Source organism: Azoarcus sp. CIB (genome assembly GCF_001190925.1).
In the GTDB taxonomy this organism is placed as follows: domain Bacteria; phylum Pseudomonadota; class Gammaproteobacteria; order Burkholderiales; family Rhodocyclaceae; genus Aromatoleum.
On the sequence record NZ_CP011072.1, the window covers coordinates 5,072,961 to 5,188,303 of the forward strand.

Sequence of the window (115,343 nt, forward strand, 5' to 3'; positions counted from 1 at the left end):
AGGATGCGGCGGATGAGCTTCATGGATCCTCCCAGCGCGGCCAGCGGCGCCCAAAAAGGGGCGATTATCCGTGAAGCACGCCCTCAGCCGCCATGCGCAGCGCGAGGTCCGCCGCCGCCATCGGTCGGCCGATCAGGTAGCCCTGCAGGCAATCGCAGCCCAGACGACGCAGAAAGTCGCGCTGCGCTTCCGACTCGACCCCTTCCGCCGTGACCCTGAGGTCCAGGCTGTGCGCCATGTTGATGATCGCCTCGACCAGACTCGCATCGCTGCGGTCGTCGGGGCAGTCGCGCACGAAGCTGCGGTCGATCTTCACGACATCGACCGGGAAGCGCTTGAGGTAGGACAGCGACGAGAAGCCGGTACCGAAGTCGTCGAGCGAATAGGCAATGCCCTGGCCGTTGATCTCACGCATGCGCGCCTCGGCCTCTTCGCTGCTGTCCATCAGCACCGATTCGGTGATCTCCAGCATCAGGTGCTCGTGGCCGTCCGCCGCGCCCGACAACAGCGAGCGCACGAGCTCGGGCAGGCCGGGCTCGCGGAACTGCACGCCGGACACGTTGACCGCCATGCGCAGTGCCGGGTAGCCCGCCTCGCGCCACGCGTGCGACTGGCGCACCGCCTCGCGCAGCGCCCATGCGCCGATCGGCACGATCAGGCCGCAGTCTTCGGCCACTGCGATGAAATCGCCCGGCGACACCAGCCCGCGCCGCGGATGCTGCCAGCGGATCAGTGCCTCGGCGCCGACGATGTGCCCGCTCGCGGCTTCCACGATGGGCTGGTAGTGCAGCACGAATTGCTGCTGCTCGATCGCGATGCGCAGGTCGTTCTCGAGCTGCACGCGCGCCAAGGCATCGGCCTGCATGTGGTGCGCATAGAACTGCGCGCGGTTCTTGCCCGCCTGCTTGGCCTTGTACATCGCGATGTCCGCGTTGCGCAGCAAGGTCTGCACGTCCGCGCCGTCGTCGGGAAAGACCGTGATGCCAATGCTGCCGGAGATGTGATGGCGGGCATTGCTCAGCAGGAAGGGCTCGCGCAGCACCGCGACGAGCTTCTCGGCGACCACGTGCAGATCCTCCATGTCGCGCTGGTCGTGCAGGTCGTTCACGACCACCGTGAATTCGTCCCCGCCCAGGCGCGCCACCGTGTCCTGCTCGCGCACGCTGGCCTTGAGGCGACGCGCGACCTCAACCAGCATCTCGTCGCCGACGTCGTGCCCGAACGAATCGTTGATCCACTTGAAGCCGTCGAGGTCGAGGAACATCAGGCCGACCTTGCCGTCGTGCCGCCGCGCCTGCGCCAGCGCGTGCTCCAGCCGATCCTGCAGCAGGCTGCGATTGGCCAGGCCGGTGAGCGTATCGAAATTCGCTTGGTGCCAGATCGCCTCCTCCTGCTGCTTGCGCTCGGTGATGTCGCTGAACAGCGAGACATACTCGGCGATCGTGCCATCGTCGTTGCGCACCGCGGTGATCGTGAGCCACTGCGGATAGATCTCGCCGTTCTTGCGCCGGTTCCAGATCTCGCCCTCCCACGCGCCGCCTTCGGCGAGACGGCTCCACATCGTGCCGAAGAAAGCCGGGTCGTGGCGCCCGGACTTGAACATCGACGAGCGGTGGCCGATGACCTCGTCGACCGCATAGCCGGTGATCGCGCAGAAGGCCGGATTCACCGAGGTGATCACCCCCTGTGCGTCGGTCGTCATGATCGCCTGGCTCGATGCGTTGTACACCACCAGGGCCTCGCGCATGCGCTCCTCGTAGCGGCGCCGTTCGGTCACGTCCTGCACGATCGAATACAGCAGGCTGCGCCCGCCGAGCTCGATCGGACCGCTCGCGACCTCGACGTCGCGCACCTCGCCGCTGGCGAGGCGATGGCGGAACTGGAAGAAGTCCGCCGCGCGCGCCCGCGCCCTGGCCATCTCGTGCAGCACCTCCTCGCGCGACAGGGCATTGATGTCCGAGATCTGCATGCGCGTCAGCGCCGCATGGTCGTAACCGTAATACGCACACGCCTTGTCGTTCGCATCGACAATGGCGCCGTCGGCCGGGTCGATCACCAGCATCACCACCCGGCTGTTGGCGAACAGCGCCCGATAGCGCGTCTCGCTCTCGGACAGCGCGCGCTCCATGCGCACGCGCTCGGTGATGTCGCGCGCCAGCGCGATGAAGCCCGCGGGGCCGTCGGCATCGTTCAGCCGGCTGATCGAGGCGCTGAAGTAATGCACGCCGTCGGCCAGCTCGAGCGCATATTCGGTCTGCCGCGGCACCCCGTCGACCGCGATCGCGTCGATGGTCGCGTCGAACTTCGCCGCGACCTCGGGCGGCACCGTCTGCGCATAGGGGCGCCCGACCAGTTCCTCGACCGGGGCGGCGAGCAGCCGCGGTTCCGGCGCATGGCACTCCACGACCCGCCTGTCCTTGTCGATCAGCAGCATCTTGTCGGGAAGCGACGTGATCAGCGCCGCCAGCCGCGCCTCGCGCGCCGCCAGCTCCGCCGTGCGCTCAGCGACGAGCCCCTTCAGGGCGCTGTGGTGCTCGCGCAGCTGCATCAGGGTGGTCGCCAGCCAGCCCAGCGCAAAGCACAGTATGGTCGCCACGGCGAGCTCGAAGGGCAGGCCAGAATCGTCCTTCCACCCGCCGACCGGCGCCACGCCCAGCGTCCACACCCCGTTCGGAACCTCGATCTCATGCTCGACCGGCTCGACCAGAGGCCGGGCGGACGAGGCGGCGATGACCTGCCTCGCCCCCGTATCCGGATGGGTGCGCCACAGCTCGTAATCGAAGCCGTACTTCTCGACCGAAGGCAGCAGCGCCGTCGTCAGCACGTCGGGAAAACGGATCACCACTGCGACGAAGCCCCAGAACGCCTGACGCCCGTTCTCGTCCGGCAGGTACACCGGCAGACGTCCGATCGCGCCGACGCCACCCTGCTTCAGCGGGAAGGGGCCGGCCAGTGTCAGCTTGCCGGTGTCGCGTGCGAGAAAAGCCTCGCGGTTGCGCGTCGGATCGGCCAGCAGGTCGTGTCCGATGACGCCGGCGTTCTCGGCCAGCGGCACGATCTGTCGCACCACACCGGCCGGCGCGAGCGCCAGCGCCGAGGCTCCTTGGTAGAACGGCAGCATCTGCTCCGCCAGGGTGTCGAAATTCGGGATGCTGCCCTCGCCCTGACGCACCAGCGCCGCCAACGCATAGGTCACCGCCAGCGCGTGCTCGATGTTGCTGCGCAGGTCCTGCGCCTCGTCGAACAGCGTGTTCGTCACCTCCGCGCGGCGGACCGCTTGCCGCTGACGCTCGAAACCCGAAATCAGCACGGCCGAGACGAGCGCGGTCACGAGGAAAACGAGCAGGCCGATCAGCAGCGAGCGCTGCCGGCGCGCGAGCACCGACAGGCTGGTCATCGCCGCCTCGATCCCGCCCTTGTCCGCCAGCAGGCGGACTGGGCGGAGCTGGCGGTCGCGGGACGACGCGTGCCCGGGACACCGATCATGCTTGCAGGCCTCCCGTAGCCATTGAAATGTAAGCAAATGCTAACGCCAGCACGCCTGTTCTACCAGTGAACGGCTGCACGCTCACGGCGCGGGACACCTCCGCCGCTCAGCGCGATCCGGCCAGGCCACCGGGGCGCAGCAGCACCAGAACGACCAGCACCCCACCGAACAGCGCAGTCTCGATGCCCGCGGCGCCCGCCAAACCCGGCGGCAGACGTTCGACCGCGAGCGACACCGCCTGCGGCAGCGCAACGACCACCAGCGCGCCCCACAGCGCTCCGGCGAGGTGGCGCGCGCCGCCGATGAAGGCCAGCATCAGCAACTCGAAGGACAACGTCAACCCGAACTGTTCCGGGCTCACGAAACCGATCCAGTGCGCATACAGCGCGCCGGCCAACCCGGACAGCCCGCCACCCAGCACGAAGGCAAGCGTTTTCGCGTGCGCGACGTCGATGCCGGCCGCCGCCGCGGCGACCTCGTCCTCGCGAACCGCGCGCCACGCCCGCCCCAGCCGCGACGCCACCCAGCGCCGGCAGGCGAGCCACGCCATCACTAGCGCGACGCCACCGACCAGCGCCTGCGCAAGGGACGTGTTCGCCACCCATCCGCCGAGCACCAGCGGCGGCACCGCGAGGCCCGCCGCGCCGCCGGTCAGCGACTCCCAGCGCACCAACCCCTCCTCGACGACCTGCGCGAAGGCCAGCGTGCTCATCGCGAAGTACAGCCCGCCCAGGCGCCGTGCCGGCAGGCTCGCCAACCACCCGCCGACCGCGCCGAGCGCGACGGCCACTGCCAGCGACAGCGGCGCCGGCACCCCGCGCAGCACGAGCAGCGCCTGCGCGTAGGCCCCGAGCCCGAGCAGGGCGCCCTGCCCCAGCGAAACCTGGCCGCACTGGCCCACCACGAGGATCACGCCCAACCCGGCGATCGCCCAGGTCGAAACGAAGGCCGCCTGCGCAAGGGCGTAGTCCGCACCCAGTGCCCACACCGCGAGCGCAGCAAGGACCACGATCGCAGCCGCCGCGGCGAGCGCGCGCGGGCTCCGGGTGTCGCCCTCCGCCGGACTCACGGCCGCCCCCGCAGGCCGGCCGCGAAGCCGCCCGGAAACAGCAGCAGCACGGCCATCATCAGCACGTAGGGCACGACATCCTTCACCCCTTCCGGCAGCGCCAGTCCCGCGAGCGCCTCGACGACGCCGAGGAACACCCCGCCCGCGAGCGCCCCCGGCAGGCTCGTCATACCGCCCAGCACCGCGGCCGGAAACGCCTTCAGCGCCACCAGCCCCATGTTCGGATGGACGAAAGTCACCGGCGCCAGCAGCACCCCCGCGACCGCGGCGAGTCCGGCGCCGAGCGCCCACGCCAGGGTGTGCATGCGCGCCACCGACACGCCCATCAGCGCAGCCACCCCGGCGTTCTCCGAACACGCGCGCAAGGCCAGCCCCGCGCGCGTGCGGCGGAAGAACAGCGTCAGCGCGCCGGCGAGCAGCGCGGTCGCCGCGATCACTGCAAGGTGCTCCGCCGCCAGGGCCGCGCCGCCCAGGCGCACGCTCTCGCCGGCGAAGGGCAGCGGCAGGCGGTGCATCGCGTGGCTCGCCGCCGGCACCGCCCCGACGGCGCCGCGCATCACCATCCCCAGCCCGAAGGTCAGCAACAACGCCGTCAGGTGCCCGGGACCGAGCGTGCGGCGCAGCACCATGCGCTCGAGCAGCGCCCCGAAGGCCGCCATCGCGGCGACGCCGAGCACGACGGCGGCGGCGAGCGGCAGGCCGGCCGCCTCGTGCAACGCCAGCACCGCGAACGCCCCGAGCATGAGTAGTTCGCCCTGCATGAAGCTCACCGCCCCGGTCGCCTTGTAGATCAGCACGAAGGACAGCGCGACCAGCCCGTACACGCAGCCGGTCGCGACGCCGCTCGCGAGCACCTGGATCAGGGTCTGCACGGACATCGATGCGGCGACAGGGCCGTGCCTGGTCGTGAGAAGGGCATGCGTTTTCCGGAAAAAGGGGGGCTGGAACGGCAGGGGCAAAGCGCGATTATGCCAAGCCCGTGCCAAGCCCGTGGCCAGCTCACGCTGCTCATGGCCGCTGCGGAACGCCGCGATGCGATGCTATGCTCGCCCGATGCGTCCGATCGACACCCTCGTCTATGGCATCGGCCTCGCCGGCGTCGCCGCCCAGGCCGCGGCGGGCATCCTCGAAGCCGGCAACAAGCGCTTCGACCTCTTCGGCATGATCGTCGTCGCCCTCGCCGCGGCACTCGGCGGCGGCTCGCTGCGCGACCTGCTGCTCGACCGCAAGGTCTTCTGGATCGCCGACCAGAGCTATCTCGTCACCGCCCTGCTCGCCGCCCTCGCGGCCTTCGCGCTGGCGCGCGTGGTGCGCCTGCCCGCGCGCCTGTTCCTGCTGCCCGATGCGATCGGCCTGGCGCTGTTCACGGTCAGCGGCACGCAGGCGGCGCTCGCGCTTGACGCCCCGTGGCTGGTCGCGAGCCTGATGGGCGTCATCACCGGCGCCTTTGGCGGCATCGTGCGCGACGTGCTGTGCAACGAGGTGCCGCTCGTATTCAGCGGCGAGCTCTACGCCACCGCGTCGTGGGTCGGCGCGCTGCTGCTGGTCGCATTGTCCGAGTTCGACGTCGCGCACACCTGGGCGGCCCTGCTCGCCGGCTCCGTCGTCCTCGCAGTCCGGCTCTCGGCGATGCGCTTCGGCTGGCGCCTGCCGGTGTTCCGCGCACGGATGTAAGGCGCTGCGCAGCACGGACGACTATCCCGGCGGGAAGCCGCCGCCGGCGCGCGATGACGTGCGAAAGGCGCAAAAGATGGCACACTAGCCGCGTCGGCACGGCCAGCGCGCCCTGCCGTGGCCAATCAACCACCTGGGGAGGTTATCGAGAATGAGTTTCCTGCGCGAGTTCAAAGAGTTCGCCATGCGCGGCAACGTCGTCGACCTGGCGGTCGGCGTGATCATCGGCGGCGCCTTCGGCAAGATCGTCGATTCGCTGGTCAAGGACGTGATCATGCCCGTCGTCGGCCGCATTCTCGGCGGCGTCGATTTTCGCCACCTTCACATCAACCTTGGCGACAAGACCTTCGAAACGCTCGAAGCCGCCGAAAAGGCCGGCGCACCGCTGGTGAAGTACGGTGCCTTCATCAACACGACGATCGACTTCATCATCGTCGCGTTCGCGATCTTCGTCGCGATCAAGGCGATCAACCGCCTCAAGCGCGCCGAGCCGCCGGCACCGCCGCCGGAGCCCGCGCCCGAGCCGGAAGAAATCAAGCTGCTGCGCGAGATCCGCGATTCGCTGAAGCAGCGCGGCTAGAAGGCGACAATCAGATATTTGTCGTCTGCCGGGCACTTGGTTCCTCCCCCTTCAAGGGGGAGGTCAGGAGGGGGATGGGTTTCTGCGGCGCCTGCTTAACCCATCCCCACCCCAACCCTCCCCTTGAAGGGGAGGGAGCAACCGTACAGCACTCAACCTGTTATCCCTTACGCGTAGTCGCCGACGTAGGGGTTGTTCTTTCGCTCGTCGCCGAAAGTCGAGGTCGGGCCGTGGCCCGGCACGAAGGTGACGTCGTCGCCGAGCGGGAAGAGCTTCTCGCGGATCGAATGGACCAGCGTCGCCTGGTCGCCCTTGGGGAAGTCGGTGCGGCCGATCGAGCCCGCGAACAGCACGTCGCCGACGATCGCGAGCCGCGCATCCACATGGAAGAACACGACGTGGCCGGGCGTGTGACCGGGGGCGTGGATCACGCGCAGCGTCTCCTCGCCCACCGTCACGGTATCGCCGTCGTGCAGCCAGCGGTCCGGCTCGAAGGACTCGACGTCGGGAAAGCCGAACATCTTGCTCTGCTGCGGCATCCCGGCGATCCAGAAGCGATCTTCTTCCTGCGGCCCTTCGACGGGCACCCCCAGCTCGCGCGCGAGCTTCGCCGTGCCGCCGGCGTGGTCGATGTGACCGTGCGTGATCAGCAGCTTCTCGATCGTCACGCCCAGCCTGTCGGCCTCGGCGCGGATGCGCTCGAGGTCGCCGCCCGGATCGACGACCGCCCCCCTCATCGTCTTGTCGCACCACACGATGCTGCAGTTCTGCTCGAAGGGGGTCACCGGGACGATACGCAGCTGGATCATGGCGGGCAGGAATTCGGGTCGAGAAACGATGCAGTTTAGCGCGCATTACATTCGCGCGCTGATTCCGCTCCCGGATCGAGCACGAGTCCGTAGGGCGGGAGGAGCCGAAGGCGTATCCCGCCAGTCCAAAGTCGAGCGTCGCTGACAGGCTGTGGCGGGATACGCTGCGCTCCTCCCGCCCTACGTGGCGGCCGGCGCGCCGTACCTAACGCAGCAGCGCCACGCCCTTCACCTGCGCGAACAGGCTCATGCCCGGCGCGATGCCCATCTGCACCGCGGAGCGCGTCGTGATGCGCGCGAGCAGCGCGCGGCCGGCGACGTCGAGGCGCACCAGCGTGCGCCCGGGGCTCGCGTCGTCGAGCGACACCACGCGCGCGGGCAGCACGTTGAGGATGCTCGAATCGTGGCGTTCCGCGAGCGCCAGGCTCACGTCGCGCGCCAGCACGCGGGCGCGCACCTGCGCCCCGAGCGGCGCATCGAGGCCGGTGATCCACAGCGGCAGGCCGCCGAATTCGAGCCGCGTCAGCGCGAAACGCTCGTCGCGCGCCGCGACCTGCGCATCGACGACGACAAAGGCCTCCTCGTCGTGCGCGAAGGGCAGGTCCAGGCGCGGCATCACCTCGTCGATCGCACCGGACGCGAGCACCCGCCCGTCGCGCAGCAGCACGACGTGGTCCGCCAGCCGCGCGACCTCCTCCGGCGCATGGCTCACGTACACGACGGGAATATCCAGCTCGCCATGCAGGCGCTCCAGGTAGGGCAGGACCTCCGCCTTGCGCTGCGCATCGAGCGCGGCCAGCGGCTCGTCCATCAGTAGCAGGCGCGGACTGGTCGCCAGCGCGCGCGCGATCGCGACGCGCTGGCGCTCGCCGCCCGACAGCCGCTCCGGCATGCGCTCGAGCAGCGGCTCGATGCCGAGGAGCGCGATCGCATGATCGAGCGACACGCGGCGTTGGGCCGCGGCGACCCGCTTCAGGCCGAACTCGAGGTTGCGCCGCACTGAAAGGTGCGGAAACAGGCTCGCTTCCTGGAACACGTAGCCGAGCGGACGGCGGTGCGTCGGCACGAACACGCCACGCGCGTCGTCCTGCCACACCTCGCCGCGCACCGCGAGGTAGCCGTCCGTCGCCCGCTCCAGACCCGCGAGGCAGCGCAACACCGTCGTCTTGCCCGATCCGGAATGGCCGAACAGTGCGCTGACACCGCGCCCGGGCAACTGCAGCGTAGCGTCCAGGGCAAAGCCCGACCATGCCAGCCGGAAGCGCGCCTCGATGCCGGTGCCGGAGACCTGAGCAGCGGCGGCGGGACTCATCGCACGCCCCCGCGCTTGCGGCTGTAGAGCAGGAACAGCACCACGAAGCTGAACACCACCATGCCCGCGGAAAGCCAGTGCGCCTGCGCGTATTCGAGCGCCTCGACGTGGTCGTAGATCTGCACCGACACGACGCGCGTCTTCTCCGGGATGTTGCCGCCTATCATCAGCACCACGCCGAACTCGCCGACTGTATGGGCGAAGCCCAGCACCGCGGCGGTGACGAAACCCGGGCGCGCGAGCGGCAGCACGACGCTGAAGAAGGTGTCGAGCGCCCCCGCGCGCAGCGTCGCGGCGACCTCCAGCGGCCGTTCGCCGATTGCCTCGAAGGCCTGCTGCAGCGGCTGGACGACGAAGGGCAGCGAGTAGAACACCGAGCCGACGACCAGACCCGCGAAGCTGAAGGGCAGCAGGCCGATGCCCAGCGCCTGAGTGAGCTGCCCGACGGGCCCGTGCGGCCCCATCAACAGCAACAGGTAAAAGCCGATCACGGTCGGCGGCAGCACCAGCGGCAGCGCGACCACCGCGCCGACCACGCCCTTCCACGCCGAGCGCGTGCGCGCGAGCCACCACGCGACGGGCGTGCCGATCACGAGCAGGATCGCCGTCGTGACGGCCGCCAGCTCCAGCGTCAGCCGGATCGCCGCGAGGTCGGCCGTACTCATCATCGTCCCGCCCGCCTCACTGTCCGTAACCGTAGGACTTGATAATCGCGGTGGCCTTCGCACCGCGCAAATATTCCGCGAGCGCACGCGCGGCCGGTTTGTCGCGACCCGGCGCGAGGATCACCGCATCCTGGCGCAGCGGCGCGTGCAGCCCGGCCGGCACCAGCCACGCCGACCCGCCCGTGAGCCGGCCGTCGGCCCACACCTGCGACAGCGCGACGAAGCCCAGTTCGGCGTTGCCGCTGGCGACGAACTGGTGCGTCTGCGCGATGTTCTCGCCGGTGACGAGCTTTGCGGCGAGCGCCTCGGCGACCCCCAGCCTGTGCATGACCTCCTGCGCCGCCGCGCCGTAGGGCGCTGTCTTCGGATTCGCTACGGCAAGATGGGCGAAGGCGCCGCGCCTGAGCACCTCGCCCTTGTCGTCGACCACGCCGGCCTGCGCCGACCACAGCGCCAGCCGGCCGATCGCGTAGGTGAAACGGCTGCCGGCGACCGTCGCGCCCTCCTCCTCCAGCTTCGCCGGCGTCGTGTCGTCGGCCGAAAGGAAGACCTCGAAGGGCGCGCCGTTGCGGATCTGGGCGTAGAACTTGCCGGTCGCGCCGAAGGCGAGCCGGGCCTTGTGGCCGGTGTCGCGCTCGAACTCGGCGGCGATCTTCTGCATCGGCGCGGTGAAGTTGGCGGCGACCGCGACCTGCACCTCCGCGGCGAACGCGTGCGTGACGCCCAGCGTGAGGGCTGTTGCGGCCAAGACTGTGCGGATTGCCGAAATCATCGAAACGGGCTCCCGATGTGCGCTGGGTGCGCTCCCTGACGGATGAGAGCGAATAGCATGCCACGAGCGCAAGGCCGGCGGGGCGCGGGTTTCGGGAGCGGACGGCTGGCCGCGTTGTCGCGTGTGCGACATTCGTGCGGCGAAGCGGAGGGAAGGTGCCATACGACGTACGCACGCCGGCACGGCTAAGGCCGGCCGCATTGCGCCGCCGGCCCCTGGAAACGGACGCTTACTTCTTCGCGATGCTCGCGTCCTCGACCAGCAGCGGGTACATGTAGCCGGACCCGAAATCGCGGTCGAGCTTGACGTTGCCGGTCACGACGACCTCGTCGCCGACCGCTGCCGTGTCCTTGCTGGTGACGATGAGGTTGTTGGTGCCCTGATCGCCCGAACCGTCGCGCACATGGACGAAGTTGCGCCCCATGATGCCGTTGTTCACCTTGACGACCTTGCCGCTGACCTGGACTGCCTTGCCCGACAGCTCGGCCTTTTCCTGATTGACGGCTGCGACGGTCTTGACGGCGGCATCCGCGGCAAAGGCTGCGGGGGCGCCGAAACCGATCATTCCGGCGATGACGAGGGCGAGAACTTTCTTCACGAACAGACTCCTGCTGATGGGTCCGCATGCGGACATTAGGGCGGTGCTGCGACCGCACATTCTATACCGCGACGCCACCGCACGATGGTGTTTGCATCAAAAGACGCGCCCCCGGCGCGGACCACAGGGGCCGCAACGCGGGGGCGGGAAGCAGACGGGGACGCAGACCGGAACTCAGGCGAGGCGGAAGCGGCCGGCGGTGGTCTGCAGACGGGCAGCGACGCCCTCGAGCTGGTGCGCAGCGGTCGCGGTCTCTTTCACCGCGGCGCTGTTCTCCTCGCTCATCTGGGCGGTCTGCTCGACGCGCCGTGCGATCTCGTTGCTCGCCGTCGACTGCTCGTGCAGCGCGCTCGTGATGTCCTCGACCGCCGCGACGACGTGGCGTGCCTGGTCCGTGAGCGCACTGATGGCGTCGCCCGCCTCGCGCGACAAGGTGTCGACGTCGCCCATGTGGGACACGACCTTTTCCATGCTGGAGACGGCGTCGCGGGTGACGTTCTGCACCTGCGAAATCATCTCGGTGATCTCCTGCGTCGACTTGCCCGTGCGCTCGGCGAGCTTGCGCACCTCGTCGGCGACGACCGCGAAGCCGCGGCCCTGCTCGCCCGCGCGCGCGGCCTCGATCGCCGCATTGAGCGCCAGCAGGTTGGTCTGGTCGGCGATGTCGCGGATCACCGCAACGATCGACGAGATCTGGTCGGAGAAGCCGCCCAGCATGCGGATCTGCTCGGCCGTATGGGTCACGGCGGTGGCCGTGACGCGGCCGCTTTCCACCATGCGCATGACGATCTCGTGCCCCTCGGCGGACTTGCGTCCCGACTCGGTGGCCGCGGTACGCACGTCGTTGGCGTGATCGGAAACCTGCGCGATGCTGACCGACATTTCCTCGACCGAGGCCGCCATCGAGGACGCAGCCTGCGACTGAAGCTCAGTCGAACCCGAGAGTTGCGTCGTCGTCGAGGCAAGCTCCTCGCTCATCGACGCGAGCCCTTCGGCGTGCTCCTGCAGGTTCGCGGCGATCTCGCGCAGGTTGCCCTGCATCGTGCGGCAGGCCGTGAGCACCTTGGCCAACTCATCGTGGCCATCCACTGCGAAGGCGTGCGTCAGGTCGCCCCCGGCGATGCGCTCGGCGGCTTCCTGCACGATCTGCAGCGGCTTGAGGATGGAACGCAGCACGAAGGCCGCATACACGGCCAGCCCGATCGCTGCCACGACGGCGATGATGGCGATCTCGATCAGCGTCCGGCTGCGCTCTTCGTCGAAGAGTTTGTCGGCGTCGTGCGCCTCGCGACCCATCGACTCCGCGACCGTGGCCAGCTGCTCGCGGATGCGGCTCACCGTGGCGTCGGCCTCGTCGTCGATCGCATGGATCGCCGGGTCGACTTCGTTGTCGGCATTCAGGATCGGCAGCAGACGCTTCTCGAACAGCGCGACGATCGCCTCGACGTCCTTGCGTGCCTGTGCCACGGCCGCCCTCTCCTCGGGCGTGTCCGCAGCTTCGGCGAGGTGCTGCAGATCGCTGTTCGCCTCGGTCTGGAGGGCGGCGAAGTCCTTTTTCGCCGCGTCGATGTCACGGTTGATGATCGTGTCGGCGAAGATCTGGTAGAACTGGGCACCCAGCCACGACGCCTCCGCCGCGCGCGCCTGTGTTTGCGTCCGGGCAAAACCGTCATCCTGGAAGTTTGCGAGATGACTCATGCGGTAGAGCGCGATGCCCATCACCGTGGCAAGCATGATGAGGGCGATGGCTACCATGACCAGCAGGCGGTGTTTGACACTCATTGTGCGGCTCCCTGACTCTTATGCGATTCCGGGAGGAACGACTACCAGCCCGGGTTCAGATCTTAACGTCGCAACCACAACTTTATTGAGGTTATTTTTCTTCAAATGCATGCGTTTCGACGCCCCAAAATGGGTCGTGCGCGCCATCGGCGACGGCTTTTGTGACCGCATATTCAAAATCGTTACTTCTTCGTCATTTGAGCACGCCGCCATGGTTGACCGGCAATGCAATAATTGGCATTCCACTCCTGCATTTCCTCCCGACTTCCCGAGGCCGCAACGATGGCACGCATCCACCCCGAAGGCTGGCAACGCATCCCCGCAAGCGGGGCGCTGGCGCGCGAACTGGAGACGCTCGCGACGCTCGCGGAAGGACTGCCCGACGACCACGCGGTGTATCACGGCATCCACTGGACGCGGGTGAATCGGGACCACGCGCTGTTCGGCGAGATCGACTTCGTCGTCGTCGGCCCGAGCGGCCGGCTGCTGCTGATCGAGCAGAAGTCCGGTTTCCTCGACGAGACGCAGGACGGGCTGGTCAAGACCTATGCGAAGGCGAAGAAGAACGTCAGCGTGCAGATGGCGCGCAGTGCGGACCACCTGCGCGAGCGCCTCGGCGTGTTCCTGAAAGGCCACAAGGCACGCATCGAGGCCCTGCTCTACTGCCCGGACTATGCGGTGCGCCAGCCCGGCAGCGCGGGCATCGACCCGGCGCGCATCGTCGACGCGAGCCGCCGCCAGCACCTCGTCGCGATCGTGGAGAGCCTGCTGCGCGACGAGGTGCGCGACCGTGTGGTGCTCGACAACATCCAGCGCTTCCTCACCGACGAGCTGGAGCTGGTGCCGGAGGTGAACGCGATCGTCGGCCAGGCCGAGGCGCTGTACACGCGGCTGGCCGGCGGCCTTGCGGAATGGGCGCGGCGCATCGAGATGGAGCCCTTCCGCCTGCGCGTGACCGGCACCGCCGGCAGCGGCAAGACCCAGCTGGCGATGGCGGTGTTCCGCGACGCGCTGGCGGCGGGGCGGCGGCCGCTGTACGTGTGCTACAACCGCCCGCTGGCCGACCACATCGCGCTGATCGCGCCGCCCGGCGGCGAGATCGCGACCTACCACCAGCTGTGCGACCGCGTGCTGCGGGCCCACGGCGAGGTGCCGGACTTCCGCCAACCGGACGCGTTCGCGCGACTGGAAACGCGCTTCCGCGAGCTCGACGCGGGCGAGGCGTGGCGCTTCGACGAGCTAATCGTCGACGAGGGGCAGGACTTCCGCGAGGAGTGGCGCGACGCGCTGCTGCGCCTGTTGCGGCCGGGCGCGCGCGCGTGGTGGCTGGAGGATCCGCTGCAGAACCTGTACGACCGCCCGCCCGTCGCGCTGCCGGGGTGGGTGCGCATCACCAGCGCGCGCAATTACCGCAGCCCGGTCGACATCCTGTCGGCGCTGAACCGCATGCTGCCCTTGCCGCAGACGCTGGAGGCAGGCAGCCCGCTCACCGGCTCCGACATCGAGTTCCTCACCTGGACCGACTCCGCCGGGCTCGTCGACGCGACCAAGCGTGCGATGACGCGCGCGATCGGACTGGGTTTCCGCCGCGACATGATCGCGACGATCACCTTTCGCGGGCGCGAGCATTCGGTGTTCACGCCCTTCGACCGCCTCGGCACACACCGCCTCAAGGCCTTCACGGGCAATTACGACCTGCTGGGCAACCCCGTGTATTCGGACGGCGACTTCCTCATCGACTCCGTCTACCGCTTCAAGGGTCAGGCCGCCCCGTGCGTGATCTTCACCGAGATCGACTTCGAGGCGCTCGATCCGCTGACGGTACGCAAGCTCTTCGTCGGCGCGACGCGGGCGAGCATGAAGCTGCTCCTCGTCGTGTCGGAGCGCGCGGCGCGCCTGCTCTCCGCGCGGCTGGACTGAGCTCGTCCCGCGGGGTGGAGCACGCTTCCGCCCGGTCGCAGGCCGGGCGGGCGAAACTCAGTGCCTGCCGAACTTGCCGACGAGCTGGGCGAGCTTCTCGGTCTTGCGGCGCTCGGCCTCTTCGGCACGCTCGCGCTCGCGCTCGGCTTCGGCCGCGGCCTTCTTGCGCTTGGCGACTTCGGCGAAGCGCTCCTTGAGCGTCTGCGCGGCGTGCTGGCGTTGTTCCTCGGTAACCTCGCCGCTTTCCTTGCCATCGAGGTCGAAGCGCGCGGTGGCCTTCTCGACGGCCTTGAGGTAGCGCGTCGTCGCGGTGTGCATGCGCATCGCGCTGCGGACGACCTTGCGGTCGACCTCGGGGAAGCGCTCGGAGATGGCCTTGTCGATGCGCAGCGCGAGCGGCTTCACTTCGCTGAAGGTCGGGGAGATTTCCTGAAGCTTCTGCAACAGGCCGCGGGCATCGATGCCGGCGGGCTTGGCTTCGGCCGGAGCGGCGGGCTGTTCGGCCACGGCTTCGGGAGTCGTTTCGGTAGTCATTGCGGGAGGGTGCCGGGACTGCGGACTAAAAGCGGCATGATCGCATGAAAACGGCCAGGTGGGCCGGAACGGGATTGAACGGGCCCGGATGGGTGGCGCCCTGCGACCTCGGCGTCAGGGCTCGGCGGTTTCTTCGGTGGTGATCCGGGCAGCACAGTACTTGAACTCGGGGATCTTGCCGAAGGGATCCAGGGCGGGCTGGGTGAGGAGATTCGCGGCGGCTTCGACATAACAGAAGGGCATGAAGATCGATCCCTTCTGCATGCCGCGGTCGGCGCGCGCGGCGAGCGTGATTGCGCCGCGACGGGTTTCAAGCGTAATCGTCGCGCCGGAGGGCACGTCGAGTGCGGCGAGATCGTCCGGATGCACGGTGCACCACGGCTTCGGTTCGAGGGCGTCGAGGACGTTGGCGCGGCGGGTCATGGAACCGGTGTGCCAATGTTCGAGGACGCGGCCGGTCGTGAGGACGAAGGGATAGGCCTCGTCCGGCAGTTCGGCGGCGGGCAGCGGCGTGACGGCGACGAAGCGGGCGCGGCCGTTCGCGGTCGGAAAGTCCTGTTCGAACAGCACCGGGTAGGAGGGACCGTCCTCGGTAAACTTGGGCGCGATGACGGCCGTTTCCGCTTCGAGCTGGGCCCAGGTGATGCCGGCGTAGGCGGGGAGAGCCTGGCGCAGTTCCTCGAAGATCTCGGCAGGGCCGGTGTAATTCCAAGGCAAGCCCAGGCGCTGCGCGACCTGCTGGATGATCCACCAATCGGGTTTGGCCTCGCCGGGCAGCGGCAGCACCGGCTGCGAGAGCTGCACGAGGCGGTCGGTGTTGGTGAAGCTGCCGGTCTTTTCCATCAGGCTGGAGGCGGGCAGGATCACGTCGGCGAGCATCGCTGTCTCGGTGAGGAAGAGGTCCTGCACGACGAGGTGGTCGAGGCCGCCGAGCGCGGCGCGGGCGTGCGCGAGGTCGGGGTCGGACATCGCGGGGTTTTCGCCTTCGATGTACATGCCGCGGATCTCGCCGGCGAGCGCGGCGTCCATGATCTCGACGACGGTGAGGCCCGGCTTGTCGGAGAGCGGCGTGTTCCACAGCGTCTCGAACTTGGCGCGCACCGCGGGATCACTGACGCGCTGGTAGTCCGGGAACATCATCGGGATGAGGCCGGCGTCCGACGCCCCCTGCACGTTGTTCTGGCCGCGCAGCGGGTGCAGGCCCGTGCCGCGGCGGCCGATCTGGCCGGTCATCAGCGCGAGCGCGATCAGGCAGCGCGAGTTGTCGGTGCCGTGGATGTGCTGCGAGATGCCCATGCCCCAGAAGATCATGCTGTTGGGGCCTTGCGCATACACGCGCGCAACTTCGCGGGCGGTTTCCGCGGGGATGCCGGTGATCGCTTCGACGCGCTCGGGCGGAAAAGCGAGCGCGGCGGCACGGAAGGCGTCGAAGCCTTCGGTGCGTGCGGCGATGAAGGTCTCGTCGGTGAGTCCTTCTTCGATGATCACGCACGCCAGCGACAAGAGCAGCGTGACGTCGGCGTCGGGGCGGAACTGCAGGTAGCGGTGGGCGTGGCGCGCGAGCGGGGTTTCGCGCGGGTCCATCAGGATCAGCTTGGCGCCCCGCTCGACGGCGTTCTTCATGAAGGATGCGGCGACCGGGTGATTCGCGGCGGGATTCGCACCAATGACGACGATCACGTCGGCGAACTCGACATCGCGCACGGGGTTGGACACCGCGCCGGAGCCGATGCCCTCCAACAGCGCGGCGACCGAGGAGGCGTGGCACAGGCGCGTGCAGTGGTCGACGTTGTGGGTGCCGAAGCCGGTGCGGACGAGCTTCTGGAAGAGATAGGCCTCCTCGTTGCTGCCCTTTGCCGAGCCGAAGCCGGCGAGCGCGTGCGGGCCGTGTTGCGCCTTGATGCGGGCGAGACCGGCCGCGGCGGCGTCGAGCGCCTCGTCCCAGCTCGCTTCGCGGAAGGCCGCGAGCGGGTTCGCAGGGTCGAGGCTAACGGATTTCGCGATGCCGGGCTTGCGGATCAGGGGCTTCGTCAGGCGGTGCGCATGGCGCGGGTAGCCGAAGCCGTAGCGACCTTTCACGCACAGGCGGCCGGCATTCGCCGGGCCGTCGCGGCCGACGACGTGGATGATCCTCGCCTCGGGGCCGTCGCCGGCGACGTGGTAGGTCGTCTGGCAGCCGACGCCGCAGTAGGGGCACAGCGAGTCGATCGCGCGGGTTTCGGGGGCGGCGACCGGCGTGGCCGTGGCCGCGACAGGCACTTCGGCGGCCTCGGCCTCGGTCGCGAAGGCGCCGCGGACGAGCGCGGGCGTCGCGACGGGTGCGCCCGGGGCATCGACGAGCGCGGCCGGCAGCAGCGCGCCGGTCGGGCAGGCCTGCACGCATTCGCCGCAGCCCACGCACGAGGAGGTGCCCATCGGGTCGTTGAAGTCGAACACGATCGCGGTGTCGGCGCCGCGCTGCGCGAGGCCGATCACGTCGTTGACCTGCACTTCGCGGCACGCGCGCAGGCAGCGCGTGCACTGGATGCAGGCGGCGAGGTTCACGGCGATGCCGGGGTGGCTGCGGTCCGGTGTCGGGTTTTCGCGCGGGGCGAAGCGGGATTCCTTCACGCCCAGTTCCTCGCACCAGTGCGCGAGTTCGGAATCGGCCTTCTCGGCTTCGGCGGGCACATCGGCACGCAGCAGTTCCAGCACCATGCGCTGCGAAGCGCGTGCACGTTCGCTCTCGGCCTTGACCTTCATGCCGGGCTTGGGCGCGCGGCAGCATGACGGCGCGAGAACCCGCTCGCCGTCGATCTCGACGACGCAGGCGCGGCAGTTGCCGTCCGCGCGCAGGCCGTCCGTGTAGCACAGGTGCGGGATGTCGGTGCCGGCGCGGCGGGCGGCCTGCAGGATCGATTCGCCGGGCGCCGCATCGATTTCGCGGCCGTCGAGTTCGAAGCGGATCATGTCGGTGGCGTTCATGCGGCGCCCTCCTCTTTCGTGCCGCCGACTTCCTGCGGGAAGAAGCGCAGCACCGATTGCATCGGGTTGGGCGCGGCCTGGCCCAAGCCGCAGATCGAGGCGTCCATCATCGTCCTGCCGAGTTCGGTGAGCAGCCCGGCGTCCCATTCGGGGGCCTTCATCAGTTGCGCCGCCTTCGCCGTGCCGACGCGACATGGCGTGCATTGGCCGCAGGATTCGTGCGCGAAGAATTCCATCGCGTTCTCGGCCAGCAGCCGCGCCTTGTCGTGCTGCGAGAACACGACGATCGCCGCCGAGCCGATGAAGCAGCCGTAGGGCGCCAGCGTGTCGAAGTCAAGCGGCACGTCGGCGAGGTGGACAGGCAGCATGCCGCCCGAGGCGCCGCCGGGGAAGTAGCCGTAGAGTTCGTGACCCGGCAGCATGCCGCCGCAGTGCTCGTCGATGAGTTCGCGCAGCGTGATGCCGGCATCGGTCACGACGACGCCGGGCTGCGCGACGCGGCCGCTGACCGAGAAGCTGCGCAAGCCCTTGCGGCCATTGCGTCCGAAGCCCGCAAACCAGTCGCCGCCGCGCTCGACGATGTCCCTGACCCACCACAGCGTCTCGAGGTTGTGCTCGAGCGTCGGTCGGCCGAACAGGCCCACCTCCGCGACGTAGGGGGGCCGCAGCCGCGGCATGCCGCGCTTGCCTTCGATCGACTCGATCATCGCCGACTCCTCGCCGCACACGTAGGCGCCGGCGCCACGGCGCAGTTCGATCGGCGGCAGGTCCGGCCACTCGGCGCGCACGCGGTCGAGTTCCTCGGCGAGCAGGCGGCGCAGCGCGGGGTACTCGTCGCGGATGTAGATCCAGATGCCGGCGATGCCGACGACGCGCGCGGCGATCAGCATGCCTTCGATGAAGCGGTGCGGGTCGGTCGCGAGGTAATGCCGGTCCTTGAAGGTGCCGGGTTCGCCTTCGTCGATGTTCACCGCCATGTTGCGCGGCGCGGGCTGGGCCGCGACCGTGCGCCACTTGCGCGCGGCCGGAAAGCCCGCGCCGCCGAGGCCGCGGAGTCCTGCGCCGTCGAGCGCCTGGACGATTGCGTCGGGATCACGTTCGCCATTGCGGATCGCCTCCCACAGCGTATAGCCGCCCGCCGCGCGGTAGGCGTCGAAGCGGATTGCGTCCGGCAGCGCCTCCTCGCGCTCGCCGCTCGCGACGACCGCGGCGACCTTGTCCGCATCGGCGTTCAACACCGGCTTCTGCCCGACAACCGCGACCGGGGCGCTGTCGCAGCGACCGACGCAGGGCACGCGCTGCACGCGCACCTCGGCGCCGAGGCGGGTCGCGAGCGTCGCGGCAAGTTCCGCGCCGCCCGCCATCGCACAGCCGAGCGAGTCGCACACGCGCACGGTCAAGGCCGGTGGGGCTTCCGCGCCGGTCGGGACGAAATCGAAGTGGTGGTAGAAGGTGGCGACCTCGTACACCTCGGCGCGTGCGAGCTTCAGCGCCTCGGCGAGCGCAGCGAGGTGGTCGGCGAAGAGCGCGCCGTGGGTGTCCTGCAGGCGGTGCAGGTATTCGATCAGGCGGTCGGCGCGCGGCGTGATACCGGCGTCGCGGTCGGGCGCGAGCGCCGCGGCAGCGGCGGCGTGCGCGGATTCGGGCAGCGGTTCGCGCTTGCGTCCGCGCTCCCCGCCGCCCTTTCCGACTTTTCCACCACGTCCTCCTCCTGAAACCCCGCGCACGGCGTCGGGATCAGCGCCCTGTCTTTCCCGTCCCTCGCCTGCCTGATCCACACTGTTCGCCATGCTGTTCGCCATTGTTACGCTGGGTCGGTGGAACGATAGTGCAGCACTGCAGGCGAGGAAAGCGGATTCTGCCGAAGGCCTATTCGCTTTTTCCGAACGGGTCGGCGAGCGTCCCCGCCGCCGCAAGCAGGGCATCGACGAGCGGCGAAGCGGGTTCGCGCCTGAGCGTCACAAGACCGGTCTCCCACGCGACCGCGGGCTTCACCAGCGGCAGCACGCGCAGCGCCGACTGCGCGCCGACGAGGCCCAGCACGCTGCGCGGCAAAATCGTAGACCAGCGACCGGTGCGAACGTGCGCAAGGAGACCGAGGATCGAGTTCGTCTCCAGCCCGATGTGCGGCGTGCATTCCAGGCTCTCGAACACGCGGTCTATGGTCTGGCGGTTCTGCATGTCGCGCGACAGCAGGCACAGCGGCTGGCGCGCCGCCACCTCCCACGGAATCGCCTCGTCGGCCGGCGGCGCGGACGCGGCCGTGACGAACACGAGCTGCTCGCGCCACAGCGCGCAATACTGCAGGTCCGCCGCGTCGGCGGAATGCGCATACACGACGCCGCCTTCCAGTTCGAAATTGCGCAGCGCGTTGAGGATCGCCTGCGTGCTCGCCGAGCGCACTTCGATCGCGACCGCCGGATGCGCGTCGGCGAAGGCTTCGGTAAGCGAGGCGACGACCGGCAGTGCCGTCGGGATCACACCGATGCGCAACGGCCCGCGCAGTCCATCGCGCAGCATGCCGAGCTCGTGGCGCAGATCGTCCGCGCCGGCCGCGACACGCTTCGCGTGCGCGACGACGCATTCGCCCTCGGCGGTGAGCCCCGCGAAGCGCTGCCCGCGCACGACCAGCGCGACGCCCAGCTCGTCCTCCAAGTCGCGGATCGCCGCCGACAGCGTCGACGGCGACACATGGCAGCTCCCGGCGGCCTTGCCGAAATGCCGCTCGCGCGCGAGGGCGAGGAGGTAGAGATATTTGCGGGCGATCACGGCGTTCAGGATACGGGCTCCCTCCGCGCCAGGCCAGACGCCCGCGGCAATCGCACGAATCCGACCGCCGCAACGATCTCATGCGAAACACCGCGCACACCTTCAGTAAAATGCCGGGTTTTCCGCCCCCGCAACGAAGGAATCCCCAAGATGCTGCAAAAGCTCCCGTCCTTCCCCGGCATCGCCGGCCCGGTCGTCGTCATCGTCATGGACGGCTACGGCGTTCCCAAGAGCGACGTCGGCAGCGCGATCGCCGCGGCCCGGAAGCCGACGCTCGACTCGCTGTTTGCCCGCTACCCACACATGCTGCTGCGCGCGCACGGCACGGCGGTCGGCATGCCCTCGGACGAGGACATGGGTAATTCGGAAGTCGGCCACAACGCCATCGGTGCGGGCCAGGTCTACTCGCAGGGCGCCGCGCTCGTGGCCAGCGCGATCGCCTCGGGCGCCATCTGGCAGGGCGAAGCGTGGCAACAGGTCGTCGCCGGCGCGAAGGCGGGCCGGGGCGTCGTGCATTTCATCGGCCTGTTCTCCGACGGCAACGTGCATAGCCACATCGACCACCTCAAGGCGATGGTGCTGCGCGCGCGCGACGAAGGCGTGCAGGCGGTGCGCATCCACGCCCTGATCGACGGCCGCGACGTGCCCGAGACCAGCGCGCTCGACTACGTCGAGCCCTTCGAAGCCTTCCTCGCCGAACTGCAGGCGGGCGGCTTCGACGCGCAGATCGCCTCGGGCGGCGGGCGCATGACGATCACGATGGACCGCTACGACGCCAACTGGAAGATGGTCGAGCAGGGCTGGCACACCCACGTACTGGGCCGTGGCGAGCAGTTCGCCAGCGCATCGCAGGCCGTGCGCGCGCTGCGCGAGCGCCTGCCCGACACCATCGACCAGGACTTGCCCGCCTTCGTCATCGGCAAGGACGGCCAGCCGGTCGGCACGATCGAGGACGGCGACGCGGTCGTCTTCTACAACTTCCGCGGCGACCGCGCGATCGAGATCACGCGAGCCTTCGAGGAAGGCGCGAATTTCGACAAGTTCGACCGCGTGCGCGTGCCGCACGTGACCTATGCGGGCATGCTGCAGTACGACGGCGACCTGAAGCTGCCGAAGCGCTTCCTCGTCGATCCCCCGGCGATCCGCGACACCATGAGCGAGTGGTTCGCCAAGAGCGGTGTCGCCCAGTTCGCGTGCTCCGAGACGCAGAAGTTCGGCCACGTGACCTACTTCTGGAACGGCAACCGCTCGAACAAGTTCGACGGCGAGACCTGGCAGGAAGTCCCGAGTGACGTCGTGCCCTTCGAGCAGCGCCCGTGGATGAAGGCCGCCGAGATCACCGACGCGATGATCGACGCGATCCGCAGCGGCCAGCACAAGGTTCTGCGCTGCAACTACGCCAACGGCGACATGGTCGGCCACTCCGGCCACTTCCGCGCCGCGACGATGTCGATCGAGGCCGTCGACCTCGCGCTGTCACGCCTCTTGCCCGCGATCGACGCGGCCGGCGGCGTCGCGCTGATCACCGCCGACCACGGCAACGCCGACGAGATGTTCGAGCTCGACAAGAAGACCAAGCAGCCGGCGCAGAACCCCGACGGCTCGTTCAAGGCCAAGACCGCGCACACGCTCAATCCGGTGCCGCTGATCCTGTACGACAACGTCAGCGGCGACAAGCTGGGGCTGAAAGCGCTCGAAGGCGCCGGCCTGTCGAACATCGCGGCGACGGTGGCGAACCTGATCGGCTTCGACAAGCACGCCGCCTGGGACGCCAGCCTGCTGGACGTGCGCTGAGTGTCGCCGCACATCGTCATCGCGCCCGACGAGGTCGAGCTGACCGCCATCCGCGCCCAGGGCGCGGGCGGCCAAAACGTCAACAAGGTGTCGAACGCGGTGCATCTGCGCTTCGACATCGGGGCTTCGTCGCTGCCCGAGGCGGTGCGCGCACGGCTCGCCGCGCTGGGCGACCGGCGCATCAGCCAGGACGGCGTGGTGATCATCAAGGCGCAGAAATTCCGCAGCCTGGAGAAGAACCGCGCCGAAGCCATGCGCCGGCTCGAAGAGCTCGTCAATCGGGCGGCCGAGGTGCCCAAGGCGCGCCGCCCGACGCGGCCGACGCGCGCGTCGGTGAAGAAACGCCTCGAAGGAAAGGCGCACCGCGCGCTGATCAAGGCCGGCCGACGAGGGGTTTAAGTTGTGGCGGGCCGGTCAACGACCGAGGGAGTCCGCGGAGCATCTCCACCTTGCGGCGTAAGCGGGAACCATAGGCGCAGACGACATTTTTGAAGCACGACGGGTCGCGCAGTCGGCGCAACACATCAAGAAGCACTTCCGCATATTATTATTCGCGCATACAAAAACATCCAAAAGACATTGATCAATGTCATAAAACCAGCAAAGACAACGGAATGCCGCTCAGGAATTGAGTAACAATATGTTTCAACACCTGTTGTCCGGGCCGGACAGCGGGACGCTGAAACAGGAGGGTCGGTTGTGATTCAATTCAAGGACATCCCCGTCGCACGGAAGATCGGGCTGGTGCTGGGTCTCACGATGCTGCTGGTTGCCGTCGGCGTCGCATTCATGATCTACGGCGAACGCGAGCGGATGTATCGCGACCGCCTCACGGCCATCCAGGCGCTGGTGGAACAGGCGGTCACCGTCATCAACGAGCAGGCGGCGCTGACCGACGCCGGCACCCTCAGCGAAGAACAGGCGCGCCAGATCGCCGCCACGACCATCGGCAAGATGCGTTACGGCGATGGCGACTACTTCTGGATCCAGGACAGCAACGCCCGGATGCTCGCGCATCCGATCAAGCCGGAGCTGAACGGCAAGGACCTGAGCGGCTTCAAGGACGCCGGCGGCCAGCACATCTTCGTGCGTTTTTCCGAGATCGGGCGGCAGGGTGGCGAACTCCACTACATGTGGCCCAAGCCGGGCTACACCGAGCCGCAACCCAAGATCTCGTACGTGAAGCGGGCCGCCCGCTGGGACTGGATCGTCGGCACGGGGGTGTATACGGACGACATCGAGACGGCGTTTCGTCGCGGACTCTTCAGGAATGCCGGACTTCTGGCCGGGATCTTCGCGCTCGCGCTCCTGCTCGCGACCGTGATCCTGCGGCGCTACGTCACCGGGCCGATCAGCCGGCTCGACGCAGTCATGGAGCAAGTCGCCCGCGACGGCGATCTGACGGTGAATTACAGCTACGCGTCGAAGGACGAGATCGGCAGCATGTCGGCGGCCTTTCAGCGCTTGCTGGCGACGCTGCGCGATAGCCTCGGCGCGATCCAGCGCGACGCGCAGGCCGTCGCGGCAACCTCCGAACGTCTGGCGATTGCGGCGCAGCAGGTGCGCTCTAGCACCGAGCAACAGAGCGAGTCGGCGTCGTCGATGAGCGCCGCGGTCGAGCAGATGACCGTCAGCATCGCGCACGTGGCCGACAGCACGCATGGCGTGCGGGAGCTCGGCGAGCGCAACGTTGCGGAAGAGCACGACGGGGCGGTGCACACGGACCACCTGAGCGTCGAGCTCGGAAAGGTGCAAAGTGCCATCGAAGACGCAAACGGCACCCTCGACGAGTTCGTCGACGCGACCCAATTCATCGCCAGCCTCACCAAGCAAGTGCGTGAGATTGCCGACCAGACCAACCTGCTCGCGCTCAATGCCGCGATCGAAGCGGCGCGGGCGGGGGAGCAGGGCCGGGGTTTTGCGGTGGTTGCCGACGAAGTCCGGAAGCTCGCCGAGAAGTCGGGCCATACGGCCAACGAGATCAATGTACACACGCAGCGCATCGCCACGCAGGGCGAGGCCGTCGAGAGCGCCATGAGCACGAGCCGCGAACGACTGGATGCCGCAAGGACTCTGATGGGCAAGGTTGCGGCGGTGCTCAACCACGCGGAGGCTTCGGCGCTCGAGACGCGCACCGGACTCGCCGAGATCAGCAGCGCAATGTCCGAGCAGACCACGGTTACGTCGGACATCGCGAAGAACATCGAGTGCATCGCGCAGATGGCCGAAGAGAACACCGCCGCAGCCGGGCAGACCGCGGAGGCCGCCGAAGAGCTGCGTCAGGTGTCCGGCCAGCTCAACACGACGGTCGAGAAGTTCCGGATCTGATCGACGGGAACGAACGGCGGCGCCCGTGAATTTCCGCGGGCGAGAACTTCCCGGGGTCGCCGTCTTGTCGTAGCTGGCGCGCGCGGACGCTGACCACGAGGTTCATGGATCGACGCCCCGAGCGTCCTAGCGCCCCTTCGGCACGCCGCAAGGGACGCCTGAGCTAACATGTCCGTTTTCGCCGGCCGCCGCCATGAAGCCCGCACACCATCCGACCGTCTGTCGCATCTCCACCGCCCGCGCCATCCTGGGGGCCCTGCTCACGGTGACCCTGCTGGGCACGCAGGCTCCGTCCGCGCAAGCGGACGCACCACAGCCCGCCCTCGCGACCATCGCCGCGCTGGATGTACCGCGCTACATGGGCACGTGGTATGAAATCGCCAAGTACCCGAATCGCTTCCAGCGCCACTGCGCGGGCTTCACCCATGCCGAATACGGGTTGCAGGAGGACGGACGGGTCCGGGTGGTCAACCGCTGCCGCAATGCCGAAGGCCACGTCGACGAGGCGATCGGTACGGCCCGCCAGATCGGCGCGGCCGACTCGCCGCGACTGGAAGTCCGCTTCGCGCCGGCGTGGCTGTCCTTCCTGCCCTGGGTCTGGGGTGACTACTGGGTGATCGACCTCGACGCGAACTACCGACTCGTGGCGGTAAGCGAGCCGGGGCGCGAGTATCTGTGGATCCTGTCGCGCACGCCAACCGTCGAACCGCAAGCCCTGGAGGCGCTGCGCAGCCGCCTTGCGGCGCAGGGCTTCGACCTGTCGCGGCTGGAGATGACGCGTCAGCAGGACTGACCGCCGGGCGAAAACCTTACGACACCGTCACGCGCCGACAGTACGTTGGTGTCCAGGACGATCATCAGCCCAGGTCCAGCGGATCACGAATCGGTTCGCGGAGCGTGCTTCGACAGGCTCGGCCGGAACGGTATATAGTTGCATAACCAATCATTGGATATCTCAATGACCACTCCGTACCTCTCGCCCACCGCGCTGATCGACAGCGACCACCCCGACGTCCTCGCCTTCGTGCGTTCGCAATGCCGCGGCAACGACGTGCGCGAGCGCGCGGTGTCGCTGTACTACGCCGTACGCGACGGCTTCCGCTACGACCCCTATCGCATCGACCTGTCGGAAACCGGGATGAAGGCGAGCAGCGTCATCGCCACGGGCTCCGGCTGGTGCGTGCCGAAGGCCACGCTGCTGGCTGCCGTGTGCCGCGCGGCGGGCATTCCCGCGCGCCTGGGTTACGCGGACGTGCGCAACCACCTCAGCACCGAACGCATGCGCCAGACCATCGGGTCGGATCTGTACCGGTGGCACGGCTACACGGAGATCCTCATCGACGAGGCGTGGTGCAAGGCCACGCCGGCGTTCAATCTCGCGCTGTGCGAGCGCTTCGGATTGCTGCCGCTGGAATTCGACGGCCGCAGCGACTCGATCTATCACGCCTTCGACCGCAGCGGCAACAAGCACATGGAGTACGTGCACCAGCGCGGCCATTTCCCCGACGTGCCGCTGTCGCTGATGGCCGCAGATTTCCGCACGCATTATCCGCTGTGGCTGGAGCAGGCCGAGCAGCTGCGGGCGGCGGATTTCCTCGCGGACGTAGAAAGGGAAAACCAGCCCGCGTAGGCGCGACCGCGCGGCGGGCAATCTCCGCCGCGCAGCCATCCGTGTGACGCGGTCGAGGTCACAAGCTCCGCGCGCCGCGCTATGCTTCCGGCGTAGCCACTGCCGGAGCTGCGCATGCCGGAGCAGTCCGCCCCTCCCCCGCTCGTTGCGTCCTCTCCGCGCCCCATCTTCGAAGCGCGCGGCCTCACCAAGATCTACCAGATGGGCGAGGTGCGCGTGGAAGCCTTGCGCGGGGTCGATCTCGACCTCGTCGCGGGCGAGCTCGTCGTGCTGCTGGGGCCGTCGGGGAGTGGCAAATCGACGCTGCTCAACATCCTCGGCGGGCTGGACACGCCGACCAGTGGCACCGTGCGCTATGCGGATCACGACCTGACCGTGGATGACGACGCGGCGATGACGCAATACCGGCGCGAGCATGTCGGCTTCGTGTTCCAGTTCTACAACCTGATCCCCAGCCTGACGGCGCGCGAGAACGTCGCATTGGTGACGGAGATCGCGCCCAATCCGATGACGCCCGAAGAGGCGCTCGCGCTGGTGGGGCTTGCGCAGCGCATGGACCACTTCCCGAGCCAGATGTCGGGCGGCGAGCAGCAGCGCGTGGCGATCGCACGCGCGGTAGCGAAACGGCCGCAGGTGCTGCTGTGCGACGAGCCGACCGGGGCGCTGGATGCGCAGACCGGGGTGATGGTGCTGGAGGTGATCGCGCGCGTGAATCGCGAGCTGGGCACGACGACGGTGGTGATCACGCACAACGCGGTGATCGCGGCGATGGCGGACCGCGTCGTGCACTTCGGCGACGGCCACGTCGTGCGCATCGAGCGCAACGCGAGTCGCAAGGCCGCGTCCGAGCTGAGCTGGTAGCGATGCGCGCGATCGACCGCAAGCTGTGGCGCGACCTGTGGCACATGCGCGGTCAGGCGGTGGCGATTGCGCTGGTGGTGATGTGCGGGGTGGGCACCTACGTGATGTTCCTGTCCACGCTCGGGGCGCTGCGCGCGACGCAGGAGGACTATTACCGCGAGTACCGCTTCGCGGAGGTGTTCGCGACACTGAAGCGCGCGCCGGAATCGCTGCGCGCGCGCCTGGCGGCGATTCCCGGCGTCGAGCGCGCGGAGACGCGCGTGGTCGAGCCGGTGCGGCTCGACATGCCGGACTTCCCCGAGCCGGTGAGCGCACGCATGGTGTCGCTCGCGGACGATGCGCCGCACGGCCTCAACGGCCTGCACCTGCGCGCGGGGCGGCTGCCGCTGCCGGGGCGGGCCGACGAGGTGGTCGTGAGCACGCCGTTCGCGAAGGCGCACGCGCTGCACCCGGGCAGCCGCTTCCACGCGATCCTCAACGGACGGCAGCAGGCGCTGACGGTGGTCGGCACGGCGCTGTCGCCGGAGTTCGTGCAACAGCTGCGGCCCGGCTCGGCCTTTCCCGACCCGAAGCGCTACGGCGTGATGTGGATGGGGCGCGAGGCGCTCGGGCAGGCCTACGACCTCGACGGCGCGTTCAACGACCTGGCGCTGAGCCTGCGGCCCGGTGCCGACGCCGCGGACGTGATCGACCGCGTCGATGCGCTGATCACGCCCTTCGGCGGGCTGGGGGCCTACGCGCGTAAGGACCAGCTCTCGCACCGCTTCCTGAACCAGGAGCTGGATCAGCTCGGCACGCTGGCGACGCTGTTCCCGACGATGTTCATGGGTGTGGCGGCCTTCCTGCTGAACGTCGTGATCAGCCGGCTGGTGACGATGCAGCGCGAGCAGATCGCGACGCTCAAGGCCTTCGGCTACGGCAACGGCGCGGTGACGGCGCACTACCTGAAGCTCGTCGCGGTGATCGCGGGCAGCGGCATCCTCGGCGGCACCGCGCTGGGCGCGTGGCTGGGGCACGCGCTGTCGGGGATCTACATGGAGTTCTACTACTTCCCGTGGCTGCGCTTCAGCCTGCAGCCGATGACCGTCGTCGAGGCCGCGGGCGCGAGCCTCGCCGCGGCGGGCGCGGGGACGATCGTCGCGGTGTGGCGCGCGGCGAGCCTGAAGCCGGCGCAGGCGATGCGCCCCGAACCGCCGCCGCGCTACCGCGAGACGCTGGTCGAGAAGCTGGGGCTGAAGCGATGGCTGTCGCAGCCCACGCGGATGATCCTGCGCCACATCTGGCGCAAGCCGCTGAAGTCGGCGCTGACGGTGCTGGGCATCGCGCTCGCGTGCGGAATCATCCTCACCGGCCTGTTCCAGCGCGACACCGTCGGCTACATGATGAACGTGCATTACGGCATGGCACAGCGCGAGGACCTGTCGGTCGCGTTCACGGAGCCCACGGCCTACCGCGCGCGCTTCGACCTCTTCGGCCTGCCCGGAATCGAGCACGTCGAGGCGTTCCGCGCGGTGCCGGTGCGGCTGCGTCACGGCCATCTCGAATATCGCACCAGCATCCGCGGGATCGAACCGGACGGCGACCTGCAGCGCCTGCTCGACACGGCGCTGCGGCCGGTCGCGCTGCCCTCCGAGGGCATCCTGCTCACGGACCATCTCGGCAAGATGCTGGACGTGCGCACGGGCGACCGCATCGTCGTCGAGGTGCTGGAAGGCAACCGGCCGCTACGCGAGACGATCGTCGCCGGGCTGGTGAAGGAATACCTCGGCGTGTCGGCCTACATGGATCTGGCGGCGCTGAACCGCTTCATGCACGAGGGGCCGACGATCTCGGGCGCGTGGCTCGCCGTCGATCACGCGCATCTGCAGGGGCTGTACGCGCGCCTGAAGTCGCTGCCGCGCGTCGCCGGCGTGGCCGAGCGCGTGCAGGAGATCCGCAACTTCAACCGCCTGATGGACGAGACGATGCTGTTCTTCACCTACGTGTCGACGGTGTTCGCGGTGATCATCGCCTTCGGCGTCATCTACAACAGCGCGCGCATCGCGCTGACCGAGCGCGGGCGGGAGCTTGCGAGCCTGAGAGTGCTGGGTTTCACGCGCGGCGAGATCGGCTACATCCTGCTCGGCGAGTTGGGCATCCTGACGCTGGTCGCGATCCCGCTCGGGCTGTGGCTGGGCGAGGGGATGTGCTACTACATCGCGCACACGATGCAGACGGATCTCTTCCGCGTGCCGGTCGTGCTGGTGCCGCAGACCTACGCCTTCGCGGTCGCGGTCGTGCTGATTTCGGCGGTGCTGTCGGGCCTGGCGGTGCGCCGCCGCCTCGACCGGCTCGACCTCATCGCGGTATTGAAGACAGCGGAGTGATGACATGAAAACCAAGGTGAAATGGCGCCGCCAGATCGTGTTCATGCTGATCGTCGCGGCGATCGCGTGGGGCCTGTACGCAGGCTTCCGGCCGCAGCCGGTGGTGGTCGAATTCGGCGAGGCGGTGCGCGCGCCGCTGCGCGTGGCGGTCGAGCAGGAGGGGCGCACGCGCGTCGGCGACCGCTACGTCGTGACCGCGCCGGTGGACGGCTACGCGCGGCGCATCGAACTGGATGTCGGCGACGCGATCGAGGCCGGCGCCCCGCTCGTCGCGCTGGAGGCGTCGCGTTCGGCGGTGCTGGATGCGCGCCGGAGCGCGGAGGCCGAGGCGCGCGTCGCGGCAGCGCAGGCGAACCTCTCGGCGGTCGAGCAGCGCGTGAAGGCGGCCGAGGCCGGCGCGGCGCTCGCCGGCAAGGAACTCGTGCGCATGCGCAGGCTGCGCGCGGCCGGCCACGTGACGGGCGAGGCCGAGGACCGCGCGCTGGCCGAGGACGAGCGGGCGGGCTCGGATCTGCGCTCGGCCCGCTTCACGGTCGCCACCGCACGCCACGAACTGGAGGCCGCGCGCACCGCGCTCGGGTATGCCGCGGCCGGCGGCAAGAGCGAGCCGGTGCTCGTGCGCGCGCCGGTCGCGGGCCAGGTGCTGAAGATCCCCCGCAAGAGCGAGGGCGCGGTCGAGGCCGGCCAGCCGCTCGTCGAGATCGGCGACCCGCGCGTACTGGAGGTCGAGGTGGATGTGCTCTCCGCCGACGCGGTGCGCATCCGCCCCGGCACGCGCGTGCTGTTCGAGCGCTGGGGCGGCGACGGCGCGCTCGAAGGCAAGGTGCGCGTGGTCGAGCCGGCGGGGTTCACGAAGGTATCGGCGCTGGGCGTCGAGGAACAGCGCGTGTGGGTGATCGCCGACTTCACGTCACCCGCCGGGCAGTGGCAACGCCTCGGCGACGGCTACCGCGTGGAGGCGAGCTTCATGCTGTGGGAGGGCGAGGACGTGCTGCAGGTGCCCGCGAGCGCGCTGTTCCGCGACGGCGACGGCTGGGCGGTGTTCGCCGTCGAGGACGGCCGCGCCGTGCGCCGCCGCGTCGACACCGGCCAGCGCAACGGCCTCGCCGCGCAGGTGATCGGCGGGCTGAAGGAAGGGGACCGGGTGATCGTGCATCCGGACGACCGGCTGAGCGATGGGGTGAAGGTGAGCGGGCGGTGATAGCGCGTCCGAATGCTACAAACGTAGCGCGGAAAAGCCAAAGGCGCCTTCCGCCGCATGCGATGGCGACTCAGCCACCCCGCTCGCCAGCCACGACGTCGACGGCTCCCTGTCCGGCCCAATCAATCGCATAAACACGACGCGCTACGCAGCGGTGAAACGACGAATACGGCCAGTCCCGCACACACGTCACCAGTCCATGCTTCACGGGATTGATATGCACGTAATCCATATGCGCCCCATAGTCACCATCGTCGCGGATCGTGTGCTCCCAGAATCGCCGTTGCCAGATACCCCGCTCGCCTCTTGCCACACGCACCGGGGACAAGCGTTCCGTTTTCGGAAGAGCCTTTGCGAATGCAATCTTGATGGCCTTCCAGCGTGCGGAGTAATCGTTGTCCCCGGGCGGCAAAGTCCAGATAGCATGCATGTGATCCGGCACCACGACCCATGCGTCGATGTGAAAGGGGCGGGCGCAGCGCACTTTTCGGACGGCTTCTCGTAGGACGTCGATATGCGCGACCAGAAGTCCGCTATTGCGCTCGAGGAGATTGACGGTAAAGAAGTAGGTCCCGCCAGGGACCCGGTTGCGACGATAGTCCGGCATTCCGTCATTATGCAGATGGATTCATTCGGCGGAAGGCGCTGCGCTTTTCCGCCCTACGTTTTGTGCGCGTGTTGAAATGCCCTCTACGCCGCTACAACGCGCGTCACGGACAATTTTTGTAACGGCCGGAGCGGCCGTCTATACCACGCTAAAAGATCCGGGGGGCAGTCACCATGACTGAAGCGATTCTCGCCATCAAACGTTGGGGCAACAGTCTGGCCGTACGTCTGCCTGCAGTTGTGGCGCGCGAAGCTCGTCTTGAGGCCGACCAGCAAGTGAGGATCACGGTCGAGAACGGCCGCGTCGTCATCACCCCGCTCTTGCGAGAGAACCCGAGCCTCGAACAGCGGCTTGCGCGTTTCGACCCGCAGCACCATGGCGGCGAGGCCATGACCGGCCCGCGCTCGGAGCCGAACAACGGCGAGCACGCCCGCCAAAGCGGTGTGGCGCCGGCCCCTCAGGACATCATGACGCTGCGCCGCAGCCGATAAAGTTCGTGCCGCGGCGCATCCAAATTCGTCAGTGCTGTCTTGTGCTTGGCCCGCCTCCGGTCAGGTTTCGATCCTGATGAGTTTGTCCGCATGACCCTTTCCGACCCACTCCGGCCGTACCAGTTGTCGACGGGGCAATGGCAGCTTTCCGAGTGGACCGGCCATAGCTGGACGCGAGGCTTCTTACTACTCTGTAGATTCTCTTTCCACGTTCTCCACTCAGGAAATCGCAACAGGTGTTCGACGCTCGACAATGCTCAATGCAGCATCCACCGGACAAGCTGTCTCATGACTGGCGGGTCCTTCGTCTTTGGTAGACTTCACTTGGCGACAGCCCTCCAAGAAATTGATCTAGCTCCTGGTGAGAAAATTCGATTTGTCCAAATACGCGCTCCAGGTCCTTATAGAAAGCGTCCGAGGTTGGTCTCTTAAAGTGAAGTCGATTGAAGAAATTGAGTCTTCGATAGAGGTCGGCCTCTTTCACTATGTTGGAATGCACGTCCTCAACTCCCGCCAAAAAATCCCCTACCGTGTCAAGTACGTCACTTGCCTTCTCAACATCCCCTTGGGAAATGCTGAACAAATCAAGTTCAAGCGCCCGCGGACCGATTTCGAGCGCGTATCAGTGATGACCATTCGAGGTCGAAGACATTTTTCGCTTCCGATCGGGTCGTTCACGGGCTGTTGCCCCCCGTTTTCGCTCCTTGGTGTCCCATCAGGACGCACCTCGGGCATGAAGCGCCAACAACGGTCGGCGCGCCAGGAACAGATTGGCCAGGCCGAAGAGCGAGAACAACTGAGCTTCGTTCTTCGCCAGCCCGCGGTAGCGGGTCTTCTTATGCTTGAAGAGGTTCTTGACCACATGGAACGGGTGCTCGACCTTGGCGCGAATGCTCGCCTTGACGCGCTCAAGCTTCTCGAGAAGCTTCCCCAGCCGGTTGGCCGGCAATGCCTTGCGCTTGCTGCGCTTCATGGCGACGTGCCAGGTCACCTTGGTGCCCCGGTTCTCTTCGCGCTTCTCGACGCCCTGATAGCCCGCGTCACCGAGCACCTCCGTCTCCTTACCGTGCAGCAGCTTGTGCGTCTGGCTCACGTCGCTCACGTGGGCGGCCGTCGCGACCACCGCATGCACCAAGCCTGACTCGGCATCGACGCCGATGTGCGCCTTCATCCCGAAGTACCACTGGTTGCCCTTCTTTGCTTGGTGCATCTCGGGGTCGCGCGCCTTGGCGCGGTTCTTGGTCGAGGGCGGCGCAGCGATCAGGGTGGCATCAACGATGGTGCCCTCGCGCATCATCAGGCCCTTCTCGGCGAGATGCGTCTTGATGACCTCGAAGATCTTGCGCGTAAGCCCGTGCGTCTCCAGCAGGCGGCGGAACTTCAACAGCGTGGTCGCGTCGGGCGCCGCTTCCCGAGCCAAGTCGATGCCGACGAAGCCGCGGATCGCCTGGCTGTCGTAGATCGCGTCCTCAATCCCTTCGTCCGACAACCCGAAACACTGCTGCGCCACGTACATCCGCAGCATCCGTCCCACCCCGATCGGCGGGCGCCCGCGACCCGCGCCCTTCGGGTAGAACGGCTCGATCTCGGCCTCCAGCGCCGACCACGGCGTCACCGCCTCGATCTCGGCGAGGAACCGGTCACGCCGCGTCTGCTTCTTCTTGGCGGCGTACTCCAGCTCGGAAAAGCTCGATTGCATCGGTTGAGGTCCCGTTGTGGCTCAGCAGCGGCCATTATCTCAAAGGCATCCCACCAGCCGGGCGGTGGCGGACGAATAAATCAGTGGCTCCCTTGGGCGATTTTTATGCCTGCGGCGAGCGGCCTAAACACGGCGATCGCTGATCGAGCAACAGGACCACGGGAACGTGGGATTGGCTCGTCACTCTGCCCAAGGCCTCTTAGTAGCTTTTCGATCTCACTTACCACCCGCTCCGCTCGTCGCTGGTCTATGACTAACAATTCATTGCAGAGTGATCGATATGTTGCCGTTACTTCCGCGCGCATCTGCGCGATAGCCAATAGTATGCCTTCTGGCATCCCGGAACTTGCAGCCGATATCGCAGAAGCTAAGAACAGCGGCGCAAAATGCAACAACTCGCGATGCCGACGTAGTGATGAGCTCAGAAAACGTCTTCTTAGGGCCGAGTCGTAGTGGTCAATGAATTCTGCCGTAAGGGCGGGCTTGGACCTCTGGTATTGCTCGAGTACAGCGGCTGCCTCGCTCTTTCCATGGACTACTGTGGCTCCTAACCTCGCTGCCGCGCTATTTACTTTGTCAATGTAGGCAATCGAACTCCAGCTCAATTTTCCAATGACAGGATGCGGTAACTGACTATAAATTCGAAGAATTCCATTCACTTCGACGTCGTACTCATTTCCGAGTCGGGTCAAGGAAATTTTCTCGTGCCAAGGTGAATTCGGATAGTCGCGGATCGAGAGGTTGCAGTTAAAAAAATCCCACTTCAAGTGCTTTACTAGGAGCTCTTGTGCTCGCTCTTCTCGCGTCTTCGGTGCGTTTGCGAACCGAAATGTCGGCCGATGACAGTCGAGGTAAACAATTTCATCGAACAAGATCGTTGCGTCGGCAAGGAGCGTGAGAGCCTCTAATTCGTAGAGATCCAATGGCCCCTGAGGCGCCAGACATGCGAATAGTGCAAGCTCACATGCTGTGGGTTCCAATACACAGGAACGATGCGTGTCGGACACGGCCATTTCAATCTCCTCAAGCACATTGTTCTAAGCGGCGCTTGCGGCAATAGGGACACGACAGCCCCAAAATTCGGACGTTTCCTGTAGTCTAGTCCACGGCAAACCTGATTCTCTCCCCAGCTTCGGGGCCGGTCTGAAGTAGAAATATCCGACTCGTGATTGGGTCGGCGTTGCTCGAAAACTGCCATTTATGACCGAGACACATAGTCGTTGCACGACTCGCGGCAAAGTCCGACGACGAGACGAACCCCATAGGGTGGCGAACGTCAGCTACAGGTGTGGAGTTACAGACCGACTGACCGGTCCGGGTTGCGGATGAAGGACCGCTCCTAGCCATTTGCTGTCCTGTCAGCTGCTTGAAGCAGGCCGGATCAAAGTCCGACGCTTTCCGGCCACAGGAAGTACGGGCCGAATTTCGGGCTCATGCGGAATTCGCCGCCGGCCTCTTTGCCCTTGGCGGTGATGTAGTGCTTGCCGTCGCGCAGTTCGAGCAGGCCGCCGGTGACGAGGCGGTCGAGGAGATCGGCGGTGCGGAGGCCCAGTTTCTGCGCGAGTTTCGAGGTGGTGAGCTTGTCTGCCTTCTCGGCGACTTCTTCACTCTCGGCCTTGCCGTCGCCGTCGGCCCGCGCTTCGGTCGTCACGCGCTCCAGCGTGATGCGCACTTCGTCGCTGATGCGGATGATGCGCTGCGCTTCTTCGTAGGTGTCCTTGTAGAGCTCCGCGTCGTCGTTGCGGCGGATGAGGACACCCATCTCGTTGTTGTTGACCTGGCTGAACTCGTAGAGGTTGAGGCTGGTGATGATGGCCAACTCTTCGTTCAGGTAGCACTTGGCGTGCAGGTTCTTGCAGAAGCTGGTGCGGACGTAGCTCAGTTCCTTGAGCCAGTTGATTTCCTCGGGCTGCAGCTCGCTCTTGCCATAAACGATGCGCACGTCGATCTTGAGCCTGTCCTTGTCGGCCAGGAGCTCCTTCATGCGGTCGTTGAGCTTGAGGAAGGGGCTGATCAGGATCAGGCGATCCTTGGCGGTCTTGATCAGTTCTTCGAGGAAGTAGTTGGTGGCGCTGGTGTTGAGGAACTTGGCCATGTCGCGAATCCGTTCTCCGTTGTCATCCGTCGCCATTCGATCGGATGGGGCACGGGGTCAACGGGCTGCTCGGACGATGACTACGTGTTCATGTCGATGGCGTTTGCAGGTGCATTTTACATTCGCACACATATGACATCGAAAGAAAAATGCGGGCCAGGGCGAGCACGGGCCTGCGAACGGCGTTGGCAGGGCTTCGACAGGTTCAGCCCGAACGGCATTTGCTTACCGGGGTTGTAGGACGAACGACATGGGGAATCCTGCCGCTTGCGCCCCGCACTACGCGGCTTCAGGTGGGTTCGCGCACCAGCGCCTCGGCGCTCCGCGGGACTTTCGCCATTGCGGTCTTGCCCTTCGCGGTGAGGAAGGGTTCGACGAGGAGCAGCAGGCCTTCCTCGACGTATTCGGCGAGGCTGAAGCGGTCGACGAAGGCCCAGTGCTTGAGCGCCCAGGCGTGGGCGAAATTGACGATCTGGTAGCACAGGAGATATTCGTTCACCGGCCGCATGAAGCCGCCGGCCGTGCACGCACGGATCGATTTCTCGATCATGCGGTTGGTGCGCGTCTCGCCGTCCTTGATCAGCACACGCCGGTCCGCGCGCAGCGACTTGGTCGAGCGGTAGGCGAGCACCGTCGCGTCGCGCTGGGCGTCGACGACCGCGCAGTAGGCCCACACCGCGTGGCACAGGCGCTCGACGGGATGCGTCAGGCCTTCGATCTGCCGCGGAATTTCCTGTTCATAGGTGTCGAGCACGTTCTTCAGCGTCAGGAACAGGATGTCGTCCTTGTCGCCGAAGTACTGGTAGATCAGGCCGGTGCTGACCTTGGCCTCGCGGGCGATCTGCAGAATCGTCGTCGTGTAGTAGCCCTGCTCGGAAAAGAGCTTGGTGGCCGCGCTGATGATCTGGTGACGGCGCTCCTCGACCAGCTTGGGGTCCGTCACGACGCTTTTGACGCTTTCTGCTGAACTCATGTCCATTCCCTCGGGTGAACCATTGCCACAACTTTCCGGCATCGGGCCGGACGCCGTATTGTGCCACCGGTGCAGCCGGGTTTCCGCCTCCCAAACTCTCGGGCGAACTGCCGTAGGGCGGGAGGAGCACAGCGTATCCCGCCAATCCGCTCGCCGAGGCGCGTCCAAACGCCGCGTGGCGGGATGCGCTGCGCTCCTCCCGCCCTACGGATCCATTCCTCGATCAAGGAGCGGAGATACCTGAGACTACGATTCCATGCACGACCATCCTGTTCCGGGCACTACTGCCGGTTCAGGAAGGCCCGCACGCGCTGCTGCGTTTCGCCGTCGGCCAGCAGGGCGGCGCTGCCCGCAAGTTCGACTTGGTAGCCGTCTTCGTCGCCCTCCACCGCGACCGTGATGCAGCGCTTGCACTCGGACAGGGCCAGCGCCGGCAGCGCGGCGATGCGCGTGACGACTCCGCGCGTGAACTCTTCCAGTTCGGCGGCCGGGGCCACCCAGTGCGCGCAGCCGAGCTTCACGGCGTCCACGCCGCCGACGACTTCGGCGCCGAGGATCAGGCGCCGCGCGACGGCCTCGCCGCAGATGCGCGTCATGCGCTGCGTGCCGCCCGCGGCCGGGAGCAGGCCCAGGCGCGCTTCGGGCAGACCGACCTTGGCGGAGTCGGCGACGACGCGCAGGTCGCACGCGAGCGCGAGCTCGAAGCCGCCGCCCATCGCCGCGCCGCCGATCTCGGCGACGGTGACCTGCGGCAGGCGTTCGAGGCGGGCGTAGAGCTGCTGCATACGCCGCGTGATGGCGATCATCTGCACGCGGCCGGCCTCGGTGGCGAAGAGTGAGCCGATCACGTCGAGGTCGGCGCCGGCGCAGAACACGCGCTCGGCGCTGCGGATCCACAACACATTGACGCGCGGCGTGTGCTCGAGTTCGGCGAGGATGCGGTCGAACGCGGCTATCCATTCCTCGTTGATCGCATTGACCGGCGCGCGGCACAGGGTCACGGTCGCGACCGAATCCTCAATCCTCAGCGAAATCATCAGGATGTCCTTGGGAGCTGCGGGCAGTTCGAAAAATGGGGCGTCGCCGGCCTCTGCGCACATCGGAGGAGACATCGTTGGCAGGATCGCAGCGGCCGTTGACGCGACGCCCCCGGGAAACCGGCCGGCGCGTGGCTGCACGCGCACGGCCGCACGACAAGGCGCATCCGGGCCGCGGGGACGGCCGCCCGGCGCGCCGAAACGTCAATTACCTTCGAACTTCGGCACCTGCTTGTTCACGAAGGCGTTGTAGGCGCGCGTGAAATCCTCCGTCTGCATGCAGATCGCCTGTGCTTCGGCTTCGGTCTCGAGCGCCTGCTCGATGGTCTGGTTCCATTCCTGGTGCAGGCACTTCTTCGTCACCGAATGCGCGAAGGCCGGGCCGTTGGCGAGCGACAGCGCCATCTCCTGCGCCTTCGCCAACACCTTCTCGGCCGGCACGACGTCATTGAAGTAACCCCAGGCGCGACCCTCCTCGGCGCTCATGGAGCGGCCGGTGTAGAGCAGCTCGGAGGCGCGGCCCTGGCCGATGATGCGCGGCAGGATGCTGCACGCGCCCATGTCGCAGCCGGCGAGGCCCACACGCACGAAGAGGAAGGCGGTCTTCGCCTCGGGCGTCGCGTAGCGCAGGTCGGAGGCCATCGTGATGATCGCGCCGGCGCCGGCGCACACGCCGTCGACCGCCGAGATGATGGGCTGCGGGCAGTTGCGCATCTCCTTGACCAGATTGCCGGTCATGCGCGTGAAGGCCAGCAGGCCGGTCATGTCCATCTTGGTCAGCGGGCCGATGATGTCATGCACGTCGCCGCCCGAGCAGAAGTTGCCGCCGGCGCCGGTCATCACGACCGCGCGCACGTCCTCGGCGTACTGCAGCTTGATGAAGGTGTCGCGCAGTTCGGCGTAGCTCTCGAAGGTGAGCGGATTCTTGCGCTCGGGGCGGTTGAGGGTGATGGTCGCGACACGGTCGGCGACTTCGAGCTTGAAGTGTTCCGGACGCCATTCGGCGGCTTTGAGCTTGTACATGAGATTCTCCTGGGAGTGGATTGCGTGCTTGCGTATTGCGAATGAACAATCACTCATCCGGCGAGCGTGAGACCGCCGCTGACGCTGATGACCTGACCGGTGATGAAGCTCGCGCGGTCGCTGGCGAAGAACAGCACGGCGTCGGCGAGCTCGGACGGCTTGGCGAGGCGGCGCATCGGCGTGGCTTTGACGAAGGCTTCGCGGTGCTTCTCCGGCACGGCCTGCAGCAGGGGCGTGTCGGTCGGGCCGGGGCACACGCAGTTGACGTTGATGTTGTAGCGCGCGACTTCGCGGGCGAGCGACTTGGTGAAGGCGATCGCGCCGCCCTTGGCACCCGAATAGACGGTCTCGCCGAGGCTGCCGACGCGACCGGCGTCGCTCGACACGGTGACGATCTTGCCCGAGCCGCGCTCGATCATCTGCTGCAGGAAGGCATGCGACACCGCAACCGGCCCGAGCAGGTTGAGGTCGATCACCTTGCGCCAGAAGTCGGGCGTGTTCTCCATGAAGGGCTGGATCTTGCCCCATCCGGCCACGTTGGCGACGATGTCGACCTGGGGATGGCGGCGATAGGTTTCGTCACGGAAGGCGTGAATGGAGTCGATGTCGGTCACGTCCAGCCGGACGAAGTCGACGTCGAGGTGTTGCTCGGCGAGCATGCCGGCCGCAGCCGCGCCCTTGGCCGCGTCGATGTCTCCGATCACGACCTTGGCACCCGCCCGCGCCAGCGTCTCCGCCGTCGCATACCCGATCCCCGATGCGCCGCCGGTGACGACGGCCGTTTTGCCTTGCAGGTTCATTTGTCTGTCTCCTCATTCACCAGTCAGTCGAGTCTGGGGCGCCTTCGCTTCCGCCGCCCCGTTATCTGTTTGCTGCAGCGTGCCGTTTCCGGTTCCGCCAGCAGTTGAATGAATGATCGTTCACTCGATCGACTTAGTCAACCCCTTTCGCGAAAATCGGAAGAATCCCATGAGCACCGTGTCCGCTTGTTATGAAGCGTTGTCACGGGCATTCAAATGCCCGACGCATGCATGCAACCTGCCGGAGATCCGGCCGTTTGAAATGAATGCTCAATCAGTTTCGTAGGGCGGGAGGAGCCGAAGGCGGATCCCGCCATGCAGCGGGTGAGTATGCCCCCGGCTGCGGGGTTGGCGGGATACGCTGCGCTCCTCCCGCCCTAAGTCCGTGCGTATCCGACCGGGGCGCAGGCCGACTGGCGGCCGGGCGCCCTACAGCCGCCCGGCCTTGAGCAGCTCGCGCAGACGGAACTTCTGGATCTTGCCGGTCGCAGTACGCGGCAGCTCGTCCACGAAGCGCACCGTGCGGGGGCATTTGTAGATCGAGAGGTTCGCCATCAGGGTGTCCTGCACCTGGGTGGACAGGCGCGACTGGCTTGCCGAGGGGTCCTTCGGTACGGCCACGAGCACGAGGCGCGTGAGGCCGTCCTCCTGCGGCACGCCGACGACGACAGCCTCTGCGATGCCGGGGGCGGTCATCGCGCACCCCTCGATCTCCGACGGACTCACCCACTGGCCGGAGATCTTGAGCATGTCGTCGGCGCGGCCGTTGTGATACCAGTAGCCGTCACGGTCGAAGCTGAACATGTCGCCGGGGAAATACCAGCCATCGCGCAAGGACTTCGCCGTCTGTTCGGGCAGATTCCAGTAGCCGCGGAACTGCGAGGGCGTGCGGATCGCGATCTGACCCGGGATGTCGGGCTCGACGACGTCCGCGCCGGCCTCGTCGACCAGGCGCACTTCGGCCCAGGGCACGGGCTTGCCGCAAGAGCCGGGCCGTTGCGCGCCCGCGTCATTGACGAGGAAGAGGAAGATCGTCTCCGAGGCGCCGATTCCGTCGATGAGGGGCTTGCCGGTCGCTTCCAGCCAGGACTGGTACAGCGTCTCGGGCAGCTTCTCGCCCGCCGACAGGAAATGGCGCACGTTGCGGAAGCCCTCACTCGCGCCTACCCCCTCGCGCAGCAGGTTGCGATACATCACCGGCGTGCTGAAGAACAGCGTCGGGCGGTGGGTGTCGACCACCTCGATCATGCGCACCGGGTCGGGCCAGCCGGCCGCGACGATGACCGTCGCGCCGCAGCGCAGCCCGCCCATCATGGAATGGCCCAGCGCCCAGCCGAAGAACATTTTCGACGTCGCGAAGATGCGATCGCCCGGGCGTACACCGAAGTATTCGGCCTCCATGCGGTCGGCGATCAGCACGCAGCCGTGAGAGTGCATCACCGCCTTGGGCCGTCCCGTCGTGCCCGAGGAATACACCCAGAAGGCGATGTCTTCGGGCGCCGCAGGCTCGGATGCCAGCGTGTCGGGCTGCCCCGCGACGAAATCGTCGAGCGCCATGCCGATGCGTTGCGGTGCACCGCGCACGACGACTTGCGGCGGGTCGGCAAGCTCGCCGGCGATTTCCTGGTAAAGATGGGCGAATTCCGCATCGACGAACAGCAGGCGACAGGCGCTGTCCTCGATCACATAGCGCACGTCGCGCGGTGCGAGCCGCACGTTGAGGGCTACCGCGACGGCGCCAATGCGCATCGCGCCCAGGTAGCCCGCGACCATCTCGGGCGAATCGTCCATCAGGAAGAGGACACGCTCGCCGCGCCCGACGCCGTGCGCCTTCATGGCGTTGCCGGTGCGATTGACCATCGCCTCGAGTTCACCGTAGGTGACGGAACGCGCGCCGCCGACGATCGCGGGCTGGTCGGCGAGACCCTGCGCGAGGGGAGGGCCGATGATCTCGTCGGCGGCGTTCATCGCGCCGCAGCGCGCACTATTGTCAAAACTCATATCTGCTCCAGGACGACCGAAGGGGTCCCCGGCGGGGCATGCCGGGGCGCAAGGCGGGCCGCAAGCCGCTCAGTTCTTGAGAAGGGACTGGGCTTCAGCCAACAACTTCTGTCCGTCATAGCCCTTGGCGCTGACTTCCTTGACCCAGTCGGCCGTGACCGACTCGGACGCCTTCTGCCACTTGCCCACCTCGGCAGCAGGCACCGTGTAGAAGGTGTTCTTGCGGTCGACGCCCGCTTGGCGCCCGGTCAGCGTCGCCTCGTCCCAGATCTTGCCCGCCCATGCGGACACTTCCGGGCCGCTGTTGGCGTCGATGACCTGCTTCAGCTCGGGCGGCAGGCTGTCATATTTCGCCGGGTTCATCGCCAGGATAAAGGTCGTCGTCGACAGCAGCGGCAGGCTGGGGTCGGTTTCGCTGTGAAACTTGACGACCTCCTGGACCTTCATCGCCGGCACGACTTCCCAGGGGATCATCGCGCCGTCGATCACGCCCTTGGCGAGGCTCTCGGTGACCATCGGCACCGGCATCGGTACCGGGGTGGCGCCCAGCGCCGCGACCATCTTGGTCGCCAGTCGCGTCGGCGCGCGCAGCTTCAGTCCTGCGAGGTCGTCGATCGTCTTGACCTGCTTCTTCGTCGTGTGCAGCGCCATGCCCGAGATGACGTGGAACACCAGCGGGCGCACACCCTTGAATTCCGCGGTGGCATTCTTCGTCGCGTAGGTCCACAGCGCGCGGCTGGACTTCTCGCCCGAGCTGCCCATGAAGGGCAGTTCGAACACCTCCGAGACGAGGAAGCGGCCCGCCTGGTAGCCGGGCACCGCCCAGACGATGTCGGCGACGCCGTCCTTGGCCTGGTCGAAGAGCTGCGGCGGCGTGCCGCCCATCTGCATCGCGGGGTAGATCTGGCACTTCAGGCGCCCGCCCGATTCGGCGCCGATCTTGGCGCACCAGGGTTCGAGGAACTTGACCTGAGTGTTCGATGACGGTGGCAGGAAGTGATGCACGCGCAGCGTCACGACCTTGTCCGACTGGGCCTGGGCGGCGCCGCCCGCGAGCAGCAGGGCGGCCAGCAGCGGCTTGAGCAGTTTTCCGGTGTTCATTCGCGTCTCCTCTTTGTAATGGAAGGCCGGCCTCGGCTTGTCAGCCGCCGAAGGTCCGGACCAGGTAAAGCGATATGGCGGGAAAGAACAGCAGCAGTGTGATGCGCACGACGTCCGATGCGAGGAAGGGCATCACCCCGCGGAAGGTGTCGGTGAGCGGCACGTCCTTGGCGGCCTTGTTGATGATGTAGATGTTCATGCCGACCGGCGGATGCACGAGGCCGATCTCGACCACCATCAGCACCAGGATGCCGAACCAGATCGACTTCTCGTCCGGGGTCAGGCCCCAGAACTCCAGCCCCATCACCATCGGATAGAAGATGGGGATAGTCAGCAGGATCATCGCCAGCGCATCCATGACGCAGCCGAGGAAGACGTAGATCAGCAGGATCGCGGTGAGCACCAGCAGCGGGGACAGGCCGCTGTCCTTGACCCAGTTCGCGAGCTCGGCCGGCATCTGCGTGAGCGCAAGGCCGGTGTTGAGCATGTCGGCGCCGAGCAGCACGAGGAAGATCATCGCGGTGGCCTCGGCGGCCCCGAGCACGCTCTCCCGGATGCCTTCGGCACGCATGCCGCCGGTGACGACCGCGAGGATGCCGCAGGCCGCGGCGCCGATCGAGGCCGCCTCGGTCGGGTTGGCCCAGCCGCCGTAGATGCCGACGATGACGACGAGGAAGATCAGGGCGACCGGCGTGACGTTGGCGATCGAGCGCAGCTTCTCCGCCAGCGGCACGTGGGGGCCGGCCGGACCGGCCTCGGGCTTGAGCGTGACGATGATACGGATCACCAGCATGTAGCCAAGCATGGCAATCAGGCCCGGCAGCACCGCGGCCATGAAGAGCTTGCCGATCGACTCCTGCGTGAGCACCGCGTAGATGACCAGCGGCACCGAGGGCGGGATCAGGATGCCGAGCGTGCCGCCGGCAGCCAGGGCGCCCGTCGCCAATGCACCCGAGTAGTTGTAGCGCTTGAGCTCCGGCAGCGCGACCTGGCCCATCGTCGCCGCGGTCGCGAGCGAGGAGCCGCAGATGGCGCCGAAGCCCGCACAAGCGCCGGTCGAGGCGATCGCGACGCCCCCGCGCCAGTGCCCGACCAGCGAGCTCACGCAGCGGAACAGCGCGCGCGACAGGCCGCCGTGGGTCGCGAACTGGCCCATCAGCAGGAACATCGGGATGACGGCCAGATCGTAGTTGGAGAGCCGCGCATAGGCGAGGTTCTTCAGCGTGTTGAGGAAGGGATTGATTTCGCCCCCCATCATCGTCAGGTAGCCCGCTGCGCCGACGAGGAACATCGTGATGCCGATATGCACGCGCAGCACCAGCAGCACCAGCAGCACCGCGAACATCGTCGCGCCGATCGCAATACCGCTCATTTTTCACCTCCGATCATGACGCGGAAGCGACGGCCCGCGGTGTACAGGCTGGTCGCTGCGAACAGCACGAAGGCCGGCACGATCAGCGCGATCGAGATCCAGCCCGGCCAGCCCAGCATCAGCGAGGCCTCGCCCGATTCGTAGGACGACACGGCCGCGACGCCTGTCCGCCACGCGATGAGCAGCGCAACGGCACCCATCAGCAGCGCCGCGAAGCCGTCGAGGAAGGCGCGCCCGCGCTGCGGCAGCCAGTGTGTGAAGAAGTCGACGCGCACGTGGCCGTCGACCATCTGGCAGTACGAGAAGAAGGTCGCCGACGCCACGGCCGCGCCCATCTGCAAGACCTCGAAATCGCCCGGCACGGGCAGTGCGAACAGCTTGCGCCCGACGATGGACACGAGGGACATGCCGATCAGCAGCATGAAGATCGTTCCCCCCATCAGCGCGGATACGCGGCTCGCCGCGTACAGGCGGCGGCCCCACGGCCCGTGCGGCAAGGCTTCAGGGTGTGCGACATGCTTGATCGAACCGGGTTCGAGCTGGACGCCGGCGTCCTCATTCACGCCCTCCTCCTGCTCTGCGCTTGTGGCGCCGCACACCTTGGCGGGCCGCAGCCCGGCGGCGCTGGCCGCGTTCAGGCTCACTACGCTTGCATGCATGGTTTGTCTCCTCCTCGTGCGTTCAACTGGTTGAACGTTCACTCATTAGACATGCCGAGAAAATGGGAGCGTGCGGCGGGCGCCGTACGACGCCCGCCGCGATCCCTTGCCAGGCTCAGACGGCCTGTTCCTGCTCCCAGGCGGAGAGGGTCTGCCGGGCGATAATGAGCTGCTGCACCTCGGTCGCCCCCTCGTAGATGCGCAGCGCGCGGATCTCGCGGTACAGGCGTTCGACCGGGTGCTCGCTGACGACACCGCAGCCGCCCCACAACTGCACGGCGGCATCGATGACCTGCTGCGCGGTCTCGGTGGAGGTCATCTTGGCCATCGCCGCGGCGCCGGTGATGTTCTTGCCCTGGTCGCGCATCCACGCGGCGCGGTAGGTCAGGAGCGCGGCGGTGTCGACGTGGGTCGCCATCTGCGCGAGCTTGGCCTGCGTGATCTGGAAGTCCGCGAGTTTCTTGCCGAACATGTCGCGCGTGGTCGCACGGCGCAGGCCTTCGTCGAGCGCGCGGCGCGCGAAGCCGAGCGCGGCGGCGGCGACGGAAGTACGGAAGATGTCCAGCGTCTGCATCGCGACCTTGAAGCCCTGCCCCGGCGCTCCCAGCAGGTTTGCTGCGGGCACGCGACAGCCGGTGAAGCGCAGGCGTGCCAGCGGATGCGGGGCGATCACGTCGATGCGCTCGGCGATCTCGAAGCCGGGCAGATTCGCCTCCACGATGAAGGCCGACAGCCCGCGTGCGCCCGGCGCCTCGCCCGTGCGGGCGAACACGACATAGAAGTCGGCGATGCCGCCGTTGGAGATCCACGTCTTCTCGCCGTCGAGCACGTAGTCATTGCCGTCGCGACGCGCGCTGCACGCCATCGCCGCGACGTCGGAACCGGAATCCGGCTCGGACAGCGCGAAGGCGGGGATTGCACGGCCGGCAGCAACTTCGCTCAGGTACTTGCGCTTCTGCGCATCGGTGCCGTGCAGCGTGATCGCCCCCGAGCCCAGCCCCTGCATGCCCAAGGCGAAGTCGGCGAGACCGGAATGGCGTGCCAGCGTCTCGCGCAGCAGACACACGGCGCGCGTGTCGATGGTGTCGTGCCGGCCGCCGTAGGCAGTGCCGCCGACCATGTAGCGCAACCAGCCGTCAGCACCGAGTTTGCGCACCAGCTCACGGCAGGCGTCGTCCAGGTCCCCGTGCGGGTGGCCGTCGATGTGCGCGGCGGCCCAGGCTTCAAGCTCGACTTGCATGCCGCGGTGGCGCTCTTCGAAAAAGGGCCACTCCAGATAGCTTCGATCACTCATCTTTGCGTCTCCTCTCGGGTCGGTGCGCCGGTTGCGCCCGCCCTGCTCCTTATGGTTTCTGTCCGATGCGGCGCCCGCTCGGGCACTGCGTTCCTCCCCCTTCAAGGGGGAGGTCAGGAGGGGGATGGGTTTCAGCGACGGCTGCTAGACCCATCCCCACCCCAACCCTCCCCTTGAAGGGGAGGGAGTTGCCGTACCAATAACTCCGTCGCCCCCTTGCGGGCTGCCTCACATCACCTCGCCGCCGGACACCGAGATCGCCTGACCGGTGATCGCATCGGAGCCCGGCAGGCACAGCCACAGCACCGCATTGGCGACCTCCTCCGGGCGCACCAGTCGACCTTGGGGGTTGTGCTTCGCCAGCTCGGCGAGCGCCTCGGCTTCGCTGCGGCCCGTCTTCTCGCGGATGTTGGTTACCGCGTCGCGCACGATGTCGGTATCGGTATAGCCGGGACACACGGCGTTCACGGTGACGTGCTTGTGCGCAAGCTCGAGTGCCAGCGAGCGCGTCAGGCCGATGACGCCGTGCTTGGCGGCGCAGTAGGCGGTGACGTAGGGGTAGCCCTTCTCCCCCGCGGTGCTGGCGACGTTGATGATGCGGCCCCAGCCCGCCGCGAGCATGTCCGGCAGCGCGGCGCGGGTCGCGAGATAGGTGCCGGTGAGATTCACGGCCAGCATCTGCTGCCACAGCGCGCTTTCGGTGCGCAGGAAAGGGGCGCTGCCCGCCTGGCCGGCGTTGTTGACCAGCACCGCGACCGGGCCGAGGCGTTTGGCGGCGGCGGCAAAGGCCGATACCACCGATGCCTCGTCGGCGACATCGACAGCCTCGCAATGCACTTCGCAGGACTCGCCGCCGAGCGTACGCAGCACTGCGGCCCGCTCTTCGAGCTGCCCGCGGTTGCGTCCCATAAGCGTGAGGCGTGCGCCCTGCGCAGACAGCGCCGCCGCGATCGCGGCACCGATACCGCGGCCACCGCCGGTGATCACCACGTGTTTTCCAGCGAGGGCACGACCAGAATCTGCCGTCATCACATCCTCCACTTTCGGTTGCCCCTGCCGGGGCGAGAACGCGGCGTTTCCAGTATCTGAAGTACGCCGCCGTTCGGTGAATGAATACTCGTTCATTTTGGTAGTGGCGTCAACGGGAATTTGCCCGTTCATGGCCAAGACCGAATCCTGTTTCCGCGTGCGGCTTTAACCAGTGAAATAACGATGCTGATGCGCCGCCAGGGACCGGCTCGCCGGAAGGAAACGAGGCCGGAAATCCGGCCTCGCACGCTTTCCGGGCATCCTGCGTACGGCGTCAGGCGACCGCGTATTCCAGGTTGACCCGCTTCGACGGGGCGAAGCGCTGGCGCGAGAAAAACCGCGCGAGCGCGAAGTCGTCCCAGTTCACCGACGTATACACCTTCTTCACGCCCGCCACCTTCATGTTGGTCATGAACTGGTCGAGCAGCTCGCTGCCGACACCGTGTGCCTGCAACTCCGGATCGACGCCGATGGTGTCGATCGTCGCCGAGGTCTCGGGGATGCCGAACTCGCCGAAATAGACGTCGCCCATGACGAAACCGGCGACGCGGCCGTCGATCTCGCACACGAGCGACACGTTGATGTTGTGATTCGGGTTCAGTGTCGCCTCGATCTTGCGCGTGTAGTACTCGCGCCGGTCCTGCTTCGAGGCTACCTGGTCGATGCGGACGATCGCGTCCAGATCGTCTTTCCTGAGCACCCGCATGACCCGCGTCTGGTTCGCCATGTGTCTTCCTCCGTGGATGGCGCGCCCGGACCGGGCGCGCCTCAAGCTCAGGCCTTGACGGCCTGCTTCTGCATCAGCGTGTAGCCGAAGAGTGCCGCGCCCAGCGCGCCCGCGATCTGGCTGTCGATCTTGGTATCGACGGCCTTGATGCCCAGCAGCTTCTCGATCCGCTTCACGACGCCCGGGTTCTTCGCGATGCCGCCGGTGATGAAGAAGCCTTCCTCGACACCAATACGCTCCAGCAGGCTCACGACACGCTCGGCCATCGCCTGGCAGTACGCCGCGATCACCATGTTCTTCGTGTAGCCAGCCTTGAGCAGGCCGAGCGCCTCCGACTTGGCGAAGACGACGCACACCGAGGAGACGGCTTCCGGCTCTTTTTCCACGTCGAACGAGCGCGGACCGAGTTCGGCGATCGGGATCTGCATCAGGTCGGAGACGACTTCCATGCCGCGACCCGTTCCGGCTGCGCACTTGTCGTTCATCAGGAAGTTCGTGACCTTGCCCTTCTCGTCGCAGTGGATGGCCTTGCAGTCCTGGCCGCCCATGTCGAGGATGGTGCGCACCTTGTTGCCGCCCATGTAGTTCGCGCCGCGGGCATGGCAGGCAATTTCGGTGATCGCCTTGTGGGCGAAGGGCACGTTCACGCGGCCGTAGCCGGTGCCGACGACGTAGTTGATGTCCTCGAGCTTCATGCCGATCTTGTCCATGATGCCCTGCAGGGCATTCTTGGCCGAGTCCGGCGAGTTGTTGCCGGTGCGCATGCTGTTGTAGCCATACAGCTCGCCGTCACAGACCAGCACCGCCTGCGAGGACACCGACCCGACGTCGATGCCGCAGGTGATGATCTTGGCGTCCTTCCAGTTCTTGGTCTCGTCGTACCAGGTGTTTTCCTGCCAGCGCCAGAATTCCTTCTTCTCGGGGGCGGCGGTGGCCAACTTTGCTTCGTCCATTCCTGCATTCATTTGCGTGCTCCTCGATTCATGTCCGGTCGGTTCAGTGCAGGCGCTCGGCCGCGATCAGCGCGCAGCCTAGCGCGCTGGCGAATTCGGGCAGCTCGGGCAGCAGCACCTCGTCCACCTCCATCGCGTTCTTCAGCGACTGGACGAAACCAGGGTTGTGGCCCATGCCGCCGATCAGCACGACGTTGCCTTCGATGCCGACGCGACGAACCATCGCGCACACGCGGCTCGCCACCGCATCCAGCACCGCCTTCGCAATGTCTTCCTTGGGCGTCGAGGAGTGGATCAGCGACACCACTTCCGACTCCGCGAACACTGTGCATTGCGCGTTCATCGGGATGCTCTTGTCCGACTTCAGGCTCGCCTCGCCGAACTCCTTGAGCGACAGCTGCAGCGCGCGGCTCATCGCCTCGGCGAAGGAACCCGCACCCGCGGCGCACTTCTCGTTGCCGGCGAAGTCGATGGCCTTGCCGGCCGAGTCGGTCTTGATGCCACGACCTTCCTCGGCACCGACGTCCACCACGGTGCGGGCCTGCGGATACATGTACACAGCGCCGCGCGCACCGGCCGTCATCTCGGTGACGCCTTCGGTCGCGAAGGCGACCTGGCTGCGGCCTGCGCCGGTGGCGAAAACCGACTTCACCTGGTCGCGGCTCACGCCCGCCGCCTTCAACGCATCGTCGTAGGCCCGTTCGGCGGCTTGGTCCGCATCGAGGTCGCCCGGCAGCATCATGTGCGCCTTCTTGACGAACAGCTGCGGCTTGCCTTCCATGTCGAGCTCTTCAAGCAGCACGACCTTCACGCTGCGCGAACCCATGTCGATTCCTGCTGTGATCATCTTCATGTCCTCATCTCGTTGGCATTGCTTGTACGTGTCGTCCGCGCGCGTCGCTCTCTGCGGGGTTTGGGGTTTTAGCGCGGCGAGCAATTGGGTAATAGGTTTGCGAGTTGCAGGGCCTGCTCCCTCCCCTTCAAGGGGAGGGTTGGGGTGGGGATGGGTTCAGCGGCCACCACCGAAACCCATCCCCCTCCTAAACCTCCCCCCTTGAAGGGGGAGGAACAAGAAGCCCACCAATCAGACGGCCAGCTTGCGCAGCCCGAGCTGCTCCATGAAGGCATCGACGCGCCCCTGCGTGCGCACCTCGTCGAACTCCCGCTCGTCGCCCATGTTCCCCTCGTAGGTCATGATCGGGATGCCGGCCTTGGCCATCGCCTGGCGGTTTTCCATGATGCCGACCGACAGGCCTTCGCAGCCGCGGTTGAGGTGCATCATGCAGCCGTCGACACCCCAGTCGCGCGCGATGTTGAGCATCATCTCGGACTTCACCGAGGGGTCGAAGAACTGCTGCCACAGCGGCTTCGAGAGGTTCCAGTCCGCATACAGGCGCAGCGCCGTGTCGCGATCGTTCATCTCGATGCCCTTCTCCCACGGCACGGTGCGCGCGCCCCAGGAGCCGTCCTCCTTGTACTCCCAGGTACCTTCGAGGCCGAAGGTGTAGAGGGAGCCGATCGACACCGCACCGTAGCTCTCGAGGTAGCGGAAGATCTTCAGGAAGGGCCAGGGCGGCTGCGTGTCGGACATCAGGCGGCAGCGCTCGTTGGGCACCGCGGCAATGCCGCGCACGACGCGGTCCTTCACTTCGTCGTACAGCTCGTCCATGAAGTCCGCGCACCACTGCGACGACTTGTGCAGGATGCACAGCACGTAAAGCGAGTACATCGTCTTCTCGTCGAGCGGCGCGGGGCGAGCCTTCTGCAGCTCGCAGATCTGCGCCCAGCGGCTGGTCGAGCGCATCTCGTTCTTGATCGCGCGGATCAGCAGCTCGTCGTCGCACTTGCGCCCGGTCGCCTTCTCGACGAACTCGATCGAGTCGTGCAGCTGCGCCGTCACGTAGTCGAGCCGTTCCGGGGTGAGGTCCTTGTACGCGCCGACCGAGACGTCGACATAGAAGTCGGGGATGTTCTTCACGCGCGCGACGTGCTGGTACCACTTCGCGTGCGAGCAGCAGATCTGCGTCTGGTAGATGAAGTCCGACTTCGGCCACTTGCCGCCGTAGAAGTACTCGTCGAGGTGCATGCTGCCCCAGTAGATGCGCATGTAGGAGCACATGTCGCGGGCGAAGCCGTAGGACTCGGCTGCGTCGAGGCAGCGCTGCGTAAACTTCTTGTCGAGTGACACGCCTGCCGAATACGGCTCGCCGGTCAGCGGATAGACGTCGTCGCCGAGCGAGGTCGGGATCGCGTCGAAGGACCAGCCGGCCGCGGACCAGCGGATGCCGCCGTTTTCCTTGGCGCGGGCGTAGTTCTGATAATACTGCTCGCGCAGCTCCTTGGCCTTGCTCCACAGCTTGAGCGGCTCGGTCGGGTAAAGCGCCTTCATGTCCATGACTAGTCTCCTGTGGGGCTCAGAACAGTTCTTCTTCGCTCAGCGTCTCGAGCATCGCTTCGATGCGGATGCGGAACGGGCCGATCGGGTTCGTGATGTCGAATTCGAGGAACAGCGTCGGGATGCCGTTGGCTTCGAGGTGACGCTTCAGGTCCGGGTAGTCGCCCTCGTGCGGATCGCAGAACTTCTGCTGCAGGAAGACGGCCGCCTGCACCTTGTATTCCTTGGCCAGGTTCAGCACGTGATCGAAGCGGGTGTGCGCCGGGTAGTCCTTGGTCGGGCAGGCCGGGCGGTCGCAGTAGCGGTCCGCGATGGCCTTGACCACGTCGTCGTCGTTCTTCGACGCGTTCCAGAAGTAGCGCGTGCCGGAGCACTGGTCGTCGATCACGATGGTGGCACCAACCGACTCGACCATCGCCATGAAGGAGACGTCGTCGTTCTCCGAACCGATGGTCATGAAGCGCGCGCCCGTCGGCCGCGTCACCTTGCGCGCCGGCAGCGCGGCGAGCACCTTCTTCAGCATCTCGTTGTGTTCGCGCTTGTCGATGAACTGCACGGTGATCGACGCGTACAGCGCCTCGACGCCGGTGACCTTGGGTTCATCCGCCTTGCGGTAGTCGAACAGCTCGCGCAGCAGGCGGCGGTTCTCGTCCATCACCGCGAGCGCGTCGCGCAGCATGGCGTCGGTGATTTCCTTGCCGGTGAGCGTCTGCAGGAACACGCGGAACTGCTGGATCTCGGCGTAATGCGCCTTGCGCGAATGCGGCGACTGCACGTCGTTCGGCATCGCGACGTAGTAGTCCCACTGCACGCTCGGCACGTTCTGGCGCCACGAGCTGTAGGCCTGGCGGTACTGGATGCAGGACTGCGTCAGCGTGACGCCTTCCGCGTAGTCGAAGCGGCCCAGCAGGCCCTGTGCGAGCGAGTCGCGGCAGAACGGACAGAACATGCCGAAGATGTGCGGCTCGGTCACGTTCTGCGGCTCGTGCGCGCCGAGCACGCGCACCGGCAGCATGCCGGCCGCGATCAGGAGCTCTTCCGGCGTGTAGGTGCACATCGTTGCGACGACCTGGCCGCCGGTGCGCGCCTTCCATGCGCGGGCGTAGTCGTGGCGCTTCTCGTACCACTCTTTGAACTGGTCAAACAATCCGTCGTTCATGAACCTGTCTCCTTTTGATTGCCCCGCCCTGTCGGGGAGCCTGTCCGGCCAAGTCGTTCCGGTCCCGCCACCTGTTCAGTCTGTTTGATGCCCATCAACTGACTGAATGTTCGTTCACTCTACCTGCGAGTTTTTACGAAATCAAGAGATGAATGAACAATTATTCATTTGCATGCAGTGGAGTGCATGCGGACGTTCGCCGGCGGGAAACGTCAGGCGCGGGGAAACGGCTGCGGGGAGACCGGTAAACGGAAAGCGGGGCAAGGCATTGCTGCCCTGCCCCGCAAGGGATCAGGCGTGGAGGTGGCGCGGCCCCTCAGGGCAGGCGCGATGCGCTGCAGCGTCGGCGACAGGCTGTGGCGTGCCTCAGCCCTCCTGCTCGGGCGCCGGGTTGAAGTGTTCCTTGCCGTTGCCACAGTCCGGGCAGACCCAGTCCTCGGGCACGTCTTCCCACTTGGTACCGGGCGCGATGCCGTCGTCGGGCAGGCCGTCGGCCTCGTTGTAGGGGAAGTAGCAGGCGCTGCACTGGTAGGTGGTCATGATGGCGGTCTCTCTGTCGTTGCGGGTGGGTTCGGGCGCTCTGCGGCGCTGTTGTGGGATTGCGGTTTTTCGTAGGGCGGGAGCTATCCCGCCAAATGGGCGTATCGGGCCGGCACCGCCGCGTGGCGGGATGCGCTGCGCTCCTCCCGCCCTACGGTCACGGGGTTGCGGAACCTCGTGAATGTCATATCGGCGAGCCTGCCGGGAAATTCGGCGTCCTTCGCTCACGCACGGCCGCCAGGCCTTCGCGCACCTCGGGTCCGGTGAAGCCCAGCATCTCCAGCGCGACCGAGTTGTCGAAGATCGGGCCGGCCTGGCGCAGCCAGTTGTTGAGGCTGTGCTTGGTCCAGCGCAACGCGGTCTGTGGGCCGGCGGCGAGTTTTCGTGCGACGTCGAAGGCGGTGTCGCGCAGGACCTCGGCCTCGACCGCCATCGACACGAGGCCGATGCGCTCGGCTTCCTCGCCGCTGATCTCGTTCGACAGCAGCAGATGCAGCTTGGCCTTCGCCATGCCGCACAAGAGAGGCCAGATGATCGCGGCGTGGTCGCCGGCGGCGACGCCGAGCCGGGTGTGGCCGTCGATCAGGCGCGCATTCTTTGCAGCGATCGAGATGTCCGCCAGCAGCGCGACCGCGAGGCCGCCGCCGACCGCCGGGCCGTTGATCGCGGAGACGATGACCTTCGAGCAGTTGATCATGTTGTACACGATGTCGCGTGCTTCCTTCCACACGCGGGCGCGATGCTCGAACTCGTCGACCATCGCGGCCACGAGGTCCAGCGTGCCGCCGGCCGAGAAGCCTTTGTCCTGGCCGCGCACGACGATCACCGACACGGCCGGGTCGCGGTCGAGGTCGCGCCAGATGTCGGCGAGCTCGCCGTGGCCGGCGGCGTCCGCGGCGGGGAGCTTGCCGGGTTCGCCGAGGATCACTTCGGCGATGCCGTGATCGTGGAGTTCGACCTTGAGGTTGGTGTAGCGGCTGTAGTCCATCGTCTGTCCTTCGTCATCGTAGGGCGAGATGAAATCCCGCCGAATCGGTGGTTCCGCGGCCTAGTCCATCAGATAGCGGCTGAAGCGCTCGCGCCATTCGTCATCGATCAGGGTCGAGCGCGGCGCGCCGCCGAGATCGGCCCACACCACCGTCTGCTTCGCGCGGAAGCGCACCTGCTCGCCCATCGTCGCGGTGGTGACGATGTCCATCGAGCTGCCGCCGATACGCGCGACGTAGAGCGTAAAGGTCAGTTCGTCGCCGTGCATGCTCGGCGCGATGAAGTCGACTTCGAGGTGGCGCATCGGCACGCCGCGGTGAATTTCGGCGTGCAACTTGTAGAAGTCGACGCCGATGCCGTCGTCGAACCAGTCCTCGACGACTTCATTGCACAGCACCAGGCACTGCGGGTAGAAGACGATGCCGGCGGGGTCGCAGTGGTGGAAGCGGATGGATTTCTTGCATTCGAAGATCATGGTCGTTCAGTCCAGGATACGGTTCACGAATTCGCCGACGGCCTCGATCACGGCCGCGGGCTGGTCCTTGTGGGGGGAGTGGCGGCAGTCGGCGAGCTTGACGAGATCCACGTCGCGCGCCTGTGCGGCGATGCGGTCGATCTGGTCCATGGTGCCATATTCGTCGTCCTCGCCCTGAATCGCGAGCACCGGGCAGGCGATGCCCGGCACGTATTCCTCGATGTTCCACGCGCGGAAATCCGGATGCAGCCAGATGTCGTTCCAGCCCCAAAAGGCGGCCTCGACATCGGCGTGGTACTTGCCCAGGCGCGCCGGCAGGTCGGTGCTCTGCCACGCGACCTTGGCCTGGGCGATGCTGTCGACCGAGATGTCTTCGACCAACACGTGCGGCGCCATCAGGACCACGCCCGCGAGCGGCGTGCCGGTGCCGCCCGCGCAGATCAGCGCGATCGAGCCGCCGTCGGAGTGGCCGAGCAGGATGGGCCGGTCGAGCTGCAGCGCGTCGAGGAAGGCCGGCAGCACCTTGAGGCCCTCGTCGTGCATGTAACGCGTCGTGCGCGGCAGCTCGGCCGGGTCGGAACGCCCGTAGCCTGCGCGCGAATAGACGATGGCCTCGCAGCCGGTCGCGTCCGCGACCTTCTGCGGGAAGTCCCGCCACATCGATACGGAACCCAGCCCCTCGTGCAGGAACACGATCGCGGGCGCGCCCTCGCGCGGATGCGACGAGGGCAGGCGGACGTATTCGAGACGCTTGCCTCCAATTAGCACTTGCTTCATTCAGGTCTCCCGCCGGGCCGCCCCAAGGGACGCCTGTGCCCCCTCGGGGGGCAGCGAAATGTAGTTAATGAGCGTGGGGGCCGTTCATCTCAGACCCCCAGGTGTTTCTTGATGAGCTCGGGATTATTGCGCACCTCCACGCTCGGGCCATCAAACACGACCTGGCCTTTCACGAGGATCATCGAGCGGTCGGTCAGCGCGGTGATGGCCGCATGGTTCTTGTCGACGATCACGGTGGCGATGCCGCTGTCGCGGATCTCGCGGATCACGCGCCAGATTTCGCGCACGATCAGGGGCGCCAGGCCCTCGGTCGCCTCGTCGAGGATCAGCAGATCCGGGTTCGTCATCAGCGCGCGGCCGATCGTGAGCATCTGCTGCTCGCCGCCCGACAGATTGCCGCCGCCGTTCTCGATGCGCTCGGCAAGCCGCGGGAAGGTCGCCATCACGCGGTCGAAGGTCCACTCGCGCTGGCCGTCGACGCCGGCGCGCGCGGCCATGATCAGATTCTCCCTGACCGTCAGGTTCGGGAAGATGCCGCGGCCTTCGGGCACATAGGCGATGCCCAGCTTCGCGATCTTGTGCGTCGGCCCGCCCGTCATGCGCTGGCCGCGCACCAGCACGCCGCCGGCCTTGGGCGTGAGGAAGCCCATCATCGTGCGGATCAGCGTCGTCTTGCCCATGCCGTTGCGGCCCATCAGCCCGAGCGCCTCGCCCTTGCGGATGTGGAAATTCACGCCGTGCAGGATGTGACTGGAGCCGTAATAGGTATGCAGGCCGATCGCCTCGAGCAGCATCTCGCGCTGGTCGGGACTCTGCTCCGCGGCCGGCGCCGCCGCCGCTTCGTTCGCTCTGAACATGGTCATGTCATTCATGCTCCGCCTCGTGTCCCAGGTAGGCCGCCTGCACGTCCGGGCTGTTGCGGATCTGCTCCGGTGAGCCCGATTCCAGCACCTGGCCGTTGACCATCACGGTGATGCGGTCGGCGACCGCGAACACCGCGTCCATGTCGTGCTCGACGAGCAGGATCGCGCGCGTCGCCTTCAGGCGGTTCAACAGCGTGACCATCTGCGCGGACTCCTCGGAGCCCATGCCGGCGAGCGGCTCGTCGAGCAGCAGCACTTCGGCGTCGGTCGCGAGCACCATCGCGATCTCCAGCTGGCGTTGCTCGCCGTGCGACATCGTGCCGGCGACGCGATCCTCGCGGCCCGACAGGCCCGCCTCGGCGATCGCCGCGCGTGCACGTTCGACCGCTTCGGGCATGCGCAGTGCGTTGGTCAGCAGGCTCCACGGGCGCGGCTTCCTCGACTGCGCGGCGAGGCGGCAGTTCTCCAGCACCGTGAACTTGGGGAAGATGTTGGTGCGCTGGTAGCTGCGCCCGATGCCGATGCGCGAGCGCTGGTAGGCGGTGAGCGCGGTGATGTCCTCGCCCTTGTAGCGGATCGTGCCTTCGGACGGCGGCAGGTCGCCCGACAGCATGTTGATGCAGGTCGATTTCCCCGCGCCGTTGGGCCCCAGCAGCGCATGCAGCACGCCGCGCTCGAGCTGGATATTGACCTTGTGGTTCGCGAGCAGCCCGCCGAAGCGGCGGGTCATGCCCTCGGCGGCAAGCAGGACTTCACTCATTGGTCTTTCCCCCGTTGATGCGCGCCATGATGCGGGCGGGTGTCGCGGCCATGCCGCCCGGCATGAAGAGCACCGCCGCGACGATGGTGAGGCCCATCAGCAGCTGCCAGTGCTTGGTCATGCCGGTGAAGATTTCCTGCAGGCCGACCAGCGCCGCGGCCCCGGCGATCGCGCCGGCGAGGTTGCCCATGCCGCCGAGGATCACCATCAGCAGCACGTCGCCGGACTTGTGCCACGACAGGTACTCGGGCGTGACGAAGCCGAACAGCACCGCGTACAGGAAGCCCGCGACACCGGCCAGGGCGCCCGCCAGCGTGAATGCGGCGAGCTTGTAGCGGAAGGTCGCGTAGCCGAGCGAGAGCATGCGGTGCTCGTTGCTGCGGATGCCGACCAGCACGCGCCCGAAGGGCGAGCGCAGCACCAGCTTCAACAGGCCATACACGGCCAGCATCGCCGCGACGACGAAGTAGTACAGATGCAGCGGCTCGTTGAGGTCGAACGGCGCCCAGCCGGCGATCGCCGCGTCCGGCTTGAAGTTGAGGTAGATGCCGTCCGAGCCGCCGCCCACCGGCGTGTCGTGGAACACGTAGTAGGCCATCTGCGCAAAGGCGAGCGTCACCATGATGAAGTAGATGCCCTTGGTGCGCAGCACGAAGAGCCCGATCACGAAGGCCGCGAGCCCTGCCGCCAGCACCGAGGCCGGCAGCGCGAGCCACAGGTTCGCCGGGTCGTACTTGGGGGTCATCAGCGCGACCGCGTAGGCGGCGATGCCGAAGTAGGCCGCATGGCCGAAGCTCACCAGGCCGGTGAAGCCGACGAGCAGATCGAGACTCATCGCGAAGATCGCCAGGATCAGCACCTTGGCGACCATCTCGGCATAGAAGTCCGAGCCGAAGGCCGGGAAGGCGAGCACGCCGGCCATCACGGCCAGCTTGAAGAACGTGGTTGTACGGGAATTCATTGCCTCATCCTTCCTCTTAAGCCTTCTTGAAGATGCCTTCGGGGCGCCACAAGAGCACCAGAGCCATCACCAAATAAACCATCAGGCCCGCGAGATCGGGCAGCAGCACCTTGCCGAAGGTATCCGCGAAACCGATCACCAGCGCCGCGACGAGCGCGCCCCACACCGAACCGACGCCGCCGATCACGACGATGACGAAGGAGATGATCAGCACGGAAGAGCCCATGCCCGGATAGACGGAGGAGATCGGCGCGGCGAGCATTCCTGCCAGCGCGGCGAGCGCGACACCGAGCGCGAACACGGTGCGATACAGCAGGTTGATGTCGATGCCGAGCGCCTTGACCATGTCGCGGTCGTGGCTGCCGGCGCGGATCATCATGCCCAGGCGCGTCTTCTGGATGAGCGAGTACAGCCCGCCGGCGAGCGCCAGGCACACGACCGAGATCACCAGCCGATACACGGGGTAGCTGAGGTTGTCCGACAGCGGGATCGAAGCCGAGAACAGCTCGGGGATCGTCACGCCGTGCACGTCGTCGCCGACCATGAGACTACGCAGCTCCTCGAAGATCAGGATCAGGCCGTAGGTCAGCAGCACCTGCTCGAGGTGGTCGCGCTTGTACAGATGCGAGAACAGCGCCCATTCGAGGATCGCGCCGAACGCGAACGCAAGCGGGATGCCCAGCGCGATCGACAGCATCAGGTTGCCCGTCAGGCTCGTCAGCGCGAACGCGAGGTAGGCGCCCACCATGTAGAAGCTGCCGTGCGCGAGGTTGATGATGCCCATGATGCCGAACACCAGCGTCAGCCCGCTGGCGACCAGGAACAGCAGCAGGCCGTACTGCAGCGAGTTCAGCACCTGGATCAGGAAGGATACGAAATCCATGAGTCTTCCCCTCCGGGCGCCTTTTCAGGGCGCCTGGATATGTGTGGAGTGAAGCGGAAGGGCTTGCGAACTATCGACCCGTCGATATGGTTCGATGCGGCACGGTCACTCCCTCCCCTTCAAGGGGAGGGCTGGGGTGGGGATGGGTGGACGCCGAAGCGCCTGAAAGAAACCCATCCCCATCCTGTCCTTCCCCTTGAAGGGGAAGGGACCCTGTCTGAACCGATCGCTGGGCGAGTTGGCCTTACATCCGACACCCGCGCGCCGGATCGGCCAACGCCTTCTCGGCGACGCCGACGAGCTTGTTCTCGCGGCCTTCAACCTTACGCAGGTAAATGTCCTGCACCGGGTTGTGCGCCTTCGACAGCGTGAAGGCGCCGCGCGGGCTGTCGATCTTCGCCGTTTCCATCGCCTTGGCGACGGCGTCCTTGTCGAACTTGGCGCCCTTCAGCGCGTCGAGGCCGGTCTTGAGCATCTGCGCGGCGTCATAGCCCTGCACCGCATACACGTCGGGCTGCGCCTTGTAGGTCAGCGCGTAGGCCTTGCGGAAGGCCTGGTCCTTCGGATTGGTCAGGTTGTCGGCGTAGTGCAGCGTCGTCATCACGCCTTCGCCCGAGCCGCCCATCGCATCGATCGTGCCGTCGGTGAGGAAGCCCGAGCCGTAGAGCGGGATGGACTTCTTCAGGCCGGCCGCGTCGTAGTCCTTGACGAACTTGACCGCGCCGCCGCCGGCGAAGAACACGAACACGGCGTCCGGCTTGAGCGACGCGATCTCGGTCAGGAAGGGCTGGAACTCGACGTTCGGGAAGGGCAGGTAGAGCTCCTTCGCGACCTTGCCGCCGGCCTTCTCGAAGGCTTCCTTGAAGCCCGCGACGGATTGTTCGCCGAAGGAGTACTTCCAGCTCACCGTGACGACGTTCTTGTGGCCGCGCTCGGCGACGATCTTGCCCATCGCGTAGGCCGGCTGCCAGGCCGAGAAGGAGCTGCGGAACACGTTCGGCGCACACAGCGGGCCGGTCAGCTCGTCGGCGCCGGCGTTGGGGATGATCAGCAGCGTCTTGGTGTCGCGCGCGACCTTGGCCATCGCGAGGGCCACGCCCGAATGCACGGTCCCGACGAGGACGTCGACGCTGTCGCGCTTCACGAGCTTGGACGCGTTCTCGGTCGCCTTCGAGGGATCGGACTCGTCATCGACGACCGAATACTCGACCTCGTAGCCGCCGAGCTTGCCGCCCTGCTCCTGCACGTACTGCTTGAAGCCGTTGGTGATCGCGGTGCCCAGGGCGGCATAGGTGCCGGTGTAGGGCAGCATCAGGCCGACCTTGATCTTCTCGGCGGCCTGCGCGGCGGCCAGGGGCAGCAGGGTGCCGGCGACCAGGCCCAGCATCACTTGCATCATCGTACGGCGCGTCTGTTGCGTCTTCTTCATGGTTGTCTCCTCCATCGGGATGGGTGGGGTTTAGCCCCTTGTATGTTCGGTTTCGTAGGGCGGAAAAGCGAAGCGCCTTCCGCCGTATGCATTACGCCCGAGGCTGTTCCAAATCCGCCCATGCGGCGGAAGGCGCCTTCGGCTTTTCCGCCCTACTTTCCTGCCATGGCACGCAGCTTGAACCGCTGGATCTTGCCCGTCGCCGTCTTCGGCAGCTCGTCGACGAACTCCATCCAGCGTGGGTACTTGTACGGCGCGAGATGCGCCTTCACGTGCGCCTTGATCTCGGCGGCGAGCTGCTCTGAGCGGTTGAATCCGGGCTTCAGCACGATGAAGGCCTTGGGCTTGATCAGGCGTTCCTCGTCCTCGTGGCCGACCACCGCCGCCTCGAGGATCGCCGGATGCTGGATCAGGCAGGACTCGACCTCGATCGGCGACACGTAGATGCCGGAGACCTTGAGCATGTCGTCGTTGCGCCCCGCATAGACGTAGTAGCCGTCGGCGTTGCGCGAATATTTGTCGCCGCTGCGCGTCCACGGTCCCTGGAAAGTGGCGCGCGTCTTCTCGCGGTTGTTCCAGTACATCACCGCGCTGGTCGGGCCGGAGATCTGCAGCTCGCCCGGCTCGTCGGGGCCTTCGACGACATTGCCGTCGTCGTCGATCAGACGCACCTGGTAGCCTGGCACCGGCTTGCCGGTGGTGCCGTAATGGACGTCGCCGGGGCGGTTCGACAGGAAGATGTGCAGCATCTCGGTCGAGCCGATGCCGTCCAGGATCTCGACGCCGAAGCGCTCGGTCCAGCGCAGCCCGATCTCCTCCGGCAGCGCTTCGCCGGCCGAGGTGCACATGCGGATCGCGAGCTCGTCGCGCGTCGGACAGTCGGCGTCCGCCAGCATCGACGCGTACAGCGTCGGCACGCCATAGAAGATGGTCGGCCTGTGCTCGCGCAGGCGCTTGAAGGCGGCGGCGGGCGTGGGGCGCTCGGCCATCAGCACCGCGGTCGCGCCGACCGCCAGCGGGAAAGTCAGGCCGTTGCCCAGCCCGTAAGCGAAGAAGAGCTTGGCCGCGGAGTACACGACGTCGTCTTCGCGGATGCCGAGGATGGGCTTCGCGTACAGTTCCGCGGTGTGGATCAGGCTGGAATGCAGGTGCACCGTGCCCTTGGGCGCGCCGGTCGAGCCGGACGAATACAGCCAGAAGCACGGATCGTCGCAGGTCGTCGCAACCGCCTCGAACCTGTCGGAGGCATTCGCCATGAGCCCCGCGACCGAATCGGCTCCCTCGCTGCCGGCGACGACGATGCGCTCGAGCGACTCGACCTTGCCCAGCAGCGGCGCGAAGGTGTCGTACAGCGGAGCCGACACGACGGCGATGCGCGCGCGGCTGTCGGTGAGCATGTATTCGTAGTCGGACTGCGTCAGCAGCGTATTGACGGCGATCGGCACGACGCCCGCCTTGATCGCGCCGAGGAACACGGTCGGGAAGTCGATCGTGTCATGCACGCACATCAGGATGCGCTGCTCGCGCGTGATGCCGAGACTGCCGAGCGCGTTGGCGAAGCGATTCACGCGCGCCGCCAGTTCGTCGAAGCTGTAGCGGCCGAGGTCGTCGATGTAGGCGATCTTGCTGCCGCGGCCGGCGTCGAGGTTGCGGCCGATGAGGTCGTCCGCAGCGTTGTACTGGCGCGGCAGGGTGATGGTCGGCGGACTGGTGCTGTGGTCCACTGCGCTGAGCGTGGTCATTCCTTCTCTCCTCCGTTCTTCCGGCTGATGCCGGGGGTATTCCGTGCCGGTCTTGGTGCCGGCGTCATTTACTCTGTGGCCGTCATCGCCCACACGACGTCTGGTGTCGGACGTAGGGCGGAAAAGCGAAGCGCCTTCCGCCGAATGCTTGCCGTCGCACCACTCATATTGCATACGGCGGATAACGCCTTCGGCTCATCCGCCCTACGATTTCGTAAACTCGATCGCGCCCTGCGGCAGCAGGTACAGCACATAGGCGCGGCCGTCGCTCACCGTCGGCCGGTGCACGCTGCCCGGGCCGTATACGAACCAGCCGGCGCCGTGGCCGTCGAACTTCGCGTCGCCTTCGAGCGGCATGATCATGTCGATCTCGCCGTTGGGGTGGGCGTGCTGCGGGCCGACGAGGTCCTGCATCTCGACGACGTCGACGCTGAAGCCGTGGATCGCCTCGGTCGGCTTGATGACGCGGCCGAATTTGATGCCGCCGTGCTCGCGTTCGCACATCCAGCCGGCGGCGACCGCATCGCTGCACGCCTTGGCGATGGACTGGAACTCGGCGCCGGTTGCGGGGAAGCGTTCGTTGAGGAAGTCGGCGAGCTGGCCGTCGAGCGGGCGGCCGGCGATCTCGCCGGTCACCTTCGCGATCAGCGCCTGGAACTGGTCTGGCGTCATGTCTCCATCTCTCCGTCGGAACTGGGGGTTGGGGTCAGGGGGCGGGATGCGTATAGGTTTTATAGTTCATGCACCGAGCAGTGCGGCGTCGACTGCGTCACGCGACAGGGCGTCGAGCACGGCCGGGCCACCCTGCACGACGCAGCGGCGGTGGTACATCGCCAGCGCGCGCAGGCCGCCCAGCTCCTCGCCGCCGCCGGCGCGCCCGGGGCCGCCGTGCAGGCAGGTGGGCATCACGTTGCCGTGGCCGGTGTGGTTCGCGCCGACCGCGGCATCGACGACCATCACGCGGCCGTGCAGGTCGGCGATCGCCGGCACGAGTTCGCCGAGGAAGGCCGCGTCGCCGGAATACACCGACGCGACGAGCGAGCCATGGCCGCGCCGCGCGATCGCGATGGCGTCCGCGGTGCCGACATAGGGCACGATGGTCGCGACCGGGCCGAAGACCTCGACGTCATGGACGAAGCGCGCGGCAAGACCCTTGTCGCAGAAGAGCAGCGTCGGCTGCACGAAGGCGGACACCGCGGCATCGGCACCGACCGGCTCGAATTCCGGATCGCCGCCGAACACGACTTCGCATTCCTGCCGCAGCTTCGCCAGGCCCTCGAAGGCCGCGGCCTGCTGCGCCTTGCTCACCAGGGGGCCGACGCGCACGCCGTCGCTGCGCGGATCGCCGACCTTGCAGCCGGCGAGCTTGCCGGAGACCGCATCGGCGAGCGCACGCGAGGTTCCGGCCGGCGCAAGGATGCGGCGGATCGCGGTGCATTTCTGACCGGTTTTGATCGTCATCTCGCGCACGATCTCCTTGACCGCGAGATCGAACTCGGCCGTGCCGGGCTGCGCATCCGGGCCGAGGATCGCCGAGTTCACGCTGTCGGCCTCGATGTTGATCCGCACCGAGCGCGCGACGACGTTTGGATGCGTGCGCATGCGCGCGGCCGTGTCGGCCGAACCGGTGAAGGACACGACGTCGCATTCGGTGACGTGGTCGAGCAGGTCGCGCGCCGATCCGCACACGATGGAGATCGCGCCCGGCGGCAGGATGCCCGCCTCGACGACGTCGGCGACCATGCGCTGGGCGAGCCACGCGGTGGGCGTCGCCGGCTTGGCGAACACCGGCACACCCGCGAGCAGCGCCGGCGCGGCCTTCTCCCACAGCCCCCAGGCCGGGAAGTTGAACGCGTTGATGAACACGGCGGCGCCGGTCAGCGGCATCAGGAAGTGCTGACCCTGGAAGACATCGGTCTTCGCCAGCGGCACGCGGCTGCCTTCCTTCAGGTGGCGCGCGGCGCCCAGCGCCTTGCCGGCACGGGCGTAGCTCTTGAGGGTGAAGATGGCGCCATCGACATCGAAAGCCGCGTCGCCTTCGGTCGCACCGGAGTTGCGCAGCGAGATGTCGAAATATTCTGCACGTTTGGCCGTCAGCAGCTCGGCGATCGCCGCCAGCTTCGCCGCACGCTCCTCGTAGGTAAGGGCCTTCAGTGCAGCGCCGCCTGCCGTGCGGGCGAACTCCAGTGCCTGTGCGACGTCGATACCGTCCGACGACACCCGCACCAGCTCCTCACCGGTGACGGGATCGTTCAGCGCCGTGCCGGCGCCCGCACCTTCGATCCATTGCCCGTATACGTAATTGGCCAGCTTCACCTGATTGTCTCCTCTCTCTGTTGAGGCATCGCGGTCTTGCGCCGGATGACTGATGTTCTGGCGTCGCGCCCAGGGCGCAACGGGTGGAGATAGAATACACGCGCGAAATTCCTCGTCAAGCACTTTACTTCCACTTTGTTTCTAGCAAGCCATGTAAAGATGCAGTTTTTGACACAGCATCACAGCAACCGCCGTCCTATACTGGATGAAAACTGCAAATTAGTGCAGTGCAACACAAATAAAACTGCACTTTAGGTGTTGACGTGTCGATCTTGCTGCACTATTGTTCAACTCAACCGATGCAGTTCGCTGCAAGAAAGGAACCCAGATGAGCCTCGAACCCACCACCGAACCGCAGCAGGAAGCGCTCCAGACAGCCGACCAGGCCGTCGAGAGCAATATCCTGCCGGCGCTCGGCAGGCGCGTCCGCGAAATCCGCGACCGCCGTGGCATGACGAGAAAGCTCGTGGCCCGCGAAGCCGGCGTGTCGGAACGCCACCTCGCCCACCTCGAAGGCGGCGACGGCAACGTGTCCATCGTCCTGCTGCACAACATTGCCCGCGCACTCAACGTCCCGCTGATCGAGCTGCTTGCGCCGGAAACCGAAGATACCGTCGAGAAGCGCCTGATCCGCCGGTTCCTCGAGCGCCTGCCGCAGCATCGCCTGGAAGAAGTCGTGTTCCGCCTGATGCGCGACTTCGGCCACGAGGAAGCTGTGCGCCGCAAGCGCATCGCGCTGATCGGCCTGCGCGGCGCCGGCAAGTCGACGCTGGGCAAGCGCCTCGCGCAGGAAGAAACGATGCCCTTCATCGAGCTCGACCGCGAGATCGAGAAGGAAACCGGCATCCCGGGGCGCGAGATTTTCTCGCTGTACGGCCAGTCGGGTTACCGCCGCATCGAGAAGCGCACGCTGGAGCGCGTGCTGCGCGACAACCCGCGCGCGGTGATCTCGGTTGGCGGCGGTGTCGTGTCGCAGCCGGAAAGCTTCGAAATGCTGCTGTCGCAGTGCATGACCGTGTGGGTCAAGGCGCAGCCGGAAGAACACATGGCCCGCGTGATGGCCCAGGGCGACCTGCGGCCGATGGCGGGCAACGACGAGGCGATGGAGGACCTCAAGCGCATCCTCGAAGCGCGCCTGCCCCTCTACGCCAAGGCAGACACCGTACTCGACACCACGGGCGAGACGGTGGACCAGAGTTTCATCAAGTTACGCCAGCTCGTACTGGGCTGAGCCTCATACACAGAGAGAGAGGAGACAACCATGGAAGCAGTCGCGAACAAGCCGGTCGGAGAGCTGGTCGATTACCGTACCGAACCGTCGAAGTACCGTCACTGGTCGCTCGCGACCGATGGTGAGATCGCCACGCTGACGCTCAACATCGACGAGGACGGGGGCATCCGCCCGGGCTACAAGCTCAAGCTCAACTCCTACGACCTGGGCGTGGACATCGAGCTTCACGATGCCCTGCAGCGCGTCCGCTTCGAGCACCCCGAAGTGCGCACCGTCGTCGTCACCTCGGGCAAGCCGAAGATCTTCTGCTCCGGCGCCAACATCTACATGCTGGGCCTGTCGACCCACGCGTGGAAGGTGAACTTCTGCAAATTCACCAACGAGACGCGTAACGGCATCGAGGACTCCAGCCAGTACTCCGGCCTCAAGTTCCTCGCCGCGTGCAACGGCACCACCGCCGGCGGCGGCTACGAGCTGGCGCTCGCCTGCGACGAGATCGTGCTGGTCGATGACCGCAACTCCTCGGTGTCGCTGCCCGAAGTGCCGCTGCTCGGCGTGCTGCCCGGCACCGGCGGCCTGACCCGCGTCACCGACAAGCGCCGCGTGCGCCGCGACCACGCCGACATCTTCTGCACCATCTCCGAAGGCGTGCGCGGCAACCGCGCCAAGGACTGGCGCCTGGTCGACGACGTCGTCAAGCAGCAGCAGTTCGCCGAACACATCGCCAACCGTGCCAAGGAACTCGCCAAGACGTCCGATCGTCCGGCCGGCGCCAAGGGCGTGCAGCTCGCCCGCCTCGAGCGCACCACCGACGCGACGGGCTACCACTACGAATTCGTCGATGCGACGATCGACGCCGACGGCCGCACCGTGACGCTGACCGTCCGCGCCCCCTCCGCCGTCACGGCGAAGACCGCCGCCGAGATCGAAGCCCAGGGCATCAAGTGGTGGCCGCTGCAGATGGCGCGCGAACTCGACGACGCGATCCTGAACCTGCGCACCAACCACCTCGACGTCGGCCTGTGGCAGCTACGCACGACGGGCGACGCGCAGGTCGTGCTCGACATGGATGCGACCATCGTCGCCAACCAGGACAACTGGTTCGTGCGTGAAACGCTCGGCATGCTGCGCCGTACCCTCGCCCGCATCGACGTCTCGTCGCGCAGCCTGTACGCGCTGATCGAGCCGGGCTCGTGCTTCGCCGGCACGCTGCTGGAAATCGCGCTCGCCGCCGACCGTACTTACATGCGCGACGCCGCTGATGCGGCCAACCGCATCGGCCTGTCGGCGATGAACTTCGGCCCGCTGCCGATGGTGAATGGCCTGCCGCGCATCGCCGCCCGCTTCTACCAGGAAGAAGGCCCGATCGCCGCCGTCACGGCCAAGGAAGGCAGCCTGCTGTCGCCCGCCGAGGCGCTGGAGCTGGGCCTCGTCACCGCGATCCCGGACGACCTCGACTGGGCCGACGAAGTGCGCATCGCCATCGAGGAACGCGCCGCGCTGTCGCCCGACGCACTCACCGGCCTCGAGGCCAACCTGCGCTTCGGCCCCGTCGAGACGATGAACACGCGCATCTTCGGCCGCCTGTCGGCCTGGCAGAACTGGATCTTCAACCGCCCCAACGCGGTCGGCGAGAACGGCGCGCTGAAGCTCTTCGGCTCCGGCAAGAAGGCGCAGTTCGACTGGAACCGCGTGTAAGCGCAACGCACCGCATAGATAGATAGATAGATAGAAGACACCCCGGAGGAGTACAGAGATGATCAACTACAGCGAACGCATCCCGAACAACGTCAACCTCAACGAGAACAAGACGCTGCAGCGCGCTCTCGAACAGTGGCAGCCGTCCTTCCTGAACTGGTGGGACGACATGGGTCCGGAAAACTCGACCAACTACGACGTGTACCTGCGCACCGCCGTCAGCGTCGATCCCAAGGGCTGGGCCGACTTCGGCTACGTCAAGATGCACGACTACCGCTGGGGCATCTTCCTCGCGCCGCAGGAAGGTCAGAAGAAGATCAGCTTCGGCGAGCACAAGGGTCAGGACGTGTGGCAGGAAGTGCCGGGCGAATACCGCTCGACGCTGCGCCGCATCATCGTCACCCAGGGCGACACCGAGCCGGCATCCGTCGAACAGCAGCGCCACCTCGGCCTCACCGCCCCGTCGCTGTACGACCTGCGCAACCTGTTCCAGGTGAACGTCGAGGAAGGCCGCCACCTGTGGGCGATGGTCTACCTGCTGCACGCGCACTTCGGCCGCGACGGCCGCGAGGAAGGCGAGGCCCTGCTCGAGCGCCGTTCGGGCGACGCGGACAACCCCCGCATCCTCACCGCGTTCAACGAGAAGACCCCGGACTGGCTCTCGTTCTTCATGTTCACGTTCATCACCGACCGTGACGGCAAGTACCAGCTCGCCTCGCTCGCCGAATCGGCGTTCGACCCGCTCGCCCGTACCTGCAAGTTCATGCTCACCGAGGAAGCGCACCACCTCTTCGTCGGCGAATCGGGCATCGCCCGCGTGATCCAGCGCACCTGCGAAGTGATGAAGGAACTGGGCACCGACGATCCCGCGAAGCTGCGCGCCGCCGGCGTCATCGATCTGCCGACGCTGCAGAAGTACCTCAACTTCCACTACAGCGTCACCAGCGACCTGTACGGCGCCGAAATCTCGTCGAACGCCGCGACCTACTACACGAACGGTCTCAAGGGCCGCTTCGAGGAAGAGAAGATCGACGACGACCACACGCTGCAGAACTCGGAATACGAGGTCATGGACGTCGCCAGCGACACGATCGGGACCCGCAAGGTCGCGGCGCTGTCCGCGCTGAACGAGCGCCTGCGCGACGACTGGATCACCGACGTGCAGGCCGGCGTCGACCGCTGGAACCGCATCCCGGCCAAGTTCGGCTTCGGCTTCCGCTTCACGCTGCCGCACAAGGGCTTCCACCGCCGCATCGGCATGTTCGCCGATGTGCATGTCAGCCCCGACGGCCGTATCCTGTCGGAAGCCGAATGGACGCACCAGCACAGCAACTGGCTGCCGACCGAAAGCGACCGCCTGTACGTGCATTCGCTGATGGGTCAGTGCATCGAGCCGGGCAAGTTCGCCAACTGGATCGCCGCGCCGGGCCGCGGCATCAACAACCAGCCGGTGAACTTCGAGTACGTGCGGTTTAATTGAGACGCGGCAATTAGAAGGTTCCTCCCCCTTCAAGGGGGAGGTCAGGAGGGGGATGGGTTTCGGTGCCGGCGGTCGACCAAGTCCGCGCAAGCTCGACGGAAACCCATCCCCACCCCAACCCGGGAGTCGTCGCTTCGCTCCGCCGCTCCGGCGGCACGGAGCTATGCTCCGCGAAACCCCGCCTCCGCCCCCTTGAAGGAGAGGGAGCCGAGTTCGCCGCATCACGCATCACCCGTGGAGAGAGACAACCATGAACGCGCCCGCAGAGCACGCCAACCTCGCCAGGCAACACCTCATCGACCCCGAGATCTGCATCCGCTGCAACACCTGCGAAGAGATCTGCCCGGTCGATGCGATCACCCACGACAGCCGCAACTACGTCGTCAAGTTCGAAACCTGCAACGGCTGCCTGGCCTGCATCTCGCCCTGTCCGACGGGCGCGATCGACTCGTGGCGCAACGTCGACAAGGCCGCGCCGCACAGCCTCGCCGACCAGTATTCCTGGGACTACCTGCCCGACACCACCGAACTCGACCAGCTCGAAGCGACGGTGATGGGCGCGGTCGAACTGCCGGCCGAGGTCCAGCAGATCACCGAAGTCGCCACCGCCGGCCAGGGCGGCCCGGCGATGGCGCCGTGGTCCGCGTCGCACCCCTACGTCAATATCTACTCGCCGGCCGCCCCGGTCACCGCGACGGTCACCGGCAACTACCGCCTCACCGCCGAGGATGCCTCCAGCGACATCCACCACATCGTGCTCGACTTCGGCACGACCCCCTTCCCGGTGCTCGAAGGCCAGTCGATCGGCATCATCCCGCCCGGCACCGACGACAGGGGCAAGCCGCACCTGCTGCGCATGTACTCGGTCGCCAGTCCGCGCGACGGCGAGCGTCCGCACTACAACAACCTGTCGCTGACGGTGAAGCGCGTCGTCGAGGACCACGAAGGCAATCCGACCCGCGGCGTCGCGTCGAACTACGTGTGCGACCTCAAGAAAGGCGACAAGGTGCAGGTCACCGGCCCCTACGGCTCGACCTACCTGATGCCCAACCACCCCGGCTCGTCGATCATGATGATCTGCACCGGCACCGGCTCGGCGCCGATGCGCGCGATGACCGAACGCCGCCGCCGCCGCATGGACCGCAAGGAAGGCGGCGAGCTGATGCTCTTCTTCGGCGCGCGCGCCCCCGCCGAACTGCCCTACTTCGGCCCGCTGCAGAAGCTGCCGAAGGACTTCATCGACATCAGCTTCGCCTTCTCGCGCGTGCCCGGCGAGCCCAAGCGCTACGTGCAGGACGCGATCCGCGAGCGCGCCGACAAGGTGTTCAAGATGCTGCAGGACGACAACTGCTACATTTACATCTGCGGCCTCAAGGGCATGGAAGCCGGCGTCCTGGAAGCCTTCCGCGACATCTGCCGCGCGAACGGCGCCGACTGGGACGCACTGCGCCCGCAGCTGCTCGCGAAGGCCAGATTCCACGTAGAGACCTATTAATAGTAGGGCGGAAAAGCCGTAGGCGCCTTCCGCCGCATGCGTCGGTCCCAAGGTGTGCGGAGCCGGCAACATTCGGCGGAAGGCGCTTCGCTTTTCCGCCCTACGCAAAGCGTGGCGCCTGACGCCGCCGGCCCGTTTTGCCCCACAATGGCGCGCGGCACGCCCGCCCAAAGAGGCGCGCCCTGACATAAAGAGAGGAGACCCCCCGACATGCCCCGCCCCGTCTACATCTGCGACGCCATCCGCACCCCCTTCGGCCGCTACGCCGGCACCCTCTCGTCCATGCGCGCCGACGATCTCGCCGCGCTGCCGATCCGCGCGCTCGTCGCGCGCAACGCCGCCGTCGACTGGACCGCCGTAGATGACGTCATCTACGGCTGCGCCAACCAGGCCGGCGAGGACAACCGCAACGTCGCGCGCATGGCCGCGCTGCTCGCCGGGCTGCCGGTCGAAGTGCCCGGCACCACCGTCAACCGCCTGTGCGGCTCGAGTCTCGACACGCTGGGCATGGCGGCGCGCGCGATCGCCTCGGGCGAGACCGAGCTGATGATCGCCGGCGGCGTCGAAAGCATGAGCCGCGCGCCTTTCGTGCTGGGCAAGGCCGACAGCGCCTTCTCGCGCAGCGCGAAGATCGAGGACACGACCATCGGCTGGCGCTTCGTGAACCCGCTGATGAAGGCGCAGTACGGCATCGACTCGATGCCCGAGACCGCCGAGAACGTCGCGCAGGAATTCGGCGTCTCGCGCGCCGACCAGGACGCCTTCGCGCTACGCAGCCAGCAGCGCTGGGCCGCCGCAAACGAGCGCGGCTTCTTCGCGCGCGAGATCCTGCCGGTCGAGGTCCCGCGCAAGAAAGGCGATCCGCTGATCTTCAGCGCCGACGAGCACCCGCGCCCCGACACCACGCTCGAAGCGCTGGCGAAGCTCAAGGGCGTCGTGCGCCCGGACGGCAGCGTCACCGCCGGCAACGCCTCCGGCGTCAACGACGGCGCCTGCGCGCTGCTGCTCGCCTCCGAAGACGCCATGCGCCGCCACGGCCTCACCCCGCGCGCGCGCATCCTCGGCACCGCCGCCGCGGGCGTGTCGCCGCGCATCATGGGCATCGGCCCCGCACCGGCGACGCAGAAACTCCTCGCGCGCCTGGGCATGAACATCGGCGAATTCGACACCATCGAGCTCAACGAAGCCTTCGCCGCGCAGGGCCTCGCGGTGCTGCGCCAGCTGGGCCTGCCCGACGACGGCGAGCATGTGAACCCGAACGGCGGCGCCATCGCGATCGGCCATCCGCTCGGGGCCTCCGGCGCGCGCCTCGTCACCACCGCACTCAACCAGCTCGAGACCACCGGCGGCCGCTTCGGCCTCGCGACCATGTGCATCGGCGTCGGCCAGGGCATCGCGCTCGCCTTCGAGCGCGTGTGAAAGACCGGCCTCACAACAACATGCTGCACCGGAGAGAGAGACGAACGTGAAACCGGAAGCCGTCCAGATCATCCGCGACGAGCACCTCGCAATCAGCGCGGTGCTCTACTCGCTGCGCTACCTCGTCAAGGGCATGCGCAAGGGCGAAGCGCCCAACTTCCCGCTGCTGCGCGCAATCCTCGACTACATCGTGTCCTACCCCGACCGCTGGCACCACCCGAAGGAGGACAAGTACCTGTTCGCCGCCGTGCAGCGGCGCACGCGCGAAGCCGACGGCCTCATCGGCCGCCTCGAACGCGAGCACACGCTGGGCTACCCGATGGTCGAGGACCTCAAGAAGCAGCTCGTCGCCTTCCAGGGCGGCGACGCCAAGGCCGGCGAAGCCTTCTACGACACGGCCGAACGCTATGCCGAGTTCGAATGGGACCACCTGCGCACCGAGGAAGACGCCCTGATCCCCATCGCCGAACGCGTGCTCACCGCGGAAGACTGGACCGAGATCGCCACCGCCTTCCGCGAGAACGACAACCCGCTCTTCGGCATCAAGCCCAAGGACGAGGCCGAGACGTTGTACCAGCGCATCCTCAGCCTCACCCCGGCGCCAATCGGAGTCGGCAAGGCGCAGTAACGCCCTCGCCGTTCCCCCGGCACAAGGCGGGACGAACTCCCGCCCTCCCCGCACCCCATCCCCATGTGTGAACGCAGGAATCGCTGAACAAATCGGTTTCAACGCGTGAGCCAGTGAAGAGTTTTTCAGCTCTTTGGCACCTTTCTGCCCAAGGCGATGCGGTTCGGGAAACTTAAACAGCGTGTTCGCGGCCGGCGCCGCCTCTCGCGCCAGATCGATGCCGGCGAAGGCGCGGATCGCCTGGCAGTCGTAGCATGCCGCCACCGGGCGGAGCCAGGCGAATAAATCAGCAGTTCCCTAAGGCGCACACCACGATTTTCGCCACGAATCGTGGTCCGTGCCGATCTGCCGGATAGTCCGCAGCCATCGCGGTAGTCCGCACCGCACAAACCAGACCACGACCACAGTCAGCGCCAATCCTCGGAAAAATTTTCCCAAGGGCATTAGCGTCCGTTACCGCTTACCCGCTGACTGGTGTGTAGCGCAGCAAACCTGATCGCGCAGCGATAGCTCCGACGGCATGCGTTAGCTTGTGCATATCGCATACGCCATCTGGAAATTTCGTTGTCATTGATATCCCTTGTGCGTAACATCAGCCGCCTTGCAGCGACAAGAACGAATAGCATAAAAAACGTCGCATCGGACGAACAGCACATTTAACTGTTTGTAAATACGGGAAAATAAATCCATGGCAATTCGGAACGGATCCAAGAAGAACGACACCCTCACCGGCGGCATTGGCGACGACCAGCTCTATGGCCGCCAGGGCAACGACCTCCTCAATGGTGGCGACGGCAATGACCTGTTGTTTGGTGAATCCGGCAGCGACTCACTCAGCGGTGGTGCCGGCAACGACTACCTCGACGGAGGCACGGGAAGCGACACGATGGCAGGCGGCTCCGGAAACGACATCTATGTCGTCGACGGCACGACCGACATCGTCACCGAACTCGCAGGCGAAGGAACCGATACCGTTCAAAGCAGCGTCAGCTACACGCTCGGCAGCAACGTCGAGAACCTCGTGCTGATGGGAACCGGCAACCTCTCCGGTACCGGCAACGCACTGGCCAATGAGCTTTACGGCAACGACGGCAACAACACTCTGAACGGCCTGGCAGGCGCCGACACGATGGTTGGCGGTGACGGTGACGATACCTACGTGGTCGACAACGTCGGCGATGTCGTCATCGAGAACGCCGGCGAGGGCACCGACACGATCCAGGCTGCCACGAGCTACACCCTCGGTGCGAACGTCGAGAACCTGACGATCACCGGAAACAGCTTTGGAAGCTTCTCCGGAACCGGCAACGATCTCGACAACGTGCTGACGACGAATGGCTACTTCACCTACGACACGCTCAACGGTGGCGCCGGCGCCGACACCATGTCCGGCGGATCGGGCAACGACACCTACCACGTGGACAACACGGGCGACACGGTGATCGAGGGTGCCGGCCAAGGCACCGACACCGTGATCAGTACCATCAGCCATACGCTGGCCGCAAACGTCGAGAACCTGACGCTGGTCGGAACGGGCCTGATCGGCACGGGCAACGCGCTCGACAACACCTACGCCATCAACGACATCGGCAACTCCATTGTCGAAGCGGCGGGCGGCGGAACCGACATGGTCGTCAGCAGCGTCAATTACACGCTGGATGCGAACGTCGAGAAGCTGACGCTGGTCGGAACGGGCCTGGTCGGCACCGGCAACGCGCTGGACAACACCTACGTCATCAACAACTCCAGCAACACCATTGTCGAAGCGGTGGGCGGCGGAACCGACACCGTCCTCAGCAGCGTCAGCTACACCCTCGGTGCGAACGTCGAGAACCTGACGATCACCGGAAACAGCTTCGGAAGCTACTCCGGAACAGGCAACGATCTCGACAACGTGCTGACGACGAATGGCTACTTCACCTACGACACGCTCAACGGTGGCGCCGGCGCCGATACGATGTCCGGCGGATCGGGCAACGACACCTACCACGTGGACAACACGGGCGACACGGTGATCGAGGGTGCCGGCCAAGGCACCGACACCGTGATCAGTACCATCAGCCATACGCTGGCCGCAAACGTCGAGAACCTGACGCTGGTCGGAACGGGCCTGATCGGCACGGGCAACGCGCTCGACAACACCTACGCCATCAACGACATCGGCAACTCCATTGTCGAAGCGGCGGGCGGCGGAACCGACATGGTCGTCAGCAGCGTCAATTACACGCTGGATGCGAACGTCGAGAAGCTGACGCTGGTCGGAACGGGCCTGGTCGGCACCGGCAACGCGCTGGACAACACCTACGTCATCAACAACTCCAGCAACACCATTGTCGAAGCGGTGGGCGGCGGAACCGACACCGTCCTCAGCAGCGTCAGCTACACCCTCGGTGCGAACGTCGAGAACCTGACGATCACCGGAAACAGCTTCGGAAGCTACTCCGGAACAGGCAACGATCTCGACAACGTGCTGACGACGAATGGCTACTTCACCTACGACACGCTCAACGGTGGCGCCGGCGCCGATACGATGTCCGGCGGATCGGGCAACGACACCTACCACGTGGACAACACGGGCGACACGGTGATCGAGGGTGCCGGCCAAGGCACCGACACCGTGATCAGTACCATCAGCCATACGCTGGCCGCAAACGTCGAGAACCTGACGCTGGTCGGAACGGGCCTGATCGGCACGGGCAACGCGCTCGACAACACCTACGCCATCAACGACATCGGCAACTCCATTGTCGAAGCGGCGGGCGGCGGAACCGACATGGTCGTCAGCAGCGTCAATTACACGCTGGATGCGAACGTCGAGAAGCTGACGCTGGTCGGAACGGGCCTGGTCGGCACCGGCAACGCGCTGGACAACACCTACGTCATCAACAACTCCAGCAACACCATTGTCGAAGCGGTGGGCGGCGGAACCGACACCGTCCTCAGCAGCGTCAGCTACACCCTCGGTGCGAACGTCGAGAACCTGACGATCACCGGAAACAGCTTCGGAAGCTACTCCGGAACAGGCAACGATCTCGACAACGTGCTGACGACGAATGGCTACTTCACCTACGACACGCTCAACGGTGGCGCCGGCGCCGATACGATGTCCGGCGGATCGGGCAACGACACCTACCACGTGGACAACGCGGGCGACATGGTGATCGAGAGCGCGAACCAGGGCACCGACACCGTGATCAGCACCGTCAGCCATACCCTGGCCGCCAACGTCGAGAACCTGACGCTGACTGGGACCGGCAACGTAGACGGCATCGGCAACACCTTGGCGAACACGCTGGCCGGTAATGCCGGCAACAACGTGCTGACTGGTGGCGCCGGTAATGACATCTTCCGGTTCGATACCGCGCTCAATGCCAGCACGAACCTCGACACCATTACCGACTTCGCGGCTGGAGTAGACGACATCCAGCTGGAGAATGCGATCTTCACGTCGCTGACCACGACGGGTGCGCTGAATTCAGGTTGGTTCATCGGTGGCGCCGGCGTCACTGCCGCAGCCGACGCCAATGATTACCTGATCTACAACAGCACGACCGGCGCGCTGTACTACGATCAGGACGCCAACGGCGCCGGCCAGGCGGTGCAGTTCGCTACGCTGTCGGGGACCCCGTCGCTGTCCGCATCGGACTTCCTCGTCAGCTGACGTCGTCCGGAGCTGGCGGGGAGTTCAACCCCTGCCGGCAGTCCGACAATCGTTACCCCAGACGCGCCGGGATATGTTTCCGGTGCGTCTATTTTTTTGTTTGGCGAAAACGCCCGAGTGTCTATATTTTCACGACCCCTGAGCAGTTGATTGCCGACTTCCAACGTGACATCGAGAGCTGGAACGATGAAAATTGCGGGCCGCATAACGGCCGCATGGGGTGCTCACAGCCGGCGCTCCGCGCGCAGGCGCCGCAGCACGCTCGCACGATACCAGCGCGACAACAGCGGCCGCAGCCCCGGCAGGCCGATCAGCCAGGCCAACGGGCGCAGCAGCGGCACGCGCGCCATCAGCAGGATGTACGCATCCAGCTCGCGCCGCACGCGGCCTGCGTCATCGCGCACGTGCAGTTCGCGCAGCGCGGCGCCGGGGTCTATGCCCAGTGCGTGCAGTTCCGCGTCGCGCCCGGTGATGTCCACCCAGCAGGTGTCCGCGCCCGCCTCGCCCGCCAGCCGCTCGTACTGCGCACGGTCGCGCACGCAGCGCGGGCACGCGCCATCGTAATAGACGGTGATCCGTTCTTCCCGCTCCGCCATCGCCTCGCTCCATGACCTCCACGCAGGTTTGACCGCCCCTCCGCGCCCTTCGTGCCGGGGGCAATATCGGCTACAGTCCTCCGGCATGAACCCTGCCACCGAAACCGTCGTGCTCGTACACGGCCTGTGGATGCACGGGCTCGTGTTCGGCCTCCTGCGTCGCCGCCTCGAACGCAGCGGCTTCCTCACGCACGCGTGGTCCTACCCTTCGGTGCGGCACGGCCTCCTCGCCAACGCGGACGCCTTGTCGCGCTTCCTTGCCGACCTGCAGGCCGACCGCATCCACCTCGTCGGCCACAGCCTGGGCGGCATCGTCATCGCCAACGCGCTCGCCCGCCATCCTGATCCGCGCGTACGCCGCTGCGTCCTCATGGGCCCGCCCTGGGCCGCATCGCGCAGCGCGACCGGGCTGCAGCACGTTCCCGGCATTTCCGCCCTCATCGGGCATTCGATGCGCGACTGGCTCCCGCCCGCGACCGGAGCTGCCTGGCGTCGAGATCGGCGTCATCTCGGGCAGCCGGCCGCTCGGGCTCGCCGGCGCCCTGGTCGGGCTGCCGCGGCCCCACGACGGCATCGTGATGGTCGAGGAGACCCGCGTCGCCGGCGCGCGCGACGCCATCACGCTGCATGTGAGCCACATGGAAATGCTCCTGTCCGCACGCTGCGCGGATCAGGTCGCAGCCTTCCTGCACACCGGCGAGTTCGCCCACGATGCGGAGGAAAGCCACGGCGGACAAGGCATCCAGCCCTGAACTGAGCGCCCGTCCGGCGTTCGCTCGCGGATTTTTGCTGCACCGCACAAAATAGTTCTTGACGGGAGTTCCCAACCCGATACAATGGAATTGTGCAATGCAACAAAACCTGCCGGCAGCAGTGGGCCAGCAGACGATGACCCCCGCCCCAACAGGAGAAATACCATGAACGCCACGACCGAAACTTTCGCCAGCGCCTCGAAGAACGCCTTTGCCGCCGTTGAAGCCTCCACCCGCAGCAGCTTCGCCACCTTCGAGCGCCTCGCTGCACTGAATATCAACGCCGGCCGCAGCGCCCTCGAAGACGGCATCGCGACCGTGCATGCGCTGCTGTCCGTGAAGACCCCGAACGAACTGGTGACCGTGTCCGCAGCGCTGGTCCGCCCGACCGCCGAGAAGACGATGGCCTGGTTCCGCAGCAGCTACGAGATCCTCGCCCAAGGCATCGAAGAGGCCGCCGCGCCCTACGAAACCCAGTACGCGGAAGTGAACAAGGCCATCGGCGTCGCGCTCGAAAAGGCCGCCAAATCCGCCCCGGTCGGCTCCGAAACGGCCGTTGCCGCGGTACAGTCGGCAATCGCCGCCGCCAACTCGGCCTACGACACCGTGAACAAGGCGACCCGCAAGGTCATCCAATTCACCGAAGCCAACGTCGCGGCGACCACCCGCGCCGCCGTCGATGCGGTGAGCACGCCGGCCACGACCAAGGCCAAGAAGTCGGCCTGATCCTCCGCGGGGCCCGAGCCCCGCACGGCGGCTCCGATGCCGCCAATTGCTGCCCCCTCCGGCGCCTTCGGGCGCCGGAGTCGTTTCCGGTTATCCTTGCGCGCTTCCCCGGCAGCACGCAACCCACTACAACAATGACGACCTCCCCCCGCGCCCCCGAACTCCTCGCCCCCGCCGGCTCCCTGCAGATGATGCGCACCGCCTTCGCCTACGGTGCCGACGCGGTCTACGCCGGCCAGCCGCGCTACTCGCTGCGCGTGCGCAACAACAGCTTCGACAAGCTCGACGCGCTCGCGACCGGCATTGACGAGGCGCACGCCGCGGGCAAGGCCTTCTACCTCGTCAGCAACATCTACCCGCACAACAGCAAGGTGCGCAGCTTCGTCGCCGACATGGAACCGGTGATCGCGCTCAAGCCCGACGCGCTGATCATGGCCGACCCCGGCCTCATCATGATGGTGCGCGAGCGCTGGCCTGAGGTCGAGGTGCATCTGTCGGTGCAGGCCAACACGACGAACTACGCCGCGGTGCGCTTCTGGCAGTCCGTCGGCATCAAGCGCATCATCCTGTCGCGCGAACTGTCGCTCGACGAGATCGAGGACATCCGCCAGGCTTGCCCCGACATGGAGCTGGAAGTCTTCGTGCACGGCGCGCTGTGCGTCGCCTATTCCGGCCGCTGCCTGCTGTCGGGCTACTTCAATCACCGCGACCCCAACCAGGGCACCTGCACGAACTCCTGCCGCTGGGACTACAAGGTGCATGAAGCGAACGAGGACGGCTCGGGCGACCTGCATGCCAGCGCCAAGGGCGCTGCGGACACGACCGCCACCGCACTCGGCGGCGGCGCGCGTCACGAATCGGCCTCGCGCGTGTACCTCCTCGAGGAAGGCACCCGCCCCGGCCAGCTGATGCCCATCGAGGAAGACGAGCACGGCACCTACATCCTCAACTCCCGGGACCTGCGCGCGGTCGAGCACGTCGAACGCCTCGTCGCGATCGGCATCGACTCCTTGAAGATCGAAGGCCGCACCAAGAGCCCCTACTACGTCGCGCGCGCGAGCCAGGGCTACCGCCGCGCGATCGACGACGCGGCGGCCGGCCGCCCCTTCGACATGCGTCTGCTCGGCGAGCTCGAAGGCCTCGCGAATCGCGGTTACACCGACGGCTTCTACCAGCGCCACCACACCCCGGAACACCAGAACTACCTGCGCGGCCACTCCGAATCGGGGCGCAGCCTGTTCGTCGGCGAAGTGCTGGGCGTGGATCCCGCCAGCGGTCTCGCGGAAGTCGAGGTGAAGAACGGTTTCGGCATCGGCGACCAGCTGGAGTTCGTCCAGCCGCAGGGCAACATCGTCGCCGCGCTCGAACGGCTCGAAAGCCTCGACGGCGAAGCGCTCGCCCGCATCCCCGGTGCCGGCCGCCGCGTACGCCTGCCGCTACCCGCGGGTGCGCAGGCCGACGCGCCGTGCTTCGTCGCCCGCCTGCTCTGAAGTGCCCCGCGCGCCGCGCGCGGGCGTGTGTCACCGAATCTAAGCGCCGGGCGAGACCTTCTTCCGGCCGCCCGGCATGACGGCGCCACCCTGCCCGCGCACGAACTTGCGGACGATGCGCAGGCGCGGCGACCGCGCGGTCGCGCGCTCCTCCGCCCCGGACGACGCACCGTCCGAACCGGCACGCCCCGCCCGCTTCTCGCCGTACATCGCCGCATCCGCGTGACGGATCAGCTCCTCCGGCTCGCTGCCGTGCTCGGGGCACACGCTCACCCCCAAGCTGGCAGTGAGCTGCAGCACCAGTCCGTGGCGCAGCTCGACCGGCTGCGCCACGGCGGCGAGCAGCTTCAACGCGACCGGCTCCGCGGCCGCCTGCTCCGTCACGCCGGGCAGGAGCACGACGAACTCGTCCCCCGCAATGCGTGCGACCGTATCGGTCTCGCGCACGCTGCCGCGCATGCGCGCGGCAACCGTGCCCAGCACCGCGTCGCCGACGTCGTGGCCATAACTGTCATTCACTTCCTTGAAACGGTCGAGATCGACGAAGAACAGCGCGAACCCCTCGCCGGTACGCCGCCAGTGCGCGCTCGCCTGTCCAACGCGATCGTAGAACAGGCGCCGGTTGGGCAGCCCGGTCAGCGGGTCGTGCAGCGCACTGTGGGTCGCGCACTGCAGGCGCTCGTGCTCGCGCGCAACCGCCGCACGGTGGCGGCGCAAGTACAGCACCAACACGACGAGCGTGGCGCCGGCGAGGCCGATCGCCAGCAGCAGGGGCTCGCTGCGGATGTCCAGGAAGCGCAGCTGGCGGGTCACCGTCAGTCGCACCGGCTGCGAGGTGCTGACATCCTCCACGTTCAGGGTGAACTTCGGCAGCAGGCGGCGCTCCAGCTCACTCGCCGGCTGCGTTGCCAGCATCGCGTAGAGCGGCGGATCATGCGGCCCCGCCTCTCCCAGCATGCGCAGGACGTGGGCAGTACGCGCGCTGCGGCGGCCGGGGACCAGTGAATCGGCTTTCACGACCAGCAGCGCGTAGCGCTGCTCCGCCCCCGGCGCCCGCAGGAGCGAGGGCGCCGTGTCGGTGCGCTGCATCACCACGTAGGCCAAAGGCCCCTCGATCAGCGCGAACGGCCGCGTGGATACCGCCCCCTGGCTCGCCTCGGCGCGCCGAAGGGTTTCGCGCAAGTGCGGCACCGAATCGAGATCGAGGCCGAGCACCGGCAAGGACTCGGGCGTTTGCGGCCACAGGAAGCTGACCGGGAAATAGGCCGCCTTCTCCGGCACGTCCTGCCACTGCCTGCCGTTCTGATAGCCGAAGCTGCCGATACGGGCGCCCGGACCGGCCCGCTCCGCAAGCGCCCGTTCGAAGTCCCCCCGCGCACGCGCCGGCACCTTCTCGACCACCTCGAGCATGTAAATGTGCGGATGGTCGCCCAGCAGGCGGCTCGCAAAACCGGCCATCTGCTCCTGCGTCGGAGCCCCGAGCACGTCGAGAAAGGCAGCGAAACCCGACAGCAGGGCATCGTTGGTACGCAGACGGTCGCGCAACAGCTCGATGTCCGCTTCGGCGTCCGCCTGGAACTCGGCGCGGATGTCTTCCCAGGCGCCGCGCAGCACCAGCGCGAACAACGACACGCTGAACAACATCCACGCGAGAAGCAGAACCGCGTACAGCGGACTGTCGCCTCTGCGCTGCTGCGGCCGTTCCTCGCTATCCACGATATCCTCCCCTACCCGCGGTCTCCGATCCGTTACAGCGCCCGTTCGCCGGCCTCCGGAAAGGGATCGGGTACCGGTAGGTGCACTCTATTCCTGTCCCGTTATGACGTATATACGGCAAAGGTCGTAGCTATCAGACTGATTTTGTAGAGCATTTGCGCAAACTGATCGCCCGCCCCATCGCGTATCGCGGGCGCATCGGCGCCCCCTCGGCCGCAGCGGATCGGATCCTCCGGCGCGGTCTGCCATCATCTGGGCTATAATGCAAAGCTTTGTTTTAACTGAAAATCAGGATTCTCCGTGCTCGTCGCCGCCAACATCACCATGCAGTTCGGGGCCAAGCCCCTGTTCGAGAATGTCTCCGTCAAGTTCGGCGAAGGCAATCGCTACGGCCTGATCGGCGCGAACGGCGCGGGCAAGTCAACCTTCATGAAGATCCTGTGCGGCGCGCTCGAATCGAGCGCCGGCAACGTCTCGAAGGACCCGCACGAGCGCATGGCCTACCTGCGCCAGGACCAGTTCGGCTACGAGGACATGCGCGTACTCGACGTCGTGCTGATGGGCCACGCAGAAATGTGGGCCTGCATGGCGGAGAAGGACGCGATCTACGCGAACCCCGAGGCGACTGAAGAAGACTACATGCACGCGGCGGAGCTCGAAGGCAAGTTCGCCGAATACGACGGCTATACCGCCGAATCGCGCGCCGGCGAGCTGCTGCTGGGCGTGGGCATCGGCACGGAACTGCACAACGGGCCGATGAAGAACGTCGCGCCGGGCTGGAAGCTGCGCGTGCTGCTGTGCCAGGCGCTGTTCGCGAACCCCGACATCCTGCTGCTCGACGAACCGACCAACAACCTCGACATCAACACCATCCGCTGGCTCGAGGACGTGCTCAACGAGCGCAACAGCACCATGGTCATCATCTCGCACGACCGTCACTTCCTGAACCAGGTGTGTACGCACATGGCGGACCTCGACTACGGCACGATCACCGTGTACGCCGGCAACTACGACGACTACATGGAAGCATCGACGCTCGCGCGCCAGCGCCAGCAGGCCGCCAACTCGCGCGCCAAGGAAAAGATCCAGGACCTGCAGGAGTTCGTGCGCCGCTTCTCGGCCAACAAGTCCAAGGCCAAGCAGGCCACCAGCCGTCTGAAGCTGATCGACAAGCTCAAGCCCGAGGACGTCAAGCCGTCCAGCCGCCAGTACCCGTGGATCCGCTTCGACTACGACGACAAGGACAAGCTGCACCGCCTCGCGTGCGAAGTCGAGAACCTGTCCTTCGCCTACGAGGGCATGGAGAAGCCGCTGATCAACAAGTTCTCGATCGCCATCGAGGCGGGCGAGAAAGTCGCAATCATCGGCGAGAACGGCGTCGGCAAGACCACCCTGATGAAGCTGCTGCTTGGCGACCTCAAGCCGCAGAAAGGCGGCGTGAAGTGGGCCGAGAAGGCCAAGCCGGGCTATTACGCGCAGGACCATTCGGCCGACTTCGCCAGCGACACCAGCCTGACCGAATGGATCGCCGACTACGCGCGCGTCACCGTGGACTCGCAAGGCGGCGATCTCGAGACACTGATCCGCGGCACCCTTGGCCGCCTGCTGTTCTCCGGCGACGACGTGCGCAAGTCGGTCAAGGTGATCTCCGGCGGCGAACAGGGCCGCATGCTATTCGGCAAGCTGATGCTGTCGCGCCCCAACGTGCTGCTGATGGACGAGCCGACGAACCACCTCGACATGGAATCGATCGAGTCGCTCAACACCGGTCTCGAGAAATTCGCCGGCACGCTGCTGTTCATCTCGCACGACCGCGAGTTCGTGTCCTCGCTGGCAACCCGCGTCATCGAGATCAAGCTCGACGGGACCATCGTCGATTACCGCGGCACCTACGAGGAATATCTCGCCAGCCAGGGACTGGAATAAGCCTCGCGACCCAGCAAAAACTGGGTCAAATTCCCCAACGCATAGTCGATTCGAGTTATATTTGACTCGTTTTGCATAATTTATTGCGCACCGCCTAGCCCGCGGGTATATTCGGCCGCTCACATCCCCGCTCGGGGAGATTTTTTCATGGGCGGCTGGTCTTGGTTACGACACGGGGCATTTCCTTGCTGCTGGCGGCAACGACGGTGATTTACGGCGCCGGGCCGGCGCGTGCCGACTACACGGACTGTCGCACCTGTCATTACGCGACCAACGTCGACAGCGCCACCCCCGACCTCACTGGATATTTCGTCGATCCGGGGCATCATCCGGTACGGGTGAACTACCCGATACGCCCCGACTACAACCTCCCGCCCACCACGACCGCGACGGGAATCCTTTTCTTTGACGTGAACGGCAACGGCGCGCCCGACCCGGACGAGGTCCAGTTGTTCAGCAGCAGCGTCCTGTCCGCCACGACCGGCACCGGCACGACGACACGCACGAAGGGCAAGCCGAAGAGCACCGCGACCACCGACACGTGGGTGATCGACTGCGCGTCCTGTCACATCGAGCACGGCCTGACGCCCGCCGACCCTCAGCACACTGCCGACTACGTGCGCGGCGCAGGCGGCGACCGCCTGCTGTGCATCACCTGCCACAACATGTAGCGACCCGAACGGCCGGCGGACCGGGCGTCCCGCGCCGGCGCGTCGCACACCACGGCCATCCACGCCGAGTCGGCTACAATCGACGACACCCCAAGGGCGTCGGCGACCATGATCGGCATTTTCCTCATCACCCACGGCACGCTCGGCGAGGCGCTGATCCAGTGCGCCTGCCATGTGCTGAACAAACGCCCCGACAACGTCATCCAGCTCGGCCTGTCCGGCCAGGACGATCCGCTCGACATATTGCCGGAGGCACGCCGGCTGCTCGCGACGGTCGACAAGGGGCATGGCGTCGTGATACTCACGGATATCTACGGCGCCACGCCGGCGAACGTCGCACGCAAACTGCTGGAGCCGGGGCGCGTCGAAGGCATCGCCGGCGTGAACCTGCCGATGCTGCTGCGGGTGCTGACCTACCGGGAAAGAGACATGAACACGCTCGTCGAGCGCGCCATCACCGGCGGCTGCGAGGGCGTGCTGCACATGAAGTGAGAGAGACATGCCGAGAGCGGAAGCCGAGATCATCAACAAACTGGGCCTGCATGCGCGCGCGTCGGCCAAACTGACGCAGCTCGCGAGCAGCTTCGGGGCCGACATCTGGCTCGAGCGCAACGGGCGCCGCGTCAATGCGAAGAGCATCATGGGCGTCATGATGCTCGCCGCCGCACGCGGCGCGACGATCACGATCGAGACCGCCGGCCAGGACGAGGACAAGGCGCTGGAGGCGGTCCTCGCCCTCATCGCCGACCATTTCGGCGAAGGGGAATAGCCCGATGCCCTTCACGATCCACGGGCTCCCCGTCTCCCAGGGCATCGCGATCGGCCATGTGCATCTGGTGTCGCACGCGATGCTGGAGGTGAACCACTACCACGTCGCGGCGAGATACCTGCCCGAGGAAGTGGAGCGTCTGAACGAGGCGGTCGCCACCGTGCAGGGCGAGCTGGTGGGGCTGAAGGCCGCCGCGACGGCCGGCCAGCCGCACAGCGAGGTGGGCGCCTTCGTCGACCTGCAGCTGATGATGCTGGCCGACCCGATGCTGGTCGAGGCCGCGCGCGTTCTGATCTCCGAGCGGCGCTGCAATGCCGAGTGGGCGCTGGTGCAGCAGATGGAGCTCGTGGTCGAGCAGTTCGACCAGATCGAGGATCCTTACCTGCGCGAGCGCAAGGCTGACGTCGTGCAGGTGGTCGAGCGCATCGTGAAGGTGCTGCTGGGCCACCCCGGCCACCTGCCGCCGAAACGCCGCGACGGGCTGGGCACGATCATCGTCGCGCATGACCTGTCGCCGGCGGACACGATCGGCTTCCGCGACCACAACATCGGCGGCTTCGTGACCGACGTCGGCGGCCCGACGAGCCATACGGCGATCGTCGCGCGCAGCCTGCGCATCCCGGCCGTGGTCGGCCTGCACCATATCCGCCAGCTGGTCGAAGAAGACGAGCTGCTGATCATCGACGGCACGCGCGGCGTCGTGATCGTCTCGCCCGACGAGCGCATCGTCGAGGAATACCGCCTGCGCCGCAGCGAGCTGGAGCTGGAGCGCTCGAAGCTCAACCGCCTGAAGGACACGCGCGCGACGACGCTCGACGGCGAGGACGTTAACCTGCTGGCGAACATCGAGGGGCCGAAGGACCTGAACCAGGTGAAGGCCGTCAACGCCGACGGCGTGGGCCTGTACCGCACCGAGTTCCTGTTCTTGGGCCGCGACTCGCTGCCCGACGAGGACGAGCAGTACGAGGCTTACCGCACGGTGCTGAAGTCGCTGCAGGGCAAGCCGGTGACGATCCGCACTTTCGACGTCGGTGCCGACAAGGCGCTGAACGGCGTGAGCGCGCGCTTCGAGCCGAATCCGGCGCTGGGGCTGCGCGCGATCCGCTATTCGCTGGCCGAGCCGCAGATGTTCATGACGCAGTTGCGTGCGCTGCTGCGCGCCTCGGTGCATGGCCAGCTGCGCATCATGATCCCGATGCTCGCGCATGCGCACGAGATCGACCAGTCGCTGCAGTTGATCGCGAAGGCGAAGGCGGAGCTCGACGCGGAGGGCCTGAAGTACGACCCGCGCGTGGAGATCGGCGGAATGATCGAGGTGCCGGCGGCGGCGCTGGCGCTCGGGATGTTCATCCGCCGCCTGTCTTTCCTGTCGATCGGCACGAACGACCTGATCCAGTACACGCTCGCGATCGACCGTTCCGACGAGGCGGTCGTGCATCTCTACGACCCGCTGCACCCGGCGGTGCTGAAGCTGATTGCCGGCACGATCCAGGCGGGCGCGCGCTTCGGCCTGCCGGTGTCGGTGTGCGGCGAGATGGCGGGCGACCCGGCCTATACGCTGCTGCTGCTGGGCATGGGGCTGCGCAACTTCTCGATGCACCCGGGTCACATCCTCGAGATCAAGCAGCAGGTGCTGCGCGCCGACCTCAACGAACTGGCACCGCGCGTGCAGCGCATCCTGAAGATGGACGAGCAGTCCAAGGTGCGGGAAGCGGTGATGCGGCTCGCAAGTTGAGCCGTGACCGCGGGCGTTTGACAATTGATCCGGCCCGCGATAGTTTTAAGTCTTAGCGCCGATTTGAACCACAGCTTGCGGGCGCTCAATAAATCCGGCTAAAGCGAGGGCGACCCAGTCCGCGTTTTCCAAGCCGGCTGGGTTTTTTCGTTTACAAGAATACGGCCATGATCCAACCCCAATCCGTCGGAGTCGTCGTCCCGCAACGGGCGCACTTCGCCGAGCCGCTGCCGCTGCGCAGCGGGGGCACGCTGCCCGAATACGAGCTGGTCTACGAGACCTACGGCGAACTGAACGCGGACCGCAGCAATGCGGTGCTGGTGTGCCACGCGCTGTCGGGATCGCACCACGTCGCCGGCCACTATGCCGACGCGCCGAACAACGCCGGCTGGTGGGACAACCTCGTCGGCCCCGGCAAGCCGCTCGACACGCGCAAGTTCTTCGTCATCGGCGTGAACAACCTCGGCGGTTGCCACGGCTCGACCGGCCCGATCTCGATCAACCCGGCGACCGGCCAGCCGTGGGGCGCGGATTTCCCCTTCGTGACGGTCGAGGACTGGGTCGCGGCGCAGGCGCGGCTCGCCGACCGGCTGGGCATCGCCCGCTTCGCCGCGATCGTCGGCGGCAGCCTGGGTGGCATGCAGGCCCTGTCGTGGTCGCTGCAGTACCCGGAGCGCGTCGCCAACGCGGTGGTGATCGCGTCGGCGCCCAAGCTCACGGCGCAGAACATCGCGTTCAACGAGGTCGCGCGTCAGGCGATCCTGTCGGATCCGGAGTTCTACGGCGGTCACTACTACGCGCACGGCGTCGTGCCGACGCGCGGCCTGAAGCTCGCGCGCATGGTGGGCCACATCACCTATCTGTCCGATGACGCGATGGGCGACAAGTTCGGACGCAGCCTGCGCCACGGCAAGGCGATCTACAGCTACGACGTGGAGTTCGAGATCGAGTCCTACCTGCGCTACCAGGGCGACAAGTTCGCGGGTTTCTTCGACGCGAACACCTACCTGCTGGCGACCAAGGCGCTCGATTACTTCGACCCGGCCTTCGAGCACGGCGGCAACCTGCCGGCGGCGCTGGCGCGCGCGACGGCCGACTTCCTCGTCGTGTCTTTCAGCACCGACTGGCGCTTCTCGCCCGCGAGGAGCCGCGAGATCGTCTATGCGCTACTGCACAACCAGCGCAACGTGAGCTACGCGGAGATCGAGAGCGACGCGGGGCACGATTCCTTCCTGCTCGACGAAGCGCAGTACCACGCGCTGCTGACCGCCTACTTCGACCGCATCAAGGTTTAGCCATGTCCTACCGTTACGACTACGAAGTCATCACCCAGTGGATCGCGCCGGGGGAGAAGGTGCTCGACCTCGGCTGCGGCGACGGCAGCCTCCTGAAGCATCTTGGGGAGGTGCGTCAGGTTCAGGGTTACGGCGTCGAGAACGACCCGGACAAGCTGCTCGCGTGCACGCGCAACGGCGTGAACGTGATCCAGATGGACATGGAGAAGGGGCTCGCGGGGATCGAGGACGGCTTCTTCGACCACGTGATCATGAGCCTGTCGCTGCAGGCGATGCACAACACGCAGGGCATCCTCGTCGAGATGCTGCGCGTTGCGCGCGAGGCGGTCGTGAGCTTCCCGAACTTCGGCTACTGGCGCCACCGCCAGAGCATCCTCAACGGCCGCATGCCGGTGTCGGAGAGCCTGCCGCACCAGTGGTTCAACACGCCCAACGTGCGCTTCTTCACGATCTCGGACTTCGATGCGCTGTGCGAGATGAACGGCATCGCAGTGCGCGAGCGCCTCGCCTTCGACGAGGGCAAGCTGATCCTCGACGAGGCGAACTTCCTTGCGAGCGTGGCGGTGTACCGGCTCGGCCGCGGCGCCTGAGGCCAGCCCGCAGAGACGACAAGGCCCGCACGCAGCGGGCCTTTTTCATCGGGGCGTGGCGCCCTAGCCGACGACGAAGTTCGTGACGTCGACGCGCACGGTCGGGCGGCCCAATGCGACGGCGGTCGCGACGGCGAACTGCTTGGCCCAGTCTCCGCGCTCCTTGAAACGATCCTCACCGCCGTACTTGGCGACGTTGAGGACCATGTCGAGCACCAGGATCTTGCCCATCGGGTTCGACGGCGTGCATTCGAGCCGTTCGAACTCGCCCGACAACCAGGCACGCGCCTGGTCCTTCGCGAGACTGGCGGCGTCGGCGTCGGACACGATCGTCTCGTATTCGCGCTCGGCGCCGAAAACCACGTTGATGTGCTGCGTCATCCCTATCTCCTCTCCTTATTGGTTTAGCTGTTGAACGCGCATTCTCGGGCGAGTCGCGCAGGCAGGCAAGCCCGCGCCGGGACAAGGCCCCGCGGGGCCGGAATGTAAGCCGCTGCTGCGGTGTCGGCGCCGGTTGCGGCAATCTGGGATAATGCGCCGAACCCTCGCCGAAAGCATCCCGTGTCGTCCATTCCCTCCGCTCCGCCCCCCGCCGGCCCGACATCTTCCCGTCCTGCCTGGATGGACGCCCTGCTCAACCGCCGGATGCTGATCTGCATCTTCACCGGCTTCACGTCGGGCCTGCCGCTGTACCTGCTGCTGAACCTGGTGCCGGCGTGGCTGAAGACCGAGGGGCTGTCGCTGAAGGCGATCGGGGCGTTCGCGCTGATCCAGTTCCCCTACACGTGGAAGTTCGTGTGGGCGCCGCTGCTGGACCGCTTCGGCATCCTGCCGTGGCTGGGGCGGCGGCGCAGCTGGATGCTGGTGTCGCAGCTGGGGCTGGTCGGGGCCATCGCCTGGCTGGGGCAGCTGTCGCCGACCGAAAACCTGAAGCTGGTGGTCGCGCTGACCGCGGTGCTCGCCTTCCTGTCGGCGACGCAGGACATCGCGCTGGATGCCTTCCGCCGAGAGCTCCTGCCCGAGCTGGAGCTGGGGCTGGGCAACGCGATGCACGTGAACGCCTACCGCATCGCCGGGCTGGTGCCGGGCTCGCTGGCGCTGATCCTCGCCGACCGCCTGCCGTGGAGCGAGGTGTTCGTGATCACGGCGCTGTTCATGCTGCCGGGGGTCGCGATGACGCTGATGGTGAAGGAGCCGGCGATCGCGGCCGGCGCGCCGCGCACGCTGCGCGACGCGGTGGTCGAGCCTTTCCGCGAGTTCTTCGGCCGCCACGGGCTGCAGTCGGCGCTGCTGGTGCTGACCTTCATCTTCTTCTACAAGCTCGGCGATTCGCTGTGCACGGCGCTGGCGACGCCGTTCTACCTCGACATGGGCTTCACCAAGACCGAGATCGGCCTGATCGCGAAGAACGCGGGCCTGTGGCCGTCGGTGATCGGCGGCATCCTCGGCGGGATCTGGATGGTGAAGCTGGGCATCAACCGTGCGCTGTGGCTGTTCGGCGTGGTGCAGGTCGCGAGCATCCTCGGTTTCGTATGGCTGGCGTGGCTGGGGACGGCCCCTTCGGACGCGGCACGCCTAACCGCGCTGGCGATCGTGATCTCGGCCGAGGCGGCGGGCGTCGGGCTGGGCACGACGGCCTTCGTCGCCTACATGGCGCGCACGACGCATCCCGCCTACACGGCGACCCAGCTGGCGCTTTTCACAAGCCTGATGGCGGTGCCGCGCACCTTCATCAACGCGTCGGCCGGCTGGTTGGTCGAGCGCATGGGCTGGTACGACTTTTTCTGGCTGTGCTTCTTCCTCGCGCTACCGGGGATGCTGCTGTTGATCCGCGTCGCGCCGTGGAACGGCGAGGCGAAGGCGATCGCGGCGGCGCCCGGACGCGCCTGAATCCTCTTTCTGCAACGATGACCACGACTACTGCCGATTCCCTGATCGCCGCGGCGCGCGCGCTGTCGGGCACCCTGGACGCGATGCGCTTCGCCGCACCGGTGAGCCACGTCTACAACCCTCTCGATTATGCGTGGGCGATCCACGAGGACTACCTGCGCCGTTATGCGGCAGGCCGCAAGCGCATCGTGTTCCTGGGCATGAATCCGGGCCCCTTCGGCATGGCGCAGACCGGCGTGCCCTTCGGCGAGATCGACGCGGTGCGCGACTGGCTGGGGCTCGCGGGGCCGGTCGGCAAGCCGGCGGTGGAGAATCCCAAGCGCCCGGTCGAAGGCTTCGACTGCGCACGCTCGGAAGTGAGCGGACGACGCCTGTGGGGCCTGTTCCGCGAGCGCTTCGGCACCGCCGAGGCCTTTTCCGCGGAGCATTTCGTCGCCAACTACTGCCCGCTGGCCTTCTTCGACGGCGGCCGCAACCTGACGCCGGACAAGCTGCCGGCGGCCGAAGCTCAGCCGCTGCTCGCGGCCTGCGACGAGCACCTGCGCCGCATGATCGACGCACTTGCGCCCGACTGGGTGATCGGCATCGGCGCCTGGGCGGAAGCCCGTGCGACTACGGCGCTGGACGGGCGCCAGCTGCGCATCGGCCGCGTGCTGCACCCCAGCCCCGCGAGCCCGGCGGCGAACCGCGGCTGGTCGGAGGCGGCGAGCCGGCAGCTGGCCGAACTCGGAATCTGGTAACGAGAATCGGCGACGCGCGGCCCGCAAGACCGTCCCGCGGGTGCCTCGCGCCCGACCGAAACGCCCGTAACAATCCCCTACTGCAGGTACGGTATTCCCCTCCATACGCCACGGTCAGGCGCAACTATTTGTTGCATCTCCGGTTTGCGCCGCCTCCTCCCGATGTGACATTTTGATAACCCGTTCGCAAGAAAACCCGATTTTCATAGGGTCTGCGATCGGCCCGTCGCAACGCTGTCTCGCAAGCTCATGCTTCAGAGGGGGAGGATACGGTGGCGTCGCATCTCGGCATTCTGTCGGTTCTGCAGGCATTGCGCGAACGCCTTGCGATCCGCATGGCGGCGCGCCTGGGCGGCAACCCGCAGGTCGAGATCCTCGGCTCGCAGACGCTGGCCGGCAGCCCGCAGCCGAACACGAACACGCTCGGGCTGTACCTGCACCGCGTCTCGGTTGACCCCTTCAGCCGCAACCGCCACCTGCCGGCGGCCGAAGGCCGCCGCGCGCCGCGCCCGGAACTGCCGGTAAACCTGCACCTGCTGCTGATCGCGTGGTGCACGCATACCGAGGAGGAGATCGGCTATCTCGCCGCGGCGATCCAGATCATCGGCGGCGGGCTGCCGCTGACGAGCGCCGACGTGAGCCTCGCGGACCCGGCGTGGGGCGCCGAGGACAGCGTGCAGGTGATGCCCGAGGAGATGAGCACCGAGGACCTGATGCGCCTGTGGGACAGCCTGCCGGGCGACTACCGGTTGTCGGCGCCCTACCTGATCAAGACCGTGCGCCTCGGGCCGGACATCGACCCGGCCGAGGGGCCGCCGGTGCGCACGCTGGTGTTCCCGATGGACGACCGCAGCGGGACCGGGCAGTGATCGTCGAGACGCTGGTGCTGCATGCGAGCGACTTCGTCGAGTGGCTCGACGCGAGCGGCGTGCAGGCGGTGCCGCGGCGCGCGGTGCCGGCACAGGCGCTGGATGTGCGCCTCACGCAGGCGCCGTCCGATCTCAAGCTGATCCACAAGTCGGCCGGCACGACGCTGTGGCGGCGCGAGCCGGAAGGCTTGTGCCTGGTGATCGATGGCGAGGCGATGCCCGCCGATCTGGTGCCGCCGGACGAGGCGCTGTTTGCCGTTGCCGGCGAGGTGCGCGATCGGGCCGGGATCTTCCTGCCGCGGCGCTTTGCCTTCGACGCGGGCCAGCGCGCGGGGCACCGCCTGCGCTTGTTCCGCTCGCCCCTGGGCACACGCTTCGGCAGCGCCGGCGGACTCTACGGGCGCACGGTGCTGGAAGACGGTACGCCGGTGCCGTGGACGCTGCTGGAGCTGCGCGTGACCCCGCCGCTCGCGGCGCCGCTCGACTTCGTCGCGCAGAGCGACGCGCACGGCGAATTCCGCCTGTCGCTGGAGCGGCTTCCGGCGCTGACGAAAGACGCGCCGGCGACAACCTATCTCGCGACGCTGAAGCTGCGCGCCGCAGCCGGCGACATGAATCCCGACTCGCTGCCCGAGGCGCGCGTGCGCGGCACCGGCAGCGGCAATGCGGCGTTCAAGACCGAACTCAAGGTGGACATTGCGCCGGGGCGCATCGCCACCCTTGCCAGCCCGGGACGGGATGCCCTCGTCCTGCGGTTTTCCTGAACCGCACCACGCGCCCGAAGGAGAAGCGACATGCCCGAGTACCTTGCACCTGGTGTCTTCGTCGAAGAGACGAGTTTCCGCAACAAGTCGATCGAAGGCGTCGGTACGAGCGTCGCGGCGCTGGTCGGGCCGACCCGCAGCGGGCCGCTGCGCGGCGTGCCCGAGGTGATGACGAGCTACGCGGATTTCGAGCGCGTCTTCGGCGACGCGCAGGATCTCGCGATCGGCGAAGGGGGTGTCGGCGTGCCGAACTATTCCGCGCATGCGGCGCGGGCCTTCTTCGACAACGGCGGCAAGCAGCTCTTCGTCGCCCGTGTCGTGGCGGGCGTGAATGCGCTCGGGCCGGACGATGACGGCAAGTGGCCGAACGCGGCGTCGAAAACCGACGGCGCGGGCGACGTGCAGTTCTTCAGCCGTTTCCCCGGCAAGATGGGCGATTACACGCTGGAACTGCGCTGGCGCGACAGCGAGAACCTGCTGCGCAGCGAGACGCCGAAGACCGCGACGGGCGAAAGCCTGTACTTCCTCGAGGCGACCGGCGTGGCGGTGGCGGCAAAGGCGACCGGCGCGATCGCGAATGGGGCCTTCCCCGTCGACGTGAAGGCGGTGGTGAAGCTCGACGGCGCGAACCTCGCGATCCAGAGCAATCGCGCCGAGATCGTGTCGATGGCCGACCCGGACAATCCGGCGCCGGTCGCCGCGGGCCAGCTGACCGCGCTGAAACCGGCCGAGCTGCCGGCGAACGCCCGCCTGACGCGCATCTTCGTGCGTCCGCCGGCCTCCGGGGCGCTCGCGGCAGGGACCTCGGCCGAGTTGCAGCTCGCGGACGTGACGAACCTCGCGGCTTACACCGGCGGCGTGAACTGGGGCGACCTGAAGGTGCTGCGCGGCACGCTGGACGCGGCCGGCGAGACCTTCACGGTGACCGGTGACACGACGCTCAACCCCGGCGTCGCGAATCCGATCACGCTGCCGCTCGCCGCGCTCGCGGCCAAGCCGGGCGCGGCGCGCTCGATGATCGTGCTGCGCAGCTTCGACATCGACGTGCGCAACGGCGGCAAGGACGGCGAAGTGATCCGCACCTACGCGGGCCTGAGCACGGCGCCGACCGGCGCGACGAGCCTCGCGGCAGCGCTGCCGGCGAACCCCGAGCGCCGCGCGGAGGCGCTGAGTTCGCCGATCGCCTGCGTGCTCGCCGACGGCGCGACCGGCGACGACATCCAGAAGGCGCTCGTCGCGATGTGCGACGCGGCGGCGCTCAACCCCGGCGCGAGCTCGCTCGACGAGCCGCGCTACCTGATCGCGCTGTCGGGCGGCAGCGACGGCGCCGAGCCGAGCTCGACCGACTATGCCGGCGAGACCGACGAGATCAAGGGCAGCACCGGCCTGAAGGCGCTCGAAGGGGTCGAAGACGTATCGATCGTGATGACGCCGGCCGCGGCCGAGTCCGACGAGGACGTGCACACGGGCGTCGTGATGGAGGTGCAGAAACACTGCCGGCGCATGCGCTACCGCGTCGGCATCGTCGATTCGCGCTTCGGCCAGAGCATCAGCGAGGTGCGTGCCTTCGCCGGCCAGTTCGACGACACGCGCCTGGCGCTGTACCACCCGTGGGTGGTGATTCCCGACCCGACCGGCACGCGGCGCGACCTCGCGGTGCCGCCCGCGGGCTTCATCGCCGGCGTGTATGCGCGCACCGACGTCGATCGCGGCGTGCACAAGGCGCCGGCGAACGAGATCGTGATGGGGGCGCTGCGCTTCGAGCAGCAGATCAACGCCTTCCAGCAGGAGCTCCTCAACCCCAACGGCATCAACTGCCTGCGCTCCTTCGCCGGCCGCGGCCACCGCGTGTGGGGCGGGCGCACGCTGTCGAGCGACCCAGAGTGGAAGTACGTGAACGTGCGGCGCTACTTCCTGTACCTGGAACGCTCGATCGAGAAATCCACGCAGTGGGCGGTGTTCGAACCGAACGGCGAGGCGCTGTGGGCCAACATCCGCACCAGCGTCGAGGACTTCCTGTTCACCGAGTGGCGCAACGGGCGCCTGCTGGGCGGCACGCCGAAGGAGGCCTACTTCGTGCGCTGCGACCGCTCGACGATGACGCAGAACGACATCGACAACGGCCGCATGGTGTGCCTCGTGGGCGTGGCGGCGCTGAAGCCCGCCGAGTTCGTGATCTTCCGCATCGGCCAGAAGACAGCCGACGCCTGACCCCGTGGAGAACTGAATCATGGCCATCTTTCGTGAAACACCCTATTCGGCGTTCAACTTCCTGGTCGATCTCGAACCGGGCCAGGGCAGCGAGGTGCGGGCGGGCTTCTCCGAGGTGTCGGGCCTCAACGCCGAGGTCACGGTCGCGGAGTACCGCGCCGGCAACGACCGCGTGAACTACGTGCGCAAGGTGCCGGGCATCCACAAGGCGGGTGACGTGACCCTGAAGCGCGGCGTGATCGGCGCGCAGAACCTCTACGAGTGGCTGGAGAAGGGGCGCACCGGCAAGCTCTCGGAGGCCAAGCGCGACATCGTCGTGAAGCTGCAGTCCGAGGACCGCGCCGACACCGTCGTGAGCTGGAAGCTGCGCGGCGCGATGCCGATCAAGTGGACCGGGCCGACGCTGACCGCGAAGGGCGGCGGCGACGTTGCGATCGAGGAGCTGGTGCTCTCCGTCGAGACGATCGAGCAGGAGTAAGACCGTGCTGCTCGCCGACAAGCGCATCGAACTGGACGCACGCCCCGCTTCGCGGCGGCTCGCGCCGGTCGAGGTCGTGATGATCGGCCACTGCCCGTCCTTCGACGGCAGCGCCGAGTGGAAGCGGCTCGCGCGCGACCTCGCGGTGCTCGCAGAGATCGCGGCGCTGGGCTTCACGGCGGAGGTCGAGCGCCTGCGCGCGCTCGACGAGGGCGCGAGCGAGGCCGAGCCCGGCGACGGGGCGCTGTTCGCGCTGTACCGGCTGCCGATCCCGATCCGTTCGCTGGGTTACTTCCAGGCGCTGTTTCCGCAGGCCTTCGACTTCGACGGCGCCTACCGCAGCGCGCTGGCCGGTCGCGCGGCCTGGCTGCCGGCGGCGGTGCAGGACTTCTTCGCCGGCAACGACCGGGGCTTCGGCGACACGCGCACGCTGTGGATCATCCGCGTGCCCGAATCCGACGGCGTGCGCGCCTTCCTGCCGCAACCGAACGCAACACTGATCGAACCGTCGGCACTGGGCGCCTTCGAGCGCGCGCTGTTGATCGAGCGCGCGGGCATTCTCGCGCTGCCCGACCTCGAACGCCTGATGGTGCCGCGTGCCCTGCCCGACATCCCGCGCGTGCGGCTGGAAAACCCCGAGGCGGTGTTCCTGCCCTGCGGCACCGAAATCGACGACACGCACCGCGAGCGTCGCCGCTCCCAAGAGATGCCTCCCGTGGAGGCGTCGCTCGATCCGATCGACATCGTGCCGCCGATCCTGCGCACGCTGGCGCGCCTGCGCCCGGACATGCAGTGCCTGCTGACGCTGCCGCTGGACCAGCGCCCGAAGGACGAGCTGCCGGCGCCGTCGCGCGAGTTCATCGAACACATCGCGCGCATCGCCGGTGAGATTGGCAGCGAAGCCGGCGGCGGGGCGACGGTAGCGCCGCACGCCGAGCTTGCCGAGAAACTGCGTCACCTGCAGCTCTTGTGGCCCTACCTGCGCAGCGAGGAGCACCCCCTCGCATCCCCCAGCGGGTTGGTCGCCGGCATGCAGGCGCGCGTGTCGCAACGCCACGGGGTGTGGCGCTCGATCGCCGGCCGCCCGCTGCCCGGCGCGGCGCTGCCGTGGCCGCCGGTGACGCAGCAGCAGGCCACCGCGCTGCGCGAAGTGCCCGGCGTGACGGTGCTGCTGACGCGCGGGGGCAAGCTGCAGGTCGACGACGAGGCGCTGTGCGCGCCCTGCCTGCCGGCCGCGGACCTCCGCCGCATGAGCGCGGCGCAGCGCGCGCAGGAGCACTGGCGTTCGGCCGAGGTGATGCGCTTCATGGGCTGGCTGCGGCGCGGGCTGCAGGCCCTGGGCGAGCAGCTGGTGTTCGACGCCGATCCGCGCGACCCGCGCCCGGAACTCGCGTTGCGCGCCTTCTTCGAACGTCTGCACGAAGCCGGGGCGCTGCGCGGCGCGCGGCCCGAGAGTGCCTACCGCATCCGCGAGATTCCGGCCGCCGAATCGACGATCGCGTTCGAGATCGAGATCGCGCCGGCCTACCCGATCGACCGGCTGCGCCTGACCTTCCTGCACGACCGCCACGTCGCCGTGACGCAGACCCGCATCGAGGCCGTCGATGGCTGACGCGCCGCGCGAATTCATCCCCTTCCGCTTCCGCGTCGCGCTGTACGACGGCGAGGGCGGCAACCTGCTGTGCCGCGGCGCCTTCAGCGAGGTGTCGGGCCTGGAGGCGACGATGGCGCCCAAGGCGCTCAAGGAAGGCGGGCGCAACTGGGGCGAGGTGCAACTCGCGGGCCCGACGACCTTCGCGCCCATCATCCTCAAGCGCGGCATCACCGAGCTCGCCGACCTGTGGAGCTGGTTCGACATGAGCACGCGCCAGTCGAACTACGCGCTGCGCATGAGCGGCACGATCGACGTGTTCCACCCCGAGGATCCGGACAAGCCGCTGCTGCGCTGGCGCATCACCAACGCGCTGCCGACCAAGTTCAAGGGGCCGGACCTGTCCTCCACCGCCAGCCAGGTGGCGATCGAGGAGCTGCAGCTGGTGCATGAAGGCCTGGAACTCGAGCGCGGCTGAGGGAGATAACGATGCCCGCCATGCAGATCGCCCGCGCCAAGCTGATCCCGATGAACGGGGACCAGGTCGAGACCGACGAGTCCAAGCACATCGACGTGCAGTTCAACCCGGCGACGCTGCGCGTGACGCTGTCGAACACGCTGAAGGCCGACAACAAGGGCGGCAGCGGGGGCAGCGGCGCGGCAGCGCAGTACGTCGACAAGAGCGAATCGACGCTCGCCGTGGAGCTGGTGTTCGACACCAGCATCGCCGCGACGCTCGGCTCGGACAGCCGCGAGGACCGGGAGACGCTCAGTGCGAACACCGACGTGCGCACACTCACGAAGCGCATCGCGGAAGCCTTCATGAAGCCGCAGGACGCCGAGTCGAAGAAGCCCAAGGCGCCCAAGCGCTGCCGCTTCCAGTGGGGCAGCTTCCAGTTCACCGGGATGCTGTCGAGCTACTCGGAGACGCTGGACTTCTTCGCGCCCGAGGGCATCCCGCTGCGCGCGACGCTGGCGCTGACCTTCAAGGAGGACCGCTACCAGTTCGCGCTGGACCCCTCGGTGCAGGCGGCCGAGCGTCCGCGCCCCGCCTTCGCGCCCGGCGGTGACGGCCAGGATGCCGCCAGCGCCGCCCAGGCGGCCGGGCAGAACCCGCGCGACTGGCGCGGCGTCGCCGACGCGAACCGCCTCGACAACCCGCGCTTCACTTCGCTCGGCACGCTGCTGATTCCCACCGGAGGCCGCTGATGCCCATCGTGATCGACGAACTCGTCGCCGAAGTCCAGCCCGAGCCGAACCCGGCGCAGACCGCCGGCGCCGAGCCGCGCCCGCCCGAAGGCCGGCCCGGCGAGACGCTGCTCGATCTGCTGACCGTGACCCGTGAGCGGGAGGCGCGCCTTGCCATCGACTAGCCCTGCCATCGTCAGCGCCCGTCCGCGCGTGCGCGTGGATGGCAGCGACCGTCCCGCGCTGGGCGAGGCGGCGGCGGCACTGTCGGTGCATCTGCCGGCGAGCGGCATGGCGAGCGCGGAGCTGCGGGTGATCAACTGGGGTCCCGCAGATGGCGGCGAACCGGGCTATCCGTTCCAGGACCTGCGCCTGGGCAGCCGCATCGAGTTCCTGCTCGGCGAGACGGCCGAGAGCGCGGTGTTTTCGGGTGATGTCACGGCGATAGAGGAGCGCTACGGCGACGGCGCGCCGCAGCTCGTGATCCTCGCCGAGGATCCGCTGCACAAGCTCGCCCGCAGCCGCGCGAGCAGGGTGTTCGAGAACAAGGGCCTCGCCGACGTCGTGCGCGAGATCGCGAACGACGCGGGCCTGCAGGCCGATGTCAGCGTCGCTGCCGGCAGCGCGGACTGGCTTCAGCACAACGAGAGCCACCTCGCCTTCCTGCTACGCGTGCTCGGGCCGCACGACATTCCGCTGCGCATGCAGGGGGGACGGCTGCGCGCGCGCCCCGAGGAGGCGGACGCGAACCCGGTGCGCCTCGACTCCGGCGCCAATGCGCTGCGCATCCGCATCATCGCCGACCTCAACCGCCAGCCGCGCGAGGTGCTCGCGGACGGCTACAACCTCGCCTCGGATGCCGCCGCGAGCGGTAGCAGTACGTCGCTCGCACCGGCACCGGGCGGGCGCACCGCGGCGGCCACACTCGCGGAACTCGGCTGGGACGGCCGCTCGCCGCGCCCGCACCCCTTCCCGCGCTCGCAGGCGGAAGCCGAATCGCTCGCGCAGGGGGCCTTCCGCCGCGACGCGCAGCGCTTTCTGCACGGCGAGATCGTGTGCACCGGCACGCCCGAACTGGGCGTCGGGCGCGAGGTCGAGCTCGCCGGGGTTTCGCCGCGGCTCGCCGGGCGCTACCGCATCGCCGACTGCTGGCATCACTTCGACAACGCGCAGGGCCTGTCCACACGGCTGCGCGTCGAACGACCGGACTGGAACCCATGAGCGGACGCCACAGCCCCGGCCCGCTGCAGGATCTGCATCTGGGCGTCGTGCTCGACAACGCCGACCCGGACAACCGCGGCCGCGTGAAGCTGCGCCTGCCGGCGACCGGGCTGGAGGTGTGGGCCGCGGTGATGGTGCCCAGCGCCGGCAGCGGATACGGCGTGAGCCTGCTGCCGCGCCAGAATGAGCAGGTCGTGGTCGCCTTCATCAGCCCGGACCTGCCGATCGTGCTCGGCGCGGTGTGGAGCGGCGGCAGCAGCCAGCCGGCCGACGCGCGCCCGGTCGAGGAGCGCTACTTCGTGCAGAGCCCGGCCGGCATCAAGGTATTGCTCGACGACCAGGAACCCAAGGTGAAGATCGAGACGCCCGCGGGCAACAGTCTGACGATCACCGACCAGGGCGGCGGCAAGGTCACGATCGAGCAGGGCGGCGAGAAGGTCGAGATGTCGCCGGGCAACATCAAGATCACCGGCTCGGGCGTCGTGAAGATCGAGGCGGCGCAGGTCACGGTGTCGGCGGGCATGGTCAAGGTCGATGCCGGCATGAGCAAGTTTTCCGGGGTCGTGCAGTGCGACACGCTGATCAGCAATGCGGTGATCTCGTCGAGCTACACGCCGGGGGCGGGGAACATATGGTGACGCTCACCCGAACCCTGGACGGCGCGCTCCTCGCCGAGCGGCCGATGCGCGCGCCGAAATCCGCCGGGCCGGCGCTCGCACACCAGCCGCGTGTCACCGCCCCCTTCTTCGCCGGCGACGGCGACGGGCTGACGCTGCATCGCTACTTCGACGAGGACTTCGTCGCCCGCTTCCTCAACGACGCGCACGCCGGCCGCCTCACCGGCACCGCCGCGCAGGCGTGGTACCGCGCGGACCGCTTCGGCCGCTTCAAGGACGAGCCGACGCTGCGCCTGCCGATGCATCGCAGCTTCTACCTCGTGTGCGGCGAGGTGCAGTGCGTGGCGCCGGGCGCGCCCGCCTTCGACCCGAAGAAGATCCTGTCGGCCGGCATGGTCGTGCGCCGCGTGCCCGCCGACGGCACGCCGCAGCGCTGGATGGTCGCCGACGGCCAGCCGCTCGGCTGGCGCAGCGGCGAGATCCCGGACCACGACCCCGACGACGTGCGCCGCCTGACCGCGCGCGGGCTGCTGCCGCCGCGCTTCCCGGAGCCGCCCTATTCCGGCGAGGAGGTCGTGCCGCTGCACCCGCTGCTCGTGCGCCGCCGCGAAGCGCGCGGGATCGAACGCAGCCATACGCTGCTGTGGGGCTACCTGCCGCTCGGCGGTACTGCGCGCGAAACCGCGGACACGCCGCTGCCACAGGCGAACGGCACCGAGGTACCGGACTTCGGTCTCGAACAGGCCTGGCCGCTGGGCACTCGCGGCGCGAAAGCGTGGAGCGACAGCGACGGCCTGGTGATGGCGAACGGCATCGCGACAGTCGGCTTCATCGAGCTGCTGCAGGCGCTGGTCGCGCAGTTCCGGGTCGATGATGCGGCCGACCTGGACAGCGCCGGACTGCGCACGCTGCTCGGCCAGATCCGCTTCCACGCGCTGGAGTGGCGCATCGTGGACGGCGGGGAGTTGCCGCAGCTCGTGCCGGTATCCGGCGAGACGGTGCTCGCCTGGCTGGACCGCAGCGCGCCCGCGCTGGTCGAGCTCTTCGCGCGCATCGTGCGCCGCGAGGCGATCGCGGGCGCGGTCGCCCTGCCCGACGGCTTCGGCGGCACGCGCAACGACCGCTTGTTCATCAGCGAGCAGCAGGCCGCGGACCTGCGCAGCCTCGTCGCGCTGCGGATGGCGCGGGCGCAGGTGCGCTTCGACGACGGCCTGCCGCTGCCGCGCTTCGGCCAGACCGACGGCGACCGCTTCGTCGCCGTGCCCTTCGTGCGCTGGCTCGACGACTGCGGCTGCGAGCGCGTCGCGTGGGGGCCGGCGAGCCGCGTGTTCCGCGTCGCCTCGCCCTTCGACCCCGAGGCGCAGCGCCCGACCACCGTGGTCCTACCGTCGCTCGACGACCTGAAACGCGGCCTGCCGCGCGGCGTCGCGATGCTCGCACCGAAGTCGCTCGCCGACGTGCTGAGAAAGATCAGCCCGGGCATCGACATGAAGGGCGACGGCCCGGGCAACAACTGCGGCGCGTGCTGGAGCTTCAGCTTCAGCCTGCCGGCGATCACGCTGTGCGCGATGCTGATGCTGATGGTCGTGATCAACATGCTCAACCTCTTCCTCGGCTGGCTGCCGTGGGTCTTCATGGCGCTGCCGCGGTTGTGCCTGAAGGCGCTGAAAGGCAAATGAGAGGGAAATAGGAGAACGCGACGATGGCGACGCCCGAATCCCTGCTGATGAGCTTTCCGCTGCTCCCCGGCCTCGCCGACGACGGGCGGCCCGCATGGCGGCGCGGCAACGCGAGCGTGCGCGAGGTGATGCTCAACATCCTGCTGACCCGCCCCGGCGAGCGCCTGATGCGCCCCGAGTTCGGTGCCGGCATCCGCAACTTCATCCACCACCCCAACAACGAGACCACGCGCGCGCTGATCGCCGACGCCGCACTGCGCGCGCTGACGCGCTGGGAACCGCGCGTGACGATCGAGGAGGTGCGCGTCGTGGCCGACCGCGAACGCCTGTCGCACGTGAATCTCGAGGTGCGCTACCGGCTGCTCGCCGATGGCGGCCGGGAGACGCTGGAACTGGCGCTGGACCTGGGATGAGACCGATGAGCACATCGCAAATCGCAGGGTGGATGAGCCGAAGGCCGAATGTGGCCAATGCGCCGCCGTATGGAATTTCCGATCGGCATGCGGCGGAAGGCGCTTCGCTTTTCCGCCCTACGTAACGAGGGAACCGAACTCATGCCGCTTCCTGCACCGCTTTTGGGTCAATTCCCCGTCCCCGACCTCGACGACCGCCGCTTCGACGAGCTGGTCGCCGAGCTGCAGGCGCGCCTCGCGCGGCACGTGCCGGAGATGGCGCCGCTCGCGCCGGGCGACCCGGTGCATGCGCTGGTCGATCTCTTCGCGTGGCTCACCGAGACCGTCATCTACCGCGCGAACCAGATCCCGGAACGCCAGCGCCTCGCCTTCCTGAACCTGTTGCAGATCCCGCTGCGCCCGGCGCGGCCCTCGGCCGGGATCGTCAGCATCGACGCGAGCGGAAGGGCGTTGCCGCCGCTGATCGCGACCGAATCGCTGCTCAAGGCCGGCACGACGAGCTTCAGCACCGTCGGCGAAGTCCAGCCGACGCCGCTCGCACTGCGCGTCGTGGTCAAGCGCACGCTCGACGAGGCCGCGCTCGCCGCCGAAGGCATCAGCCTCGACCAGCTGCGCGCGCAGTACGGCGTCGAACCGGCCGCGTTCCGCCCGCTGACGCTGGTGCCCGGCCACGATGCGCTGAGCGCCGCCGGCACGCGCGACGGCGCCTTCCACCTCGGGATCTGCCTCGCCAAGCCCGCCTTCGTCGCACAGGCGGAGCTCGTGCGCCGCGAGCTCGCCGGCATCGTGCTGAACGTCGGCCTCGCGCCGCTCACCGAACTCGAAGGCCAGCTCGCGACGGGACTGCGCCCGCGCAAGCTCGACTGGGAGCTCGCGTGGTGGCCCGACCCCGAGGACGCGCCGCAGAACGTGCAGTACCTGCCGCTCGAAGTCGTCGCCGACAGCTCGGCCGGCGGGCGCAAGACCGGCGTCGCGCGCCTGCGCCTGCCGCGCAACGCCGACATGCTGCGCGCGACCGCCGCCCTCGATCCGCAGTTCGCCGGCCTCGGCGACACGCCGCCCGAAGCGCCCGCGGACCTGCGCCCCGGCCAGCTGCTGTTCTGCTGCGCGTCTCCTGCGCCGACGAGCCGAACCTGACGCTGGGCTACCTCGGCGTAAACGCCGTCGACGTGATCGGCCAGGGCATCGCGCGCGACATCGTGCTCGGCAGCGGCACCGGCCGCCCCGACCAGGAGCTCGAACTGCCGCATGCGGATGTCGACGCGGCGAGCGTCGCGGTCGAAGTCGAGCAGCTGAACGCCTTCCGCCCCTGGACCCGGGTCGCGCATTTCGCCGGCAGCGGGCCGGACGACACCGTCTTCGTCGTCGATGCGGCGAGCGGCAGCGTGCGCTTCGGCGACGGCATCCGCGGCAAGCGCCCGCCCGCCAACGCCCGCATCCGCGCCGTTTTCTACCGCCACGGCGGCGGCAGCCAGGGCAACCTGCCGCCCGACAGCATCAAGGAGATCCACGGCAGCAGCGCCCGCCTCGCACTGCGCCACGAATGGCCGACGCGTGGCGGCGTCGACGCCGAGACGCTGGACGAGGCCGAGCGCCGCATCCCGGCCTTCCTCAGCCACCGCGACCGCGCGGTCACGGCCGAGGACTTCGGCGTGCTGGCGCGCGACAACCCGATCAACCCGGTCGCGCGTGCCGAGGCCGTCTCGGGCTTCTTCCCCGGCGCGAGCCTCACCGCCGTGCGCCGCAACATTCCCGGCGTTGTCGCGGTGTTCGTGATGCCACCCGCGCCGCAGGCGCTCGCCGCGGCGCCGCGCCCGAACGCCGGGCTTTTGACCGACGTGCATGACTACCTCTCGGCGCGCTGCATGCTGGGCACCGAGCTGTATGTGCTGTCGCCACAGTTCGTGCCGGTCGCCGTCGCGGTGTCGCTCGAAGTCGTCGATCCGGCGACCGAGCAGCAGGTGCACGCCGAAGTCGAGCGCGCGCTCTTGCGCTACCTGTGGGCGCTGCCGCCGGGCGGCCCGCGCGGCGCGGGATGGCCGCGCGGCAAGGCGGTCGAGATCAACGAACTGCGCACGCAGGCGGGCCGCGTCGAGGGTGTCGAGGCGGTCAACGCGCTGCGCCTCTTCTACCGGGACCAGCAGCAGAACCCGCCGCTGTGGCTGGAGCTCACCGGCGCGCAGGCGCTGCCGCTGCTGGATTTCCAGTTGCCCGAGCTGATGGCGGTCGCGATCCGCCCGGGCGAGGACCGCCCCGCGCCGCCGCGCGGCTTCGGGCCCCGGCCGCCCGACGGACGACGGTCCGCGCGCCGTGCCGGTACCGGTGATTCCGGACTTGTGCTGAGCGGATGATCACGATGGGCACGATGCACCTCGAATATAGCCACGCGACCGCTACGCGGATCGCGAGGGGTGGATTGGCGGGATACGCGTTGCTCCTCCCGCCCTACGGGATCGGTTATTTCGTCATGCGCGTCGCAGGCACGGAATGTAGGGCGGGAGGAGCCGAAGGCGTATCCCGCCACACGGCGGTCCAGCCAGCACCGGCGGTGCAGGTTGCCCCCCCGGGAGCCGCCCGATGAACAGCAACGGCACCCGCTTGCTGCTCCTCGACGGCGCGTCGGACTTCCGCAACGCGAGCCGCCAGTGCAGCTGGGACGTCGAGCAGCGCGCCTTCACGCTGACGCGCCAGGACGCGCCGCGCCTGCCGGCCGTGCCGCCGGCACGTGCGCGCGAACTGCTGGCCGCGGCCACCCCCTTCATCCTCGACGACCACGGCCAACTCGGCCGCCTGTCGGACGACGGACTTCGCTTCGAATGCGCACTGCGCTGGCCGGCGAGCGCCGCAGCCGACTGGCAGCCCGTGCTCGCCGCGCTCGACGACGCCGAGACCGGCGCGCCGAACCTCGAAGCGCTGGTGCTCGACCCGGTCGACGCCCCCGCCGGCCGCTTCACCGACCTCGCCTTCGGCGGCAGCGGCCTCGTCGCGCTGCCGTGGAGCGACGGCGGTGCCGATAACGGCCTCACCGCGGTGCATCTGCGCCGACGCTGGCAGACGCGCTGCACGCTGCCCCTTCGCGCCACGCCGCGCGTGGGTGGAGGCTGCAAGCGGGGGAACGGCCGGCGCGGACCGCATCTGGGTGCTGGGCGAAACCCGCCTCGGCCTCGCCGTCGGCGCGCCGCTGCCGCAGCCCTACGTCGGCCGCCCCGAGCGCTTCGAACCGCTGCAGGCGAACCCCGACCCGCTGCGCCTCGCGTGGGACATCGACCTGCCGCCGCACGGCGGGCTGCTGGGTCTCGCGGGCGACGACGAGCGCCTCTATGTGCTGAGCGAAGCGACCGACAGCACGGCCGACGCGCCGCGCATGCAGGTCTTCAGCCGCCCGCTCGCATCCGGCCCGACGGAAGGCTTCCGCGTGCATCGCCTGCCCGACGAGCTGCCCGATGGTCTTCCCCTGGCGACCGACATCGCCGCGCTCGGCGATGGCCGCTTCCTGCTGCTCCTGCCCTTCGACGAAGGCGCCGAGCGCGGCAAGCGCCGCGACTGCCCGCTATTGTCGATTCCGGAGGACGAAGACGAGACCGCCGCCGAACTGGTCGCCGAACGCTGGCCGCGCCGCTCCGAAGCCGCGCTGCCGGCGGCGGTGCGCTTCGTGCGCCACCGCGACGGCGCGCCGCGCACGCTGACCGCCGACGGCCCGATCCGCCTCTACCGCCTCGCCCAGGCGCACTTCGCCGCGCGCGGCACGGTCACGCTGACCGAGATCCTCGACTCGGCGATGCCCGACACGCTGTGGGACCGCCTGTGCCTCGACGCCTGCATCCCGCCCGGCTGCCGCATCGACATCGCCGTGCAGGCGGGCGACGATCGCAACGACTTGCCGGATGAATGGATCGCGCAGCCGCAGCCGGTGCTCACGCCGCGCGCATCCGAACTCCCCTTCGCACCCGGCCGCGCGCCGCAGGGCGAGGATCACGACGACCACGCCGGCCTGTACGAGCTGCTGATCCAGCGCAGCAACGGCGCGGTGCGCGAAGTGCGCGGGCGCTACCTGCGCTTGCGCATCACGATGCACGGCGACGGCCGCCACAGCCCGGCGATCTTTGCGCTGCGCGTGTATTACCCGCGCTTCTCGTGGCAGACGCACTACCTGCCCGACCACTTCCAGCAGCAGGAACGCCCGCTGCCGCTCGAAGACGCCGAGCCGGTCGCCGCGAACGGCGCCGACCTGCGCGAACGCCTGCTCTCAAGCTTCGAGGGGGTGCTGACGCCCCTCGAAGACCGCGTCGCCGCCTCCGAGATCCTGCTCGACCCCGCCGCAACACCCGCCGAGCGCCTGCCCTGGCTCGCCAGCATGCTCGGCACGACGCTGCCGCGCCACTGGCCCGAGGCGCGCCGCCGCCGCTGGCTCGCCTCGCAGGGCGCACTGCAGCAGACGCATGGCAGCTACCGCGGCCTGCTCCTCGCGCTCGACATCCTCACCGACGGCGCGGTCGCGCGCGGCGCGGTGATCCCGGTCGAGCATTTCCGCCTGCGCCGCACGATGGCGACGATCCTCGGCATCGACATGGACGACCGCGACCACCCGCTGACGCTGGGCACCGGGCTCTCCGGCAACAGCATCGTCGGCGACAGCCTGATCCTCTCGGACGACCAGGCGCGCGAATTTCTCGCGCTGTTCGCGCCGGAAGTGGCCGAACGCAAGGGCGAAACCGCCGTCGTCGATCGCTTCTTCGACGAGGCGTCGCGGCGCATGACGGTGATCCTGCACGGCCCCGCGCGCAGCCTCGCGGCGGTCGTGCGCGACGCGCTGCCCTCGCTGGTGCCGGCGACCGTGCAATGGGCGATCCGCACCAGCGAGCACCCCTTCGTGCTGGGCCTGTCGCCGCTCCTGGGCATCGACACCTGGCTGGAAACCCAACCGCCGCCCCGGCGCGTGGTGCTCGACCGCACCCGCCTCGGCCGCGGCGACCTGCTGCACAACCCGGTCGCGCTCGATCCCGAGCACGCCGTGCCGATCGACGCGACTGCGAGCGGAGGGCCGTAAAGGACCATGTGATGTCGAGTGAATGCGGCACGGGGACTCCCTCCCCCTTCAAGGGGGAGGGCTGGGGTGGGGATGGGGTTTAGCGACGTGGCGGAAACCCATCCCCCTCCTAACCTCCCCCTTGAAGGGGGAGGAACAATGTGCCCGACCAGACTTCATGGATGTGATTGCTGCCCAAATATAGGAGAAAGGGCATGAGCGAGCCCGACGACAACTGCGACGCGAGCCTCGCCGGCGACGGCCGCTTCGAGGAGGCGCTGAAGCGCGTGAGCTACGAACCCGGCATGCTGCTGGGGCTCGAGGCGACGCGCGCCGAGCAGGACTACCACCGCCGCCGCGCGACGCGTCACGGCTACTGGCTGCACGGCGCCGGCACGGTCGCGGGCCTGCGCGTGAGCCTGCGCGCCGAGGATCCCGGCAACGACACCGACAACGTGCGCGTGCGCCTCGTCGTGAGCCCCGGTGTCGGCGTCGATGGCCTCGGGCGCGAGATCGGCGTGCCCGAGCCCTACTGCGTCGATCTGGGCGCCTGGCTCACCGCGCAGCACGAGGACGAAGACCTGTGGGGCGCGCTGATCCGCGACGGTTACGCCGAGGCCGACAACCTGCTGTGGCTGAAGGTGACGATGCGCTACCAGGACTGCCCGAGCGGCCTGCAGCCGGTGCTCGCGACCGAGGTCAATGCCGGGACCGACCCGGTGCAGCCTTCCCGCGTCGCCGACTGCGTGCTGTTCGAGCTCGTCGCCGAGCGCCCCGACGACGTGTCCGAGGAAGAGCACCTCTTCGCCGCGCACAGCCGCATCAAAGCGTATGACGAGATCGAGGCAAATCTCGGCGAGCGCGAACGCGCGCAGGTCGAGGCCGCCGCCGGCGCCACGCGCACCCAGCTCGAACTCGGCGCGCGTCTGCTGCATTCGCTCGGCGACGACAACCAGGCGCTGGTCGCGCGTCAGGCCTTCCTCACCGACCCGGCGGTGCTCGCGCGCACGCTCCTCGCACGCATCGCGATCCGCCTCACGCCGCCTGCGCCCGAGCCGGACCTCATCGTCAATCCGCGCCGCATCGAGGTCGACAACCTCGTGCGCCCCTTCCTCTTCAACGCCGCCGCGCTCGCCCGGCTGATCCGCGCATAAAGGGAACCGCCATGGCCAACATCCGCTTCACCCCGCTCCGGATCGGCACCACGAACGCGGCCGGCGAGCGTATCTCCAGCATCGACCCGCTGCTGTCGCGCACGAACTACTTCGACGGCCAGCTGCTGAAGGCCTCAGACCTCAACCGCGACCAGATCTATCTCGACGAACGCCTGCTCGAACTGGGGCAGGTCTTCGGCAGCGGCATCGTGCGCGGGCTGGACATCAGCCTGCAGTCCGGCCATATCCTGCGGGTGGAATCCGGCATCGCGATCGCACCCTCGGGCCGCGTGCTGCAGCTCGCGAACACGCCGCTGACGATCGACCTCCTCAACAGCGGCCTGATCGCGACGCTCAACGACGGCCGCTTCCGCAGCTACGCGCGCGGCCTGTACGCGCTGGCGCTGACCCACGCCGAGGTCGTCGACGGCGTCGCCGAGGCCTTCCCCAAGGATCTCGCCGCGCCGCGCCGGCCGCACGTCGCCGCTTGGGCCGAAGGGGTCGAGCTGCGCCTGATGCCCTTGCCGCTGCCCCTGCCGCGCCAGGACGAGATCGCGGTGCGCGCGACGCTCGCGCGCGAACTCCTTTCCGGCGGCGACCGTCTCGCCCTGCCATCCGACGACGCCGTCGCGCTGGGCCTGATCGCGGTCGAGCGCGGCCGCATCCTGTGGATCGACCGCGGACTCCTGCGCCGCCCGCAGCGCGCGCTGAACACCCCCAACGCGATCCAGCAGGATCTCGCGACCCACTACCAGGAGCTGATGCAGACGGTGCTGACGGCGCGCCAGAGCGCGGGCCTGCGTGGTGCGTTCGCGGCGAGCCAGTACTTCCGCGTGCTGCCGCCGTGGGGCCCGCTGCCGCAGGACTGCATCGACCCGATCGGCGGGCGCCAGCAGTTCTTCCCCAAGGATTACGAGGTCAGCATCGCGCCGGTGCGCCGCAGCGAACTCGCCGCGGTGCTCGCCGACTCCGCCCACCTCGCGCCGATCGATCTCGAACGCGATGCCGACTGCGACATGATGGTGCTGGTGCCGATGAGCGACACCGCCTTCGCGCTGCGCGCGCGCCAGCTCGAAGCGCCGGCGAGCTTCACGCCGCGCTCGCTGGGCCGGCTCGCCCGCCTCGACCGCCTCGCCCTGCGCATCCTCCCGCAACCCCCGATCCACCGCGTCGACACCGACGCCGACGTGTGGCGCGCGATCTGGGCCGACGTGAATCCGGCCGAGCTGATGTACCTGCGCCGCCCGCCACGCACTGCCGAAACGGGTGTCAGCGCCGTCGTGCTCGCGCTGGGCATGACGCTGCCGCCACCGGGCAGCGCGCTGCCGCCCGATGCCGCGGCGCTGGAGGAACAGCTCGACGCCGCGCTGGAGGATGTCGACGCCGCCGAGGAGGCACGCGCCGCGCTCGAAGCCGAGATCGCGCGCCTGAAGGTGCGCATCGCGGAGCTGGAAAAGGCCCTCGCGGCCGCCGGCGGCACGGGCACCCCTGCCGACGCGCAGGCCGAGATCGAACGCCTCAGGCTCGCACTCGACGCGGCGCAGAAGGAGATCGAGGCACTCAAGGCCGACGACCGCAACGCCGCCATCCTCGCCAACGCGCTCGAAGCCGCCAGCGACCGCATCGACGCGCTGAAAGCCGAACTCGACGCCGCGCGCGCCGAGATCGAGCGCCTGAAGACGACCAGCTCGCCCATCGACGAGACCCTCAAGCAGCGCATCGAGGAGCTCGCCGCGGCGCTCGACGCCGAACGCGCGAAATCCGCCACTCTGGAGCAGGAACGGGCCACCCTCACCGCGCAGCTCAACGAGGCGCAGCGGCGCATCACCCAGCTCGAAGCCGAACTGAAGGACGCGCTGGCGAAGCTCGAAGCGGCCGGCGGCACCGACGCCGACCTCGCGGCCGCGCGCGAGGAGGCGGCGAAGCTGAAGGCCGAACTCGACGCGGCCCGCGCCGCACTCGAAACCGCCCGCGCCGAACTCGCCGACACCCGCGCGAAGCTCGACGCCAGCCTCGCCCGCGAAGCCGCCGCGCTCACACGCATCGCCGAACTGCAGAACGCGCTCGCCACCGCGAATAACGAACTCGCGACCCTGCGCGCCCGCGTCGCGACGCTCGAAACACAGCTCGCGAACGCCAACGCGACGATCGGGAAACTCAAGCTCGAAGCGGCCCAGGCCGGCAATCTCGCCGTCGAACTGACACTGGAACGCCTCGCCCGCGCGCGCGGCGCCGACGACGCCGGCATCAAGTCCGCAGCCGGCGCCGACGCGCTGATCGGCGGCAACGAGCCTGCGCGCATCGCCGCGGTACAGATCGTCGGGCTCGCCGACCGCCGCCTCGACCTCGCGCTGTGGCCCAGCATGCACGCGATTGCACGCGCCGGCCTCACGGCGTTCGAGAAGATCCGCGACCGCCTCTTCGATGCCGCCGGCACCATCGACCTGCCGAAATTCTTCCTCGAAGAGGGGCAGAACTTCGGCCTCTCGGGCACGCATCTGGAACTGTGGAAGCGGGTCGCCGGCTAATCCGCCACGGAGCGCATCATGGCCATCACGTCCTTCCTGTCGCCCAGCCTGCTCGCCGCGCTGTCCCTGCGCCCCGCGCTGACGCTGCTGCCGCGCGTGCCGGTGGAAATCCGCCTGCACGAACCGGAAAAACGCCCCGACGACCCGCGCCGCCTCAACCTCTTCCCGGGCCGGGCGCTCGGCGAGCGCGAGTTCGAACGCTTGCAGGCCTATGTCGACGACCGCGTCGCCCCGCTGCTCGCGAGCCTCGAACCGGGCATCGTCGAAGGCCTGCCCTGCACCTTCTTCGGCAGCGGCGCCGACACCCGCGTGCGCGTGCAGCCGGGTCTCGCGGTCGGCGCAGCCGGGCAGCTGATCCGCCTCTTCTACCCCCTCGACCAGGCCTGGACCGACCTCGCCGCGCAGGCCGAGCGCGACCAGGACACGCCGCTGCGCGACGGCCTCTTCCTCGTGACGATCCGCAGCGCGGTCGAGCCGATCGACGACCCGACCGACCAGGAGCCCTGCACGCGCACCGAGCCCGACCCGCTGCGCGAGCGCCGCATCGAGACCGTGTGCCTGCTGGGCCTGCAGCGCATCGCGGGCAACCCGCGCCTGATGGCGATGCCGCAAGCCCGCGCCGCGAACCGCATCGGCGCGCGCCTGCTGCGCGAATCGCCGTTCCGCGAGGACTCCGGCGCCGTGCCGCTGGGCCTCGTCAAAGTCGTCGGCAAGCTGCCGGTGTGGTTCGACCCGCGCGCCGGCAGGCTCCTCGCCGAGCCCGGTGCCGCCGCGCACACGCTGCTCGCCCACACCGTCGCGGCCCTCGAAACCTGGCAGCGCGAGCACCCCGCACCGCTACCCAACGTGCCGACACAGACCCTCAGCGAGCTGCTGGGCCTCGACTACCTGCCGGCCGCCGGTCCGCTCCCCGCGGCGCTGCTGCGCGACCCCGCGGGCAAGACGCCGACGCTCGCCTTCCTGCCCGCCGACCTGCAGGTCGAACTCGCGCCGGTGCCTGCGAACACCATTGAAGGAGTCGTCGCCGACGAGCTGTCGCGCGGCACGGTCGACCTGATCCACGGCCTCGGCGAACGCATCCGCCTGCTGCTGGCGATCCCCGACCTCGACTACCGGCGCGATCTCTTCGACCTGCCGCAGCGCGACTTGCGGCTGGAGGACGAACTCTTCCGCCGCGCCGAAACCGCGACGCTCGCCTATCAGGCGTGGAAGCAACAGTGGTACGCGCTCTTCCACGGCCTCACCGCGCAGCAGCTGCAGGCCCTGCGCGCGCCGCTGCTGATCACGAAGACGCCGCCCGACCCCGAGCAGTACCGCATGAAGCTCGTCATCGACCGCGCCAAGACCCTGCCCCCGGCGACGGTGGCACCCGTCGTGATGACCCATGTCGTCGCGGCGGTCGGCACCCCGAACCTGCCCGAACCCTACGCGAGCCACCTCGCCGAGCCGCATCCCGCGCCCGAGGACTACGACGTCGTCGAGGACACCCAGCCCGGCGACAACGGCCTGTTCCGCCAGCGCGAGGATCTGCGCGCCGACATCCGCCACCTCGAAGCCGCGCTCGACAAGAGCTTCCGCCTGCTCGAAGAGGTCAATGACTTCCTCGGCCTGCAGCGCCAGCAGCTCGACGCGCTGACGGTGTCCTTCAGCGCGCTCGCGGGCGGCGTGCCCGGCGACGGCCTCGGCGCGAAGCTCGTGCGCTGGACCACCAAGGCGAACTTCGTGCCCAAGATCGCGACCACGCCGGAGAACCCGTCATGAGCGAGCTGTTCAACCGCTTCACCGCGAACACCACGAACTTCACCGAGGTGAAGCTCGCCGCCGACACGCCCCTGATCAACGCGACGGCGGGCAATCTGAACCTCGCCGGCGCCGTGCAGATGGAGCCGACGATCTCCGCCGGCACGCTCGCCGCCCTCGGCGCGCTGCAGTTCGAGGCCCAGCCGAAGGAGCCGCTCACCGAGCCGGTCTTCAGCAAGGCGCCGACCACCGGCAAGGGCATGCTGTCGCACGTCGAACTGATCCGCGACAGCTTCCTCAATGTGCGTCGCGACCTGCTCGACCTGCGCGACAAGGCCAACGCGCGCCAGAACCAGGCGAAGTCGCTGATCGACCGCCTGTGCGACTTCCTCGACGATTACATGAAGCCCGAGGAATTGCGCCGCCTCGGCGTCATCGACGACGACGCTCAGGCACGCCCCTTCCGCCTGCTGGTCGCGCCCGACCTGCACAATGCCGAAGGCTTCCTGCTGCGCCCGAAGCTCGACCTCGCGATTCCCCGCCCGGGCGACGCCGGCCCCGACGGCACGGCACACAATGACGAATCCGCGCTGTTCGCCGCCGGCAAGGTCGTCGCCGACGACATCCGCAAGATCGAGGCCCTGCGCGGCGCGCTGACCACGCTGCGGCGCCGCCACCAGCAGGCGCTCGAAGACCTGCGCGCGCGCCTCGCCGCGCTCGAAACCGACATCCCCGGCGAGATCCGCCAGCTCGACGTGCGCGAACGCGAGCGCGTCGAGGCGCTCGACGACTACGCCGTCGCGCAGCGCCTGCTGGCCGAGCACTGGCGCGAGGTCGAGGCCGCCTACGCCGAGCGCAAGCGCGTCATCGAAAGCCACCGCGGCCTGTTCTACGTGAAGGTGCGCGAGACCCCGCTCGGCCGCACCCTCCCCGACCCGCTCGACCTGCGCCCGTCGAGCCCCGACGACCTCGTCCCCGGCTGCGCCAACCGCGACACCGCGCTGCCCGCCGCGCTCGCGCCCTTCATCGAAGCCGTCTACGACATCCCCGCCGGCGACTGGGCGAACCTGCGCCCACTCGGCCACCTGCTGCCCGGGCGCGCGATCCTCGCCGGCCTCGTCGACACGCGCCGCCAGAAGCTCGCGCTGCGCCTCAACCGCGCCGTGTCGGCCGACACCCTGGTCCTCACGAGCCTCGTGCAGCAGAACCACGCGCTGGTGCGCGAAGTCGCCGCCCGCCCCTTCAATGCCGGCGCGCTCAGCGAGCTGCAGCGTCAGGGCAGCGCGATCCTCGCCCTCGACGACCTCCTCGCGATCCCGTCGCCACTCTTGCGCGACCCCGCCCGCGCGCTGCACCAGCGCCTCGACGCCGCCGCCGGCTGCCTGCTCGCGCGCCTGCGCACCATCGCCCCGTCGATCCGGCTGCAGTGGTCCACCCTGGCCGAAGCCAACCGCCTCGCCGTCGAGACCCCCGAACGCTGGCCCGGCCTCGCCGAAGCCGAGGAGCGCGACTTCAACGGCGTGCGCACGCTGGTCGAACTCGTCGCGTGGTGGTTCCGCCAGCTCGACAGCGACGCCTCCGGCGTCGCCCGCACCGCGATGCGCAACCTCGTGCGCGCCTGCCTGCTCCTCGCCGCCAGCGACGACCCGCGGCAGCTGATCCAGGGACGCATCAAGACCATCCCCGGCCGCTTCCGCATCGGCGAGGCGCTGCGCCTCACCCTCAACCGCGAAGCCGCGCCGGGCACGCTGCTGCAGCTCTTCGACGACAGCCAGCGCGTCATCGCGACCCTGCGCGTCGACGACCACGACGACCAGGGCACCGTCGCCTCGGTCGCCACCATCCTCGACCCCGAAGTCGAGCGCAACCCCGGCGCGGTGCTCAACACCGCGCTGCGCATCAGCGGCCTGAACCGGGGCTGACGCGATGTTCGGCGCCGGTGACGACCTCCATATCGGCCGCGTCGTGCTGCGCGGCACCGCCAGCGCAATCGACCACGCCCGCGCGACCCTCCCGGCGGCGCTCGCGCGCACGCACTGGCCGGCCGACGAGGCCATCGTCGTCGTCCGCCGCGTCACCGTCGGCGGCACCGCCACCGAACTGCCCGCCCGCGCCGCCGCGGCCGCCGCACAGCTCACCCGCCGCGCCGCCGACCCCTGGAGCCCCTCCGCCGACGCCGCCGAGGCCGTGCGCTTCCGCGACGCGCTCGACTACCGCGCCTGCCTCGTGCGCGACCTCCTCACCGGCACCGCCGCGCACCGCTGGCTATGGCGCCACCGTGCCGCCCTGCTCGCCCGCCCCGCGGCCGAGGCGCTCGCCAAACTGCTCGCCGAGGACGCCCTCGCGCTCCCGGCCCTGCTCGACCGCCCCGCGCTGCGCATCCACCTGCCGGCGCTGTGGCGCACCCTCGACGCCGCGGCCGCGCACACTGTGCTCGGAGCGATAGGCAGCGCCACCGGCTGGCAGAACTCCATCGCCAGCGCACTCGATCCGACCCTGCACGAACGTAGGGCGGAAAAGCGAAGCGCCTTCCGCCGTATGCCAGTCGATGGAAGGTCCGCAACGACATCGACAACACCCGTCCATACGGCGGCGCATTTAGCAAACTCGGCCTTCGGCTCATCCGCCCTACGATCCGTGCTATCCCCCGATCTCCCCCCGTCCGACCCGCGCGTCGTCCTGCACGCCGTGCTCGCACTATGGACGCATGCCCCCGCAACGCTGGCCACCGCAAGCGCCGGCGAAGCCCTCCGCACCACCGCCAAAACCTTGGCACGCCCCGCACCCGACTCTAATTACCCAGCAACCAAGCAGATGATGGCAGCGGGGCAAGGTAGTAGCGCCCTCCCCTTCAAGGGGAGGGCTGGGGTGGGGATGGGTCAAGCAGATGGCGCCGAAACCCATCCCCCTCCTAACCTCCCCCCTTGAAGGGGGAGGAACACGGCACCCGAGCCGGCGTCGTCAATTTGCCTGCGGGGTTAATAATCGCGCCGGCGCTGAGTCGGCCCACTCGCAGCCCCCCGCCCCCACCCAAGTCTCCTCCGCCGCGGCCTCGACCGCGGCACTTCCGCCCGCCGCGGACGTGGACTTCCA

General features: G+C 67.7%; 100 protein-coding genes and 2 pseudogenes (2 of these 102 cut by a window edge). 52 read left to right on the forward strand and 50 right to left on the reverse strand.

Annotated elements, in window-relative coordinates:
- From AzCIB_RS22795 to AzCIB_RS22810, 4 genes are all read right to left on the reverse strand, one after another.
- Nucleotides 1-23, reverse strand: partial view of an ABC transporter substrate-binding protein gene (locus AzCIB_RS22795; RefSeq protein WP_050417995.1) — the 5' portion only. 1,138 nt of this gene lie to the left of the window's left edge; 23 of the gene's 1,161 nt are visible here — the first part of the coding sequence; its start codon is at nucleotides 21-23; its stop codon lies off the left edge, out of view.
- A gap of 41 nt (nucleotides 24-64) precedes the next feature.
- Nucleotides 65-3,397: a bifunctional diguanylate cyclase/phosphodiesterase gene (locus tag AzCIB_RS22800; RefSeq protein WP_050417996.1), complete on the reverse strand. Its 3,333-nt coding sequence runs from the start codon at nucleotides 3,395-3,397 to the stop codon at nucleotides 65-67.
- 196 nt (nucleotides 3,398-3,593) lie between these two features.
- Nucleotides 3,594-4,499, reverse strand: a complete 906-nt coding sequence (locus tag AzCIB_RS22805) for a branched-chain amino acid ABC transporter permease (protein ID WP_157058633.1) — start codon at nucleotides 4,497-4,499, stop codon at nucleotides 3,594-3,596.
- 53 nt (nucleotides 4,500-4,552) lie between these two features.
- Complete coding sequence (locus tag AzCIB_RS22810) at nucleotides 4,553-5,434, reverse strand: branched-chain amino acid ABC transporter permease (protein WP_050417998.1); 882 nt, start codon at nucleotides 5,432-5,434, stop codon at nucleotides 4,553-4,555.
- Between the two features lie 154 nt (nucleotides 5,435-5,588).
- Here AzCIB_RS22810 and AzCIB_RS22815 point away from each other — a divergent pair, with 154 nt between their 5' ends.
- Nucleotides 5,589-6,230, forward strand: a complete 642-nt coding sequence (locus AzCIB_RS22815) for a trimeric intracellular cation channel family protein (protein WP_232299298.1) — start codon at nucleotides 5,589-5,591, stop codon at nucleotides 6,228-6,230.
- Between the two features lie 151 nt (nucleotides 6,231-6,381).
- A complete protein-coding gene (gene mscL / locus AzCIB_RS22820; protein ID WP_050418000.1) occupies nucleotides 6,382-6,810 on the forward strand; it encodes a large conductance mechanosensitive channel protein MscL in 429 nt (142 codons plus the stop codon).
- Nucleotides 6,811-6,977: 167 nt separating this feature from the next.
- Here mscL and AzCIB_RS22825 read toward each other — a convergent pair whose 3' ends face one another.
- The 6 genes from AzCIB_RS22825 to AzCIB_RS22850 all read right to left on the reverse strand — a co-directional run bounded on the left by AzCIB_RS22825 (nucleotide 6,978) and on the right by AzCIB_RS22850 (nucleotide 12,748).
- Entirely contained in the window at nucleotides 6,978-7,619 is a 642-nt protein-coding gene (locus tag AzCIB_RS22825; RefSeq protein WP_050418001.1) for an MBL fold metallo-hydrolase, read from the reverse strand.
- A 205-nt stretch (nucleotides 7,620-7,824) separates the two neighbouring features.
- Nucleotides 7,825-8,931, reverse strand: coding sequence for a molybdenum ABC transporter ATP-binding protein (gene modC / locus AzCIB_RS22830; protein ID WP_050418002.1), 1,107 nt, complete (start codon nucleotides 8,929-8,931; stop codon nucleotides 7,825-7,827).
- Nucleotides 8,928-9,599, reverse strand: coding sequence for a molybdate ABC transporter permease subunit (gene modB / locus AzCIB_RS22835; RefSeq protein WP_050418003.1), 672 nt, complete (start codon nucleotides 9,597-9,599; stop codon nucleotides 8,928-8,930). Before modB ends, modC begins: the two co-directional genes overlap by 4 nt.
- A gap of 13 nt (nucleotides 9,600-9,612) precedes the next feature.
- A complete protein-coding gene (gene modA / locus AzCIB_RS22840) occupies nucleotides 9,613-10,368 on the reverse strand; it encodes a molybdate ABC transporter substrate-binding protein (RefSeq protein ID WP_050418004.1) in 756 nt (251 codons plus the stop codon).
- A gap of 229 nt (nucleotides 10,369-10,597) precedes the next feature.
- Nucleotides 10,598-10,966, reverse strand: a complete 369-nt coding sequence (locus AzCIB_RS22845; protein ID WP_232299299.1) for a hypothetical protein — start codon at nucleotides 10,964-10,966, stop codon at nucleotides 10,598-10,600.
- Between the two features lie 174 nt (nucleotides 10,967-11,140).
- Nucleotides 11,141-12,748 (reverse strand): methyl-accepting chemotaxis protein, encoded by a 1,608-nt coding sequence (locus AzCIB_RS22850; protein WP_050418006.1) that lies wholly within the window; start codon nucleotides 12,746-12,748, stop codon nucleotides 11,141-11,143.
- Between the two features lie 282 nt (nucleotides 12,749-13,030).
- Here AzCIB_RS22850 and AzCIB_RS22855 point away from each other — a divergent pair, with 282 nt between their 5' ends.
- Nucleotides 13,031-14,668: an ATP-binding domain-containing protein gene (locus AzCIB_RS22855; RefSeq protein ID WP_050418007.1), complete on the forward strand. Its 1,638-nt coding sequence runs from the start codon at nucleotides 13,031-13,033 to the stop codon at nucleotides 14,666-14,668.
- A 57-nt stretch (nucleotides 14,669-14,725) separates the two neighbouring features.
- Here the strand turns inward: AzCIB_RS22855 and AzCIB_RS22860 are convergent, their stop codons facing one another.
- From AzCIB_RS22860 to AzCIB_RS22875, 4 genes are all read right to left on the reverse strand, one after another.
- Complete coding sequence (locus AzCIB_RS22860; RefSeq protein ID WP_050418008.1) at nucleotides 14,726-15,202, reverse strand: ProQ/FINO family protein; 477 nt, start codon at nucleotides 15,200-15,202, stop codon at nucleotides 14,726-14,728.
- A 114-nt stretch (nucleotides 15,203-15,316) separates the two neighbouring features.
- Nucleotides 15,317-18,166, reverse strand: a complete 2,850-nt coding sequence (gene fdhF, locus AzCIB_RS22865) for a formate dehydrogenase subunit alpha (protein ID WP_050418009.1) — start codon at nucleotides 18,164-18,166, stop codon at nucleotides 15,317-15,319.
- Complete coding sequence (locus tag AzCIB_RS22870; protein ID WP_050418010.1) at nucleotides 18,163-19,956, reverse strand: NAD(P)H-dependent oxidoreductase subunit E; 1,794 nt, start codon at nucleotides 19,954-19,956, stop codon at nucleotides 18,163-18,165. The genes fdhF and AzCIB_RS22870 overlap by 4 nt, the downstream gene beginning before the upstream one ends.
- A gap of 79 nt (nucleotides 19,957-20,035) precedes the next feature.
- The gene (locus tag AzCIB_RS22875) at nucleotides 20,036-20,935 is read right to left on the reverse strand and encodes a LysR substrate-binding domain-containing protein (RefSeq protein ID WP_050418011.1); all 900 of its coding nucleotides are present in this window, start codon (nucleotides 20,933-20,935) and stop codon (nucleotides 20,036-20,038) included.
- A 150-nt stretch (nucleotides 20,936-21,085) separates the two neighbouring features.
- Here AzCIB_RS22875 and gpmI point away from each other — a divergent pair, with 150 nt between their 5' ends.
- The 8 genes from gpmI (at nucleotide 21,086) to AzCIB_RS22915 (ending at nucleotide 31,115) form a co-directional block, all read left to right on the forward strand.
- A complete protein-coding gene (gene gpmI / locus AzCIB_RS22880) occupies nucleotides 21,086-22,729 on the forward strand; it encodes a 2,3-bisphosphoglycerate-independent phosphoglycerate mutase (protein ID WP_050418012.1) in 1,644 nt (547 codons plus the stop codon).
- On the forward strand, nucleotides 22,730-23,128 hold the full coding sequence (arfB, locus tag AzCIB_RS22885) for an alternative ribosome rescue aminoacyl-tRNA hydrolase ArfB (protein ID WP_050418013.1): 399 nt from the start codon (nucleotides 22,730-22,732) through the stop codon (nucleotides 23,126-23,128). It abuts the gene before it with no gap.
- A 300-nt stretch (nucleotides 23,129-23,428) separates the two neighbouring features.
- On the forward strand, nucleotides 23,429-25,057 hold the full coding sequence (locus AzCIB_RS22890) for a methyl-accepting chemotaxis protein (protein WP_050418014.1): 1,629 nt from the start codon (nucleotides 23,429-23,431) through the stop codon (nucleotides 25,055-25,057).
- Nucleotides 25,058-25,250: 193 nt separating this feature from the next.
- The gene (locus AzCIB_RS22895; RefSeq protein ID WP_083447109.1) at nucleotides 25,251-25,850 is read left to right on the forward strand and encodes a lipocalin family protein; all 600 of its coding nucleotides are present in this window, start codon (nucleotides 25,251-25,253) and stop codon (nucleotides 25,848-25,850) included.
- 165 nt (nucleotides 25,851-26,015) lie between these two features.
- Nucleotides 26,016-26,687, forward strand: a complete 672-nt coding sequence (locus tag AzCIB_RS22900) for a transglutaminase-like domain-containing protein (protein ID WP_050418015.1) — start codon at nucleotides 26,016-26,018, stop codon at nucleotides 26,685-26,687.
- A gap of 114 nt (nucleotides 26,688-26,801) precedes the next feature.
- Nucleotides 26,802-27,548: an ABC transporter ATP-binding protein gene (locus AzCIB_RS22905; RefSeq protein ID WP_050418016.1), complete on the forward strand. Its 747-nt coding sequence runs from the start codon at nucleotides 26,802-26,804 to the stop codon at nucleotides 27,546-27,548.
- Between the two features lie 2 nt (nucleotides 27,549-27,550).
- Nucleotides 27,551-29,914, forward strand: a complete 2,364-nt coding sequence (locus AzCIB_RS22910; protein ID WP_050418017.1) for an ABC transporter permease — start codon at nucleotides 27,551-27,553, stop codon at nucleotides 29,912-29,914.
- A gap of 4 nt (nucleotides 29,915-29,918) precedes the next feature.
- Nucleotides 29,919-31,115, forward strand: coding sequence for an efflux RND transporter periplasmic adaptor subunit (locus tag AzCIB_RS22915; protein WP_050418018.1), 1,197 nt, complete (start codon nucleotides 29,919-29,921; stop codon nucleotides 31,113-31,115).
- Between the two features lie 70 nt (nucleotides 31,116-31,185).
- Here AzCIB_RS22915 and AzCIB_RS22920 read toward each other — a convergent pair whose 3' ends face one another.
- Nucleotides 31,186-31,722, reverse strand: a complete 537-nt coding sequence (locus AzCIB_RS22920; RefSeq protein WP_050418019.1) for an REP-associated tyrosine transposase — start codon at nucleotides 31,720-31,722, stop codon at nucleotides 31,186-31,188.
- A 173-nt stretch (nucleotides 31,723-31,895) separates the two neighbouring features.
- On the opposite strand from AzCIB_RS22920, the gene AzCIB_RS22925 reads away from it, so the two are divergent.
- A complete protein-coding gene (locus AzCIB_RS22925; RefSeq protein ID WP_083447110.1) occupies nucleotides 31,896-32,213 on the forward strand; it encodes an AbrB/MazE/SpoVT family DNA-binding domain-containing protein in 318 nt (105 codons plus the stop codon).
- 715 nt (nucleotides 32,214-32,928) lie between these two features.
- Here the strand turns inward: AzCIB_RS22925 and AzCIB_RS22930 are convergent.
- The 30 genes from AzCIB_RS22930 to AzCIB_RS23070 form a co-directional block, all read right to left on the reverse strand.
- A complete protein-coding gene (locus tag AzCIB_RS22930; protein WP_021444719.1) occupies nucleotides 32,929-33,912 on the reverse strand; it encodes an IS5 family transposase in 984 nt (327 codons plus the stop codon).
- A gap of 80 nt (nucleotides 33,913-33,992) precedes the next feature.
- Complete coding sequence (locus tag AzCIB_RS24345) at nucleotides 33,993-34,925, reverse strand: hypothetical protein (protein WP_157058550.1); 933 nt, start codon at nucleotides 34,923-34,925, stop codon at nucleotides 33,993-33,995.
- Nucleotides 34,926-35,293: 368 nt separating this feature from the next.
- Nucleotides 35,294-36,007, reverse strand: coding sequence for a phospholipase D family protein (locus AzCIB_RS22935; RefSeq protein WP_050418020.1), 714 nt, complete (start codon nucleotides 36,005-36,007; stop codon nucleotides 35,294-35,296).
- A 289-nt stretch (nucleotides 36,008-36,296) separates the two neighbouring features.
- Nucleotides 36,297-36,986, reverse strand: coding sequence for an HTH-type transcriptional regulator HbdR (gene hbdR, locus AzCIB_RS22940; RefSeq protein ID WP_459561946.1), 690 nt, complete (start codon nucleotides 36,984-36,986; stop codon nucleotides 36,297-36,299).
- A 275-nt stretch (nucleotides 36,987-37,261) separates the two neighbouring features.
- Nucleotides 37,262-38,017 (reverse strand): enoyl-CoA hydratase/isomerase family protein, encoded by a 756-nt coding sequence (locus AzCIB_RS22945; RefSeq protein WP_050418522.1) that lies wholly within the window; start codon nucleotides 38,015-38,017, stop codon nucleotides 37,262-37,264.
- Nucleotides 38,018-38,221: 204 nt separating this feature from the next.
- Complete coding sequence (locus AzCIB_RS22950; RefSeq protein WP_050418021.1) at nucleotides 38,222-39,040, reverse strand: enoyl-CoA hydratase family protein; 819 nt, start codon at nucleotides 39,038-39,040, stop codon at nucleotides 38,222-38,224.
- A gap of 53 nt (nucleotides 39,041-39,093) precedes the next feature.
- Nucleotides 39,094-39,840, reverse strand: a complete 747-nt coding sequence (locus tag AzCIB_RS22955; protein WP_050418022.1) for an SDR family NAD(P)-dependent oxidoreductase — start codon at nucleotides 39,838-39,840, stop codon at nucleotides 39,094-39,096.
- A 429-nt stretch (nucleotides 39,841-40,269) separates the two neighbouring features.
- Entirely contained in the window at nucleotides 40,270-41,841 is a 1,572-nt protein-coding gene (gene hbdA / locus AzCIB_RS22960) for a 3-hydroxybenzoate--CoA ligase HbdA (RefSeq protein WP_050418023.1), read from the reverse strand.
- Between the two features lie 69 nt (nucleotides 41,842-41,910).
- Nucleotides 41,911-42,942, reverse strand: coding sequence for a TRAP transporter substrate-binding protein (locus AzCIB_RS22965; protein ID WP_050418024.1), 1,032 nt, complete (start codon nucleotides 42,940-42,942; stop codon nucleotides 41,911-41,913).
- Nucleotides 42,943-42,982: 40 nt separating this feature from the next.
- A complete protein-coding gene (locus AzCIB_RS22970; RefSeq protein ID WP_050418025.1) occupies nucleotides 42,983-44,314 on the reverse strand; it encodes a TRAP transporter large permease in 1,332 nt (443 codons plus the stop codon).
- Nucleotides 44,311-44,973 carry a TRAP transporter small permease gene (locus AzCIB_RS22975; RefSeq protein WP_050418026.1) on the reverse strand — a complete coding sequence of 221 codons (663 nt, stop codon included), beginning with the start codon at nucleotides 44,971-44,973 and terminating at the stop codon, nucleotides 44,311-44,313. Before AzCIB_RS22975 ends, AzCIB_RS22970 begins: the two co-directional genes overlap by 4 nt.
- Before the next feature lie 115 nt (nucleotides 44,974-45,088).
- Nucleotides 45,089-46,267 (reverse strand): acyl-CoA dehydrogenase family protein, encoded by a 1,179-nt coding sequence (locus AzCIB_RS22980; RefSeq protein ID WP_050418027.1) that lies wholly within the window; start codon nucleotides 46,265-46,267, stop codon nucleotides 45,089-45,091.
- Nucleotides 46,268-46,495: 228 nt separating this feature from the next.
- Entirely contained in the window at nucleotides 46,496-47,296 is an 801-nt protein-coding gene (locus AzCIB_RS22985; RefSeq protein WP_050418028.1) for an SDR family NAD(P)-dependent oxidoreductase, read from the reverse strand.
- A gap of 274 nt (nucleotides 47,297-47,570) precedes the next feature.
- Nucleotides 47,571-48,023, reverse strand: a complete 453-nt coding sequence (locus AzCIB_RS22990; protein ID WP_050418029.1) for a GNAT family N-acetyltransferase — start codon at nucleotides 48,021-48,023, stop codon at nucleotides 47,571-47,573.
- A gap of 47 nt (nucleotides 48,024-48,070) precedes the next feature.
- Complete coding sequence (gene bzdQ, locus AzCIB_RS22995) at nucleotides 48,071-48,988, reverse strand: benzoyl-CoA reductase, bzd-type, subunit Q (protein ID WP_050418030.1); 918 nt, start codon at nucleotides 48,986-48,988, stop codon at nucleotides 48,071-48,073.
- Between the two features lie 31 nt (nucleotides 48,989-49,019).
- Nucleotides 49,020-49,829 (reverse strand): acyl-CoA dehydratase activase, encoded by an 810-nt coding sequence (locus tag AzCIB_RS23000; protein WP_232299300.1) that lies wholly within the window; start codon nucleotides 49,827-49,829, stop codon nucleotides 49,020-49,022.
- Between the two features lie 231 nt (nucleotides 49,830-50,060).
- A complete protein-coding gene (gene bzdO / locus AzCIB_RS23005; RefSeq protein ID WP_232299301.1) occupies nucleotides 50,061-51,371 on the reverse strand; it encodes a benzoyl-CoA reductase, bzd-type, subunit O in 1,311 nt (436 codons plus the stop codon).
- 19 nt (nucleotides 51,372-51,390) lie between these two features.
- The gene (gene bzdN / locus AzCIB_RS23010) at nucleotides 51,391-52,530 is read right to left on the reverse strand and encodes a benzoyl-CoA reductase, bzd-type, subunit N (protein ID WP_050418031.1); all 1,140 of its coding nucleotides are present in this window, start codon (nucleotides 52,528-52,530) and stop codon (nucleotides 51,391-51,393) included.
- 366 nt (nucleotides 52,531-52,896) lie between these two features.
- The gene (locus tag AzCIB_RS23015) at nucleotides 52,897-53,070 is read right to left on the reverse strand and encodes a rubredoxin (RefSeq protein ID WP_050418032.1); all 174 of its coding nucleotides are present in this window, start codon (nucleotides 53,068-53,070) and stop codon (nucleotides 52,897-52,899) included.
- A 184-nt stretch (nucleotides 53,071-53,254) separates the two neighbouring features.
- On the reverse strand, nucleotides 53,255-54,058 hold the full coding sequence (locus AzCIB_RS23020; protein WP_050418033.1) for an enoyl-CoA hydratase/isomerase family protein: 804 nt from the start codon (nucleotides 54,056-54,058) through the stop codon (nucleotides 53,255-53,257).
- 60 nt (nucleotides 54,059-54,118) lie between these two features.
- Nucleotides 54,119-54,532, reverse strand: coding sequence for a benzoyl-CoA thioesterase (locus tag AzCIB_RS23025; protein ID WP_050418034.1), 414 nt, complete (start codon nucleotides 54,530-54,532; stop codon nucleotides 54,119-54,121).
- Between the two features lie 6 nt (nucleotides 54,533-54,538).
- Nucleotides 54,539-55,309, reverse strand: coding sequence for an alpha/beta fold hydrolase (locus AzCIB_RS23030; protein WP_050418035.1), 771 nt, complete (start codon nucleotides 55,307-55,309; stop codon nucleotides 54,539-54,541).
- 89 nt (nucleotides 55,310-55,398) lie between these two features.
- The gene (locus tag AzCIB_RS23035; protein WP_050418525.1) at nucleotides 55,399-56,103 is read right to left on the reverse strand and encodes an ABC transporter ATP-binding protein; all 705 of its coding nucleotides are present in this window, start codon (nucleotides 56,101-56,103) and stop codon (nucleotides 55,399-55,401) included.
- A 70-nt stretch (nucleotides 56,104-56,173) separates the two neighbouring features.
- A complete protein-coding gene (locus AzCIB_RS23040; protein ID WP_050418036.1) occupies nucleotides 56,174-56,932 on the reverse strand; it encodes an ABC transporter ATP-binding protein in 759 nt (252 codons plus the stop codon).
- Nucleotides 56,925-57,893, reverse strand: coding sequence for a branched-chain amino acid ABC transporter permease (locus tag AzCIB_RS23045; RefSeq protein ID WP_050418037.1), 969 nt, complete (start codon nucleotides 57,891-57,893; stop codon nucleotides 56,925-56,927). Before AzCIB_RS23045 ends, AzCIB_RS23040 begins: the two co-directional genes overlap by 8 nt.
- Nucleotides 57,894-57,909: 16 nt before the next feature.
- Nucleotides 57,910-58,776 (reverse strand): branched-chain amino acid ABC transporter permease, encoded by an 867-nt coding sequence (locus AzCIB_RS23050; protein WP_050418038.1) that lies wholly within the window; start codon nucleotides 58,774-58,776, stop codon nucleotides 57,910-57,912.
- Nucleotides 58,777-59,020: 244 nt separating this feature from the next.
- Nucleotides 59,021-60,205: an ABC transporter substrate-binding protein gene (locus tag AzCIB_RS23055; RefSeq protein ID WP_050418039.1), complete on the reverse strand. Its 1,185-nt coding sequence runs from the start codon at nucleotides 60,203-60,205 to the stop codon at nucleotides 59,021-59,023.
- A 152-nt stretch (nucleotides 60,206-60,357) separates the two neighbouring features.
- Nucleotides 60,358-61,947, reverse strand: a complete 1,590-nt coding sequence (locus tag AzCIB_RS23060) for a benzoate-CoA ligase family protein (protein WP_050418040.1) — start codon at nucleotides 61,945-61,947, stop codon at nucleotides 60,358-60,360.
- 204 nt (nucleotides 61,948-62,151) lie between these two features.
- Nucleotides 62,152-62,619, reverse strand: coding sequence for a DUF4863 family protein (locus AzCIB_RS23065; RefSeq protein WP_050418041.1), 468 nt, complete (start codon nucleotides 62,617-62,619; stop codon nucleotides 62,152-62,154).
- A gap of 66 nt (nucleotides 62,620-62,685) precedes the next feature.
- Nucleotides 62,686-64,263, reverse strand: a complete 1,578-nt coding sequence (locus tag AzCIB_RS23070) for a 3,4-dehydroadipyl-CoA semialdehyde dehydrogenase (protein ID WP_050418042.1) — start codon at nucleotides 64,261-64,263, stop codon at nucleotides 62,686-62,688.
- 328 nt (nucleotides 64,264-64,591) lie between these two features.
- Between AzCIB_RS23070 and AzCIB_RS23075 the strand changes: the two genes are divergently transcribed.
- The 6 genes from AzCIB_RS23075 (at nucleotide 64,592) to AzCIB_RS23100 (ending at nucleotide 72,214) form a co-directional block, all read left to right on the forward strand.
- Entirely contained in the window at nucleotides 64,592-65,494 is a 903-nt protein-coding gene (locus AzCIB_RS23075; protein ID WP_050418043.1) for a helix-turn-helix transcriptional regulator, read from the forward strand.
- Between the two features lie 30 nt (nucleotides 65,495-65,524).
- Complete coding sequence (gene boxC / locus AzCIB_RS23080) at nucleotides 65,525-67,192, forward strand: 2,3-epoxybenzoyl-CoA dihydrolase (RefSeq protein WP_050418044.1); 1,668 nt, start codon at nucleotides 65,525-65,527, stop codon at nucleotides 67,190-67,192.
- A gap of 58 nt (nucleotides 67,193-67,250) precedes the next feature.
- Nucleotides 67,251-68,672, forward strand: a complete 1,422-nt coding sequence (gene boxB / locus AzCIB_RS23085; protein ID WP_050418045.1) for a benzoyl-CoA 2,3-epoxidase subunit BoxB — start codon at nucleotides 67,251-67,253, stop codon at nucleotides 68,670-68,672.
- A gap of 250 nt (nucleotides 68,673-68,922) precedes the next feature.
- Nucleotides 68,923-70,167: a benzoyl-CoA 2,3-epoxidase subunit BoxA gene (gene boxA / locus AzCIB_RS23090; protein WP_050418046.1), complete on the forward strand. Its 1,245-nt coding sequence runs from the start codon at nucleotides 68,923-68,925 to the stop codon at nucleotides 70,165-70,167.
- Between the two features lie 210 nt (nucleotides 70,168-70,377).
- Complete coding sequence (gene pcaF, locus AzCIB_RS23095; RefSeq protein WP_050418047.1) at nucleotides 70,378-71,586, forward strand: 3-oxoadipyl-CoA thiolase; 1,209 nt, start codon at nucleotides 70,378-70,380, stop codon at nucleotides 71,584-71,586.
- A gap of 46 nt (nucleotides 71,587-71,632) precedes the next feature.
- Nucleotides 71,633-72,214 carry a hemerythrin domain-containing protein gene (locus tag AzCIB_RS23100; RefSeq protein WP_050418048.1) on the forward strand — a complete coding sequence of 194 codons (582 nt, stop codon included), beginning with the start codon at nucleotides 71,633-71,635 and terminating at the stop codon, nucleotides 72,212-72,214.
- Between the two features lie 120 nt (nucleotides 72,215-72,334).
- Here AzCIB_RS23100 and AzCIB_RS25105 read toward each other — a convergent pair.
- Nucleotides 72,335-72,472, reverse strand: a pseudogene (locus AzCIB_RS25105) (IS5/IS1182 family transposase); the annotation flags it as partial.
- A 430-nt stretch (nucleotides 72,473-72,902) separates the two neighbouring features.
- Between AzCIB_RS25105 and AzCIB_RS23105 the strand changes: the two are divergent.
- The gene (locus AzCIB_RS23105; RefSeq protein ID WP_050418049.1) at nucleotides 72,903-75,875 is read left to right on the forward strand and encodes a calcium-binding protein; all 2,973 of its coding nucleotides are present in this window, start codon (nucleotides 72,903-72,905) and stop codon (nucleotides 75,873-75,875) included.
- A 224-nt stretch (nucleotides 75,876-76,099) separates the two neighbouring features.
- Here AzCIB_RS23105 and AzCIB_RS23110 read toward each other — a convergent pair whose 3' ends face one another.
- Nucleotides 76,100-76,471 carry a thiol-disulfide oxidoreductase DCC family protein gene (locus tag AzCIB_RS23110; protein ID WP_050418050.1) on the reverse strand — a complete coding sequence of 124 codons (372 nt, stop codon included), beginning with the start codon at nucleotides 76,469-76,471 and terminating at the stop codon, nucleotides 76,100-76,102.
- A gap of 130 nt (nucleotides 76,472-76,601) precedes the next feature.
- Between AzCIB_RS23110 and AzCIB_RS24780 the strand changes: the two are divergent.
- From AzCIB_RS24780 to trhP, 4 genes and pseudogenes are all read left to right on the forward strand, one after another.
- Nucleotides 76,602-76,988, forward strand: a pseudogene (locus tag AzCIB_RS24780) (esterase/lipase family protein); the annotation flags it as partial.
- A 61-nt stretch (nucleotides 76,989-77,049) separates the two neighbouring features.
- Nucleotides 77,050-77,223: a hypothetical protein gene (locus AzCIB_RS24785; RefSeq protein ID WP_232299469.1), complete on the forward strand. Its 174-nt coding sequence runs from the start codon at nucleotides 77,050-77,052 to the stop codon at nucleotides 77,221-77,223.
- Nucleotides 77,224-77,388: 165 nt separating this feature from the next.
- Nucleotides 77,389-77,949 (forward strand): phasin family protein, encoded by a 561-nt coding sequence (locus AzCIB_RS23120; RefSeq protein ID WP_050418051.1) that lies wholly within the window; start codon nucleotides 77,389-77,391, stop codon nucleotides 77,947-77,949.
- 134 nt (nucleotides 77,950-78,083) lie between these two features.
- Nucleotides 78,084-79,439, forward strand: coding sequence for a prephenate-dependent tRNA uridine(34) hydroxylase TrhP (gene trhP, locus AzCIB_RS23125; RefSeq protein ID WP_050418052.1), 1,356 nt, complete (start codon nucleotides 78,084-78,086; stop codon nucleotides 79,437-79,439).
- Between the two features lie 39 nt (nucleotides 79,440-79,478).
- On the opposite strand, the gene AzCIB_RS23130 is transcribed toward trhP, so the two are convergent.
- Complete coding sequence (locus tag AzCIB_RS23130; protein WP_050418053.1) at nucleotides 79,479-81,155, reverse strand: sensor domain-containing diguanylate cyclase; 1,677 nt, start codon at nucleotides 81,153-81,155, stop codon at nucleotides 79,479-79,481.
- Nucleotides 81,156-81,455: 300 nt separating this feature from the next.
- On the opposite strand from AzCIB_RS23130, the gene AzCIB_RS23135 reads away from it, so the two are divergent.
- From AzCIB_RS23135 to metW, 7 genes are all read left to right on the forward strand, one after another.
- Nucleotides 81,456-83,081 carry an ABC-F family ATPase gene (locus AzCIB_RS23135; RefSeq protein WP_050418054.1) on the forward strand — a complete coding sequence of 542 codons (1,626 nt, stop codon included), beginning with the start codon at nucleotides 81,456-81,458 and terminating at the stop codon, nucleotides 83,079-83,081.
- A 161-nt stretch (nucleotides 83,082-83,242) separates the two neighbouring features.
- Nucleotides 83,243-83,752 (forward strand): hypothetical protein, encoded by a 510-nt coding sequence (locus tag AzCIB_RS23140; RefSeq protein ID WP_157058551.1) that lies wholly within the window; start codon nucleotides 83,243-83,245, stop codon nucleotides 83,750-83,752.
- A gap of 108 nt (nucleotides 83,753-83,860) precedes the next feature.
- The gene (locus tag AzCIB_RS23145; RefSeq protein WP_050418056.1) at nucleotides 83,861-84,244 is read left to right on the forward strand and encodes a PTS sugar transporter subunit IIA; all 384 of its coding nucleotides are present in this window, start codon (nucleotides 83,861-83,863) and stop codon (nucleotides 84,242-84,244) included.
- Between the two features lie 7 nt (nucleotides 84,245-84,251).
- Complete coding sequence (locus AzCIB_RS23150) at nucleotides 84,252-84,521, forward strand: HPr family phosphocarrier protein (RefSeq protein WP_050418057.1); 270 nt, start codon at nucleotides 84,252-84,254, stop codon at nucleotides 84,519-84,521.
- A 4-nt stretch (nucleotides 84,522-84,525) separates the two neighbouring features.
- Nucleotides 84,526-86,256 carry a phosphoenolpyruvate--protein phosphotransferase gene (gene ptsP / locus AzCIB_RS23155; protein ID WP_050418058.1) on the forward strand — a complete coding sequence of 577 codons (1,731 nt, stop codon included), beginning with the start codon at nucleotides 84,526-84,528 and terminating at the stop codon, nucleotides 86,254-86,256.
- A 167-nt stretch (nucleotides 86,257-86,423) separates the two neighbouring features.
- Nucleotides 86,424-87,551 (forward strand): homoserine O-succinyltransferase MetX, encoded by a 1,128-nt coding sequence (metX, locus tag AzCIB_RS23160; protein ID WP_050418059.1) that lies wholly within the window; start codon nucleotides 86,424-86,426, stop codon nucleotides 87,549-87,551.
- A gap of 2 nt (nucleotides 87,552-87,553) precedes the next feature.
- Entirely contained in the window at nucleotides 87,554-88,141 is a 588-nt protein-coding gene (gene metW, locus AzCIB_RS23165; RefSeq protein ID WP_050418060.1) for a methionine biosynthesis protein MetW, read from the forward strand.
- 63 nt (nucleotides 88,142-88,204) lie between these two features.
- Here the strand turns inward: metW and AzCIB_RS23170 are convergent, their stop codons facing one another.
- On the reverse strand, nucleotides 88,205-88,522 hold the full coding sequence (locus tag AzCIB_RS23170; protein WP_050418061.1) for a hypothetical protein: 318 nt from the start codon (nucleotides 88,520-88,522) through the stop codon (nucleotides 88,205-88,207).
- Nucleotides 88,523-88,762: 240 nt separating this feature from the next.
- Between AzCIB_RS23170 and AzCIB_RS23175 the strand changes: the two genes are divergently transcribed.
- The 15 genes from AzCIB_RS23175 (at nucleotide 88,763) to AzCIB_RS23240 (ending at nucleotide 104,153) form a co-directional block, all read left to right on the forward strand.
- A complete protein-coding gene (locus AzCIB_RS23175; protein WP_050418062.1) occupies nucleotides 88,763-90,031 on the forward strand; it encodes an AmpG family muropeptide MFS transporter in 1,269 nt (422 codons plus the stop codon).
- 17 nt (nucleotides 90,032-90,048) lie between these two features.
- Nucleotides 90,049-90,771 carry a uracil-DNA glycosylase family protein gene (locus AzCIB_RS23180; protein WP_050418063.1) on the forward strand — a complete coding sequence of 241 codons (723 nt, stop codon included), beginning with the start codon at nucleotides 90,049-90,051 and terminating at the stop codon, nucleotides 90,769-90,771.
- Between the two features lie 272 nt (nucleotides 90,772-91,043).
- On the forward strand, nucleotides 91,044-91,640 hold the full coding sequence (locus tag AzCIB_RS23185) for a Pvc16 family protein (protein WP_050418064.1): 597 nt from the start codon (nucleotides 91,044-91,046) through the stop codon (nucleotides 91,638-91,640).
- Entirely contained in the window at nucleotides 91,637-92,404 is a 768-nt protein-coding gene (locus tag AzCIB_RS23190) for a hypothetical protein (RefSeq protein ID WP_050418065.1), read from the forward strand. The genes AzCIB_RS23185 and AzCIB_RS23190 overlap by 4 nt, the downstream gene beginning before the upstream one ends.
- Nucleotides 92,405-92,434: 30 nt before the next feature.
- Complete coding sequence (locus AzCIB_RS23195; protein ID WP_050418066.1) at nucleotides 92,435-94,615, forward strand: phage tail sheath family protein; 2,181 nt, start codon at nucleotides 92,435-92,437, stop codon at nucleotides 94,613-94,615.
- Nucleotides 94,616-94,634: 19 nt separating this feature from the next.
- Nucleotides 94,635-95,093 carry a phage tail protein gene (locus AzCIB_RS23200; protein WP_050418067.1) on the forward strand — a complete coding sequence of 153 codons (459 nt, stop codon included), beginning with the start codon at nucleotides 94,635-94,637 and terminating at the stop codon, nucleotides 95,091-95,093.
- A 4-nt stretch (nucleotides 95,094-95,097) separates the two neighbouring features.
- Nucleotides 95,098-96,705 carry a hypothetical protein gene (locus tag AzCIB_RS23205; protein WP_050418068.1) on the forward strand — a complete coding sequence of 536 codons (1,608 nt, stop codon included), beginning with the start codon at nucleotides 95,098-95,100 and terminating at the stop codon, nucleotides 96,703-96,705.
- The gene (locus tag AzCIB_RS23210) at nucleotides 96,698-97,162 is read left to right on the forward strand and encodes a phage tail protein (protein WP_050418069.1); all 465 of its coding nucleotides are present in this window, start codon (nucleotides 96,698-96,700) and stop codon (nucleotides 97,160-97,162) included. Before AzCIB_RS23205 ends, AzCIB_RS23210 begins: the two co-directional genes overlap by 8 nt.
- An 11-nt stretch (nucleotides 97,163-97,173) precedes the next feature.
- Nucleotides 97,174-97,893 carry a CIS tube protein gene (locus AzCIB_RS23215; RefSeq protein ID WP_050418070.1) on the forward strand — a complete coding sequence of 240 codons (720 nt, stop codon included), beginning with the start codon at nucleotides 97,174-97,176 and terminating at the stop codon, nucleotides 97,891-97,893.
- Nucleotides 97,893-98,057 (forward strand): hypothetical protein, encoded by a 165-nt coding sequence (locus AzCIB_RS24510; protein WP_018988770.1) that lies wholly within the window; start codon nucleotides 97,893-97,895, stop codon nucleotides 98,055-98,057. The genes AzCIB_RS23215 and AzCIB_RS24510 overlap by 1 nt, the downstream gene beginning before the upstream one ends.
- Nucleotides 98,044-99,093, forward strand: a complete 1,050-nt coding sequence (locus tag AzCIB_RS23220) for a phage late control D family protein (RefSeq protein ID WP_232299302.1) — start codon at nucleotides 98,044-98,046, stop codon at nucleotides 99,091-99,093. Before AzCIB_RS24510 ends, AzCIB_RS23220 begins: the two co-directional genes overlap by 14 nt.
- A complete protein-coding gene (locus tag AzCIB_RS23225) occupies nucleotides 99,090-99,731 on the forward strand; it encodes a phage baseplate assembly protein V (RefSeq protein ID WP_050418071.1) in 642 nt (213 codons plus the stop codon). Before AzCIB_RS23220 ends, AzCIB_RS23225 begins: the two co-directional genes overlap by 4 nt.
- On the forward strand, nucleotides 99,725-101,389 hold the full coding sequence (locus tag AzCIB_RS23230; RefSeq protein WP_050418072.1) for a hypothetical protein: 1,665 nt from the start codon (nucleotides 99,725-99,727) through the stop codon (nucleotides 101,387-101,389). The genes AzCIB_RS23225 and AzCIB_RS23230 overlap by 7 nt, the downstream gene beginning before the upstream one ends.
- Before the next feature lie 23 nt (nucleotides 101,390-101,412).
- On the forward strand, nucleotides 101,413-101,802 hold the full coding sequence (locus AzCIB_RS23235; RefSeq protein ID WP_050418073.1) for a GPW/gp25 family protein: 390 nt from the start codon (nucleotides 101,413-101,415) through the stop codon (nucleotides 101,800-101,802).
- Between the two features lie 878 nt (nucleotides 101,803-102,680).
- A complete protein-coding gene (locus tag AzCIB_RS23240; RefSeq protein WP_232299303.1) occupies nucleotides 102,681-104,153 on the forward strand; it encodes a putative baseplate assembly protein in 1,473 nt (490 codons plus the stop codon).
- Nucleotides 104,154-104,259: 106 nt separating this feature from the next.
- Here the strand turns inward: AzCIB_RS23240 and AzCIB_RS24790 are convergent, their stop codons facing one another.
- The gene (locus AzCIB_RS24790) at nucleotides 104,260-104,838 is read right to left on the reverse strand and encodes a hypothetical protein (protein ID WP_232299304.1); all 579 of its coding nucleotides are present in this window, start codon (nucleotides 104,836-104,838) and stop codon (nucleotides 104,260-104,262) included.
- Nucleotides 104,839-104,896: 58 nt separating this feature from the next.
- Between AzCIB_RS24790 and AzCIB_RS23245 the strand changes: the two genes are divergently transcribed.
- The 7 genes from AzCIB_RS23245 to AzCIB_RS23275 form a co-directional block, all read left to right on the forward strand.
- A complete protein-coding gene (locus AzCIB_RS23245) occupies nucleotides 104,897-106,849 on the forward strand; it encodes a phage tail protein (RefSeq protein WP_232299305.1) in 1,953 nt (650 codons plus the stop codon).
- Between the two features lie 194 nt (nucleotides 106,850-107,043).
- Nucleotides 107,044-107,982 (forward strand): hypothetical protein, encoded by a 939-nt coding sequence (locus tag AzCIB_RS23250; RefSeq protein WP_050418074.1) that lies wholly within the window; start codon nucleotides 107,044-107,046, stop codon nucleotides 107,980-107,982.
- Nucleotides 107,983-107,993: 11 nt separating this feature from the next.
- A complete protein-coding gene (locus AzCIB_RS23255) occupies nucleotides 107,994-110,510 on the forward strand; it encodes a coiled-coil domain-containing protein (RefSeq protein ID WP_050418075.1) in 2,517 nt (838 codons plus the stop codon).
- Nucleotides 110,511-110,528: 18 nt separating this feature from the next.
- Nucleotides 110,529-112,271 (forward strand): hypothetical protein, encoded by a 1,743-nt coding sequence (locus tag AzCIB_RS23260; RefSeq protein WP_050418076.1) that lies wholly within the window; start codon nucleotides 110,529-110,531, stop codon nucleotides 112,269-112,271.
- On the forward strand, nucleotides 112,268-114,172 hold the full coding sequence (locus AzCIB_RS23265) for a hypothetical protein (RefSeq protein WP_050418077.1): 1,905 nt from the start codon (nucleotides 112,268-112,270) through the stop codon (nucleotides 114,170-114,172). The genes AzCIB_RS23260 and AzCIB_RS23265 overlap by 4 nt, the downstream gene beginning before the upstream one ends.
- 4 nt (nucleotides 114,173-114,176) lie before the next feature.
- Nucleotides 114,177-115,178, forward strand: coding sequence for a hypothetical protein (locus AzCIB_RS23270; protein ID WP_050418078.1), 1,002 nt, complete (start codon nucleotides 114,177-114,179; stop codon nucleotides 115,176-115,178).
- Nucleotides 115,179-115,332: 154 nt separating this feature from the next.
- A protein-coding gene (locus AzCIB_RS23275; RefSeq protein WP_050418079.1) for a hypothetical protein crosses the window boundary here: on the forward strand, nucleotides 115,333-115,343 show its 5' portion. It continues 484 nt past the right edge of the window; the window shows 11 of its 495 coding nt (coding positions 1-11); the start codon lies at nucleotides 115,333-115,335; its stop codon lies off the right edge, out of view.

Coding starts and splice junctions, on each gene's coding strand:
- AzCIB_RS22800 (WP_050417996.1), bottom strand. CDS start 3,397: ATGACCAGCCTGTCGGTGCTCGCGCGCCGGCAGCGCTCGCTGCTGATC.
- AzCIB_RS22810 (WP_050417998.1), bottom strand. CDS start 5,434: ATGTCCGTGCAGACCCTGATCCAGGTGCTCGCGAGCGGCGTCGCGACC.
- AzCIB_RS22815 (WP_232299298.1), top strand. CDS start 5,589: ATGCGATGCTATGCTCGCCCGATGCGTCCGATCGACACCCTCGTCTAT.
- mscL (WP_050418000.1), top strand. CDS start 6,382: ATGAGTTTCCTGCGCGAGTTCAAAGAGTTCGCCATGCGCGGCAACGTC.
- AzCIB_RS22825 (WP_050418001.1), bottom strand. CDS start 7,619: ATGATCCAGCTGCGTATCGTCCCGGTGACCCCCTTCGAGCAGAACTGC.
- modC (WP_050418002.1), bottom strand. CDS start 8,931: ATGAGTCCCGCCGCCGCTGCTCAGGTCTCCGGCACCGGCATCGAGGCG.
- modB (WP_050418003.1), bottom strand. CDS start 9,599: ATGATGAGTACGGCCGACCTCGCGGCGATCCGGCTGACGCTGGAGCTG.
- modA (WP_050418004.1), bottom strand. CDS start 10,368: ATGATTTCGGCAATCCGCACAGTCTTGGCCGCAACAGCCCTCACGCTG.
- AzCIB_RS22850 (WP_050418006.1), bottom strand. CDS start 12,748: ATGAGTGTCAAACACCGCCTGCTGGTCATGGTAGCCATCGCCCTCATC.
- AzCIB_RS22855 (WP_050418007.1), top strand. CDS start 13,031: ATGGCACGCATCCACCCCGAAGGCTGGCAACGCATCCCCGCAAGCGGG.
- AzCIB_RS22860 (WP_050418008.1), bottom strand. CDS start 15,202: ATGACTACCGAAACGACTCCCGAAGCCGTGGCCGAACAGCCCGCCGCT.
- fdhF (WP_050418009.1), bottom strand. CDS start 18,166: ATGAACGCCACCGACATGATCCGCTTCGAACTCGACGGCCGCGAAATC.
- AzCIB_RS22870 (WP_050418010.1), bottom strand. CDS start 19,956: ATGGCGAACAGTGTGGATCAGGCAGGCGAGGGACGGGAAAGACAGGGC.
- gpmI (WP_050418012.1), top strand. CDS start 21,086: ATGCTGCAAAAGCTCCCGTCCTTCCCCGGCATCGCCGGCCCGGTCGTC.
- AzCIB_RS22895 (WP_083447109.1), top strand. CDS start 25,251: ATGAAGCCCGCACACCATCCGACCGTCTGTCGCATCTCCACCGCCCGC.
- AzCIB_RS22900 (WP_050418015.1), top strand. CDS start 26,016: ATGACCACTCCGTACCTCTCGCCCACCGCGCTGATCGACAGCGACCAC.
- AzCIB_RS22905 (WP_050418016.1), top strand. CDS start 26,802: ATGCCGGAGCAGTCCGCCCCTCCCCCGCTCGTTGCGTCCTCTCCGCGC.
- AzCIB_RS22910 (WP_050418017.1), top strand. CDS start 27,551: ATGCGCGCGATCGACCGCAAGCTGTGGCGCGACCTGTGGCACATGCGC.
- AzCIB_RS22915 (WP_050418018.1), top strand. CDS start 29,919: ATGAAAACCAAGGTGAAATGGCGCCGCCAGATCGTGTTCATGCTGATC.
- AzCIB_RS22920 (WP_050418019.1), bottom strand. CDS start 31,722: ATGCCGGACTATCGTCGCAACCGGGTCCCTGGCGGGACCTACTTCTTT.
- AzCIB_RS22925 (WP_083447110.1), top strand. CDS start 31,896: ATGACTGAAGCGATTCTCGCCATCAAACGTTGGGGCAACAGTCTGGCC.
- AzCIB_RS22930 (WP_021444719.1), bottom strand. CDS start 33,912: ATGCAATCGAGCTTTTCCGAGCTGGAGTACGCCGCCAAGAAGAAGCAG.
- AzCIB_RS24345 (WP_157058550.1), bottom strand. CDS start 34,925: ATGGCCGTGTCCGACACGCATCGTTCCTGTGTATTGGAACCCACAGCA.
- AzCIB_RS22935 (WP_050418020.1), bottom strand. CDS start 36,007: ATGGCCAAGTTCCTCAACACCAGCGCCACCAACTACTTCCTCGAAGAA.
- hbdR (WP_459561946.1), bottom strand. CDS start 36,986: ATGGACATGAGTTCAGCAGAAAGCGTCAAAAGCGTCGTGACGGACCCC.
- AzCIB_RS22945 (WP_050418522.1), bottom strand. CDS start 38,017: ATGATTTCGCTGAGGATTGAGGATTCGGTCGCGACCGTGACCCTGTGC.
- AzCIB_RS22950 (WP_050418021.1), bottom strand. CDS start 39,040: ATGTACAAGCTCAAAGCCGCCGAATGGCGTCCGGAACACTTCAAGCTC.
- AzCIB_RS22955 (WP_050418022.1), bottom strand. CDS start 39,840: ATGAACCTGCAAGGCAAAACGGCCGTCGTCACCGGCGGCGCATCGGGG.
- hbdA (WP_050418023.1), bottom strand. CDS start 41,841: ATGAGTTTTGACAATAGTGCGCGCTGCGGCGCGATGAACGCCGCCGAC.
- AzCIB_RS22965 (WP_050418024.1), bottom strand. CDS start 42,942: ATGAACACCGGAAAACTGCTCAAGCCGCTGCTGGCCGCCCTGCTGCTC.
- AzCIB_RS22970 (WP_050418025.1), bottom strand. CDS start 44,314: ATGAGCGGTATTGCGATCGGCGCGACGATGTTCGCGGTGCTGCTGGTG.
- AzCIB_RS22975 (WP_050418026.1), bottom strand. CDS start 44,973: ATGCATGCAAGCGTAGTGAGCCTGAACGCGGCCAGCGCCGCCGGGCTG.
- AzCIB_RS22980 (WP_050418027.1), bottom strand. CDS start 46,267: ATGAGTGATCGAAGCTATCTGGAGTGGCCCTTTTTCGAAGAGCGCCAC.
- AzCIB_RS22985 (WP_050418028.1), bottom strand. CDS start 47,296: ATGACGGCAGATTCTGGTCGTGCCCTCGCTGGAAAACACGTGGTGATC.
- AzCIB_RS22990 (WP_050418029.1), bottom strand. CDS start 48,023: ATGGCGAACCAGACGCGGGTCATGCGGGTGCTCAGGAAAGACGATCTG.
- bzdQ (WP_050418030.1), bottom strand. CDS start 48,988: ATGAATGCAGGAATGGACGAAGCAAAGTTGGCCACCGCCGCCCCCGAG.
- AzCIB_RS23000 (WP_232299300.1), bottom strand. CDS start 49,829: ATGAAGATGATCACAGCAGGAATCGACATGGGTTCGCGCAGCGTGAAG.
- bzdO (WP_232299301.1), bottom strand. CDS start 51,371: ATGGACATGAAGGCGCTTTACCCGACCGAGCCGCTCAAGCTGTGGAGC.
- bzdN (WP_050418031.1), bottom strand. CDS start 52,530: ATGAACGACGGATTGTTTGACCAGTTCAAAGAGTGGTACGAGAAGCGC.
- AzCIB_RS23015 (WP_050418032.1), bottom strand. CDS start 53,070: ATGACCACCTACCAGTGCAGCGCCTGCTACTTCCCCTACAACGAGGCC.
- AzCIB_RS23020 (WP_050418033.1), bottom strand. CDS start 54,058: ATGGACTACAGCCGCTACACCAACCTCAAGGTCGAACTCCACGATCAC.
- AzCIB_RS23025 (WP_050418034.1), bottom strand. CDS start 54,532: ATGATCTTCGAATGCAAGAAATCCATCCGCTTCCACCACTGCGACCCC.
- AzCIB_RS23030 (WP_050418035.1), bottom strand. CDS start 55,309: ATGAAGCAAGTGCTAATTGGAGGCAAGCGTCTCGAATACGTCCGCCTG.
- AzCIB_RS23035 (WP_050418525.1), bottom strand. CDS start 56,103: ATGCTGCTCGAGGCGATCGGCCTGCATACCTATTACGGCTCCAGTCAC.
- AzCIB_RS23040 (WP_050418036.1), bottom strand. CDS start 56,932: ATGAGTGAAGTCCTGCTTGCCGCCGAGGGCATGACCCGCCGCTTCGGC.
- AzCIB_RS23045 (WP_050418037.1), bottom strand. CDS start 57,893: ATGAATTCCCGTACAACCACGTTCTTCAAGCTGGCCGTGATGGCCGGC.
- AzCIB_RS23050 (WP_050418038.1), bottom strand. CDS start 58,776: ATGGATTTCGTATCCTTCCTGATCCAGGTGCTGAACTCGCTGCAGTAC.
- AzCIB_RS23055 (WP_050418039.1), bottom strand. CDS start 60,205: ATGAAGAAGACGCAACAGACGCGCCGTACGATGATGCAAGTGATGCTG.
- AzCIB_RS23060 (WP_050418040.1), bottom strand. CDS start 61,947: ATGACCACGCTCAGCGCAGTGGACCACAGCACCAGTCCGCCGACCATC.
- AzCIB_RS23065 (WP_050418041.1), bottom strand. CDS start 62,619: ATGACGCCAGACCAGTTCCAGGCGCTGATCGCGAAGGTGACCGGCGAG.
- AzCIB_RS23075 (WP_050418043.1), top strand. CDS start 64,592: ATGAGCCTCGAACCCACCACCGAACCGCAGCAGGAAGCGCTCCAGACA.
- boxC (WP_050418044.1), top strand. CDS start 65,525: ATGGAAGCAGTCGCGAACAAGCCGGTCGGAGAGCTGGTCGATTACCGT.
- boxB (WP_050418045.1), top strand. CDS start 67,251: ATGATCAACTACAGCGAACGCATCCCGAACAACGTCAACCTCAACGAG.
- boxA (WP_050418046.1), top strand. CDS start 68,923: ATGAACGCGCCCGCAGAGCACGCCAACCTCGCCAGGCAACACCTCATC.
- pcaF (WP_050418047.1), top strand. CDS start 70,378: ATGCCCCGCCCCGTCTACATCTGCGACGCCATCCGCACCCCCTTCGGC.
- AzCIB_RS23105 (WP_050418049.1), top strand. CDS start 72,903: ATGGCAATTCGGAACGGATCCAAGAAGAACGACACCCTCACCGGCGGC.
- AzCIB_RS23110 (WP_050418050.1), bottom strand. CDS start 76,471: ATGGCGGAGCGGGAAGAACGGATCACCGTCTATTACGATGGCGCGTGC.
- AzCIB_RS24785 (WP_232299469.1), top strand. CDS start 77,050: ATGGTCGAGGAGACCCGCGTCGCCGGCGCGCGCGACGCCATCACGCTG.
- AzCIB_RS23120 (WP_050418051.1), top strand. CDS start 77,389: ATGAACGCCACGACCGAAACTTTCGCCAGCGCCTCGAAGAACGCCTTT.
- trhP (WP_050418052.1), top strand. CDS start 78,084: ATGACGACCTCCCCCCGCGCCCCCGAACTCCTCGCCCCCGCCGGCTCC.
- AzCIB_RS23145 (WP_050418056.1), top strand. CDS start 83,861: ATGATCGGCATTTTCCTCATCACCCACGGCACGCTCGGCGAGGCGCTG.
- AzCIB_RS23150 (WP_050418057.1), top strand. CDS start 84,252: ATGCCGAGAGCGGAAGCCGAGATCATCAACAAACTGGGCCTGCATGCG.
- ptsP (WP_050418058.1), top strand. CDS start 84,526: ATGCCCTTCACGATCCACGGGCTCCCCGTCTCCCAGGGCATCGCGATC.
- metX (WP_050418059.1), top strand. CDS start 86,424: ATGATCCAACCCCAATCCGTCGGAGTCGTCGTCCCGCAACGGGCGCAC.
- metW (WP_050418060.1), top strand. CDS start 87,554: ATGTCCTACCGTTACGACTACGAAGTCATCACCCAGTGGATCGCGCCG.
- AzCIB_RS23170 (WP_050418061.1), bottom strand. CDS start 88,522: ATGACGCAGCACATCAACGTGGTTTTCGGCGCCGAGCGCGAATACGAG.
- AzCIB_RS23175 (WP_050418062.1), top strand. CDS start 88,763: ATGGACGCCCTGCTCAACCGCCGGATGCTGATCTGCATCTTCACCGGC.
- AzCIB_RS23180 (WP_050418063.1), top strand. CDS start 90,049: ATGACCACGACTACTGCCGATTCCCTGATCGCCGCGGCGCGCGCGCTG.
- AzCIB_RS23195 (WP_050418066.1), top strand. CDS start 92,435: ATGCCCGAGTACCTTGCACCTGGTGTCTTCGTCGAAGAGACGAGTTTC.
- AzCIB_RS23200 (WP_050418067.1), top strand. CDS start 94,635: ATGGCCATCTTTCGTGAAACACCCTATTCGGCGTTCAACTTCCTGGTC.
- AzCIB_RS23210 (WP_050418069.1), top strand. CDS start 96,698: ATGGCTGACGCGCCGCGCGAATTCATCCCCTTCCGCTTCCGCGTCGCG.
- AzCIB_RS23215 (WP_050418070.1), top strand. CDS start 97,174: ATGCCCGCCATGCAGATCGCCCGCGCCAAGCTGATCCCGATGAACGGG.
- AzCIB_RS24510 (WP_018988770.1), top strand. CDS start 97,893: ATGCCCATCGTGATCGACGAACTCGTCGCCGAAGTCCAGCCCGAGCCG.
- AzCIB_RS23225 (WP_050418071.1), top strand. CDS start 99,090: ATGAGCGGACGCCACAGCCCCGGCCCGCTGCAGGATCTGCATCTGGGC.
- AzCIB_RS23230 (WP_050418072.1), top strand. CDS start 99,725: ATGGTGACGCTCACCCGAACCCTGGACGGCGCGCTCCTCGCCGAGCGG.
- AzCIB_RS23235 (WP_050418073.1), top strand. CDS start 101,413: ATGGCGACGCCCGAATCCCTGCTGATGAGCTTTCCGCTGCTCCCCGGC.
- AzCIB_RS24790 (WP_232299304.1), bottom strand. CDS start 104,838: ATGCACCGCGGTGAGGCCGTTATCGGCACCGCCGTCGCTCCACGGCAG.
- AzCIB_RS23250 (WP_050418074.1), top strand. CDS start 107,044: ATGAGCGAGCCCGACGACAACTGCGACGCGAGCCTCGCCGGCGACGGC.
- AzCIB_RS23255 (WP_050418075.1), top strand. CDS start 107,994: ATGGCCAACATCCGCTTCACCCCGCTCCGGATCGGCACCACGAACGCG.
- AzCIB_RS23260 (WP_050418076.1), top strand. CDS start 110,529: ATGGCCATCACGTCCTTCCTGTCGCCCAGCCTGCTCGCCGCGCTGTCC.
- AzCIB_RS23265 (WP_050418077.1), top strand. CDS start 112,268: ATGAGCGAGCTGTTCAACCGCTTCACCGCGAACACCACGAACTTCACC.
- AzCIB_RS23270 (WP_050418078.1), top strand. CDS start 114,177: ATGTTCGGCGCCGGTGACGACCTCCATATCGGCCGCGTCGTGCTGCGC.